The 114,704-nt window shown below is 55.7% G+C and carries 105 protein-coding genes and 2 pseudogenes; 60 read left to right on the top strand and 47 right to left on the bottom strand.

The features are described 5' to 3' along the window. Window positions 1–27: 27 nt before the first annotated feature. Window positions 28–1,278, bottom strand: a complete 1,251-nt coding sequence (locus K7H21_RS12925; protein WP_049112564.1) for an MFS transporter — start codon at window positions 1,276–1,278, stop codon at window positions 28–30. Window positions 1,279–1,396: 118 nt separating this feature from the next. On the opposite strand from K7H21_RS12925, the gene K7H21_RS12930 reads away from it, so the two are divergent. From K7H21_RS12930 to bioD, 3 genes are all read left to right on the top strand, one after another. Then, a complete protein-coding gene (locus tag K7H21_RS12930) occupies window positions 1,397–2,290 on the top strand; it encodes a LysR family transcriptional regulator (protein WP_004119698.1) in 894 nt (297 codons plus the stop codon). Between the two features lie 133 nt (window positions 2,291–2,423). Then, entirely contained in the window at window positions 2,424–3,644 is a 1,221-nt protein-coding gene (gene mlc / locus K7H21_RS12935) for a sugar metabolism global transcriptional regulator Mlc (RefSeq protein ID WP_004119699.1), read from the top strand. Window positions 3,645–3,771: 127 nt separating this feature from the next. Next, window positions 3,772–4,467 (top strand): dethiobiotin synthase, encoded by a 696-nt coding sequence (gene bioD / locus K7H21_RS12940; RefSeq protein ID WP_004119700.1) that lies wholly within the window; start codon window positions 3,772–3,774, stop codon window positions 4,465–4,467. Here the strand turns inward: bioD and clcB are convergent. The 6 genes from clcB to K7H21_RS12970 form a co-directional block, all read right to left on the bottom strand. Beyond that, a complete protein-coding gene (gene clcB / locus K7H21_RS12945; protein WP_050545206.1) occupies window positions 4,420–5,715 on the bottom strand; it encodes a voltage-gated ClC-type chloride channel ClcB in 1,296 nt (431 codons plus the stop codon). The two genes, bioD and clcB, sit on opposite strands and share 48 nt — an antisense overlap. Window positions 5,716–5,851: 136 nt before the next feature. Further along, the gene (gene dmsD / locus K7H21_RS12950) at window positions 5,852–6,460 is read right to left on the bottom strand and encodes a Tat proofreading chaperone DmsD (RefSeq protein WP_049112014.1); all 609 of its coding nucleotides are present in this window, start codon (window positions 6,458–6,460) and stop codon (window positions 5,852–5,854) included. Window positions 6,461–6,500: 40 nt separating this feature from the next. Further along, entirely contained in the window at window positions 6,501–7,358 is an 858-nt protein-coding gene (locus tag K7H21_RS12955; RefSeq protein ID WP_004119704.1) for a DmsC/YnfH family molybdoenzyme membrane anchor subunit, read from the bottom strand. Window position 7,359: 1 nt separating this feature from the next. Continuing rightward, the gene (locus K7H21_RS12960; RefSeq protein ID WP_223035839.1) at window positions 7,360–7,977 is read right to left on the bottom strand and encodes a DMSO/selenate family reductase complex B subunit; all 618 of its coding nucleotides are present in this window, start codon (window positions 7,975–7,977) and stop codon (window positions 7,360–7,362) included. A gap of 10 nt (window positions 7,978–7,987) precedes the next feature. Then, window positions 7,988–10,423, bottom strand: coding sequence for a selenate/tellurate reductase subunit YnfE (gene ynfE, locus K7H21_RS12965; RefSeq protein ID WP_223035840.1), 2,436 nt, complete (start codon window positions 10,421–10,423; stop codon window positions 7,988–7,990). 148 nt (window positions 10,424–10,571) lie between these two features. After that, window positions 10,572–10,823: a DUF1161 domain-containing protein gene (locus K7H21_RS12970; protein WP_004119709.1), complete on the bottom strand. Its 252-nt coding sequence runs from the start codon at window positions 10,821–10,823 to the stop codon at window positions 10,572–10,574. Between the two features lie 102 nt (window positions 10,824–10,925). On the opposite strand from K7H21_RS12970, the gene K7H21_RS12975 reads away from it, so the two are divergent. After that, window positions 10,926–11,636 (top strand): YnfC family lipoprotein, encoded by a 711-nt coding sequence (locus tag K7H21_RS12975; protein ID WP_142468132.1) that lies wholly within the window; start codon window positions 10,926–10,928, stop codon window positions 11,634–11,636. Here K7H21_RS12975 and speG read toward each other — a convergent pair. Beyond that, window positions 11,630–12,190 carry a spermidine N1-acetyltransferase gene (speG, locus tag K7H21_RS12980; protein ID WP_004119712.1) on the bottom strand — a complete coding sequence of 187 codons (561 nt, stop codon included), beginning with the start codon at window positions 12,188–12,190 and terminating at the stop codon, window positions 11,630–11,632. The two genes, K7H21_RS12975 and speG, sit on opposite strands and share 7 nt — an antisense overlap. Window positions 12,191–12,250: 60 nt before the next feature. After that, a complete protein-coding gene (locus K7H21_RS12985; RefSeq protein WP_004135642.1) occupies window positions 12,251–12,592 on the bottom strand; it encodes a DUF1283 family protein in 342 nt (113 codons plus the stop codon). A 136-nt stretch (window positions 12,593–12,728) separates the two neighbouring features. Here K7H21_RS12985 and K7H21_RS12990 point away from each other — a divergent pair, with 136 nt between their 5' ends. The 6 genes from K7H21_RS12990 to K7H21_RS13015 all read left to right on the top strand — a co-directional run bounded on the left by K7H21_RS12990 (window position 12,729) and on the right by K7H21_RS13015 (window position 19,324). Next, window positions 12,729–13,055: a YnfA family protein gene (locus tag K7H21_RS12990; protein WP_004119715.1), complete on the top strand. Its 327-nt coding sequence runs from the start codon at window positions 12,729–12,731 to the stop codon at window positions 13,053–13,055. A gap of 206 nt (window positions 13,056–13,261) precedes the next feature. Beyond that, the gene (rspA, locus tag K7H21_RS12995; RefSeq protein ID WP_004119717.1) at window positions 13,262–14,476 is read left to right on the top strand and encodes a starvation-sensing protein RspA; all 1,215 of its coding nucleotides are present in this window, start codon (window positions 13,262–13,264) and stop codon (window positions 14,474–14,476) included. 13 nt (window positions 14,477–14,489) lie between these two features. Further along, the gene (locus K7H21_RS13000) at window positions 14,490–15,506 is read left to right on the top strand and encodes a Zn-dependent oxidoreductase (RefSeq protein ID WP_004119718.1); all 1,017 of its coding nucleotides are present in this window, start codon (window positions 14,490–14,492) and stop codon (window positions 15,504–15,506) included. A gap of 46 nt (window positions 15,507–15,552) precedes the next feature. After that, on the top strand, window positions 15,553–16,929 hold the full coding sequence (locus K7H21_RS13005; RefSeq protein WP_004119720.1) for an MFS transporter: 1,377 nt from the start codon (window positions 15,553–15,555) through the stop codon (window positions 16,927–16,929). Between the two features lie 224 nt (window positions 16,930–17,153). Beyond that, window positions 17,154–18,617, top strand: a complete 1,464-nt coding sequence (locus K7H21_RS13010; RefSeq protein ID WP_004119725.1) for a mannitol dehydrogenase family protein — start codon at window positions 17,154–17,156, stop codon at window positions 18,615–18,617. 275 nt (window positions 18,618–18,892) lie between these two features. Further along, on the top strand, window positions 18,893–19,324 hold the full coding sequence (locus K7H21_RS13015) for a universal stress protein (RefSeq protein ID WP_004119728.1): 432 nt from the start codon (window positions 18,893–18,895) through the stop codon (window positions 19,322–19,324). A 51-nt stretch (window positions 19,325–19,375) separates the two neighbouring features. Here K7H21_RS13015 and K7H21_RS13020 read toward each other — a convergent pair whose 3' ends face one another. Then, a complete protein-coding gene (locus K7H21_RS13020) occupies window positions 19,376–20,062 on the bottom strand; it encodes a GntR family transcriptional regulator (RefSeq protein WP_004119730.1) in 687 nt (228 codons plus the stop codon). A 90-nt stretch (window positions 20,063–20,152) separates the two neighbouring features. Continuing rightward, on the bottom strand, window positions 20,153–20,902 hold the full coding sequence (ydfG, locus tag K7H21_RS13025) for a bifunctional NADP-dependent 3-hydroxy acid dehydrogenase/3-hydroxypropionate dehydrogenase YdfG (RefSeq protein WP_004119732.1): 750 nt from the start codon (window positions 20,900–20,902) through the stop codon (window positions 20,153–20,155). Window positions 20,903–21,074: 172 nt separating this feature from the next. Here ydfG and dcp point away from each other — a divergent pair, with 172 nt between their 5' ends. From dcp to K7H21_RS13050, 5 genes and pseudogenes are all read left to right on the top strand, one after another. Next, a complete protein-coding gene (dcp, locus tag K7H21_RS13030; protein ID WP_223035841.1) occupies window positions 21,075–23,117 on the top strand; it encodes a peptidyl-dipeptidase Dcp in 2,043 nt (680 codons plus the stop codon). 153 nt (window positions 23,118–23,270) lie between these two features. Further along, a pseudogene (locus K7H21_RS13035) lies at window positions 23,271–24,218 on the top strand (DNA cytosine methyltransferase); the annotation flags it as partial. A gap of 520 nt (window positions 24,219–24,738) precedes the next feature. Continuing rightward, window positions 24,739–25,953 carry a mechanosensitive ion channel family protein gene (locus K7H21_RS29360; protein WP_223035892.1) on the top strand — a complete coding sequence of 405 codons (1,215 nt, stop codon included), beginning with the start codon at window positions 24,739–24,741 and terminating at the stop codon, window positions 25,951–25,953. A 342-nt stretch (window positions 25,954–26,295) separates the two neighbouring features. Beyond that, a protein-coding gene (locus tag K7H21_RS13045) for an IS3 family transposase (RefSeq protein ID WP_223035893.1) occupies window positions 26,296–27,398 on the top strand; the annotation gives its coding sequence in 2 pieces (ribosomal slippage) (window positions 26,296–26,539 and window positions 26,539–27,398; 1,104 coding nt in all). 3 nt (window positions 27,399–27,401) lie between these two features. Next, window positions 27,402–27,572: a DinI-like family protein gene (locus K7H21_RS13050; RefSeq protein WP_432649050.1), complete on the top strand. Its 171-nt coding sequence runs from the start codon at window positions 27,402–27,404 to the stop codon at window positions 27,570–27,572. Between the two features lie 517 nt (window positions 27,573–28,089). Here the strand turns inward: K7H21_RS13050 and K7H21_RS13055 are convergent. Continuing rightward, the gene (locus tag K7H21_RS13055; protein WP_049113090.1) at window positions 28,090–28,476 is read right to left on the bottom strand and encodes a hypothetical protein; all 387 of its coding nucleotides are present in this window, start codon (window positions 28,474–28,476) and stop codon (window positions 28,090–28,092) included. Between the two features lie 406 nt (window positions 28,477–28,882). Here K7H21_RS13055 and K7H21_RS13060 point away from each other — a divergent pair. The 3 genes and pseudogenes from K7H21_RS13060 to K7H21_RS13070 all read left to right on the top strand — a co-directional run. Then, window positions 28,883–29,212 (top strand): annotated as a pseudogene (locus K7H21_RS13060) (recombinase family protein); the annotation flags it as partial. A gap of 263 nt (window positions 29,213–29,475) precedes the next feature. After that, a complete protein-coding gene (locus tag K7H21_RS13065) occupies window positions 29,476–29,895 on the top strand; it encodes a translesion error-prone DNA polymerase V autoproteolytic subunit (RefSeq protein WP_123829309.1) in 420 nt (139 codons plus the stop codon). 1 nt (window position 29,896) lies between these two features. Further along, window positions 29,897–31,162 (top strand): Y-family DNA polymerase, encoded by a 1,266-nt coding sequence (locus K7H21_RS13070; RefSeq protein WP_223035842.1) that lies wholly within the window; start codon window positions 29,897–29,899, stop codon window positions 31,160–31,162. A 222-nt stretch (window positions 31,163–31,384) separates the two neighbouring features. Here K7H21_RS13070 and K7H21_RS13075 read toward each other — a convergent pair whose 3' ends face one another. The 3 genes from K7H21_RS13075 to K7H21_RS13090 all read right to left on the bottom strand — a co-directional run bounded on the left by K7H21_RS13075 (window position 31,385) and on the right by K7H21_RS13090 (window position 34,691). Further along, window positions 31,385–32,827, bottom strand: coding sequence for an IS1182 family transposase (locus tag K7H21_RS13075; protein ID WP_022645573.1), 1,443 nt, complete (start codon window positions 32,825–32,827; stop codon window positions 31,385–31,387). A 367-nt stretch (window positions 32,828–33,194) separates the two neighbouring features. Continuing rightward, window positions 33,195–33,710, bottom strand: coding sequence for an NAD(P)H-dependent oxidoreductase (locus K7H21_RS13085; RefSeq protein ID WP_142445683.1), 516 nt, complete (start codon window positions 33,708–33,710; stop codon window positions 33,195–33,197). A 15-nt stretch (window positions 33,711–33,725) separates the two neighbouring features. Next, window positions 33,726–34,691 carry an aldo/keto reductase gene (locus K7H21_RS13090; protein ID WP_142445684.1) on the bottom strand — a complete coding sequence of 322 codons (966 nt, stop codon included), beginning with the start codon at window positions 34,689–34,691 and terminating at the stop codon, window positions 33,726–33,728. 117 nt (window positions 34,692–34,808) lie between these two features. On the opposite strand from K7H21_RS13090, the gene K7H21_RS13095 reads away from it, so the two are divergent. Next, window positions 34,809–35,702: a LysR family transcriptional regulator gene (locus K7H21_RS13095; protein ID WP_142445685.1), complete on the top strand. Its 894-nt coding sequence runs from the start codon at window positions 34,809–34,811 to the stop codon at window positions 35,700–35,702. A gap of 199 nt (window positions 35,703–35,901) precedes the next feature. On the opposite strand, the gene K7H21_RS13100 is transcribed toward K7H21_RS13095, so the two are convergent. After that, window positions 35,902–36,789, bottom strand: coding sequence for a LysR family transcriptional regulator (locus tag K7H21_RS13100; RefSeq protein WP_142445686.1), 888 nt, complete (start codon window positions 36,787–36,789; stop codon window positions 35,902–35,904). Between the two features lie 142 nt (window positions 36,790–36,931). Here K7H21_RS13100 and K7H21_RS13105 point away from each other — a divergent pair, with 142 nt between their 5' ends. The 3 genes from K7H21_RS13105 (at window position 36,932) to K7H21_RS13115 (ending at window position 39,764) form a co-directional block, all read left to right on the top strand. After that, window positions 36,932–38,329: an amidohydrolase family protein gene (locus K7H21_RS13105; protein WP_142445687.1), complete on the top strand. Its 1,398-nt coding sequence runs from the start codon at window positions 36,932–36,934 to the stop codon at window positions 38,327–38,329. A gap of 14 nt (window positions 38,330–38,343) precedes the next feature. Then, window positions 38,344–38,817: a DMT family transporter gene (locus tag K7H21_RS13110; protein WP_114455274.1), complete on the top strand. Its 474-nt coding sequence runs from the start codon at window positions 38,344–38,346 to the stop codon at window positions 38,815–38,817. Window positions 38,818–38,903: 86 nt separating this feature from the next. Next, window positions 38,904–39,764 carry an SMP-30/gluconolactonase/LRE family protein gene (locus K7H21_RS13115; RefSeq protein WP_142445688.1) on the top strand — a complete coding sequence of 287 codons (861 nt, stop codon included), beginning with the start codon at window positions 38,904–38,906 and terminating at the stop codon, window positions 39,762–39,764. Between the two features lie 130 nt (window positions 39,765–39,894). On the opposite strand, the gene K7H21_RS13120 is transcribed toward K7H21_RS13115, so the two are convergent. The 4 genes from K7H21_RS13120 to gstA form a co-directional block, all read right to left on the bottom strand. Continuing rightward, window positions 39,895–40,797 carry an SDR family oxidoreductase gene (locus K7H21_RS13120; protein ID WP_142445689.1) on the bottom strand — a complete coding sequence of 301 codons (903 nt, stop codon included), beginning with the start codon at window positions 40,795–40,797 and terminating at the stop codon, window positions 39,895–39,897. A 182-nt stretch (window positions 40,798–40,979) separates the two neighbouring features. Further along, window positions 40,980–41,990, bottom strand: a complete 1,011-nt coding sequence (locus tag K7H21_RS13125; RefSeq protein WP_142445690.1) for an AraC family transcriptional regulator — start codon at window positions 41,988–41,990, stop codon at window positions 40,980–40,982. 360 nt (window positions 41,991–42,350) lie between these two features. Further along, complete coding sequence (locus tag K7H21_RS13130) at window positions 42,351–42,746, bottom strand: VOC family protein (protein ID WP_087829498.1); 396 nt, start codon at window positions 42,744–42,746, stop codon at window positions 42,351–42,353. A gap of 452 nt (window positions 42,747–43,198) precedes the next feature. Next, window positions 43,199–43,804, bottom strand: coding sequence for a glutathione transferase GstA (gene gstA, locus K7H21_RS13135; protein WP_087829495.1), 606 nt, complete (start codon window positions 43,802–43,804; stop codon window positions 43,199–43,201). A 120-nt stretch (window positions 43,805–43,924) separates the two neighbouring features. On the opposite strand from gstA, the gene K7H21_RS13140 reads away from it, so the two are divergent. Beyond that, window positions 43,925–44,800 (top strand): LysR family transcriptional regulator, encoded by an 876-nt coding sequence (locus K7H21_RS13140; RefSeq protein WP_004120983.1) that lies wholly within the window; start codon window positions 43,925–43,927, stop codon window positions 44,798–44,800. 144 nt (window positions 44,801–44,944) lie between these two features. Here the strand turns inward: K7H21_RS13140 and tynA are convergent, their stop codons facing one another. Beyond that, window positions 44,945–47,203 (bottom strand): primary-amine oxidase, encoded by a 2,259-nt coding sequence (gene tynA / locus K7H21_RS13145; RefSeq protein WP_049115381.1) that lies wholly within the window; start codon window positions 47,201–47,203, stop codon window positions 44,945–44,947. Window positions 47,204–47,408: 205 nt separating this feature from the next. Then, on the bottom strand, window positions 47,409–49,454 hold the full coding sequence (gene paaZ / locus K7H21_RS13150; RefSeq protein WP_049115383.1) for a phenylacetic acid degradation bifunctional protein PaaZ: 2,046 nt from the start codon (window positions 49,452–49,454) through the stop codon (window positions 47,409–47,411). Between the two features lie 286 nt (window positions 49,455–49,740). Here paaZ and paaA point away from each other — a divergent pair, with 286 nt between their 5' ends. From paaA to K7H21_RS13220, 14 genes are all read left to right on the top strand, one after another. After that, window positions 49,741–50,670: a 1,2-phenylacetyl-CoA epoxidase subunit PaaA gene (gene paaA, locus K7H21_RS13155; RefSeq protein ID WP_049115385.1), complete on the top strand. Its 930-nt coding sequence runs from the start codon at window positions 49,741–49,743 to the stop codon at window positions 50,668–50,670. An 11-nt stretch (window positions 50,671–50,681) separates the two neighbouring features. Further along, complete coding sequence (paaB, locus tag K7H21_RS13160) at window positions 50,682–50,969, top strand: 1,2-phenylacetyl-CoA epoxidase subunit PaaB (RefSeq protein WP_004120976.1); 288 nt, start codon at window positions 50,682–50,684, stop codon at window positions 50,967–50,969. Between the two features lie 7 nt (window positions 50,970–50,976). Then, window positions 50,977–51,732 (top strand): 1,2-phenylacetyl-CoA epoxidase subunit PaaC, encoded by a 756-nt coding sequence (gene paaC / locus K7H21_RS13165; RefSeq protein WP_004120973.1) that lies wholly within the window; start codon window positions 50,977–50,979, stop codon window positions 51,730–51,732. Between the two features lie 12 nt (window positions 51,733–51,744). After that, window positions 51,745–52,242: a 1,2-phenylacetyl-CoA epoxidase subunit PaaD gene (paaD, locus tag K7H21_RS13170; protein ID WP_004120970.1), complete on the top strand. Its 498-nt coding sequence runs from the start codon at window positions 51,745–51,747 to the stop codon at window positions 52,240–52,242. A 7-nt stretch (window positions 52,243–52,249) separates the two neighbouring features. Continuing rightward, window positions 52,250–53,320 (top strand): 1,2-phenylacetyl-CoA epoxidase subunit PaaE, encoded by a 1,071-nt coding sequence (paaE, locus tag K7H21_RS13175; protein ID WP_004120966.1) that lies wholly within the window; start codon window positions 52,250–52,252, stop codon window positions 53,318–53,320. Beyond that, window positions 53,317–54,084, top strand: coding sequence for a 2,3-dehydroadipyl-CoA hydratase PaaF (paaF, locus tag K7H21_RS13180; protein WP_142982935.1), 768 nt, complete (start codon window positions 53,317–53,319; stop codon window positions 54,082–54,084). The genes paaE and paaF overlap by 4 nt, the downstream gene beginning before the upstream one ends. 2 nt (window positions 54,085–54,086) lie before the next feature. Then, entirely contained in the window at window positions 54,087–54,875 is a 789-nt protein-coding gene (gene paaG, locus K7H21_RS13185) for a 2-(1,2-epoxy-1,2-dihydrophenyl)acetyl-CoA isomerase PaaG (protein WP_004120958.1), read from the top strand. Window positions 54,876–54,878: 3 nt separating this feature from the next. Beyond that, window positions 54,879–56,300, top strand: a complete 1,422-nt coding sequence (locus K7H21_RS13190; protein ID WP_223035843.1) for a 3-hydroxyacyl-CoA dehydrogenase — start codon at window positions 54,879–54,881, stop codon at window positions 56,298–56,300. Next, window positions 56,290–56,712, top strand: coding sequence for a hydroxyphenylacetyl-CoA thioesterase PaaI (gene paaI / locus K7H21_RS13195; protein ID WP_223035844.1), 423 nt, complete (start codon window positions 56,290–56,292; stop codon window positions 56,710–56,712). The genes K7H21_RS13190 and paaI overlap by 11 nt, the downstream gene beginning before the upstream one ends. Further along, window positions 56,712–57,917, top strand: coding sequence for a 3-oxoadipyl-CoA thiolase (gene pcaF, locus K7H21_RS13200; protein WP_112165183.1), 1,206 nt, complete (start codon window positions 56,712–56,714; stop codon window positions 57,915–57,917). Before paaI ends, pcaF begins: the two co-directional genes overlap by 1 nt. Window positions 57,918–57,945: 28 nt before the next feature. Then, window positions 57,946–59,262, top strand: a complete 1,317-nt coding sequence (gene paaK / locus K7H21_RS13205; protein WP_004120947.1) for a phenylacetate--CoA ligase PaaK — start codon at window positions 57,946–57,948, stop codon at window positions 59,260–59,262. A 221-nt stretch (window positions 59,263–59,483) separates the two neighbouring features. Continuing rightward, complete coding sequence (gene paaX / locus K7H21_RS13210) at window positions 59,484–60,410, top strand: phenylacetic acid degradation operon negative regulatory protein PaaX (protein WP_162626003.1); 927 nt, start codon at window positions 59,484–59,486, stop codon at window positions 60,408–60,410. A gap of 9 nt (window positions 60,411–60,419) precedes the next feature. Beyond that, window positions 60,420–61,016 carry a phenylacetic acid degradation protein PaaY gene (paaY, locus tag K7H21_RS13215; protein WP_004120943.1) on the top strand — a complete coding sequence of 199 codons (597 nt, stop codon included), beginning with the start codon at window positions 60,420–60,422 and terminating at the stop codon, window positions 61,014–61,016. Window positions 61,017–61,024: 8 nt separating this feature from the next. Then, complete coding sequence (locus K7H21_RS13220; RefSeq protein WP_029669679.1) at window positions 61,025–61,435, top strand: GFA family protein; 411 nt, start codon at window positions 61,025–61,027, stop codon at window positions 61,433–61,435. Window positions 61,436–61,470: 35 nt separating this feature from the next. Here K7H21_RS13220 and azoR read toward each other — a convergent pair whose 3' ends face one another. Beyond that, window positions 61,471–62,076: an FMN-dependent NADH-azoreductase gene (gene azoR / locus K7H21_RS13225; protein WP_223035845.1), complete on the bottom strand. Its 606-nt coding sequence runs from the start codon at window positions 62,074–62,076 to the stop codon at window positions 61,471–61,473. 261 nt (window positions 62,077–62,337) lie between these two features. Between azoR and hrpA the strand changes: the two genes are divergently transcribed. Both hrpA and K7H21_RS13235 read left to right on the top strand, forming a co-directional pair. Further along, entirely contained in the window at window positions 62,338–66,183 is a 3,846-nt protein-coding gene (gene hrpA, locus K7H21_RS13230) for an ATP-dependent RNA helicase HrpA (RefSeq protein WP_232391414.1), read from the top strand. 199 nt (window positions 66,184–66,382) lie between these two features. Further along, window positions 66,383–67,228 (top strand): hypothetical protein, encoded by an 846-nt coding sequence (locus tag K7H21_RS13235; RefSeq protein ID WP_004120931.1) that lies wholly within the window; start codon window positions 66,383–66,385, stop codon window positions 67,226–67,228. Between the two features lie 144 nt (window positions 67,229–67,372). Here the strand turns inward: K7H21_RS13235 and K7H21_RS13240 are convergent, their stop codons facing one another. From K7H21_RS13240 to K7H21_RS13265, 6 genes are all read right to left on the bottom strand, one after another. Then, window positions 67,373–68,032, bottom strand: a complete 660-nt coding sequence (locus K7H21_RS13240) for an O-methyltransferase (RefSeq protein WP_049115430.1) — start codon at window positions 68,030–68,032, stop codon at window positions 67,373–67,375. Window positions 68,033–68,047: 15 nt separating this feature from the next. Then, window positions 68,048–69,427 carry an efflux transporter outer membrane subunit gene (locus K7H21_RS13245; RefSeq protein ID WP_223035846.1) on the bottom strand — a complete coding sequence of 460 codons (1,380 nt, stop codon included), beginning with the start codon at window positions 69,425–69,427 and terminating at the stop codon, window positions 68,048–68,050. Beyond that, complete coding sequence (locus K7H21_RS13250; RefSeq protein WP_049115427.1) at window positions 69,424–70,509, bottom strand: HlyD family secretion protein; 1,086 nt, start codon at window positions 70,507–70,509, stop codon at window positions 69,424–69,426. The genes K7H21_RS13245 and K7H21_RS13250 overlap by 4 nt, the downstream gene beginning before the upstream one ends. Window positions 70,510–70,528: 19 nt before the next feature. Continuing rightward, entirely contained in the window at window positions 70,529–72,181 is a 1,653-nt protein-coding gene (locus tag K7H21_RS13255; RefSeq protein WP_087829463.1) for an MFS transporter, read from the bottom strand. After that, window positions 72,181–72,612, bottom strand: coding sequence for a MarR family winged helix-turn-helix transcriptional regulator (locus K7H21_RS13260; protein WP_004120921.1), 432 nt, complete (start codon window positions 72,610–72,612; stop codon window positions 72,181–72,183). The genes K7H21_RS13255 and K7H21_RS13260 overlap by 1 nt, the downstream gene beginning before the upstream one ends. 177 nt (window positions 72,613–72,789) lie before the next feature. After that, a complete protein-coding gene (locus K7H21_RS13265; RefSeq protein WP_004120918.1) occupies window positions 72,790–74,064 on the bottom strand; it encodes a Glu/Leu/Phe/Val family dehydrogenase in 1,275 nt (424 codons plus the stop codon). 410 nt (window positions 74,065–74,474) lie between these two features. On the opposite strand from K7H21_RS13265, the gene K7H21_RS13270 reads away from it, so the two are divergent. After that, the gene (locus K7H21_RS13270) at window positions 74,475–75,266 is read left to right on the top strand and encodes a YdcF family protein (protein ID WP_223035847.1); all 792 of its coding nucleotides are present in this window, start codon (window positions 74,475–74,477) and stop codon (window positions 75,264–75,266) included. A 276-nt stretch (window positions 75,267–75,542) separates the two neighbouring features. Further along, the gene (gene aldA / locus K7H21_RS13275) at window positions 75,543–76,982 is read left to right on the top strand and encodes an aldehyde dehydrogenase (protein WP_223035848.1); all 1,440 of its coding nucleotides are present in this window, start codon (window positions 75,543–75,545) and stop codon (window positions 76,980–76,982) included. A gap of 241 nt (window positions 76,983–77,223) precedes the next feature. Here aldA and gap read toward each other — a convergent pair whose 3' ends face one another. Both gap and K7H21_RS13285 read right to left on the bottom strand, forming a co-directional pair. Next, complete coding sequence (gene gap / locus K7H21_RS13280) at window positions 77,224–78,222, bottom strand: type I glyceraldehyde-3-phosphate dehydrogenase (protein ID WP_004120910.1); 999 nt, start codon at window positions 78,220–78,222, stop codon at window positions 77,224–77,226. 255 nt (window positions 78,223–78,477) lie between these two features. Then, window positions 78,478–78,972, bottom strand: coding sequence for a GNAT family N-acetyltransferase (locus K7H21_RS13285; protein WP_004120909.1), 495 nt, complete (start codon window positions 78,970–78,972; stop codon window positions 78,478–78,480). Window positions 78,973–79,061: 89 nt separating this feature from the next. Between K7H21_RS13285 and K7H21_RS13290 the strand changes: the two genes are divergently transcribed. Further along, window positions 79,062–79,985 carry a LysR family transcriptional regulator gene (locus K7H21_RS13290; RefSeq protein ID WP_162626016.1) on the top strand — a complete coding sequence of 308 codons (924 nt, stop codon included), beginning with the start codon at window positions 79,062–79,064 and terminating at the stop codon, window positions 79,983–79,985. Window positions 79,986–80,117: 132 nt separating this feature from the next. Continuing rightward, window positions 80,118–81,089, top strand: coding sequence for a GGDEF domain-containing protein (locus K7H21_RS13295; RefSeq protein WP_223035849.1), 972 nt, complete (start codon window positions 80,118–80,120; stop codon window positions 81,087–81,089). A gap of 66 nt (window positions 81,090–81,155) precedes the next feature. On the opposite strand, the gene ydfZ is transcribed toward K7H21_RS13295, so the two are convergent. Next, entirely contained in the window at window positions 81,156–81,359 is a 204-nt protein-coding gene (gene ydfZ / locus K7H21_RS13300; protein WP_004120898.1) for a putative selenium delivery protein YdfZ, read from the bottom strand. Between the two features lie 279 nt (window positions 81,360–81,638). On the opposite strand from ydfZ, the gene K7H21_RS13305 reads away from it, so the two are divergent. Continuing rightward, window positions 81,639–81,836 carry a hypothetical protein gene (locus K7H21_RS13305; RefSeq protein WP_004120895.1) on the top strand — a complete coding sequence of 66 codons (198 nt, stop codon included), beginning with the start codon at window positions 81,639–81,641 and terminating at the stop codon, window positions 81,834–81,836. A gap of 132 nt (window positions 81,837–81,968) precedes the next feature. On the opposite strand, the gene K7H21_RS13310 is transcribed toward K7H21_RS13305, so the two are convergent. Then, window positions 81,969–82,133: a hypothetical protein gene (locus K7H21_RS13310; protein WP_004120892.1), complete on the bottom strand. Its 165-nt coding sequence runs from the start codon at window positions 82,131–82,133 to the stop codon at window positions 81,969–81,971. A 21-nt stretch (window positions 82,134–82,154) separates the two neighbouring features. Then, entirely contained in the window at window positions 82,155–82,397 is a 243-nt protein-coding gene (locus K7H21_RS13315; protein WP_004120890.1) for a DinI-like family protein, read from the bottom strand. Window positions 82,398–82,622: 225 nt separating this feature from the next. Here K7H21_RS13315 and cybB point away from each other — a divergent pair, with 225 nt between their 5' ends. The 3 genes from cybB to K7H21_RS13330 all read left to right on the top strand — a co-directional run bounded on the left by cybB (window position 82,623) and on the right by K7H21_RS13330 (window position 84,736). After that, window positions 82,623–83,150 (top strand): cytochrome b561, encoded by a 528-nt coding sequence (gene cybB, locus K7H21_RS13320; protein ID WP_004120888.1) that lies wholly within the window; start codon window positions 82,623–82,625, stop codon window positions 83,148–83,150. Window positions 83,151–83,319: 169 nt separating this feature from the next. Continuing rightward, on the top strand, window positions 83,320–83,595 hold the full coding sequence (locus K7H21_RS13325) for a metal/formaldehyde-sensitive transcriptional repressor (RefSeq protein ID WP_004101746.1): 276 nt from the start codon (window positions 83,320–83,322) through the stop codon (window positions 83,593–83,595). Window positions 83,596–83,617: 22 nt separating this feature from the next. Further along, entirely contained in the window at window positions 83,618–84,736 is a 1,119-nt protein-coding gene (locus tag K7H21_RS13330) for an S-(hydroxymethyl)glutathione dehydrogenase/class III alcohol dehydrogenase (protein WP_049115543.1), read from the top strand. 51 nt (window positions 84,737–84,787) lie between these two features. On the opposite strand, the gene K7H21_RS13335 is transcribed toward K7H21_RS13330, so the two are convergent. From K7H21_RS13335 to pcaH, 5 genes are all read right to left on the bottom strand, one after another. Then, a complete protein-coding gene (locus K7H21_RS13335) occupies window positions 84,788–85,066 on the bottom strand; it encodes a hypothetical protein (RefSeq protein WP_004120883.1) in 279 nt (92 codons plus the stop codon). 172 nt (window positions 85,067–85,238) lie between these two features. After that, window positions 85,239–87,611 (bottom strand): membrane-bound PQQ-dependent dehydrogenase, glucose/quinate/shikimate family, encoded by a 2,373-nt coding sequence (locus tag K7H21_RS13340; RefSeq protein ID WP_049115541.1) that lies wholly within the window; start codon window positions 87,609–87,611, stop codon window positions 85,239–85,241. Between the two features lie 292 nt (window positions 87,612–87,903). Then, window positions 87,904–88,827, bottom strand: a complete 924-nt coding sequence (locus K7H21_RS13345) for a LysR substrate-binding domain-containing protein (protein ID WP_004120879.1) — start codon at window positions 88,825–88,827, stop codon at window positions 87,904–87,906. 174 nt (window positions 88,828–89,001) lie between these two features. Next, a complete protein-coding gene (gene pcaG, locus K7H21_RS13350) occupies window positions 89,002–89,622 on the bottom strand; it encodes a protocatechuate 3,4-dioxygenase subunit alpha (RefSeq protein WP_004120878.1) in 621 nt (206 codons plus the stop codon). Beyond that, window positions 89,619–90,359, bottom strand: a complete 741-nt coding sequence (pcaH, locus tag K7H21_RS13355) for a protocatechuate 3,4-dioxygenase subunit beta (protein WP_004120877.1) — start codon at window positions 90,357–90,359, stop codon at window positions 89,619–89,621. Before pcaH ends, pcaG begins: the two co-directional genes overlap by 4 nt. Window positions 90,360–90,598: 239 nt before the next feature. Between pcaH and hglS the strand changes: the two genes are divergently transcribed. The 5 genes from hglS (at window position 90,599) to rimL (ending at window position 96,875) form a co-directional block, all read left to right on the top strand. Continuing rightward, a complete protein-coding gene (gene hglS / locus K7H21_RS13360) occupies window positions 90,599–91,942 on the top strand; it encodes a 2-oxoadipate dioxygenase/decarboxylase HglS (protein WP_049114505.1) in 1,344 nt (447 codons plus the stop codon). A gap of 42 nt (window positions 91,943–91,984) precedes the next feature. After that, window positions 91,985–93,493: a carboxylesterase/lipase family protein gene (locus tag K7H21_RS13365; RefSeq protein WP_223035850.1), complete on the top strand. Its 1,509-nt coding sequence runs from the start codon at window positions 91,985–91,987 to the stop codon at window positions 93,491–93,493. A 172-nt stretch (window positions 93,494–93,665) separates the two neighbouring features. Next, on the top strand, window positions 93,666–94,289 hold the full coding sequence (gene ycaC / locus K7H21_RS13370; protein ID WP_004120873.1) for an isochorismate family cysteine hydrolase YcaC: 624 nt from the start codon (window positions 93,666–93,668) through the stop codon (window positions 94,287–94,289). 270 nt (window positions 94,290–94,559) lie between these two features. Next, a complete protein-coding gene (locus K7H21_RS13375) occupies window positions 94,560–96,215 on the top strand; it encodes a glucan biosynthesis protein D (protein ID WP_049114504.1) in 1,656 nt (551 codons plus the stop codon). A gap of 75 nt (window positions 96,216–96,290) precedes the next feature. After that, entirely contained in the window at window positions 96,291–96,875 is a 585-nt protein-coding gene (gene rimL, locus K7H21_RS13380; RefSeq protein WP_004120867.1) for a 50S ribosomal protein L7/L12-serine acetyltransferase, read from the top strand. A 119-nt stretch (window positions 96,876–96,994) separates the two neighbouring features. Here rimL and ydcK read toward each other — a convergent pair whose 3' ends face one another. Next, window positions 96,995–97,975 (bottom strand): YdcK family protein, encoded by a 981-nt coding sequence (gene ydcK / locus K7H21_RS13385; RefSeq protein WP_004120864.1) that lies wholly within the window; start codon window positions 97,973–97,975, stop codon window positions 96,995–96,997. A 110-nt stretch (window positions 97,976–98,085) separates the two neighbouring features. Between ydcK and tehA the strand changes: the two genes are divergently transcribed. Both tehA and tehB read left to right on the top strand, forming a co-directional pair. Continuing rightward, on the top strand, window positions 98,086–99,084 hold the full coding sequence (tehA, locus tag K7H21_RS13390) for a dicarboxylate transporter/tellurite-resistance protein TehA (protein ID WP_049113753.1): 999 nt from the start codon (window positions 98,086–98,088) through the stop codon (window positions 99,082–99,084). Window positions 99,085–99,086: 2 nt separating this feature from the next. Further along, complete coding sequence (gene tehB, locus K7H21_RS13395) at window positions 99,087–99,683, top strand: tellurite resistance methyltransferase TehB (RefSeq protein WP_004120858.1); 597 nt, start codon at window positions 99,087–99,089, stop codon at window positions 99,681–99,683. Here tehB and pepT read toward each other — a convergent pair. After that, a complete protein-coding gene (gene pepT / locus K7H21_RS13400; protein WP_049113752.1) occupies window positions 99,680–100,909 on the bottom strand; it encodes a peptidase T in 1,230 nt (409 codons plus the stop codon). The genes tehB and pepT overlap by 4 nt on opposite strands. Window positions 100,910–101,022: 113 nt before the next feature. On the opposite strand from pepT, the gene K7H21_RS13405 reads away from it, so the two are divergent. Both K7H21_RS13405 and K7H21_RS13410 read left to right on the top strand, forming a co-directional pair. Beyond that, entirely contained in the window at window positions 101,023–102,615 is a 1,593-nt protein-coding gene (locus K7H21_RS13405) for an ABC transporter substrate-binding protein (protein WP_004120855.1), read from the top strand. Between the two features lie 137 nt (window positions 102,616–102,752). Next, window positions 102,753–103,421 carry a DUF3313 domain-containing protein gene (locus tag K7H21_RS13410; protein WP_004120852.1) on the top strand — a complete coding sequence of 223 codons (669 nt, stop codon included), beginning with the start codon at window positions 102,753–102,755 and terminating at the stop codon, window positions 103,419–103,421. A 77-nt stretch (window positions 103,422–103,498) separates the two neighbouring features. Here K7H21_RS13410 and K7H21_RS13415 read toward each other — a convergent pair whose 3' ends face one another. After that, the gene (locus K7H21_RS13415) at window positions 103,499–104,407 is read right to left on the bottom strand and encodes a DMT family transporter (protein ID WP_223035851.1); all 909 of its coding nucleotides are present in this window, start codon (window positions 104,405–104,407) and stop codon (window positions 103,499–103,501) included. Between the two features lie 183 nt (window positions 104,408–104,590). Between K7H21_RS13415 and K7H21_RS13420 the strand changes: the two genes are divergently transcribed. Beyond that, window positions 104,591–105,457, top strand: a complete 867-nt coding sequence (locus tag K7H21_RS13420) for a helix-turn-helix domain-containing protein (protein WP_142445703.1) — start codon at window positions 104,591–104,593, stop codon at window positions 105,455–105,457. On the opposite strand, the gene K7H21_RS13425 is transcribed toward K7H21_RS13420, so the two are convergent. Then, window positions 105,437–106,603, bottom strand: coding sequence for a benzoate/H(+) symporter BenE family transporter (locus K7H21_RS13425; protein WP_142445704.1), 1,167 nt, complete (start codon window positions 106,601–106,603; stop codon window positions 105,437–105,439). The two genes, K7H21_RS13420 and K7H21_RS13425, sit on opposite strands and share 21 nt — an antisense overlap. A 180-nt stretch (window positions 106,604–106,783) precedes the next feature. Between K7H21_RS13425 and K7H21_RS13430 the strand changes: the two genes are divergently transcribed. Together K7H21_RS13430 and K7H21_RS13435 are read left to right on the top strand one after the other, a co-directional pair. Then, window positions 106,784–107,320 (top strand): helix-turn-helix domain-containing protein, encoded by a 537-nt coding sequence (locus tag K7H21_RS13430; protein WP_087829437.1) that lies wholly within the window; start codon window positions 106,784–106,786, stop codon window positions 107,318–107,320. Between the two features lie 248 nt (window positions 107,321–107,568). Beyond that, on the top strand, window positions 107,569–109,533 hold the full coding sequence (locus tag K7H21_RS13435; RefSeq protein WP_142445705.1) for a peptidase U32 family protein: 1,965 nt from the start codon (window positions 107,569–107,571) through the stop codon (window positions 109,531–109,533). Between the two features lie 11 nt (window positions 109,534–109,544). Here the strand turns inward: K7H21_RS13435 and K7H21_RS13440 are convergent, their stop codons facing one another. The 4 genes from K7H21_RS13440 to K7H21_RS13455 all read right to left on the bottom strand — a co-directional run bounded on the left by K7H21_RS13440 (window position 109,545) and on the right by K7H21_RS13455 (window position 112,479). Beyond that, complete coding sequence (locus K7H21_RS13440; RefSeq protein ID WP_004120832.1) at window positions 109,545–109,778, bottom strand: DUF2554 family protein; 234 nt, start codon at window positions 109,776–109,778, stop codon at window positions 109,545–109,547. 168 nt (window positions 109,779–109,946) lie between these two features. Beyond that, window positions 109,947–110,072 (bottom strand): DUF2474 domain-containing protein, encoded by a 126-nt coding sequence (locus K7H21_RS13445; RefSeq protein WP_004120829.1) that lies wholly within the window; start codon window positions 110,070–110,072, stop codon window positions 109,947–109,949. Then, a complete protein-coding gene (cydB, locus tag K7H21_RS13450) occupies window positions 110,072–111,082 on the bottom strand; it encodes a cytochrome d ubiquinol oxidase subunit II (protein WP_087829435.1) in 1,011 nt (336 codons plus the stop codon). The genes K7H21_RS13445 and cydB overlap by 1 nt, the downstream gene beginning before the upstream one ends. Then, a complete protein-coding gene (locus tag K7H21_RS13455; protein ID WP_049112700.1) occupies window positions 111,082–112,479 on the bottom strand; it encodes a cytochrome ubiquinol oxidase subunit I in 1,398 nt (465 codons plus the stop codon). The genes cydB and K7H21_RS13455 overlap by 1 nt, the downstream gene beginning before the upstream one ends. A gap of 782 nt (window positions 112,480–113,261) precedes the next feature. Between K7H21_RS13455 and K7H21_RS13460 the strand changes: the two genes are divergently transcribed. Next, window positions 113,262–114,674, top strand: coding sequence for an aminotransferase-like domain-containing protein (locus K7H21_RS13460; RefSeq protein WP_032742128.1), 1,413 nt, complete (start codon window positions 113,262–113,264; stop codon window positions 114,672–114,674). The last annotated feature ends 30 nt before the right edge of the window (window positions 114,675–114,704 follow it).

Consider the following 114,704-nt stretch of genomic DNA (forward strand, 5'->3'; position numbering starts at 1 on the left):
GCCCGTGACAGGCCACGTTAACCCGCGTTATTTCAGCCGTTTATGCAAACACGCGCCGGTGAGCAGCGCTGCCAGCAGCATCAGCGCGATAAACCCGCCGACGCCGTTCCAGCCGTAGTTATGCCAAAACACCCCGCCTAACGTCCCCGCCATGCTGGAACCCAGATAGTAGCTAAACAAATAGAGCGATGACGCCTGGCCGCGGGCGCGACGGGCGCGCGGGCCGATCCAACTGCTGGCTACCGAGTGCGCCGCGAAGAAGCCCGCTGAGAACAGCAGCATGCCGATAAAAATTAGCCACAGGGACGAGAACAGGGTCAGCAGCAGGCCGCCGAGCATCACCGCCGTGGAGAATAGCAGCACCGGGCCGCGACCGTAGCGAACGGTCATCGCCCCGGCTTTCGGCGAACTCCAGGTTCCGGTCAAATAGGCCACCGACAGCAGGCCAACCACCGCCTGGCTGAGCGACCAAGGCGAGAGCATCAGACGATAGCCGATATAGTTAAACAGCGTTACGAATGCCCCCATTAATAAGAAACCTTCAAGAAATAGCAGCGGTAGTCCGCGATCGCGCCAGTGCAGGCGGAAGTTGATCAGCAGCGATTTTGGCCGCAGCGACGTTGGACGAAAGTGGCGCGACTCCGGCAGGATGCGCCAGAACATCAGCGCGGCTGCGAGGGCGAAGCCGCTAATGACCGCCAGCGCGATACGCCAGCCGAAGAAATCGGTGAATACCCCGGTCAGCAGACGGCCGCTCATGCCGCCAATCGAGTTTCCGCTGATATACAGCCCCATTGAGAACGCCACGACGCTGGGGTGGATCTCTTCGCTCAGATAGGTCATGCCGACCGCCGCCACGCCGCTCAACGACAGGCCGATCAGGGCGCGCATAATCAGGATCCCATGCCAGCTGGACATCATCGTTGACAGTAGGGAGCAGCAGGAAGCCAGCACCAGTGCAGTCACCATCACCTGTTTGCGGCCAATGGCGTCGGATAACGGGCCGGTAAACAGCAGGCCGACTGCCAGCATAGCCGTGGAAATCGACAGCGAGATACTGCTGCTGGCCGGCGAGACGCCGAATTCGCTGGAGAGCACCGGCAGAATCGGCTGAACACAATAGAGCAGCGCGAAGGTCGCCAGTCCGGCGGAAAAGAGGGCGAGGGTGACGCGAATAAATTGCGGGGTACCGCGTTTGATAAACTGGTTTGGCTGAGGAGCGATAATGTCGCTGACGTCGTTTGCCGGGACGGTGTCAGCGGTAGTTGTACGACTCACGGAAAAATCCTTGGTAATAAACAGAGAGTTGAGCGACCGAGTAAGTCACTTATTCAGAGTAGGAAAATGTAAATATTCTGTCTAATATATTAATAATCTCAAATAAGACATTTTAGATATGAATATTGAACTTCGTCATCTCCGCTATTTTATTGCCGTGGCGGAAGAGCTCCATTTCGGCCATGCGGCGGCGCGGTTAAATATCTCTCAGCCGCCGCTTAGCCAGCAGATTCAAATCCTTGAGCAGCAAATTGGCGCACGTCTGTTTGCCCGGACGAACCGCAGCGTCAGCCTGACGGAGGCCGGGAGGCAGTTTCTCGCCGATAGCCGGCAGATCCTGACCCAAGTGGACGATGCCGCCGCGCGGGCAGCCCGTCTTCATCAGGGCGAAACCGGCGAACTGCGCATTGGTTTTACCTCCTCTGCCCCCTTTATTAAGGCGGTATCGGATACGCTATCGACCTTCCGACGCCGCTATCCCGATGTGCATATTCAAACGCGGGAAACCAACACGCGCGAGCAGATTGTGCCGCTGAACGAGGGGGCGCTGGATCTGGGGCTGATGCGTAATACCCAACTGCCGGAAACCCTGATCTGGGAAAGAGTGCTGCGCGAACCACTGCTGGCGATGGTGCCGCGCGATCATCCGCTGGCGAGCCAGCCGCGCGTCAGCCTGCGGGAACTGGCGCGGGAGCCGTTTGTGTTCTTCGATCCCCATGTCGGTACCGGGCTGTATGACGATATTCTCGGCCTGCTGCGGCGCTACGATCTGACGCCAACGATCGCCCAGGAAGTGGGGGAAGCGATGACGATTATCGGACTGGTTGCCGCCGGGCTTGGCGTGTCGATATTGCCGGCGTCATTCAGACGGGTTCAGCTATCGGAAATGTGCTGGCTGCCCATCGAAGAGCAGGATGCGGTATCGGAAATGTGGCTGGTGTGGTCGAAGCATCATGAACAGGGGCAGGCGGCCCGGCGTTTTCGCGAATCACTGCTTGCCAGCACCACGTGAGTTATTTAAGACAAATCACGGCTAAAAATGTGCGGTAAATCACAAGGCTAAGCAAAAATTTGACGATTACCATTGAAGTGCTTCACCATAGCCATCAGTTTATTTCGAAGCGCGAAAATAAAGGGAGTCAACGGTGGTAGCGGACAGTCAGCCAGGCCATATCGATCAAATTAAGCAGACCAACGCGGGCGCGGTTTATCGCCTCATTGATCAGCTTGGCCCGGTGTCGCGCATCGACCTTTCGCGCTTTGCGCAGCTGGCGCCTGCCAGCATCACCAAGATCGTCCGCGAAATGCTGGAAGCGCATCTGGTCCAGGAGACGGAAATCCAGGAGCCGGGTAGCCGGGGAAGGCCTGCCGTTGGCTTAATGGTGGAAACGGAAGCCTGGCACTACCTCTCTATCCGCATCAGCCGCGGCGAGCTCCACCTCGCGCTGCGGGATTTAAGCAGCGCGCTGGTGGTGGAAGAGCAGCTTGAACTGGCGTTACAGCACGCTCAGCCTTTTGCGACCCGGCTACTCGATCATGTTGACCAGTTCTTTATTCGTCACCAAAAGAAGCTGGAGCGTTTAACCGCCATCGCCGTTACCATGCCGGGGATCATCGACACCGAGCACGGTATCATCCACCGGATGCCTTTTTATGAAGACGTTAAGGATATGCCGCTGGGCGAGATCTTAGCCAACCATACCGGCGTATCGGTCTATATTCAGCACGATATCAGCGCCTGGACCATGGCCGAATCGCTGTTCGGCGCCTCCAGAGGCGCGCGGGATGTGATTCAGGTGGTGATAGACCATAACGTCGGCGCGGGGGTGATCACCGACGGCCGTCTATTGCACGCGGGCAGCAGCAGCCTGGTCGAGATCGGCCACACCCAGGTCGACCCGTATGGGAAACGCTGCTATTGCGGCAACCATGGCTGTCTGGAAACGATCGCCAGCGTGGAAAGCGTGCTGGAGCTGGCGCAGATCCGTATGGCGAAGTCGATGAGTTCGATGCTGCACCAGCAGCCGCTGAGCGTTGAATGGCTATGTCAGGCCGCTCTGCAGGGGGATTTGCTGGCGCGGGACATTATCAGCGGCGTCGGGAACCATGTCGGGCGGATTCTGGCGATTATGGTTAACCTCTTTAACCCGCAGAAAATTCTTATCGGCTCCCCCTTCAACCTGGCTGCGGATATTCTGTTTCCGGCAATATCTGATTGTATTCGACAACAATCGTTACCGGCCTATAGCCGACATATTGCCGTGGAAAGCACCCAGTTTTCTAACCGGGGAACGATGGCTGGCGCGGCCCTGGTTAAGGATGCCCTCTATAACGGATCGTTGCTGATACGACTGTTACAGGGTTAACATTTTTTCATATTCACACCAAAAATTGCGCTATCTCAAGCTGGCTTCCGGCGGCATCGCGTAGACTTTTTCCACAGTTGATTATTTCTCTCCCGTATATTTCATCAACATAACTGTGGGGTTAGTGATGTTTAAGCGTTTCTTCATAACAGGTACTGACACTGCCGTCGGCAAGACGGTGGTTTCCCGTGCGCTGTTGCAGGCACTGGCTGCCTGCGGCAAAAGCGTCGCCGGATACAAGCCTGTGGCGAAGGGCAGTAAAGAGACGCCGGACGGACTGCGGAACAAAGATGCGCTGGTCTTACAGAGCGTGTCATCGCTGGTGTTACCGTATGAAGCTGTCAATCCCATCGCGTTAAGCGAAGATGAAAGCAGCGTGGCGCACAGTTGCCCGATCAACTACGGCCTACTGTCGGATGGCCTCCAGCGCCTCAGCGGCCAGGTTGAGCATGTGGTGGTTGAAGGTACTGGCGGCTGGCGCAGCCTGATGAACGACCTGCGCCCGCTCTCGGAATGGGTAGTACAGGAACAGCTGCCGGTGCTCATGGTGGTGGGGATTCAGGAGGGCTGTATCAATCACGCCCTGCTGACCGCGCAGGCGATAGCAAACGACGGCCTGCCGCTTATAGGCTGGGTGGCCAACCGCATTAATCCGGGCCTGGCGCATTATGCTGAAATCATCGACGTACTGAGCAAAAAGCTGCCGGCGCCGCTAATCGGTGAACTGCCTTACTTGCCGCGCGCGGAACAGCGCGAATTAAGCCAGTATATCGACTTATCGATGCTCGGGGAGATGATGGCGGTAGATAGAATCTCGGCGTAGCGTCCGCGATAGCACCGATGCCAGCACGCTGGCAATTAGTAAACCGGGCAGTAAAACGTACTGTCCGGTCATTTCACAAATCATCAGCGTTGACATAATCGGCGCATGGGTGGTGGCCGCCAGAAACGCCGCCATCCCGGTTAAGCCAATCATTATCGCGATCGCCTGGCCATCAGGCAGCCACAGCCCGGTCAGGCTGGCGAACAGCATACCGATCCCCAGCCCAACAAATAGCGTTGGCGTAAATACGCCGCCCGGCGCCCCGGAGCCGCTGCTGGCGAGTACCGCAAGCAGCTTGCAGACAAACACCGTAAGTATTGCGCTCAACAGCGGCGGCGACAGGAGATAGCGCTGCACAACGCTATAGCCATTCCCCCAGACGGCCGGCGCGATCAGCGACAGCAGACCGACAACGAGACCACCGAGCGCCAGCTGCAAGGGGGGCGACAGGCGCAGCCGGACAAAGCAGCCATGGCTATAGCCCATCAGCCAGATAAACAGCGGCCCGCAAAGCCCGGCCAGCAGAGCCGTCGCCAGCATCAGCGCATAGTGCGTCGCACGAAGGGTTTCGTGAAATTCAACGTGATACAGCGGAGCCGAACCGCCGTTCAGCAGATTGGTCAGCAGCAGGGCGACCACCGCGGCAATCACGACCGGGCCAAGCGAAGCCAGCATCAGGGTACCGAATAAAATCTCGGCGATAAACAGGCTGCCGGCCAGCGGAGCATGGTAGGCGCTGGCCATCCCGGCGGCGGCGCCGCAGGCTACCCACAGCTTCCACTCGTCTTTGGGCGTAAAGATGCGGGCGAACAGAGAAGCGGCCAGCGCGGCCAGCAGGATCATCGCCCCCTCGCGGCCAATGGCGCTGCCGGTGGTCACCACCAGCAGGGAAGCCAGCGATTTTACCAGGCTGGCGGGCGTATCAAACACGCCGTCGCCGGTCTCGAGGGCTTCCATATAGTCGGTTGGCGCATGGGGTCGTGCACTGGTGCGCCGCTGCCAGAGCCAGAGCAGGGTGCCAGCCGCAAAACCGCCTAGCGCGGGCGTCAATAACCGACGCCAGCCGGGCATCGACTCAGCGGCGTTGACCAGGCTTCCACTGTCATTGCTCAGAAACAGGCTTTCCAGACCGGCCATCGCGTGGCGAAACAGGGCAACCGCGAGCGCGGCGAAGACGCCGACCAGCATGGCAATCAGCAGGCGGCGAAACATAACCTGAATATCAGGATAAGCGTGAAGACGATGCATCAGCAAATACGATTAGCGCGGGACATGGCTTATTTTTACCGGGAATAAGCATAGACGCAAAAGCGATAAGTGCGAAAGGGAGAGAAAGTGACGTTGTCACCTACGCTATGCCCGCCGGACGGGCATAGCGCAGGGGTTAACGGTAGAGCGGTTTATCGGCGACCGCGCAGGGCAGCTGCGCCTGCCAGTACGTCAGCGTCTCTTGCGCCAGCTGGCCCAGAGCCTGATAAAAAGGGTTTTCCGCCCCAGAGATAAACACGCTCAGAAAGCGCCCCGACCACGGGAGAAGATGCCAGGCCAGCAGCTGGTTAAATGCCTCATCCTGACCGGATTCACAAAGCCAGGCCGCCAGCAGCAGCAGCGTACCGAAGTGGTCTTCCGGCTCGGCGCGTCGCTCAGACAGACTGATACCGGTGGCCCGCATCCACTCGCGCAGCGCCAGCGTCGAGTCGCCGAACAGCACGCTTTCTTTGTCCAGCCAGACGGAGCCCCACGGCGGCGCGGGCAGCGCCCACGGGCCGATGAACAGCCTCTGCCAGGCTTCCGCCAGCGGTTCATCGTCTTCGATAGCGAACTGCGCCGCCAGGCCGTCCGCGACCGGCCAGGGCCACTGGCTCTGCCAACTGCCGTCGCGCAGGGCTGCGATCAGAGGAGCCACCTGCTCGCTATTCGGAGCAAAAGAAAACAGCGCGCCCAGCGTACGGGCGCTGAGTGCGACGGCGTCGCGGTCTTGCGCTTGCAGCATACCTTTTCCTTACAGCAGAGGGTGCCGCGGCACCCGTTGATTAACCGGCAATCGCCGTACCGACGGTCATATGTAGGCCATAAAACAGGCCGCGACCGATAAACTCGCCGAGTAATACCAGGATCAGTCCGAGCAGCAGGCTGGCGATGCGCGGGTTTTTCTTTCTTGCCAGCGGGCAGATCCAGCAGCCAAGGCCCAACGTCAAAAATGCTAAACGCAGGATTTGTAGCCAGCCATAGTTTGGCAGTAGGGCGCTGGCCTGCTGCACGGAGCTGCGGATCTCCGCCAGTTCGCTGTTCTGCAAAATGACCACCGCCAGGCTTGCCAGCAGCGCAAGGACGCTCATCGACGCGAAGACGGTGCCGTTAAAAGGCACGTTGGCTACCCGCAGCAGCAGGGCGGCGAAAAGCGGCCCGCACAGCACCATCGTCAGAAAGAAGGCGGCGGTGGTGTAGGCATTATACCAGGTCGGCACGGTATCAATTTGATAGACCAGGCTCATCTCAAGGACGAACAGGCAACCGAGCAGCATAGTGAGCAGGAGCCAGGCTTTGGCCAGCATTCTCGGCATTTTGCCGAGAATCGTCAGCAGCCACCAGAAACCCCCAACGGCGAAAAACAGCGCGCCGCTGGCAATTTCATTGCTTAATGCCGATGCTCCTAGCCGGTTAAGCGAGTTAAACGCCCGCAGCGGTGAGCCAAGGTGGATGATTGACGCCAGAAAGCCAATCCCCATCACCAGCCAGATAAAAAACATGCCGCGCACCAGGCGCTCCCGGGCTTCGGAATTGTTATTCAGCGAAAGCCAGCCTAGCCCGCTGACGATAATCGCCCCTGCAACGCTTTGCCCCAGCACCGTAAACAGCACCAGCGGCCATTCATGCCATCCATTTCCCACGTTACACCTCCTTCGGGTTGGCCAGATAGCCGGTGGTATCACCCGTCGGACGGCTGTTGGCGTTAGGTTTAATCACAATGCTCGGCTTCGTGAAGTGCGCGGACGGTAGCGGCGCGACGGCGGCAAGCTGACCGTGCTTTTCGTGCAGCTCTTCGATGGGGCCAAAGTCGAGCGCCCGCAGCGGGCAGGATTCGACGCAAATCGGTTTTTTACCGTTAGCAACCCGGTCGTAGCAGCCGTCGCATTTGGTCATGTGGCCCTTTGCCGCGTTGTACTGCGGCGCGCCGTACGGACAGGCCATATGGCAGTAGCGACAGCCGATGCATACCTCTTCGTTCACCACCACAAAGCCGTCATGGCGCTTGTGCATGGCGCCGCTGGGGCACACTTTAGTACAGGCCGGATCTTCGCAGTGGTTACAGGCGATGGAAAGGTAATAGGCAAAAACGTTTTGATTCCACACGCCGTTATCTTCCTGCCAGCCGCCGCCCGCGTATTCGTAAATGCGGCGAAAGCTGACGTCAGGCGTTAAGTTTTTATAATCCTTACAGGCCAGCTCGCAGGTCTTACAGCCTGTGCAGCGGGCGGAATCGATAAAAAATCCATACTGAGCGCTCATGGTTTACTCCTTAAACCTTCTCGATTTCGACCAGATTGGTGTGCTGGGGATTGCCTTTCGCCAGCGGCGAAGGACGATGCGTCGTCAGGGTATTAATACAGGAGCCGCGATCGACGCGATCGCCGTCCATATTGGCGTCATGCCAGGCGCCCTGGCCCATCGCCGATACGCCGGGCATGATGCGCGGGGTCACCTTAGCCGGAATGCGCAGTTCGCCGCGGGCGTTGAATACGCGCACCATATCGCCATTTTTAATCCCGCGCTTCTCGGCATCCAGCGGGTTAAGCCATACCTCCTGGCGGCAGGCGGCCTGTAACACATCAATGTTGCCGTAGCTGGAGTGGGTGCGCGCCTTATAGTGGAAGCCGAACATTTGCAGCGGGAATTTCTCACGCAGTGGATCGTCCCACCCTTCGAAAGTAGACGCGTATACCGGTAATGGACTGATGGTTTCGTCCTTTTCCAACTGCCATTTGCCGGCGATATCCGCCAGACGGCTGGAGTAGATCTCGATTTTACCCGACGGGGTTTTTAGCGGATTGGCGACCGGGTCTTTGCGGAAGTCGCGGTAGGCCACAAAGTGACCGTTGGGGTCTTTACGCTTATAAATCCCCATCTTTTTCAGTTCATCGTAGCTCGGGAGCGCCGGGTCTTTCGCCAGCATTTTCGCGTACAAATGCTGCAGCCACTGCTCCTGGGTGCGGCCTTCGGTAAACTTCTGGTGGATATCCTCGCCAAGGCGCTTTGCGACTTCGCTGAGGATCCAGTAGATCGGTTTGCGCTCAAATTTTGCGGAGGTGACCGGCTGAATAAAGATGAGATAGCCCATATTGCCGGCGTAGTCATTGGGAATAATATCTTCCTGCTCGACGGTCATCAGGTCCGGCAGCAGAATATCGGCGTATTTGGCCGATGAGGTCATAAAGTTGTCGATAACCACGATCGTCTCGCACTTGCTTTCGTCCTGCAGGATATCGTGGGTTTTATTGATATCGGAGTGCTGGTTGATGATGGTGTTGCCGGCGTAGTTCCAGATGAATTTAATCGGCACATCCAGCTTCTCTTTGCCACGCACGCCGTCGCGGGTCGCGGTCATTTCCGCACCGCGATCGATGGCGTCGGTCCAGCTGAAGCAGGAGATCTGCGTTTTCACCGGATTTTCCGGCAGCGGCATGCGTTCGATAGTGATGGTGTAAGTTGATTCGCGCGCGCCGCTGTTGCCGCCGTTAATCCCCACGTTACCGGTCAAAATAGGCAGCATGGCGATTGCCCGGGAGGTCAGTTCGCCGTTAGCCTGGCGCTGCGGTCCCCACCCCTGGCAGATGTAGGCCGGTTTTGCGGCGCCAATCTCACGCGCAAGCTTAATGATGCGATCCGCCGGAATGCCGGTGACGCGCGACGCCCACTGGGGCGTTTTGGCGGTGGCATCGTCGCCCTGGCCGAGAATATACGCTTTGTAATGTCCGTTGGCCGGGGCTCCTTCCGGCAGCGTTTTTTCGTCGTAGCCGACGCAGTAGGTATCAAGGAACGGCTGGTCAACCAGGTTTTCGTCGATTAAAACCCAGGCGATACCGGCCACCAGCGCCGCATCCGTACCCGGACGAATCGGGATCCATTCGTCCTCCCGCCCGGCGGCGGTGTCGGTAAAGCGCGGGTCGATAATGATCATCCGCGCGTTAGAGCGCTCGCGCGCCTGTTCGAGATAGTAGGTGATCCCGCCGCCGCTCATGCGCGTTTCCGCTGGGTTATTGCCGAACATCACTACCAGTTTGCTGTTTTCAATATCGGAGGTGCTGTTGCCGTCGTTGCTGCCGTAGGTATAGGGCATCGCGCAGGAAATCTGCGCCGTACTGTAGGTACCGTAGTGGCTTAAAAAACCGCCATAGCAGTTCATCAGACGCGCCACCAGCGAGGCGTAAGGGGAGGAGCGGGTGATATTGCCGCCGACAATCCCGGAAGAGTAGTTAATGTAGACCGCTTCGTTGCCGTATTTTGCCACCACGCTTTTCAGGCTGGCGGCGATGGCGTCCAGCGCCTCGTCCCAACTGATACGTTCGAACTTGCCTTCCCCGCGTTTGCCGACGCGTTTCATCGGGTAGTTAAGGCGATCAGGATGGTTAATACGACGACGAATAGAACGTCCGCGCAGGCAGGCGCGCACCTGGTGATCGCCATAGTTGTCTGTGCCGGTGTTGTCGGTTTCGACCCAGACCACTTCGTCATCGCGAACGTGTGAACGCAGAGCGCAGCGGCTGCCGCAGTTGACCGAACAGGCGCCCCAGACGATCCGTTCCTCGCCGTGCGTCGCTTCTTGTACGGCGGCGGCGGCGCGGCGAAGGCTGAAAGGCAGGGATAAACCGCCGGCCGCGAGAGCCAGCGAGCCGAGGGCTGATGATTTAATTAGGGTTCGACGGCTAAGGCCGCCGGTATGTTCCTGGTTAGACATTGCTCACTCCATGATTTTGTTATAATGGCGTAATGCCAACGCCTTCGTAAGGTCGGCGTGGAGAGTGAGGGATCATACTTAAAATGGAGTAGAGAGATCTTATCCCTGGTCAACCGAGGGATAAGACTTCTCCAGTCATGCGGCGAGGTTATTGTGCGCCGCTGTCGCGGGTGTAGATGATTTTAAAGGTGTCGTTGGCGCAGTGGCCGACAACCTGCGCGCCGGGCTGATCGGGCTGGTCGTTGGGGACAATGGTCAGGCTGAAGCCCGATTCCGGGACGCCGTTGTTGATGATTTTCTGCTGAATATCGCTTTTTACCCGCTCGCAGGAATCCGGCGCCGCGAAAGCAGCAGTCGAACCCAGCAGTAGAGCCGCACATAGCCAGGGTGATAGTTTCATCATAAACTCCTTATTAACGTTATCCAAAGTTAAGCATAGCAGAAGTGGTGTAAACAATTGTATTTGCTAATATGATTGCACTATGCACAAAAGGAATCGCGCGTGAAAAAACGGTTTTTGCTGCTGTTGGTGGTTGGGGCGCTTGGCGCCTGCGATGAAAAGGGCGCGCCGCAGGCCTTCACCCCGGAAATGGCCAGCTTTTCTAACGAATTTGAGTTCGATCCGCTGCGCGGGCCGGTAAAAGCGTTTAGCCAGACGCTGTATGACGAACATGACCAGGTGGTGAAGTGGGTCAAAGGGAGTTTGTCCAGTGAAGGGTGCTTCGACCTGCTGGCGTTTGAGGATCTGGAGAACAAAACCGGCGCGGCGCTGGTGCTGGACGCGAACTATTACCTGGATGCGCAAAGCCACGAAAAGCGCCTGCGTGTGCAGGGCAAATGCCAGCTGGCGGAAATGCCCTCGGCGGGCGTGTCGTGGGAAACCGATGAGCACGGGTTCGTCGTCACCGCTCGCGGCAAAGAGAGCATCGCGACGTACCGCTACGACAAAGAAGGTTACCCGCTGGGCAAAACGACGACGGCCAAAGGTGAACGCTTTACGGTGGCCTCAACGCCATCATCCGATCCGCGCAAAAAATTGGACTATACCGCAGTGAGCACCTTCAATGACCGTACGCTGGGCAACGTCAGCCAGACCTGCGATTACGACAGTCACGATAACCCGGTAAGCTGCGAGCTTAAGGTTGTCGACGACAGCGTGCAGCCTTCGCTAACCCGCCACTACACCATCAAAAGCACCATTGACTATTACTGAGCAGTCGGTTTCAGCAGCGTCTGGCCCTGCGGTTTATGCTCGGCCAGATACTGGTGCTGGAACAGGCACATGCGGATGGTATTGCGGTATTCGCCGTTAATAAAGAATTCATGAATCAGCTCGCCTTCCACCATAAATCCGAGCTTGCGGTAGATGTGGATCGCCTTTTCATTTTCTTTATCGACGATAAGGTACAGCTTATAAAGGTTGAGCACCATAAAACCGTAGTCCATCGCGAGCTTCGCGGCGCGGGTGGCCAGGCCTTTACCCTGATAATCAGGCGAGATAATAATCTGAAACTCAGCGCGGCGGTGCACATGGTTGATTTCAACCAGTTCCACCAGTCCGGCCTTTTCGCCAGCGCATTCAATGACAAAGCGGCGTTCGCTCTGATCGTGAATGTGTTTGTCGTACAGATCGGACAGTTCGACAAAGGCTTCATAGGGTTCTTCAAACCAGTAGCGCATAACGCTGGCATTGTTGTCGAGCTGGTGGACAAAGCGCAGGTCTTCGCGCTCAAGCGGACGGAGTTTGACGTGAGATGCGTCAGTCATGGAAATACCTGTGAGTGATTGTGGAGCTTTGTAGATTGTGGCGCCCGCAGGCGCCATACATTACGGAGTAATGGTGCGGCCGGTGCGACGATCAAGGCAGCGCAGGGTGTTAGGTTCCCAGTAGGCGTTGACGTTCGCGCTCTTCTGGCAGTTATCCTGGGCGTCAAAAGCCACGTCGGCTTTATCCCACTCTTTTTCGGCGCGGGTGTTGACCTTCTGGCGTAAAGAGCGGGTGTCGTTCCACTGCTCTTTTTCCATAGCAGCCTGCTGGCGGCTCTGGGCGCTGTCGCCGGACTCAATCACCAGCTTGTCGGTTTTGGCGAATGACGAGGCGGTAAAGACCATCGCGCTTAGCGCCAGCAGAGCGGTCAGGCACCAGCGTTTATTCAGTGTTGTGTTCATCACGATTTCCTTTAAGTGATTCCCTCGGATTAAGTTTACTACATCTCCTTTCGACGGCATACCCGACAAAACGGAGTAAACGACGGCCATTATTGCGTAGAATGCGTTAACGCTTGCTCAACCCACGATGCTTTACATGTTAAAAACCACGCTGCTTTTCTTTGCTACTGCCCTGTGCGAAATCATTGGCTGCTATTTACCCTGGCTTTGGTTAAAACGCGGGGCGACGCCCTGGCTGCTGATGCCGACGGCCCTGGCGCTGGCGCTTTTTGTCTGGCTTCTGACGCTGCACCCCGAGGCAAGCGGACGGGTTTATGCCGCTTACGGTGGGGTATATGTCTGTACCGCGCTGCTGTGGCTGCGCTTTGTTGATGGCGTCAAACTCAGCCACTATGATTGGGCCGGCGCGCTGGTTGCGCTATGCGGCATGCTGATTATCGTAGCCGGCTGGGGACGCGCATAGACCTTTTTTACTTCATGGCGTCGGGATAGGCGGCGCCAGCCCCCCTTTGCTGCAGGGCATTCGCATTCACGTTCGCGGTTTATTCCTCCTCTCTGTCCGGTGAGATAGTGTGATCCGTCGCGTCTTTTTCGATAGTCATACTTGTATGGTAGTAGGTCTGGTGATTTAATTTCACCCACTAACCGCATAGAAGTAAGGAATGAGAAATGAAGATCGTTGCCGCTGAAGTTTTCGTCACCTGTCCGGGGCGCAACTTCGTCACCCTTAAAGTCACCACCGATGACGGTATTGTCGGTCTGGGTGACGCGACGCTAAATGGTCGCGAGCTGTCCGTCGCATCCTATCTGCGGGATCACCTCTGTCCGCAACTGATTGGTCGCGATGCGCATCGCATTGAGGATATCTGGCAGTTTTTCTACAAGGGCGCTTACTGGCGTCGTGGTCCGGTAACGATGTCGGCGATTTCCGCCATCGATATGGCGCTCTGGGATATTAAGGCGAAAGCCGCAGGCATGCCGCTTTACCAACTGCTGGGCGGGGCTTCGCGGGAAGGGGTGATGGTTTACTGCCACACTACGGGTCATTCCATCGATGAAGTACTGGACGACTACGCTCGCCATAAAGAGATGGGGTTTAAAGCGATTCGCGTTCAGTGCGGCGTGCCGGGGATGAAAACCACCTACGGGATGGCGAAAGGTAAGGGCCAGGCCTACGAGCCAGCAACCAAAGGCCAATGGCCGGAAGAGCAACTGTGGTCTACCGAGAAGTATCTCGATTTTACGCCACAGCTTTTTGCCGCCGTACGCGAAAAATTCGGCTTTAACGAGCATCTGCTGCACGACATGCATCATCGCCTGACGCCGATTGAGGCGGCGCGTTTTGGCAAGAGTATCGAAGATTACCGCCTGTTCTGGATGGAGGATCCGACCCCGGCGGAGAATCAGGAGTGCTTCCGGTTAATTCGCCAGCATACCGTCACGCCGATTGCCGTCGGAGAAGTCTTCAACAGCATTTGGGACTGTAAACAGCTGATTGAAGAGCAGCTGATTGACTATATCCGCACCACCATTACCCACGCGGGCGGGATTACGGGGATGCGCCGGATCGCCGATTTTGCCTCGCTTTACCAGGTACGCACCGGCTCGCACGGGCCGTCCGATCTGTCTCCGGTCTGCATGGCGGCCGCGCTGCACTTCGACCTCTGGGTACCGAATTTTGGCGTCCAGGAATATATGGGCTATTCCGAACAGATGCTGGAAGTCTTCCCGCACAGCTGGACGTTTGATAACGGCTATATGCATCCAGGGGAAAAACCGGGGCTGGGCATTGAGTTCGATGAAAAACTGGCCGCGAAATACCCCTATGAACCGGCCTATTTGCCTGTAGCGCGTCTGGAAGACGGCACGTTGTGGAACTGGTAAGAAGGAAGCCAAAATGAAAAGTATTGTGATTCGTCAGCCCAATGAACTGGTGATTGAAGAGCGGCCGATTCCGCAACCTGCCGCGGGCGAAGTACGGGTAAAAATTAAGCTGGCGGGAATATGCGGTTCCGATAGCCATATTTATCGCGGCCATAATCCGTTTGCCAAATACCCGCGCGTCATTGGCCATGAATTTTTTGGCGTCATCGACGCCATCGGCGAAGGGGTGACCGACAAAGCCGTGGGCCAGCGGGTTAGCGTTGATCCGGTCATTAGCTGCGGTCATTGCTACCCTTGCTCGGTGGGCAAGCCGAACGTCTGTACCTCGCTGGTGGTGCTAGGCGTGCATCGCGACGGCGGCTTTAGCGAGTACGCGGTGGTGCCGGCGAAAAATGCCTGGCGGGTTCCGGACAACGTTTCGGATAGCCACGCGGTGATGATTGAGCCCTTTACCATCGCAGCTAACGTGACCGGCCACGTTTCGCCTACCGACAAGGATATCGCGCTGGTCTACGGCGCCGGACCGATGGGCCTGACGACGATTCAGGTGCTGAAGCGGGTGTATCGCGTTAAGCAGGTTATCGTTGTCGACCGCATTGATGAACGCCTGCAGATGGCGCAGCGTAACGGCGCGGACTGGGTGATTAACAACAGCGATGAGCCTCTGGCGGAAACGTTGAAGGCGAAGGGGATACTGCCGACGCTGATTATCGATGCCGCCTGTCATCCCGCTATTCTCCAGGAGGCGGTCAATCTGGCCTCTCCGGCCGCGAGAATTGTATTGATGGGATTCTCGACGGAGCCTTCCCAGGTTGCGCAGCAGGGGATTACCGGGAAAGAGCTCTCTATTTTCTCCTCGCGTCTTAACGCTAATAAATTCCCGGTCGTCATCAAATGGCTGGAACAAGGTTTAATTAATCCGGAGGAGCTGATTACTCACCAATTTGCGTATCAACAGGTTATCGATGCGCTGGAGCTTTTTGAAAATGACAGGAAACGGTGCTGTAAGGTTTTATTAACTTTCAGCTAATAACAACAGGTGCGGACTCTGTATTCTACAATTAGAGATAATCATTATGACTACCGTAAAAAATGAGAGAACCACTTCCGATCTCATTCGTGCAGCCGTATCTGGTTGGTTAGGCACTGCACTGGAGTTTATGGATTTCCAGCTCTATTCCCTCGGGGCAGCGCTGGTTTTTCATGAGATATTTTTCCCGGAACAATCCGCCGCGATGGCCTTGATTCTGGCAATGGGCACCTACGGCGCGGGATATATTGCGCGAATTGTCGGCGCTTTTATTTTTGGTAAAATGGGCGACAGTATTGGGCGCAAAAAGGTCCTGTTTATTACCATCACCATGATGGGGATCTGTACGACCCTCATTGGCGTACTGCCAACCTATGCTCAGGTCGGTATTTTAGCGCCGGTGTTGCTGGTAACCTTACGTATTATTCAGGGGCTAGGCGCAGGCGCAGAAATATCAGGTGCCGGTACCATGCTGGCGGAATATGCGCCAAAAGGGAAGCGCGGGATCATCTCTTCACTGGTGGCAATGGGCACCAACTGCGGCACCTTAAGCGCCACGGCTATCTGGGCGGTGATGTTCTTCGTGCTGGATCGCGAGCAGCTGGTCGCGTGGGGATGGCGAATCCCGTTCCTGGCCAGCGTAGTGGTGATGATTTTTGCCATCTGGCTGCGTCTTAATCTGAAAGAGAGCCCGGTCTTTGAGCAGGTTAGCGAAGACAGCGGCCTGCAGAAAGAGATGGCAACGCAGGAAGGCTCCTTTAGCGCCATGCTGAAAAGTAAGTCCTTCTGGCTGGCGACGGGTCTGCGCTTCGGACAGGCCGGAAATTCAGGGTTATTGCAAACGTTCCTCGCGGGCTATCTGGTGCAAACCTTACTGTTTGATAAGGCTATCCCTACTGATGCGTTAATGATCAGCTCTATTATTGGCTTTATTACTATTCCATTCCTCGGATGGCTGTCAGATAAGGTGGGGCGTCGCACACCATATATTATTGTCAATATTTCAGCCATTATTCTGGCCTGGCCGATGCTGTCGATTATTGTGGATAAAAGTTACAGCGCGAGCACTATTATGGCGTCATTGATCGTCATTCATAATATCGCGGTGTTAGGGCTGTTTGCGCTGGAAAATATTACCATGGCGGAAATGTTCGGTTCGCGTAACCGCTTTACCCGCATGGCAATTTCAAAAGAAGCGGGTGGCCTCGTGGCAGTAGGATTTGGTCCGGTGCTGGCCGGTATTTTCTGCAATATGACCGGTTCATGGATGCCGATTGTGATTATGCTGGTGTGCTATTCCATTATTGGCTTAATTTCCGCCCTCCTGATGCCTGAAGTCCGCGACCGCGATCTGAGCCTGCTGAATGATGCCGCAGACTGCGCGCCAAAGCCTAAAAGTGTCCGCAGCGGGCAATATATTTAAAACGCATCAAGTCCGCACCTTAAGATGATAGCCGTAAACAGGAAACTGCCGGGCTTTTAGCCCGGCAGTTTTACTTCTCTTGCCAGAGATTATTGCGAGAATCTAGCCCATCCAGCTTCTTGTATGGTAGTTGATGAATATCAAAGATGTCATACCAATTGCGTGAGATGGTTTATATCCATACCCACCGTGGGAATTGAAAAATCATAAATATGAGAGCCATCATGGAAAATATGCTTTTAACAGCTAACGCCACGTTGCCGGCATACGATCGCAACCGCCTTATTCCGCGCATCGTTCATTTGGGCTTTGGCGCATTTCATCGCGCTCACCAGGCGGTATATGCCGATATTCTGGCGACAGAACACGGCAGCGACTGGGGTTATACCGAAGTTAACCTGATCGGCGGCGAGCAGCAGATCGCCGATCTCCAGGAGCAGGATTTACTCTATACCGTCGCTGAAATGTCGGCGGATGCCTGGACCGCCCGCGTTGTTGGCGTGGTCAAGCAGGCGATGCACGCCCAGGTCGATGGTCTGGAGAGCGTGCTGGCAAAAATGTGCGAGCCGCAGGTCGCGATTGTGTCATTGACCATTACTGAAAAAGGCTACTGCCACTCTCCGGCCAGCGGCGAGTTGCAGTTGGATCACCCGCTGATTGTGGCCGATTTACAAAATCCCCAGCAACCAAAATCTGCGCCGGGCGTAGTGGTAGAAGCCCTCGCTAGACGCAAAGCGGCAGGGCTACCTGGCTTCAGCGTGATGTCCTGCGACAATATGCCGGAAAATGGCCACGTCATGCGTAATGTCGTCTGCGCCTACGCTCGCGCCGTTGATGCCGATTTGGCCGAATGGATTACGCGCAACGTCACGTTTCCTTCGACGATGGTTGACCGCATCGTTCCGGCAGTCACTGCCGATACCCTGGAGAAAATTGAACAGCTTACCGGCGTTCGCGATCCGGCCGGCGTCGCCTGCGAACCGTTTCGTCAGTGGGTCATTGAAGACAACTTTGTTGCCGGTCGTCCGCAGTGGGAAAAAGCCGGCGCCGAGCTGGTGTCGGACGTGCTGCCGTTTGAAGAGATGAAGCTGCGCATGCTCAACGGCAGCCACTCTTTTCTGGCTTATTTGGGGTATCTGGCTGGCTATCAGCACATTAATGATTGCATGCAGGATGAAAACTATCGCCGCGCCGCGCATACGCTGATGCTGGCTGAACAGGCGCCGACGCTGAGCGTGAAGGGTGTGGATTTGGCACGCTATGCCGGGCTTCTGATCGAGCGCTATAGCAATTCGGCGCTGAAGCATCGTACCTGGCAGATCGCCATGGACGGCAGTCAGAAACTGCCGCAGCGCATGCTGGATTCGATTCGCTGGCACCTGGCGGATGGCGGCGACTTTCCTCTGTTGGCGATGGGCGTCGCAGGCTGGATGCGCTATGTGAGCGGGGTGGATGACCTGGGGCAGGCGATTGAAATCTCCGATCCTATGCTGCCGATGATTACGCAAACCGTTCAGAACAGCGAAGACGGCGAAGAACGCGTGCGGGCGCTATTGGGCATTGAGGCTATTTTTGGTTTGAGCCTGCCCAAGGAGAGCCGTTTCGTCAACGCGGTGGTTCGCGCTTATTTATCGCTGCAAGCGCACGGCGCAAAAGCTACCGTAGCGGCCTGGGCTAAGGCAAATTAATGTATTTCGCCCGCGTGCCGCCGATCCCGGCGGCACTGCCATCGCGCTTTATCAGTGAACGCTTTTCCCGCCTGAAAATATTTCCGTCTGGAATAAACCTTGATCCAGATCGTTGAATATACATAACTTTATCTAACAACAGTTAAGTATAAATAAGTGTAATTTATTTTAATCAATTAAATATTTATCTGAGTGATTATTCGTTCTCCTGCTGCAGTAAATATGGCATGATGAGTTAACTTACTAAGTTTCCTCAGAAAAAAGGAGAACGGACTATGTACAAAAAAATTTTGCTACCTGTAGACGTTTTTGAAATGGATTTAAGCGATAAGGCGGTCCGCCATGCCGAGTTTTTAGCATCAGCGGATGAAGGGGAAATTACGCTGCTCAACGTTCTGCCGAACAGCAGCAGCTCGATTTTACGCGGTTTTGCCGCCGATATCCGTAAGTTTGAAGCCTATATGCGCGAGGAGTCAGAGAAAAAGATGAAGACCTTATCCCGTCTGTTTTCGATACCCGCCGGGCGGATTCATTCCAGAGTGGTATTTGGCAACGTGCGCGATGAAATCCTGGCCATGAGCAGCAATGAGGAATTTGACGTTATTGTTATTGGTTCCCGCAAACCGGGTATATCAACTCATCTTCTTGGTTCAAACGCGGAGTCGATTTTACGTCACGCCAAAATACCGGTTCTGGTGGTCAGATAGTCCTCTTAATAAATCCAGAGCGGCAGACCGTATATTCTGCCGCGACGCATTTTATTCCTCGCTAAACCAGTCGCTATTTTCCTGACGTACCAGTAGCACTGATTCGCTAATTTCTTGCAGATGTAAGCTCATCGCTTTTTCCACCGCGTCCGGGTCACGGGCGACCAGCGGCTGGAAAATATCGTAATGCTGACGCAGCATCATATCGGGAGGCGTCACATGATCGAGGCTCATATAGCGCACCCGGTCGATGGTGGCTTTAATATTTTCGACGGTATCCCAGGCTAACTGGCAGTCGGCGATTTGCGAAAGCTTCTGGTGAAATTCGTCATCCAGCTGGAAAAAATCAGTTAACTGCTGGCGTTCAACCGCCATACGCTGCTGATTGAGATTTTGCTCAAGCTGGTAAAGCTGTTCATCGTTCACCATCCCGGCGGCGCGCCGCACCACGGCGCATTCGATGGCCTGGCGGACAAAACAGCCGTTGCGCACCTGCGAAAGAGAGATCTTATTCACGTAGCTCCCGCGCTGCGGGCGGATCTGGATCAAACCGTTTTCGGCCAGTTTAATAAAGGCTTCGCGAACCGGTTGACGAGAAACGTCAAAGCGCACGGAGACTTCCTTCTCCGAAAGTGGGGTGCCTGGTGGGATCAGACAGTGAACGATATCCCGACGAAGGATACGATAAATTTGCTGATTGACGGGCTGTGTCGGATTCAGTTGTGCTTCTGCGGCCATGGATAATTACTTTTATATGAGGTATTTGCGCTATTTTACGTTTTTTTTATCTTTCAGCCCAGACCCGGCCTGCTGGCCGGGTCACAGAGCTTAGCCCTGGCGATGAACGTTCAGCCCGGCAAAGGTTTGGCTGACCGGCATGAGTTCCAGGGTGTTGATGTTGACGTGTTTTGGCAGGGTCGCGACCCACCAGACCGCTTCGGTTACATCCTCCGGCGTCAGGGCCTGGGTATTTTCGTAAGCTTTCTCGGCTTTAGCGTCATCGCCTTTAAAACGCACGTTGGAGAACTCGGTGCCGCCAACCAGGCCGGGTTCAATATCGGTCACGCGAAGGGCTGTGCCGTGAAGGTCGGTACGAAGATTGAGGCTGAACTGGCGCACAAAAGCTTTGGTCGCACCGTAGACGTTACCGCCGGCGTAAGGCCAGGCGCCGGCGACCGAACCAATATTGATAATATGGCCGCGGTTACGTTCAACCATCCCCGGCAGGACGGCGCGGGTCATATAAACCAGTCCTTTATTATTGGTATCAATCATGTCTTCCCAGTCTTCAAGACTGGCTTTATGCGCGGGCTCAAGACCCAGCGCCAGTCCGGCGTTATTGACCAGAATATCAATCGCCTGCCATTCGGCGGGCAGCCCGGCGATCGTCTCTTCAATGGCTGCGCGATTGCGTACGTCCAGTTGGGCGGTATAAAGGTTGTCGCCCAGCTCATCTTTCAACGTTTTCAGGCGCTCTTCGCGGCGCCCGGTGGCAATCACTTTGTGACCGTTAGCGATAAAACGGCGAGTAATACTTTCCCCAAAACCCGCTGTTGCTCCGGTAACCAGAATAATCATCTTACTGTTCCTCAACGCTTTTTGTGTCTTCATACCATAGCACGCGATCCCGGTGGCGGGTAATGGAAATCATCGGACAAAGGAGGTCGATCGCGGCGGTTAACAGAGTAATCATTGCGGTCAATCAATGAGTTGCCTAATCTTACAGAATAATCGTATTCAGGAGATGAAGATGTCGGAGAACAATCCTTTTTTCAGCGTCAGCCTGCTGCCTTATCAGGCGCCGCGCTTCGATGTGATTGACGTGAGTCATTACCGTCCGGCCTTCGACGAGGGCGTTCGCCGCCAGCGCGCGGAGATTGCCGCTATCGTTAATCATCCCCAGCCGGCTGATTTTGCCAATACGCTGGAGGCCCTGGAGCAGAGTGGTCAGCTGTTGGCTCGGGTGACGAACGTTTTTTTCGCGATGGCGGGAGCGGAGACCAACCCGACCATTCAGGCGCTTGATGAGCAGTTTTCCGCCGAGCTGGCGGAACTGGCGAATGATATCTGGCTTAACGATGCGCTTTTTCAGCGGGTGAAGCGAGTGTGGGAGCAGCGCGATTCGCTCTCTCTGGAGGCCGAATCCCGGCGTTTGCTGGAGGTGACCTGGCAACGTTTTACCCTTGCGGGCGCGATGCTTGAGGATGAGCAAAAAGCGGCGCTTCGCGCGCTGAATACCGAAGCGGCAGCGCTGCAAAGCCAGTTTCAGCAGCGCCTGCTGGCGGCGGTAAAATCTGGCGGTCTGGTGGTGGAGGATGTCCATCAGCTCGTGGGGCTTAGCGACGAGGAGATTAGCGCAGCGGCAGAGGCCGCGCAGGAGAAGGGATTAAGCGGTCGCTGGCTGCTGCCTTTACTCAATACCACCCAGCAGCCCGCGCTGCTTTCGCTGCAGGACAGACAGACGCGAGAAAATTTGTTTGCGGCCGGCTGGACGCGCAATCAGAAGGGCGATACGAATGACACCCGCGAGCTGGTGCTGCGACTGGCGGAAATTCGCGCGCGTAAAGCGCAGCTGCTGGGCGCTGACGACTTTGCCAGCTGGTCTATGGCCGATCAGATGGCGGGAGCGCCGGGGGAGGCGTTTACCTTTATGCGACGAATCGCCCCGGCGGCAAGGGCTCGGGCCGAGCAGGAGCTGGCGGATATTCAGCAGGTTATTGATAATGAAGGCGGAGATTTCCGTGCGGCAGCCTGGGACTGGCTCTATTACGCCGAGCAGGTGCGCAGGAAGAAATTTGCCATCGATGAAGCGCAGTTAAAACCCTATTTTGCCCTCGACCGCGTCCTGCGCGATGGCGTGTTCTGGACGGCGACACAGCTGTTCGGTATTCGCTTTATCGAACGATTCGATATTCCGGTTTATCACCCTGACGTACAGGTATGGGAAATTATCGACGCTAACGGTGAGGGGATCGCGCTGTTCTACGGCGACTACTTCTCGCGGGATAGCAAAAGCGGCGGGGCATGGATGGGCGTGTTTGTCGAACAATCGACCCTGCGAGCGCAACACCCGGTTATCTACAACGTCTGTAATTACCAGAAACCCAAAGCAGGACACAGCGCGCTGCTTTCCTGGGATGAGGTCATCACTTTATTCCACGAATTTGGTCATACCCTGCACGGCCTGTTCGCCAGCCAGAAGTATGCCAGCCTGTCAGGAACCAATACCCCGCGCGATTTTGTTGAGTTCCCTTCGCAGATTTATGAACACTGGGCCAGCGAGCCGCAGGTGTTTGCTCACTACGCGCGGCATCATCAAACTGGGGAAGCCATGCCGGAAGCGCTGCGCGACAGCATGTTCCGCGCGGCTAAGTTTAATAAAGGCTACGATATGAGCGAACTGCTCGCGGCAGCGCTGTTGGATATGCGCTGGCACAGCGTGACGGTAGATAAGCTACCCAAGGACGTGGATGCGTTTGAAGCCGCGTCCCTGCATGCGGAGGATATGGATCTTGCCGCGGTGCCGCCACGCTATCGCAGCAGCTACTTCTCGCATATTTTCGGCGGCGGCTACGCAGCAGGCTATTACGCTTATCTGTGGACGCAGATGCTGGCGGACGACGGCTACCAGTGGTTCGTTGAGCAGGGGGGGTTAACCCGCGAAAACGGCCAGCGCTTCCGGGAAGCGATTTTGTCTCGCGGCAATAGCACTGATTTAGCTGAACTTTATCGCCAGTGGCGTGGACACGATCCGCAGATTGAACCGATGCTGGAAAACCGCGGGCTGAGCTAGCCGAGCGTTTTGACGAGTAGAAGAAGACCGGGCGCAGCGCCCGGTTTTTTATCCAATTTTTTCTTCTCCAAAATCTCTCCAAAACTTTTCCCCAAAATAAATCTTTAAATTTTGTTAAATTTGCATGAGGGTACGGCCCAATTTTTCACGTAACTACCGACAGTGACCGCCGGCACGTCCAGGCGCCCGGACGGGAATGGTCACGCTCTGGGTATTGTTGAGGCAGAGCTGGCGCCGTTCCTGGCTGGCAATGGCGGCAGCGAGTACCAGGCTAAACCGCGCCCGATCGATAAGCCCGCCCACACAATCCTGAAAGAGTCGCGCGCCTGTGTCGTCGCTCCGGTTATCGCCAGGCAGTTCGGCGCCAGCATCGGACACCGTGCCGACGAACCAAGCGCAACAATCACCGCGGGCGGTGGCGGTAAATCGCAGCGGGTTGTACCGACGCTCATTCAAATAGGATACGGAGAACGGCCAGGCCAGGCACCTCGCGTGCCAGGACTGGATAAGCCGCTGGGAACCGTTGTGGCTGGTGGCGGGAAACATGCCGTAGTTGGTGCGTTCCTGGCAAAACACTACGGAGGAAATTATCAGGGCGCCGGCGTGAGGCTGGATGAGCCTGCGCATTCAGTAACGACTGTCGATCACCACGCATTAGTCGCTTCTCATCTGGTTAAACTGCGCGGTACTTGCCGTGACGGCCAGCCTACTGACGAGCTGATGCCGACTATCACTGCCGGCGGCCAGCACGTAGGGGAGGTTAAAACGACTCTGGCGGTCGAGGACTACGACGAAGAGCGCGCGCAGCAGGTGCTGGCGTTCCTGCAGGAATACTGCGGGGAAGATAGCACCGGACTGGTGAAAATCGCCGGGGTGACATATCGCATTGTCGACATTGGAATGCGCATGCTACAGCCGCATGAGCTTTACCGGGCGCAGGGCTTCCCCGAGTGGTACATCATTGACCAGGATTGCCGCCGCGTGAAGTATGCGAAGGATAAGCAGGTCGCGCGCTGTGGTAACGCCGTCCCGCCTCCATTCACTGAGGCTTTGGAAAGGGCAAACTTGCCTGAGATGTGTCAGACGCAAGTAGCGGCTTAATTTTATGAGGTTAAACAAAGAACCAGACCTTTAACTGAATGGAAATAGTCTGGCTTGAGATTTCAAGCAAGAATCCAGTTTATGAAGTGATAATTAAACTTGTTAAAAAAGGCCCGTTTTATGGGCCTTTGGTAAAAACTAAACTTACGGGCGCTGATTTACGTACTTGATTATCGCTTTAATAATTACGATCATTGGCGGTACGATTTTGAAAAACAAGCTAACCATGTATAGCCTCACTTAGTTTTCTCGTGCCTCACTGCAAACACCCCCGGGCTTGCCTTTACATTTGCTGTATCAGTAGTCGCCAGATATGACCTATTCCCCATTGATTTGTAAACCATCAACGATGGCATAAGAGGGTTGGCTCCATTAAGCCTGCGAGTGTTTTATTCGCTTCAGAACCAGATTATGGACTTGCATGACTGGATTATGCGATGATAGAAATTGTTAAAGGGTTATTCCAACTTATTATTGGTTGTAGCCTGTACAGTTTAGCATGTGAAGCAGGTGATAAATGATGGCGTATTTGGATTATTTTTTGAAATTTATTGAGAGCAACCCAGCACTAGCCATAGGTTTTAACATTGTGCTTCTTATTATGTCTGGATTTTTTGCGCATATTATGTGTAAGTTCCTGTTAATAAAAGCTGTCAGGAAAGTATTTTTTTCCAGTCATAAACAAGATGTTCCTCTCGAAAAAGATCGCCGTATTGCTGAAAAGTTATCCAACTTCGTTCCTGTCATTATTGTATATTATGTTCTGCAATTCATGCCAAATATGCCAGTATCTTTAGTTACTGGCATAAATACAATATGTGGAATCTTGTTTTTCGTTTTTCTGTCTGTCTTTTTTAATGAAATGCTAGATATCGTTAATAGTTCTTATTTAAGAAAAACAAAGCGCAAAAATCATTCGATAAAAGGTTACATACAAATAGGTAAGATTTTAGTTCACATCATTGCGGCAATAATGATACTTGCCGTTATGTCAAACAAATCTCCTGCAATTATTATCTCAAGTCTAGGTGCTGTTGCTGCTGTACTGATGCTGGTATTTCAGCATACGCTGCTTTCGCTTGTAGCTAACGTCCAGTTGTCATCAAATGACGTACTTCAACTCGGTGATTGGATTGAAATGCCTGATAAGAATTTGAGCGGGGAGGTTACTGATATTGCATTACATACAATTACTATACGCAATTGGGATAATACGATTTCACGTATACCGACAAAAAATTTCCTAACAGAAACATATACTAACTGGCAGGCTATGTTCTCTTCTGGTGCCAGAAGGATAATGCGTAGTACTACAATAGATCAGCACTCGGTTACTTTTCTAACTCAAGAAATACTTGCACCAATACTTACGATTAGAGGTGTAAGTGAGCCTCTCTCTAAGTTAATCGATGGGCGTGATGCAATGGGGATTGCGGATAGCTGGTTTATAGATAATGGACTGACAAATTTAACGCTATTTCGTCATTACATTATGGCCTATTTGGCTGAACGATCTGATATTATAAAAGATATGTATGTCGTAGTGAGAACGTTAAAACCATCAGCTTCGGGGATTCCGCTGGAAATTTATTGCTTTACCAGTTCAACGCTATGGGTGGATTACGAAAATACTCAATCAGAAATTTTTGAGTACATCACGGCTATCGTTGAAAAATTCTCCCTTCGTATATATCAATATCCGGCAGGGCATGATTTTTGGCATTCGTCACAATAATGCAGCGTTTGATTTATTTAAATAAATATTTATATTGAATGTAAGGCGGAGGTTATCTCCGCTTTTGAGAGTAAGGTAAACCTTTTAATATATATAGATAAATTAAAAGCAACCAAGTAAAAAAGTAATTTGTCAGAAATAAAAGAATATAGTAGATTAATAGAAAGCACTCATTGCTAGCAATAACTCTTTTGGTACGATATATACTATCAGACATATTTCCCACTCCTGTGTATGTTAAATAGTATGCTCCTGCCGTTAAAAGAAGCAGGCCAGGTAGAAGTTTAAACCATTGCTTCAAATGGAGTTTAATGGTTTTTATATCGAACTTATTTCAGCAAAATACATACATTAATATCACGAAAATTCGCCGTATTGAAGTCCGTCGAAGCCGGACGTACCGTCAAAGATGTGTGCCGTGAAGCCGCTATTTCGGAAGCCAGCTATTACAACTGGAAGGCAAAGTATGGCGGGATGGAAGCGGCCGATATTAAAAAAATCAAAGATCTGGAAGATGAGAACCGGAGGCTTAAGCAGATGTTTGCTGATCTCAGCCTTGAGTGCCGGGCACTGAAAGACGTCATCGAAAAAAAGCTTTAAAACCAGCGATAAAGCGTGAACTCGTCAGCTATCTGACGGCGCAATTTGCCATGAGTTTACGTCAGGCCTGCAGGACGTTATCGCTGAGCAGGACGGTCTATTTTTATCAGCCCGATACCCGACGTGATGAACCGGTGATCTGTGCGCTGACTGAACTGGCAGAACGCTATCCGCGCTACGGTTTTAAGAAGCTGTTCCAGTTGCTGCGCAGGCAGGGCAATACCTGGAACCACAAGCGCGTTCACCGGATTTACTGCCTGCTGAAACTGAATTTTCGTCGTAAGGGAAAACAGCGGCTACCGGTACGCAACCCGGCGCCACTGGTGACGCCTGAGGCACTTAACCAGAGCTGGTCGATAGACTTTATGCATGATGCGCTGGTCTGTGGCAGACGCTTCCGGACTTTCAATGTGGTGGATGATTTTAACCGTGAAGCGCTGGCGATAGAAATCGACCTGAATATCCCGGCTCAGCGAGTTGTCCGGGTGCTGGACAGGATCGTGATAAACCGCGGCTATCCGCTAAAAATGAGGATGGACAATGGGCCAGAACTGGTCTCACTGGCGCTGGCACAATGGGCCGAAGAACATGGCGTGCAGCTCGAATTTATCAAGCCGGGTAAGCCAACACAGAATGCGTTTATCGAACGGTTCAACCGGACATACCGGACAGAGATCCTGGATTTTTACCTGTTCAGAACACTGAACGAAGCACGGGAAATTACAGAGCGCTGGCTGATGGAATATAACAACGAGCGACCTCATGAATCCCTGAACAACCTGACGCCGGAAGAGTACCGGCTGATGGCTGAAAAACCGGAACTCTCAAAAAGTGCGTGGAACTAAATCGTGTGTACTTACACTGAGCCAGCGTTAGAGGCCGAATTCCTACGGCGATTAAATCAAAAATTCTATGACTGCAAGTTATCTATTCGTCGCGCTGGCGCTGATGGGCTCAGTGTTTTCGGTGGCATATTAAGCAATGCCCTCACTGCACTGGCCGCGGTTATCCCAGATTAAAAGACGCGGAGGTATCCAAGGCTCCTGGAGTGACCGAACTACCTGGCGAAGACACTTTAAATTGTTCTTTGATCGTCTGGTGGAGTATTGCCACGTGAGGAATCCTTCGCAGAAAAGATGCTTGAGAAGGTAACGAGATGACTTTGCAGCAGGCTATCGCAAACGTGGCGGAAATTGGCTATCCTCGATCCAATGATGGGTTAATTCGCCCATGACGTTAAAAACATTAAGACCTCGCCTCGGCGGGGTCTTTTATCTTCGTAAGGGCTTTATGTCTCACTCATCATCAAGAAAAAAGGTGCTGGACTCGACTTTACCATTTACCTCCCGCGCTTCGCATGCACGAAGTTGTGTCAACCATGTAGCCAATCGAGTTGGCATGACGAGAGAAGCGCTGCTGAATAAAATCATGAGTGACACAGGGGTTAACTTAGACTGTCCCCTTTCGGAAGAAGAGTTACTAAAAGCGTATCATTACTTTGAGTCTCTCTAAGATAAACAGCTAACGGTATCATTTTTATTTACGATAGAGGCTTCCTTTACCTGTCCTTGCTCTCTCCCAAAGTTCCTCATCCGTCAGGGTTGTTTGAATCAGTTCGATTGGAACACCTGCGTCATTGATAACTGCTACGAAGTAATCATCTATGGGCTCATAGGGGCCGAGGATTATCTCTTCATCTCTGATGGCTGCTGATAAGTTATCAACTTTAAACGCAACATGAGGTACCGTTTTCAATAAAGGATGAAGTGGTGAGTCGTCAGTAAAGCGATGCCACTGGACTTTAAATTTCCCGGGATTGTCGGAAGTGAACATTCCAGCCTTCTCACTGAACGTTCCTTCACATCTTCCATCCTGTAATGGAATGCCAAAATGGTGAAACTCGTACTGTAAGTTTCTTTTCATGAGCAAACTCCTCAATTAAAAAGTGTTCATCATTCTATTGATCGTTTGCTCAATACGGAGGCAACAGCAATGCACAATTATCGACGTGGTGAATCCCCCTATGCGGAGGGGCGTCCAACTAATAGAGCGAAAGCCCTGTGAATACCACGCGAGTTATGTCTGTTGGGGCATGCTCACCGGGAGGCACCCGGCACCACATCTAATCGCAAGTAAGTAAACCGAACATCTTGTTGGGTTTACTCATTCTCTTTGGCAGACTATGGTTAATTACAGTAACGACATAAAAGGAAATGCTTTTCTGGTAAATCGGTAGCTCGGACTATCAGGAACCGTTACTCCTCGAAAGCCAACTTTTTCAGCCCGCTCTCAAAGCGGGCTTTTTTTATTCCCCTCGTTCATGAGAGGACTCACAGCAATATCGGAGCTGCAGGTGCGCGGGGTTAATTTCCGCAGCCTGACTGACAGCATCGATACCAGCACAGCCGCCGGCCGCTTTTTCTTCCACGTAATGAGCGCTCTGGCGGAAATGGAAAGAGAGCTGATCGTCGAGCGTACCCGGGCAGGATTAGCCGCGGCGAGGGAGCAGGGGCGTATTGGCGGCCGCCGGCAGGTGATGACCCCGGAGGTTGTCGATCGTGCGCATCGAATGCTGGAGAACGGAGCTACACGCCAACAGATAGCTGATGTGATCGGCGTAGGGGTGAAGACTATTTATAAATATTTTCCTGCCGGCTAAGTTTGCTCACCTGCGAACCGTATGCAAGAGCCCGCAGGTGAGCAATTTGCTATGGAGGCAGCGCCATATCTGAAAAATTTTATCCGCGCATTGTTCGCAAAAGCATCAAACAGTTCAGCACTGAAAGCACTTTAAGACTTACCGTACTTATTACATCAATACGTTACGGCAATGACGGAAATTGATAGGCGTAACCTATATTGATATGTCGCCGAGTTAAATCTACTGTATATATAAACAGTATTTATGTGAGCGAGTCTATCATGCAGTTCTACACGCCCGTTGAGTTACGTAGGATTATCCTGATCCCATTGTACAGCGACCTTGTTCAGTGTGGTTTTCCAAGTCCCGCCCAGGATTATGTTGAGCAACGCATCGACCTGAACGAGTTATTAGTTAACCACCCCAGCGCGACGTATTTTGTCAAAGCTGCCGGCGATAGCATGAAAGATGCCGGGATCAGCGAGGGGGATCTTCTGGTTGTGGATAGTTCAAGGACCGCAGTCCATGGCGATATTGTGATTGCCGCAGTGGACGGGGGATTCACTGTTAAGAAGTTGCAACTACATCCACGCGTTCAGCTTAACCCAATGAATCCTGCATATTCGCCGATAGTTGTCGGAAGCGAGGATACTCTCGACGTGTTCGGGGTCGTTACTTACATCATTAAATCAGCGGGCTAAGATGTTTGCGCTTTGCGATGTGAATTCATTTTACGCATCGTGCGAGACGGTGTTTCGTCCTGACCTGAAAGGGCGGCCAGTAGTCGTCCTTTCCAATAACGACGGGTGTGTGATTGCTCGTTCCGCTGAGGCGAAGCCCTTTGTCAAAATGGGGGAGCCGTACTTCAAACAAAAGGACATGTTTCGCCGGCACGGCATTATCGCGTTTAGTAGCAACTATGAGCTCTATGCGGATATGTCGAACCGGGTCATGACTACGCTTGAAGAGCTCTCTCCGCGCTGCGAAATTTACAGTATCGATGAGGCATTTTGCGATCTGACAGGAGTTCGTAACTGTCGCGACCTTACCGACTTTGGCCGGGAAATTCGCGAGACGGTTCTGCGCCGGACGCACCTCACGGTTGGTGTTGGCATAGCCCAGACAAAAACTCTGGCGAAGCTGGCCAATCACGCCGCGAAACAGTGGCAGCGGCAGACCGGGGGAGTGGTTGATTTGTCGAACCTGGAACGGCAGAGAAAGTTAATGGCTCTATTGCCGGTTGATGAAGTATGGGGTGTTGGGCGCCGCATCAGTAAAAAACTTGAGTCTATGGGGATAGACACGGTGCTTAAGTTAGCCGATACGGATATTCGTTTTATCCGGAAGCATTTTAATGTTGTTCTGGAAAGAACAGCGCGTGAGCTGCGTGGCGAGCCATGCCTTGGTCTTGAGGAGTTCGCGCCGGTAAAGCAGGAAATTGTGTGCAGCCGTTCTTTCGGTGGCCGCATCACTGAATATCATGAAATGCGCCAGGCGATATGCAGCTATGCATCGCGCGCAGCCGAGAAACTTCGCGGCGAGCATCAGTATTGCCGGTTTATCTCCGCTTTTGTCAAAACCAGCCCCTTTGCGCTCAACGAGCCATATTACGGCAACAGCGCATCTGTAAAGCTGCTAACGCCAACCCAGGATAGCCGGGACATAATTACCGCGGCGACGACATGCCTCGATGCTATCTGGCGAGACGGGCACCGTTACCAGAAGGCCGGCGTGATGCTGGGCGATTTCTACAGCCAGGGCGTGGCACAGCTGAATCTTTTTGATGACAACGCACCGCGGCAGAACAGCGAAAAGTTAATGGAAGTCCTCGACCATCTCAATGCAAAGGATGGCAGGGGGACGCTCTATTTTGCGGGGCAGGGGATCCAGACTGCCTGGCAGATGAAGAGAGAAATGCTATCCCCGCGCTATACTACGAGGTTCTGTGACCTGCTCAAAGTTAGATGATTCGGCCATTAACGGTAATGGGGACGCTACTACAGTCCGCTTAGAGCGCAGGCTGTGTGAAAACTCATAGCTTTGAGTAGCCAAAAAATATTTCTCATCTGTGTTTTGAGAATGCTGTTTAAGTTGACGAGTTAATCTGTGATTTTATTCGGGTGTTTCAGAGATTTTTATTGCGGGAAAGAGCCTAATATTTGTTTCTGGAGGATAAAACGGCCGGAACCGTTAGCCGTATTGTTCCTGAAGCTGAAATATCAATCCTGTAGTACCCCATATCGATATCATCCTTTTCAGGTTATAAGCCAATATATGTAGACTTATTTCCGTACTGACATTTTTAAATTTCCGCATCAGGAAGTGCGTTGCACCCATCCACATTTTAATTGTCCCAAACGGATGTTCTACCGTTTGCTTTCGCATGACTACCGCCTGAGGAAATGACTCAAGCCTCGCATGCATTTCTTCCATTTCAGCTTCATGAACCCAACGCCGTATACGCCTTGGATCGCGTTTCGATGTAGTGCACCTGGAGCGCTGGCTGCAATCGCGACAGGCAATATTGTTAAAGTATAAATGTTGCTCCAGTCCGTCCTCTATTGAGATAAATCGATTCTGAAGCTCATTGCCCATTGGGCATACATAAACATCTTTTTCCCTGTTATATCTGAATATTGAGCGATTATAGAGCCCCTTACGTTCAGCACCAGAGGTATCTCCTTTTGGCACTAACGCCACGGCTCCGCTATCCAGAACTGTTTTAATATCGCTGCGACTGTAATACCCTTTGTCGGCAAGTACTGTTATGTCCTTCCGGCCAACAGCTTTCTGAGCCAGTGTTGCTACTGAACCAAGTTGCCCATTATCTGTTGTGTTGGTAACTTTATGCGCAACAATCAAGTGGTTCTTCGTATCCACAGCTGTCTGAACGTTGTAGCAAACTTGCCGATTCATATTATTTGTTTTCATCAACCGGGAGTCAGGGTCGGTTAAAGAGAGTTGTTTATCTGGCTGTTGTGCGACTGCTTGTTGGATCTCCTGAAGCTCACGTAAACGCTTTTTTAGCCAGGCCAGTTTAGTGGCAGTTAACTTTGTGTTTGCATCTGGCTCAGTATTCTTGTCGGCTTCATCCAGCTTGTTTAAATAATAAGTAATACTTTGCTCAACGCGCTCAATATGGTCTTTGGCTTTCTGAGATGTGAAGTTGTTGGGTTTGCTGTTTACTGCTTTAAATTTGCTGCCGTCGATGGCAACAACGACATCAGTGAACATTTGCATTTGCCGGCACAGGCCAATAAAGGCCCTACAGGCATTCCTGATACCTTCACCGTTATCTTTTCTGAAGTCTGCAATGGTTTTAAAATCAGGCGTTAATCGTTCAAGTAACCACATCAGTTCAACGTTCCGATGGGCCTCTTTTTCCAGTCTGCGGGAGGACTGAATTCGGTTGAGATATCCGTAAATGTACAACTTCAGTAGGGTTGCAGGGTGATATCCGGGTCGTCCGGTTCGCTTTGCATCAACTCTTCTGAAACCAAGAGAATCGAGCTTTAGTCCATCAACAAAGATATCAACGACTCTGACGGGGTTATCTTCAGTGACAAAATCATCCAGTGCATCAGGGAGTAATGTCACCTGGTGCCTGCCTTGTCCTTGAATGTGATTGGCCATGTCGGTATCCGCAGTATTCATTCGTATATTTCTAATTTTAATGAAAAAGTCAGTTCGTCGCATGGGTTTATCAAGAATGGTTGATCATATGAAACCATCGCTTAGACCAAGAAGTGATCAGGAGTTTTCACACAGCCTGAGCGAGGAGCGGACATTGCTAACAACGTTCTGTGTCAATCAACGGGGTGCAGGTCACTTCACCCGTTGTTCCGGAAAGGCAAAGCGTAGGGGCGGGTATCTTGTGTTTGCTGAGGGCCGTCACAACAGCCATCAGCAGCCATAGTTATGCTGGTTGCCGCAATTATAATCCTCAGCGACAACCAGCACATTTGAGCGTTTTAATAATCGAAAGAATGCATGATGCTAATCAGACTAATACCGTTTTGTAGCGTTCAGCCTGTGCCGCAATTTCTACGTCGGTGATCGTCGCACTTCCGCCGGTAATGAAAGGCTTGAGATAATGCATACCCAGATACCCGGAGATGGTTTCAAAGGACAGCAGATATTCGCTTACCGTATGACCGGCTGCGCCATCTGGCTGATACGCAGACTCAGCACCACCGAGCGAAACTGCCAGCATGAGTTGCTTGCCACGCAGCGCCTGTGTTTCGCCACCATGTGACCAGCCGTAGGTCAGTACATCATCAAGCCACTGCTTGAGAAGTGGCGGCGTGCTGTACCACTGCATCGGGAACTGCAGCACAATACGATCGGTATTTTCCAGCGCAGCCTGTTCAGCGGCCACGTCGATTTTACCATCCGGATACATGTCATACAGATAACGCACATTAATATCGGGCAGTGCTGCTGCACTTTTTGCCAGCGTCGAGTTAACACGGGACAGATGAATGTTCGGATGGGTAACAAATACAGTTGTTTTCATTTCGATCTCTTATTTTTAAAAGAATGTTTCGTCAATTTGAATCCTGGATAAAGCTTCATTGATGTCATTTAATTCGGCATCACTGAGCTGAACATTTGCAGCATGAAAATTCTCTTCCAGCCGGTGTAATTTCGTTGTTCCCGGGATCGGCACGATATAAGGCTTCTGAGCCAGTTCCCATGCGAGGACAACCTGTGCCGAAGTTGCGTTGTTTCTTTCGGCAAGGTCAGCGATTAGATTAAGAAGCGACTGGTTATTTTCCATAACCTCAGGTTTGAAGCGCCCCATCATGCCCCGGTAATCGCCTTCCCCGTAGGTTGTATTAACTGTCACCTGACCACTCAGGAATCCATTACCCAGCGGGCTGTATGCCATAAAGCCAATATCAAGTTCATCGCAGACTTTAAACAGATCCTGCTCAGGCTTACGCCACATCATCGAATATTGATCTTCAACTGCGGTAACCGGGCAGACTGCATGGGCACGCCGTATGTAAGACGCAGGCGCATTGGATAGACCCCAGTACTTTATTTTGCCTTCGGCGATCAGCTCTTTCATTAAGCCCGCCACGATTTCCGGCTCAACTTTTGGATCAACACGATGCTGATAAAACAGGTCGATATGGTCGGTTTGAAGGCGACTGAGTGAACCTTCCAGTTGCTTTCTGACAGACGCAGGACTGCTGTCTAACACTGGCACCAGTTGACCATCAATAGTTTCCATCCCGGTTACGCCGAACTTGGTCGCGATCACGACGCTGTCCCTGTGTTTTTTGAGTGCAATGCCCAGAAGTTCTTCATTTTCAAATCCGTAAATAGGGGCAGTGTCGAAAAGGTTGCAACCCAGCTCCACAGCCTTATCTATCAGCTTTGTTCGTTCACAGATTTCAACTGAATAGCCATAGCCATGATCCATGCCCATGCACCCCAGTCCCATTTCCGATACGAGAAGCCCCTGGCTCCCCAACCTTCTCATTTTCATAGTGAATCCTGACTTTTCTTAACGCAGTGATGATTTTGAGCGGTTAAGTATATGGCTGGATTTGTTGCTTAAAAATTGTTAATTTAGAAAGTCAGAATTGCTAAAATAACAACAATAATGAATAAACTTGATGCACTGAAATTTTTTGTTGCAGCCGCAGAAACGATGAATTTTCGTGAAGCAGCGGTCAGGCTGGCCATTTCTCCTTCAGTGGTGACGCGCACAATTGCTGAACTGGAAAATCAGCTCGGCGAACCACTGTTCAAGCGGAATACCCGATCGATTGTGCTGACCAGCTTTGGCGAACTTTTCCTGCCAAAGGCTGTGCGCCTTCTTGAAGACTCACAAGCGCTATTTCAGACGGCCAGAGATGACAATGAGATGAAGGGGATTGTGAGGATCACACTGTTCCGCTTTCCCGGACACGAACAGGTGCTGTTTGAGCTTCTGACTGCGCTTCGTCCTTATCCTGAGCTGTTTATAGACTGGCGGCTGGACATGATGAAGCTGGATACTGTTCAGAACCGCATTGACATGGGGATCCGTATTGAGCGGGAGCCAAATCCTAACTTTATTATCAGGCCCATTACGCTTGTTCATCACGCGCTGATGGCATCACCCGGGCTCATTGAGAGGCTGGGTGCGCCGGTAAATTTCGACGATCTGCGCCAGCGCTATCCTTTCAGTGGCCTGTTGAATCCTGAAACCGGCAAAGTATTCGAATATATGCTCGATGGCGTCGATACTTTTGTACCACGACATCTTGAATTTATGACTACCGACTCCCAGTCTGAGATTCAGGCTGCATTAGCCGGTAAAGTAGTGATCCAGTCGAGTAATCTGGCCTGCAGGGAATATCTCGAAGACGGCAGGCTGGTGAATGTTTTACCGGAACTAAAACTGGAAACCTGGCAGCTTTATCTTTACCGGCCCTATCAGACCCTTGTACCGCAACGCATCAGGACCGTTTTTCACATCCTTGAAGATATTTTACTCAGACATTTCAGTTAAAAGAGGCCCCGGATGCGGCTGGCGTTCTTAGCCGGAGACGTTACTTTTAAAACGGAGAATTGAATTTTTGGGTACAGCTCTTTATCTGTGAAGCCGCCGTTCCGGAATGGACGCATCCGCGAAGCAAAGCCTGCCGTCCTGCCAGGTATCCTGAATACTGCTGACTTTTAATGTGCTCCGGGTGGCTGTAACAGACATATCAACTAAAGATTTCATCTACCCAGTCTGCAAATGCGCGTACGGCGGGTGAAAGAAAACGCTGATGGGGATAAAGCAAAGTGACAGGAACAGACGACGGCTGCCAGTCGGCCAGGACTTCAACCAGCGTTCCTTTTTGCAGGTGTTCTGCTACTACGTTTTCAGCAAGCTGCGCCAGTCCGAACCCTTCGAGGCACATTTTTATATAGAGTCCCGTCTCGTTGACGGCTGCCTGCCCGCTGACGGATACAGACAGCGTTTCTGTTCCCTGCACAAAACGCAATTCGTCTGTACGTCGGTTTTGCCCTGAAAAATAATGAATAGCCCTGTGATGAGATAAATCTTGAGGTGACTGTGGAATACCATACTTTCTGAGATATTCGGGAGAGGCACAGGTGATCCAGCGGAACTGCCCAAGCGGACGGGCAACAAGTGTTGAGCTAAGCAACTCTCCGGTTCTGATCACGCAATCCACACCCTCCTGAACCAGATCTACCTGCCGGTCGCTGACGCCGATCATCAGGTAGATATCAGGATACCGGCTGCAGAACGCTTTCAGATTAGGCATAACGACGAACTGGGCTATTCCTCCGGGCATATCAACGCGCAGACGGCCCCGGGGCCGTCTGTTCGCATCGGCCAGACTGGCTTCCGTATGTTCGATCAGGGCCAGTATTTCTCTGCACTGCGCCAGATACTGCAGGCCTTCGGGAGTCAGACTGACCCGTCTCGTGGTCCGGTTCAGCAGACGCACCTGAAGATATTTCTCCAGATTTTTGATGGTGCTGGTAACAGTAGAGGAAGGCAGGGACAGTGTTTCCGCTGCCCTGACAAAGCTTCCGGCTTCAGCCACCCTTAAAAAAACCTGCATAGCCTGAATGCGATCCACCTGACTGCTCTCCTGAATATCGTGTAACGTTGTTAACCATTATTATTCGTTAATTCTGAATTATGAAAACACGTTAGTCATCTTTTTCATCTTAATCGGGAGGCGTATCGTTTTCCTTCTTAATCTGAAAGAGACGATTACAATGACCAATTACAACAGAAATATTGTTAAGAAACAGACGGAAAACCCGCCGGTAACGCTGATTCGCGGCGCAACTATACTGAGTATGGACGATAGCGTCGGTAATATTGAGCGCGGTGACATTCTCATCAACGGCTCAATCATTACCGCCGTTGGTCAGAACCTTGACGCGCCAGGTGCTCATGTTATTGATGCCAAAAATATGATTGCCATGCCTGGGATGGTTGATTCTCATCGTCACGCCTGGGAAGGTCAGCTACGCCGCATCAACCCCAACGCCACCTGTCTGGACGACTACAGCAACGCCACGCACTTTTCATTCGCGAAATATTACCGTCCTGAAGATATCTATGTCGGCAACCTGCTGACGGCGCTGGGCGCGATTGACGCGGGTATCACTACGATGATCGATAACTCGCATAACAGCCGTACCGCAGCGCATTCCGACGCTGCAGTCGAGGCTCTGCTTGATAGCGGCATTCGCGCCATTCATGCTTCCGGCGCACCGGTTGCGGGTGAATGGGATCGTGCACACTGGCCAGGTAACTGGCAGCGTCTGCAGGAAAAGTATTTCAGGGATAACCCTGAGGGTCTTGTGACTTTGGGGGTTATGGCTCAGCTGGAGCCAGAATTATGGGCTGAAGCGCGCAGGCTGGGGTTGCCGATCGTGACCGAATTCTTTGGTGCTGAGATGGCCTCCGGGCTTGAATCTCTGCATCGGCAGGGTCTGCTTGGCCCGGACAATATATTCAACCACTGCACGGCACTGCCTGATGAAGGCTGGGAAATCCTGCGAGAAGCAGGTGTCCGGGTGAATGTCTGTCCGCGCTCAGATTCCCACTACGGTATCGAAAGCGGGATGTTTGCAATAGAGGCCGCTCGGCGTCATGGCATCACCCCGGGCCTGAGCGTGGATAACGAAACGTCCTACAGCACCGATATGTTCATGGAAATGCGCGTCGCGTTCTATCTGCAACGAGTAATGGGTATGCATCAGCAGCACTGCTGTGATTCAGCGCATTCTCTGACCACCCTTCCCGCTGCGCAGTTACTTAAATCGGCAACCGTTGATGGCGCGGTTTGTGCCGGACTGCAGGACAAAACAGGGAGCCTGACGCCAGGCAAACAGGCTGACCTGATCCTGATTAACGTGGCTGACCTCAACCTCTATCCAAACGGGAATGCGTTTGGCACGGTGGTACATGCTGCTGAACGCAGCAACATCGATACCGTGATGATCGGTGGGCGCATCGTCAAGCAGAACGGCAAAGTGCTGGGTGTGGACAGCGAGCGCCTTCGCGCAGTCATTGATGAATCACGCGCACACCTTTTTGCGGCGGCAGGATATGAACCAGACATCTTTGCGGAAAAATTCCTGCCGATTATTCAGGCAAACTAACAGAGACGAACAGCATGAGCGCGATTTATTACGTGATAGCTTTTGCAGCAGGTCTGGGTATTACCCTGCAGACGACACTGAACAGTCAGCTTGCAAAAGGGCTCGGCGGGGATCCAGTCACCGCCGCGTTGTTTTCCTTTACGGCGGGGGCGTTCAGCCTGGGAATTTACTCGCTGCTGCGAGGAGGGTTATTTACCTCACTTGCTGCCATTCCTTCTCAGCCTGTATGGAGCCTGGCGGGCGGACTGATCGGTGCCTGTGCTTTATTTAGCTATGTCGTATTGGCACCGAAAATCGGTTTTTCAGCCCTGCTCGGGCTGGCGATTGTTGGACAGCTACTGTCATCTCAAGTGATCGACCATTTTGGCCTGCTGGGTGCGGTAAGGCGGCCAGTCTCGTTGCTGAGACTGGGAGGTATGCTGGTCATGTTGGCCGGTCTGGCCATCATGCTTTTCGGCGAACGGCTCTCTTCACGTTTTCTGCAGTAACATCTTTCCTCCCGTTTGCTACCACGCGGGCGGGGGTGATTTTGGCCTTGCGCAAAGTACGACCTTTATTTATCTGAAGGATTAATATGTTTTCAATCGCAGCTGATATCAGGAATACGCTGGGGGAGTGTCCCCTATGGTGTGAAAGAACACGAAGGCTTTACTGGACTGACATTGAGGCCAGTGAACTGCTCGCATTAGAAGAAGGTAATGACGCTGTAATGCGCTGGTCGCTGCCTGAACGCCTTGGTTCCTTTGCTCTGACTGAACGAAGTCATATTCTGCTAATGGGGCTTGCATCCAGGCTGGCTTTTTATGATCTCAATACCGGCTTACTTTCCACGGTGGCCGCCTCACCGGGAGGTACGGGTATCCGCATTGGGGATGGACGATGTGACCGTACCGGTAATTTTGTCTTTGGAACAATGGATGACGATTTTCCCGTGAAAGTTATCGGTAAGTTTCACCGGCTTAATGCTGCAACGCTGACAGTTGAGACGCTTGCACTGCCAGATGTTGCCATTCCTAACAGCATCTGTTTCAGCCCCGATGGCGGCACCCTCTATTACTGCGACTCAATGCAGGGTCGGATAATGTGCTGCGATTATCCCTCGCTGCAAAACCAGCGCGTATTCACTAAAATCGAAGGTGAAGGTGCCCCTGATGGTTCCTGCGTGGATGCCATGGGCTATTTGTGGAATGCTGAGTGGGGAGGGAGTCGTGTTGTCCGTTACCGTCCAGATGGGAGTACAGAGGTAATTCTGTCGTCGCAGGCAATTCAGAGTACCTGCCCGGCACTGGCAGGTGAGAACTTCACCCGCCTCTATTGCACCACAGCTTCTGTAGGGCTTACTACGTTGTCTGAATATGACGGTAAATTACAGAAAGCTGAATCTGCTGTCAGTGCAGGGTTATCTGAAAGCCGATTTGCAGCGCATACAATTTAACGGCTTAAATTTGGATGGCATCATATCTGCTTCAGGTCGTAAGGTGACGTTTGCTTTTGTCACAAAGTGACAATATGCAAGTAGACGTCCGCCATGAGCGCGATGTACACAACAGATGGTGAAATTGTGCTCAGACGACTGGAGTCGGAATGTCTGTTAACACTTCGGCTGTCTGCCACAGGCGCTCCAGGTCGGTTTCCCTTACGGTTTTGGGTTGTTTTGCTATATGGGGATCTCCAAAAAGCAGAAAGCGTGGGCCGTAAAAATCTCCCTGCGTCGCCGAAGGGTCAACGGCTGCTTTCAATAGCGATTCTGTTGCCCACTCTACACGCACTGAAGGCACGAGATAATACATCAATTTTTTACGGGTCGATGTTCTTCCCAGGTTCGGGCCACTTGTCTGCAGATTAGTACGCGTATGGCCAGGATGCGCACTCGTACTGAGTAACGGCCAGTCACGCGTCCGTGCGATATTGCCAAGTTGATTAGCAAACAACAAACAGGCCAGTTTGGACTGTGCATACGCCGCAATGGGTTTGTAAGATCGCTCACAATTCAGGTCATCGAACTGAATTTTTCCCATCATTGCAGCGCTGCTGGTCATGGTTGTGACGCGGGGATTTTTTGCTTCCAGTAAAAGCGGCAGCAGAAGATTCGTCAGCGCGAAGTGGCCAAGGAAATTTGTCGCAAACTGCAGTTCAAATCCATCTGCGGTGAGCTCACGACGCGGTGGTGCCATAATCCCCGCGTTGTTCACGAGCAGATCCACCGGGCGTCCCTCTTTTAGTAGTTGTTGGCTGAACATACCCACGCTTTCAAGACTGGAGAGATCAACGATACGAACTTCAAGCGAGGCCCCAGAAACAGCCTGACAAATTTCCCGGCGCGCCTCTTCCCCTTTCGCCTCATTTCGTACGGCCATGATGATATCGGCTCCCGCTGCGGCCAGCCTCTTTGCTGCTTCCTTACCCGTGCCGCTGTTGGCTCCGGTGATAATGACCCTGCGGCCCCGTTGAGTGCTGATTTCATACATCTGAGTTGCTCCTGTAGTGGATTGTGACAGGGCTGGCCCTGCTTCGACGCTATCCACTACCAGCCTAACCGGTAATGCCGGCCAGTACGCCTGCAATTGGCGCCACAGTTAATGCAATCAGCGCAATTTCGACGCTCACATTCCGTTTTCCACTTTGAAGCCATTGCTTACGGGTCAGAAGATTATTTCCGGGGAAGACTCTGACGAGCGTGCCCGATCGTTTGTCCAGTCCAGCCCTGAAATGCGCGGTAAAAAGAATTGGGATCTGCAAAACCGAGCAGAAACGCGATTTCTCCACCTGACATTGTAGTGGTGCTGAGGTAATGGCGTGCCAGACGCTCGCGGGTAGAGTTAACCAGTTCGCGAAAATTGACGCCTTCTTCTGCAAGGCGGCGTTGAAGCGAGCGTTGACTCAGTCCGAGGCGGGTTGCCGCATTCTTTATCGTGGCCGTATTTCCCGGTAGCAGCTCCAGCAGGACGGCCCGTACCCGTTCTGCTATTGCGGCGGTTGCTTCAAGTTCACTTAGTCTCTGTCGGAGATCAGGCTCGAATACGCGCCACATACCTTCACTGACGGTAAGAAACGGTCTTAATGCATCCCCGGCGGTGAAAGTGATGGAAGGTACGCTTCCTTTCATGATGCTGGTACCGAAGAATTTCTCATAGCGTCGGGCATGGGATTCGGGAAGACTGTCTGGCAGTACCACACGATGTGCGCGGACAGGCTCGCGGGTTGCGAGTCTGGCAAACCACAAAAAAAAGGCGATTTCTGCGATTTGTAGTGACAGCGGAGCCTCGGGCTGAAGAGTCAGCCAGCGAGGAGATACCGTCAAATCTCCCTCTCGTCCAACATTCAGTATTAGTTCCATTGGACAGACAAGCTTTTTGTACGTGGCGAGGCGCTGTGCAGCCTGTATAAGGTTAGGACTGCAAAGGGCGGCAAAAAGTGGTGGGCTGAAAGTTTCGGTCGTCAGGGTTTCGATAACACGTAAGGGAAACATCGCGTCACCTGACTCAATTTCCAGCGCGCGCCAGAAGTTGAAATAGTCGTGTGCAGAAAGGGTGTGTTTTCCTCTGGAAAGTAAATCTTCAGGAAGTGCGGCCCGACGCAAAACATTTACAGGCCTTAGGTCCAGGTCTTTCAGTAAAGCTTGCCAGCCCACATCCACCGGAAAGGTTGCGCTCTGTACCATCAAATCTCCGTCGTCAAGTTCTGGTATGAGTGACCAGGCTTTTTAATATAATGGCTGCAAAGGCAGGCTAAAAGACACGTAGCTACCAGATCGCACACCAGGTTTAATAATCTCATTAAGGTGCGTCTTTAGAACGTATATCATCAATAATCACTTCTGCGACTACTTTTTACTTTGTCAGGATTAATATAGTGCATGACAAGCCCTGGTTTTATCACAAAAGCATCAAATCCCAGTCATGCTTTAAATTGTCAATGTCCGCTCCTGGCACGAAGCGGACCGCCTGAAGCGCCGTGAGGTCAGCTTTGAGCGAGAAACGAATGTTTATCTTACGGCAGGACGGTGGCAGCATTGCCATATTTATTGGGGCAATACCCACGCCTTGTTTTGTATAACCACCCTATATCCATCGAAGTCAACAAATGTCCTTCCGATCACATCCCAGTAAGGATTGAATGACGTGGTCATTCTAAAGCCAGCACCGATCATTCTTTCACAGGCAATTCCCCATTCTTTTTCTTCAGAGTAATAAAGAACGAGTAAATCTTCTTCTGTGTGTAAAGGTTGTACGGGATGGCTTCGGCAAAAAGTGAATTCTATGTGCCAGTCTAAGTCTCCCCTCCCTAGCATTATTCCATTGAAACCGTCATGATCGTTGAATTCAGCAATTTTATGCAGACCTAACCCCTTGCTGTACATCAGAAATGATCTTTCGAGATTGGCGACGGGTTTAGCAATACGCATATGAGTAAACATCTGTGTTCTCCAGGGAAAGATACTGCTTTAATGTTAAAATCCCGCCTGAGTTTACATGTGATTATACATTTCATTTGTCCATAAGAGCTTCCGAAATATCCTGCTTCGGCTTGCTGACGGTCCGCTTCTGACGCAAAGCTGTCTACCAAACTCCACCAACGCCCATTAGTTATAGCGTTAAGGCTGTGAGGGTAAAATATATTCCTGAGGTGTTGCACCCGATTGAACATGAAAGAGCGGCAGGCGCATTCCCCCGTATAAACAGAACAACGGCGACAAATTCGAACCCGGTTTTAACGCCGCTCAGCGTCTGAGCCGCATTACCGCTTTTTCTCGCCCGCCGTCATCATTCTAACAATCAGAATACTTGTCGTCCTCTTTGGTGAATGCCCTGTTTATAAGGCGTTACGTTTTTACGCAGTAATGCCTGAACCGTAATCCCCATACCAACCTTAAAGCGATGCCTCGGCCAGTAATGCGGCCTGTACCGCAGGACGGGCATTGATCATTTCCCTGTACGCCAATAGCACAGGCCAGCGCTCCAGTGAGATTGAGAAGAATCTACACCAGCCCAGCACAGTGAAAAGGTAGGCATCAGCCACGCTGAAGGATGGACCAGTCAGATAGGTTTTTTCGTTGAGAGTCGCCTGAAGGTAATCGAACTGTCGGAACAGCTTCTCACGAAAAATCGCTCTGACCTCTTCGGGCAGCGCGGGGTTGAACAACGGTGCCGAGCCAGCGTGTATCTCACTGGTGATAAAGTTAAGCCATTCCTGCAGACGCACCCGAGCCCAGCTGTCAGCGCGGGGCGCCAGGTCGTGCTCTGGTTTTAGATCGGCGAGGTACTGTACGATGGCCGGACCCTCAGTGAGTATCTGACCATCATCGAGTTCAAGGGCCGCGACATAGCCTTTAGGGTTAATCGTTCGGAAGTCACGACCATCAGCGGTGATCTTGCTTCTGTTGTTGACTCTAACCAGTTCAAACTCAAGTTGCAGTTCGCGCAGCACGATGTGCGGTGATAACGAACAGGTATCCGGGGCGTAATAGAGTTTCATTTTGTCTCCGTTAAAGGGGAAAAGCGGTCGGGGAACATCCTGAACTCACTGTATTTGAGGCGGGTTGCGCTGTAAAATTAATGATAAAGAAACTAACTATTAGCTGAGCTACTGACAATCATGATGAATCTTTTACATTGGCGCTTACTGGTGGCCGTGGCGGATGCCGGCAACATCTCGCGCGCCGCAGAGGAGATAGGAATGACTCAGTCCGGTGCCAGCCAGGCAATCGCCCAACTAGAAGCTTCACTGGGATTTCCGGTATTTATACGTGAGCGACGATATATCGGTGTGACCGCGCTGGGTGGGCAGGTTGTTGAACACGCAAGAAACATGCTTTCGCAGCTGAATGCCATCCGCGTACTGGCCGATGAGAGCCGGGGTTTAAATCGCGGGCGCATTCGCCTGGCCAGCTTTCCATCCGTGACGTCCACCTTGTTGCCCGGTCTGCTGCGGGACTTTAAGCGCCTGCATCCGGGTATTGATGTCGTCATCCTGGAAGGCTCTGACGAGGAGGTTGAGGAGTGGCTGGCCGCAGATACCGTTGAGCTGGGGGTGGTCATGAATCCCGACCCCGGCCGTGCAGACGTTGTATTAGGGCAGGATGCATGGGTAGCGGTACTGCCAGCCACTCATCGGCTGGCACACCATGCCAGGACGTCTGGCATAACGCTAAAGGCGCTGGCAGACCAGCCCTTTATTCTGGCGACAGGCGGATGCGCCGTTAATGGCAAAAGCCTGATGGAAAAGGCGGGTCTGCAACTTGCTGATATACGCGTGACGGTGCGCGACTGGATTAGCGCCTGTAAGCTGGTCGCGGAAGGGATGGGCGTCGCCCTTGTACCTGAATCAGCTCTGCCAGAGGCGTTGCGCAATCTGTGCGTGGTGCCAGTGACGCCTGCCATACACCGTGAGTTTCGGCTGGTTTGTTCGTCATCCGGAACGTCTTCCAGCGCAACGCAGGCGCTACTTAACGCGCTACGTAACCGAGGATGAGCGGGAACGCCGCGAACCGGAGCGTCAGCGATGAATATATGGCAAAAGAAGTTGAAAAACAGGGTATACCGGTCCTGCTGCCCGGGACATGTGCATTGACCGCGGATAAGTAAAAACGGCCCCATCGCTGAGGCCGTGACGTGCTTATTGTTTCTTCTCGCCCAGCGTCGGCGTCTCGTCAAAGAAGTTCCACGGCTTCAGCAGCGCATGCGCCCACTCGGTCGGCATAATCGGCCACTCCTCAGCCCGGGCCACGTGGGTGGTACCGGTGGTGATCCATACCACGTCATCATGGTTGTCCAGCGACTCGTCATCTTTCACGTACTGGCCGAGGCCGGTGTCGTGAATCGAACGGTTAGGGTACTTACCTTCCGGGAAGCGCTCGGTGGGATGATAGCGGGTGACCCACAGCTGTTTATCCATAAAGCTCAGACGATGGTAAATCCACTCATCTGGGGCGAATTTCGCTCCGGTGGCGACCGGATGTGTGCCGCCCGCGTAGGGGATAATCTGATACGACACCGGGTTACCCATCCGGTTTTCTTTGGTGGTATTGCTCAGCAGACGAATGGTGCCCGGGTCAAATTTCTGCGCCGCTTTCTGCTCGCTATCAAGGGTGTACTGATTGATCTGCATAGTGCTGGTGCGCGGGCCGCCGGCGGTGTTTGGCTTCACTTCCGGGTCCATGGCCACCAGCGTGTTGTTCTCGCCGTCGACGTCAAGATCGAGGCGGAAGTTGTAGATATGCTGGTGAGTGGTGCCGACAATATTATGGTCGATCAGCGTGCCGTAGCGGGTATCTTCTTTGGCGCTCGGGTCGTGCATGGTCTTCGCCTGTACGCCTTTGACCGCTTCGATGCCGGTGGCCCCGGCATCAATGCCGATGGTGCCGTTTTCGTGAAATACCCAGTCAAAGATGTAGTCGTAGTTGCCGACGGTGCTGATCCAGCGCACCACCAGCTCGCGGCGTTCGGTACTGACGTTCGGCTTGCCCATCTCCTGATGCTTATACTCCGGCCCGGCGTAACGTTCGAAGATGGCGATCGCGCGTGGGATGGTGGTTGGCGTGCCGGTATAGTCGGCGATAGTTTCATCCAGCAGGACCGCGTTGGACGGCGCATCTTTACCGCGGACGATAGGCGAGGTCAGGGTGCCCATGCCGTAGTCGCCGGAATCCAGATAGGCTTTAAAATACCAGCCCACGTCCGGGTCGCCGTAGGGGACGATCATCCCACCCAGCGAACCTTCATACATCACCTGGCGTTTTTTACCGTTATCGTTCCAGGTCACGGTAGACAAAATCGGCCCGACGCGGGAGTTCATCCGCAGATGGAAATCCCAGTTCCGCCAGTGAATCATATCGCCGGTGATGGTGTAGTTTTTGCCCTCTGGCTCAATGATCTCCAGCGGTTTCACCGTAGGCGCAACGCGGTCTCGGCCGTCATAGGGGCGGGCCGCCATCGGCACCGGGATCGTCGGACCCTCTTCGATTTTGATGATCTTCTTCTGCTCGAGGTCGACCACCGCCACCAGATTTTCAATCGGGTGCGCCCAGTAGTTGCCGTCGCCGACGTCGAGATAGCTGACCACTTTCAGCAGCCGCGCGTCCTGCTTGAGGCCATCTTTACCGTCGAAGTAGCCGACGGTCAGCGGGGTGGTAATCACCTTGCTCGGGTCGTCGATGCCGTGTTTTTTCAACACTTCGGCAAATTCGCTGCTGGCGTTGATGATGTTCTGCACGCTGGCGAAATCATCCAGCAGCACCATGCCGTGGGCGTCTTTAATCGGCGTCCATGAAAGGACCTTTTTATTCTGTAAATCCACCACCGCCTCAATAACGTGTTTGCCGTCGAGCATGATCACGTCGGCGGCGCGCGGGGCGTTGACCGGCGTGCCGTTGAGGGCAAAATCCCACACCGCTTTTTTATCCGGCTCGCGCAGGGAGATCTCGGTGAATCGGGTATTGGGCTTGAAATCCACCGCGGCTTTAACAATGGCGACCGCTGCGCTGATTTCCGCCGCTGACAACGAGTTCAGCGGGTGAGGGCGTTTTTCCACCTGGAAGGTCTGGTCAAGACCGGACTGAAACACGTCGTTGATAAAGGTGTCAGAAACCCACGCTTTGCCGTCTTTCATCACTACCGGCACCTGCAGCTCCAGGGTTTTACCATTGACGATGGCCGTTTTCGCCCCCGGTTTTACCTTTACGTAAGCGCCGTCTTTAATCAGGGTAAACATCTGCGCGTAGTCATCCCACTGAACGTCCGCGCCAAAATCCTGCAGGGTTTTGTCCATCGGGACCATATCGGCTTCGCCGCCGTGGGCGAACGCCGGGCTTTGCCAGGCGCAGAACAGAGCGACAGCTAACGCCAGAGCCGTTTTGCGGGGAGAAAGAATCGCCATTGAGACCTCACCTTATTGTTGTGTTGTGCTGTGCCGCTGCGAATGTCGGCTTGTGTATCGTTAACCTAACAGCGCTCTGCTCCCAGGCGTTTGCCTGCTTTTGCCAGGTTGTTTGTCAGTTTTGCCAGTTACAAAAAATGCCTCCGCAGAGGCATGAATATGGCGAAGCCCTGCCGGGCGACAAAGATGCGCGAATTTCTAATAATTACCCGGCAAAATCTCCCCGCTGGCGGGCGACCAGGGTCAGAATGGAATAGAGCGCGACCGCCTGCTGGTGCTGGTTAAAAATCTCTACCGCCCACTCGACGACGCCGGTCGCTTTCTCCTCCGCGCTGCGCTGGTGTTTCACCGTTTTGCGTTTGCAGGTCAGGCGTACCTGGATGGTATCGCCCGGCTTCACCGGCTCGATAAAGCGCAGATTTTCCATCCCGTAGTTGGCGATCACCGGACCGACTCCGGCGTCAACAAACAGCCCGGCAGCGGCGGAAATCAGGAAATAGCCGTGCACCACCCGCTCGCCAAAAATCGACTCCGCGGCGGCAATCTTATCCATATGAGCGTAAAAGTGATCGCCGCTCAGGCAGGCGAAGTTGACGATATCCGCCTCGGTCAGGGTGCGGCGAGGCGTCAGCAGGCTGTCGCCCGGCTGGATCTCCTCAAAATATTTACGGAACGGGTGAATGCGGTCTTCCACCACCTGCGCGCCGCGTACCCACTGCTGACCGATAGCGGCGAGCATCGTCGGGCTGCCCTGAATCGCGGTGCGCTGCATATAGTGCTTCACCGCCCGCAGACCGCCCAGCTCTTCGCCGCCGCCGGCGCGCCCCGGGCCGCCGTGAACCAGCTGCGGCAGCGGGGAGCCGTGGCCGGTCGATTCTGCAGAAGAGGCTTCGTTCAGTATCTGAATACGTCCGTGGGCGCGGGCGGCGCCGAGAATAAACGTCCGCGCCAGTTCGCCGCTAGCGGTCACCAGCGTTCCGGCCAGGCTACCTTCGCCGGCCCGCGCCAGGGTCATGGCGTGCTCAACGGTCTGATACGGCATCAGGGTGGCGACGGGACCAAACGCTTCAATAGCGTGAACCGCCGGGGTTTCGTCCGGCTGCGGGCAGTACAGCAGCGTTGGCGGGAAGAAGGCCCCGGCGGCGCTGAGATCGGCCTGGCCGCCTAGCAGCACGTCGCATCCGGCGGCCACCAGACGATTGACGTTATCCTGCACGTCCTGACGCTGTTCGTTGTTCACCAGCGCCCCCATCTTCACGCCTTCCTGCGCCGGGTCGCCAACCACCACGTTTTGCAGGCGTGCAATAAGCGCGTCGCTCACCGCTTTCACCTGCGCCTGTGGCACGATAATCCGGCGGATGGCGGTGCACTTTTGCCCGGCTTTTGCCGTCATCTCTCGTACCACTTCGCGAATAAATAGCGCGAACTCCGGCTGCTCCGGCGTGACATCGTCACCGAGTACGCAACAGTTCAGCGAATCCGCTTCCATGGTGAAGGGAATGGACTTCGCGACCAGGTTGGGGTGCACCCGCAACTGCTGTCCGGTATGGGCCGATCCGGTAAAGGTGACGACATCCTGGCCATCGAGATGGTCGAGCAGATCGCCCGCGCCGCCGCAGATCAGGCTGATTGCGCCTTCCGGCACCAGCCCGCTGTCGATAATCATTTTGACCATCGCCTGCGTCAACTGCGCGGTGGCGGTAGCCGGTTTGATGATGGCGGGCATCCCGGCAAGCCAGGTGGGCGCCAGCTTTTCCAGCATCCCCCAGCAGGGAAAGTTAAACGCGTTGATATGCACCGCCACGCCGGACTTCGAGGTCAGGACGTGGCGGGCGGCGAAGCCTCCCTGTTTTGACAGCGGGATCAGCTCATCTTCCGGCCACAGGGTATCGTCCGGCAGCTCGCGGCTGCCGAGACCGGCGTAGGTGAAAAGGGTGCCAATGCCCCCTTCGATATCTACCCAGCTATCGGCGCGTGTGGCGCCGGTTTCGGCGGAGATCGCGTACAGCTCCGCCTTCTGCTCCAGCAAATATCTGGCGAGCGCCTTCAGCATCGCGCTGCGCTCAATAAAGCTCATCGCCCCCAGCGCCTTGCCGCCGCGCTCGATCGCGAAGCGTCGCGCCTGTGCCATATCCAGACCCGCACTGGTGACTTCCCATAGCGCTTCACCGCTGATGGCGTGATGGATGGTGCGCGCGTGGCCCCGGCCGGTCTGCCACGCGCCGGACAAGTAGCTGGCTAACTGCTGCATGGTTTATCTCCAGATGTGTTACGTGAAATATCTATAAATAGTTCTTTGGTGAATCATAAAAATCAAGTTTGAATTTAATAATTTATTAACAATGCGATCGCCGTCTTTCGGTGGGATTGTCTTAATTAATTGTTAATAATGGTTTTTACAAAAGCTTTTGCGGTAACTGTCACAAAAAACATAAACAAAATTTGTGGTTTTATTTAACCCGAATGTAACTTTTATAAAACAAAGTGATTCGAAAATTAATTTAAATCGAATTTATTGGAATCATAAAGGTGATGACGTGACAGAAGAACAACGCTTTGACCAGCGCATTGCGCAGGAGACGGCCATTGAACCGCAGGACTGGATGCCGGAAGCCTACCGCAAAACGCTGATCCGCCAGATAGGCCAGCACGCGCACTCGGAAATTGTCGGCATGCTGCCGGAAGGCAACTGGATCGCTCGCGCGCCGACCCTTAGGCGCAAAGCGATTCTGCTGGCGAAAGTGCAGGATGAAGCCGGGCATGGCCTGTACCTCTACAGCGCGGCGGAAACCCTCGGCTGCGCCCGCGAAGACCTGTATCAGAAAATGCTCGACGGCAAGATGAAGTACTCCTCCATTTTCAACTACCCGACCCTGAGCTGGGCGGATATCGGCGTGATCGGCTGGCTGGTGGACGGCGCGGCCATCGTCAATCAGGTGGCGCTGTGCCGGACCTCCTACGGACCCTACGCCCGGGCAATGGTCAAGATCTGCAAAGAGGAGAGCTTTCACCAGCGCCAGGGATTTGAAGCCTGCATGGCGCTGGCGCAGGGCAGCGACGCGCAGCGGCAGATGCTGCAGGACGCCATCAACCGTTTCTGGTGGCCGGCGCTGATGATGTTCGGGCCGAACGACGATAACTCGCCAAACAGCGCCCGCAGTATGGCGTGGAAAATCAAGCTCCACTCGAATGACGAACTGCGCCAGCGCTTTGTTGATAACACCATTCCGCAGGTGGAGATCCTCGGCATGACCGTGCCGGACCCGGATCTGCAGCTGGATGAATTCACCGGCCACTACCGCTTTGGCGCCATCGACTGGCAGGAATTTAACGAGACGATTGCCGGGCGCGGGATCTGCAACCACGAACGCCTGGCCGCTAAACGCAAGGCATGGGAAGAGGGCGCGTGGGTGCGGGAAGCCGCGCTGGCGCACGCGCAAAAACAACGGGCCCGCGATGCCGCGTAAGGAGAAGGAAGATGAGCAAAAACGACTGGCCGTTATATGAAGTGTTCGTTCGCAGCAAGCAGGGGTTGTCGCACCGCCACGTCGGCAGCCTGCACGCCGCCGACGACCGGATGGCGCTGGAAAACGCCCGCGATGCCTACACCCGCCGCAGCGAAGGCTGCTCAATCTGGGTGGTGAAGGCCCGTGAAATTATCGCCTCGCAGCCCGAAGCGCGTGAAGAATTTTTTGATCCGGCGGAGAGCAAAATCTACCGCCATCCGACCTTCTACACCGTGCCCGATGGCATGGAACATATGTGAGGCGGCGATGAACAACGACAACCCCGTTGCCGCTTATGCTCTGCGCCTCGGCGATACCGGCCTGGTGCTGGCTCAGCGTCTTGGCGAGTGGTGCGGCCATGCGCCGGAGCTGGAGATCGATCTGGCGTTGGCCAATATCGGTCTCGACCTGCTGGGGCAGGCGCGCAATTTTCTTAGCTACGCCGCCGACCTGGCCGGCAGCGGCGATGAAGACACTCTGGCCTTTGGCCGCGACGAACGCCAGTTTTGCAATCTGCTGCTGGTGGAGCAGCCAAACGGCAACTTTGCCGACACCATTGCTCGCCAGTTTTTTATCGATGTCTGGCACGTGGCGCTCTATGGCCGCCTGGTCAGCAGTCGCGATACGCAGCTCGCCGCCATCGCCGCCAAGGCGCTGAAAGAGGTGCGTTATCACCAGCGCTTTAGCCGCGGCTGGCTGGAACGCCTGGGCAACGGCACGGCGCTTTCCGCGCAGAGAACGCAGGACGCGGTCGATAACCTGTGGCGCTTTACCGGCGAGCTATTCCAGGCCGATGCGCTGGAGATTGAGCTGAGCATGCAGGGCATCGCCGTCGACCCGCGCGAGTTACAGGCTGAATGGCAGGCGACGGTCCGCGCCGCGCTAAGCGATGCCGGTTTGTCGATCCCCGAGGAAGCGCCGTTTCGCCACGGCGGCAAGCAGGGGCTGCACAGCGAGCATCTCGGGCCGCTGCTGGCGGAGATGCAGTATTTACAGCGCGCCTATCCCGGTCAGCGTTGGTAGCAGGAGGGGATTATGCAACGTCTGGTAGATATCGCTCCCCCGGAGATCCACGCCGTCTGGGACGTATTAAGCGCCATTCCTGACCCGGAAGTTCCGGTGCTGACGATTACCGACCTCGGTATGGTGCGCAGCGTGGAACGCCGAGGCGATGGCTGGGTGATTGGCTTCACGCCAACCTATTCCGGCTGCCCGGCCACCGAACATCTGCTGGGAGAAATCCGCGCGGCGATGACGGCAAACGGCTACGCGCCGGTGCATATCGTGCTGCAGCTGGACCCGCCGTGGACTACCGACTGGATGGGGCCGGAGGCCCGGGAACGTCTGCGCCAGTACGGCATCAGCCCGCCGCAGGCTCATGCCTGCCATGCCCATATGCCGGACGAGGTGATCTGCCCGCGCTGCGCTAGCCGACACACCTCGCTAATTAGCGAATTCGGTTCCACGGCCTGCAAAGCGCTGTATCGCTGCGACAGCTGCCGGGAACCCTTTGATTACTTTAAATGTATTTGAGGTTGCGATGACGACATTTCATTCGCTTACCGTGGCGAAAGTGGAACCGGAAACCCGCGACGCGGTCACCATCACCTTTGCCATACCCGACGCGCTGCGCGACGCCTATGCCTTTCGTCCGGGCCAGCATCTGACGCTGAGAGCCCGCCTCGGCGGCGAAGAGCTTAGGCGCTGCTACTCCATTTGCCGCAGCCGCGCGCCGGGTGAAATCAGCGTGGCGGTGAAGGCTATCGACGGCGGGCGCTTCTCGCGCTATGCCCAAAGCGACATTCAACCGGGGATGGCGCTGGAGGTGATGGTGCCGCAGGGTCACTTTGGTTACCAGCCGCAGGCCGGGCGTCGGGCCGACTACCTGGCGATTGCCGCCGGCTCCGGGATTACGCCGATGATGGCGATTATCGATGCCACCCTCGCCAGCGAAACCGACAGCCGCTTCACGCTGATTTACGGTAACCGCAGCAGCCACAGCATGATGTTCCGTCAGGCGCTGGCCGACCTGAAAGACCGCTATCCGCAGCGTTTGCAGGTGGTGCACCTGTTCAGCCAGGAGTCGATGGACAGCGATCTGCTGCAGGGGCGCATCAATGGCGACAAGCTGCGCGAACTGGCCGACCATCTGCTGGACTTCAGCCGCTTTGACCATGCTTTTATTTGCGGCCCGGCGGCGATGATGGATGAAGCGGAAATGACCCTGCGCGAGCTGGGCGTCCCGGAGAAAGCCATCCATCTGGAACGTTTCAATACGCCGGGCAGCAGCGCCAGGCGGGCTGCTGGCGTACAGGCGGAGGGCCGCTCGGTCACGATTCGTCAGGATGGCCGCGACCGCATCATTGCCCTGAGCGCTGAGGACGACAGCATTCTTGACGCCGCGCTACGCCAGGGGGCGGACCTGCCGTTTGCCTGTAAGGGCGGCGTGTGCGCCACCTGTAAATGCAAAGTGCTGCGCGGCGAGGTGGCGATGGCCGCTAACTACAGCCTTGAAGCCGACGAAGTGGCGGCAGGCTACGTGCTGAGCTGCCAGGCGCTTCCCACCAGCGGCGACGTGATCGTCGACTTCGACGCGCGGGGGATGGCATGAGTGAACTGTTGATTGCTCGCCACGCGCGCGTACTGCAGCTGACGCTCAATCGTCCGCAGGCGCGCAACGCGCTGAATAACGCGCTGCTGACGCAGATCGCCGACGTGCTCGACGCGGCGGCGCTGGATCCGACGGTTGGCGTCTGCGTCATCAGCGGCAACCCACATTTTTTCGCCGCAGGCGCTGACCTGAACGAAATGGCGGAAAAAGATCTGTCCGCCACGCTCGATGATATTCGCCCGCGGCTGTGGGCGCGTATCGACGCCTTCAGCAAACCGCTGATTGCTTCGGTTAACGGCTATGCCCTCGGCGCCGGATGCGAGCTGGCGCTGCTGGGCGATCTGATTGTTGCCGGCGATAACGCCCGCTTCGGCCTGCCGGAAATCACCCTCGGCATTATGCCGGGCGCGGGCGGCACCCAGCGTCTGATCCGCACCGTCGGTAAGGCGCTGGCCAGCCGGATGGTCTTGAGTGGCGAAAGCATTGATGCTCATCAGGCGCAACGGGCGGGGCTGGTATGCGAGGTTTATCCGCCAGCGCTCACTGATGAATATGCGCTTGGCCTGGCGGCAACCGTTGCTCGCCACTCGCCGCTGGCGCTGCGCGCGGCTAAGCAGGCTTTGCGGCTGTCGCAGGAGGTGAGCCTGCAGGCCGGGCTTCAGCAGGAGCGCCAGCTGTTTACATTGCTGAGCGCGACCGAAGATCGCCGTGAAGGCATCGACGCCTTTTTACATAAACGTACTGCGGAATTTAAAGGACGCTAATCGTGGAAGCTTTCATTCTCAGCGAAGTGGAACAGGGCGTGATGACGATTACCCTTAATCGCCCGGACCGTCTGAACAGTTTTAACGACCTGATGCATCAGCAGCTGGCGGCGTGCCTGAAACAGGCCGAGCGTGACGACAGCGTGCGCAGTTTACTGCTGACCGGCGCCGGGCGCGGCTTTTGCGCCGGACAGGATTTAAATGACCGCAACGTTGACCCCAGCGGTCCTGCACCGGATCTCGGCCTATCGGTCGAGCGTTTCTATAACCCGCTGGTACGCCGTCTGGCGGCCCTGCCGAAACCGGTCATTTGCGCGGTAAACGGCGTCGCGGCGGGCGCGGGAGCCACACTGGCGCTGGGCTGCGATATCGTTCTGGCGGCGCGTTCGGCGAAGTTCGTCATGGCCTTCAGCAAACTCGGCCTGGTACCTGACTGCGGCGGCAGCTGGTTTCTGCCGAGGGTGGCGGGACGCGCGCGCGCGATGGGGTTAGCGCTGCTGGGCGATAGCCTGAGCGCAGAGCAGGCGGCGCAGTGGGGGATGATCTGGCAGGTGGTGGACGACGCCGATCTGAAAGACACCGGCCTGGCGCTGGCGCGTCATCTGGCCGCCCAGCCGACCTATGGCCTCGGGCTGATTAAGAAAGCCCTGCGGCTGGCGGAAACGCAGACCCTGGACCAGCAGCTTGAGCTTGAGCGCGACTATCAGCGTCTGGCCGGGCGCAGCGCAGACTATCGCGAAGGCGTCAGCGCTTTTCTGGCCAAGCGTCCACCTCAATTCAGCGGGAAATAGCCGATGAGCACAACGTTACCTACCGTCGCGGTGATAGGCAGCGGCACCATGGGCGCCGGCATTGCCGAAGTGGCCGCCGCCGCAGGGCATCCGGTACTGATTTACGACATCGCTCCTGGGGCGGTGGTTCGCGCCATCGACGGGATTCGCCAGCGGCTGGCCTCCCGCGTCAGCCGCGGCAAGCTGGCCGCGGAACAGGCCGGGGTGCTGCTGTCGCGTCTGGCCCCGGCGGAGACGCTGAGCGCTCTGGCCTGCGCGCAACTGGTTATCGAAGCGGCCTCCGAGCGTCTGGAGGTCAAAAAGGCATTGTTCGAACAACTGGCGGCGATCTGCTCCCCGTCGACGCTGCTGGTCAGCAACACGTCATCGATTTCGATCACCGCCATCGCCGCGGGGATACAACACCCGGAGCGAGTCGCCGGGCTGCACTTCTTTAACCCGGCCCCGGTAATGAAGCTGGTGGAAGTGGTCAGCGGTCTGGCTACCTCGGCGGAAGTCGTCGAACAGCTCTGCCAGCGGGTCAGCCACTGGGGAAAACAGCCGGTTCGCTGCCGCTCAACGCCCGGTTTTATCGTCAACCGCGTAGCGCGGCCGTTTTATGCCGAAGCGTGGCGGGCGCTGGAGGAGCAGGTCGCCGCGCCGGAGGTGATTGACTCCGCCCTGCGCGACGGCGGTGGTTTCCCCATGGGGCCGCTGGCGCTGACCGACCTGATTGGCCAGGACGTCAACTTTGCGGTGACCTGTTCGGTATTTAACGCCTTCTGGCAGGACCGTCGCTATCTGCCGTCGCTGCTGCAGCAGGAGCTGGCGCTGGCCGGACGGCTGGGCAAAAAAAGCGGGCAGGGGGTCTACTGCTGGCCTGCTGACGCACTGCCTGACCTGGCGCTGGCCGCCGTATCAGCAGAACGCGCAGCAAAGCACATAAAACGTGACGTTGTCACCGAGCTGGATGAGGTGCTGCTGCTGGAAACAACCGGTGAAACCGCCCTGGCGTTAAGCCTTAAGCACGGCCGTCCGGTGGTGGTCTACGACCATAGCGCAGGCGATACGGTGGTGCTGGCCAGCGCGGAAACCACCTCTCAGGCGGCGATCGATAAAGCAACTTTCTATTTTCAGCAGCAGGGCAAAAAGGTGCTGCGGATCGCCGACTATCCCGGCCTGCTGGTATGGCGGACGGTGGCGATGCTGGTTAACGAAGCGCTGGACGCGTTGCAGAAGGGCGTCGCCGGCGCGGAGGATATCGATACCGCCATGCGTCTGGGCGTCAACTACCCGCGCGGCCCTCTGGCGTGGGGAGAATCACTTGGCTGGGGCCGGGTACTGCGGCTGCTGGAAAACCTGCAGCGGCATTACGGCGAAGAGCGCTATCGCCCCTGTTCCTTGCTGCGTCAGAAGGCGCTGATGGAGAGACATCATGAGCAATGAAGCCTGGCGCAACGCCCGGGCGATGTATGAGAACGATAACTGTGCGAAAGCGCTGGGAATTGAAATTATCGAGATGGACCAGGGCTACGCGCAGATGACCATGGCGGTCACCCCGAACATGCTCAACGGCCACCACTCCTGCCACGGCGGACAGCTGTTTTCGCTCGCCGATACCGCTTTTGCTTACGCCTGCAACAGTCAGGAGCTGGCGGCGGTCGCCTCAGCGGCGAGCATCGATTTTCTTCGACCAGCCTTTGTCGGCGAGCTGCTGACCGCGACGGCGAGAGTTAAGCATCAGGGCAAACTGACCGGGGTCTATGACATTGAAATCGTTAACCAACAGCAAAAAGTGGTCGCCCTGTTTCGCGGTAAATCGCACCGCATCGGCGGCACAATCACAGGAGAAGTCTGATGCGCGACGCCTTTATTTGTGACGGGATCCGCACGCCGATTGGCCGCTACGGCGGGGCGCTGGCCAGCGTGCGCGCTGACGACCTGGCCGCTATCCCGTTGCGCGAGCTGCTGAACCGTAACCCGAAATTTGACCCGGCATCGATTGACGATGTGATTCTCGGCTGCGCCAACCAGGCCGGCGAAGATAACCGCAATGTGGCTCATATGGCGACGCTGCTGGCGGGCTATCCGCACACCGTACCCGGCACGACTATTAACCGCCTGTGCGGCTCCGGTCTCGACGCTATCGGCTTCGCCGCCCGAGCGATCAAAGCCGGAGAGGCGGATCTGATGATCGCCGGCGGCGTCGAGTCGATGTCGCGCGCGCCGTTTGTGATGGGCAAAGCCAGCGCCCCGTATCAGCGCCAGGCCGAGCTGTTTGATACCACTATCGGCTGGCGTTTTGTGAACCCGCTCATGCAGCAGCGATTTGGCACTGACAGCATGCCGGAAACGGCGGAGAATGTAGCTGAATTGTTAAATATCAGCCGCGCCGATCAGGACGCTTTTGCGTACCGCAGCCAGCAGCGTACGGCCCAGGCCCAGCGCGACGGCATTCTGGCGCAGGAGATCGTGCCGGTACCGATTATCGACCGGAAAGGGGCGGTAAACGTCGTGCGTGACGACGAGCATCCGCGGGCGGACACCACCCTTGAACAGCTTTCGCGGCTAAAAACGCCGTTCCGCCAGGGCGGCGTAGTGACCGCGGGAAACGCCTCTGGCGTCAACGACGGCGCCGCGGCGCTGATTATCGCCAGCTCGCGGCAGGCCACCGCCCAGGGGCTGACGCCGCGGGCACGAATTGTGGCGATGGCGACGGCGGGCGTCGAGCCGAAGTTGATGGGGCTCGGACCGGTACCGGCGGTACGTAAAGTGCTGGAGCGCGCCGGGCTGAACATAAACGATATGGATCTGATTGAGCTGAATGAGGCCTTCGCCGCCCAGGCGCTGGGCGTGCTCAGACAGCTGGGGCTGGCGGATGACGCCCCGCATGTTAACCCCAACGGCGGCGCCATCGCCTTAGGCCACCCGTTGGGGATGAGCGGAGCCCGGCTGGCATTGAGCGCCAGCCTGGAGCTACAGCGCCGCAATGGGCGCTATGCGCTGTGTACGATGTGTATTGGCGTGGGTCAGGGCATTGCCATGATCCTTGAGCGAGTGTGAGCGAATCTACCTGCGAGTACCCTACAAAATGACAACGATAACGCAATTAGACCCGATTGAAAGCGCATCGCGCGACGAGCTGCAGGCCCTGCAAACCCAGCGTCTGAAGTGGACCCTGAAGCACGCCTATGACAATGTGCCGATGTATCGCCGCAAATTCGACGCGGCGGGCGTTCATCCGGACGATTTTCATGAGTTGAGCGATCTGAGCAAGTTTCCCTGCACCACCAAGCAGGATCTGCGCGACAACTATCCGTTTGATACCTTTGCGGTGCCGATGGAGCAGGTGGTGCGCATCCACGCGTCTTCGGGCACCACCGGCAAGCCGACGGTGGTGGGTTATACGCAAAACGATATTGATAACTGGGCCAATATTGTCGCCCGCTCCCTGCGCGCGGCGGGCGGGACGGCAAAAGACAAAATTCATGTCGCCTACGGCTATGGTCTGTTTACCGGCGGGCTAGGCGCCCACTACGGCGCGGAGCGTTTAGGCGCGACGGTGATACCGATGTCCGGCGGGCAGACCGAAAAGCAGGCCCAGCTAATCCGCGATTTTAAGCCGGATATGATTATGGTGACGCCGTCCTACTGCCTGAATCTGATTGAAGAGCTGGAGCGTCAGATGGGCGGCGACGCCAGCGGCTGCTCACTGCGGGTGGGAGTGTTCGGCGCGGAGCCGTGGACCCGCGCGATGCGTACGGAAATCGAGCGTCGTCTGGGGATTTCGGCGCTGGATATTTACGGCCTGTCGGAGGTGATGGGGCCCGGGGTAGCGATGGAGTGCCTGGAAACCGCCGACGGTCCGACGATCTGGGAAGATCACTTCTACCCTGAAGTGGTGAATCCGGACAACGGCACGCCGCTGGCGGACGGCGAACATGGCGAGCTGCTGTTCACCACCCTGACCAAAGAAGCGCTGCCGGTGATCCGCTACCGTACCCGCGACCTGACCCGTCTGCTGCCAGGGACTGCCCGCACTATGCGCCGGATGGATCGCATCAGCGGGCGCAGTGACGATATGCTGATTATCCGCGGCGTGAACGTCTTCCCGTCGCAGCTGGAGGAGGAGATCCTCAAGTTCGAACATCTGGCGCCGCACTATCAGCTGGAGGTTAACCGCCGGGGCCATCTTGATTCACTTTCGGTGCGCGTGGAGTTAAAAGAGAGCGGTCTGGCGCTGAACCACGAACAACGTTGTCAGATTTGTCATCAGCTGCGCCACCGGATCAAGTCGATGGTGGGGATTTCGACCGATATCAGCATTGTTAACTGCGGCAGCATCCCGCGCTCTGAGGGCAAGGCCTGCCGCGTGTTCGATCTGCGCAAGGCGGCCGCTAACGGATAACACCTTCTCCCGGAGGCGGCGCATTGCGCCTGTCCGGGCTACCCGACGACACAACTCCCGTAGCCCGGGTATGGCGTTTACGCCGCGACCCGGGGAGTGTGCCGGGGTTGATGTATCCATGGTCGTCTGCGGGCCGGTAGCCCGGCCAGGTGCGCAGCACCGCCTCGCAATTTCCTGTGCTATGATTCAAAAAGGACAAAAATCACAACAGAATGAATCAGATGAGTAAACTCGACACCTTTATTCAGCAGGCCGTCGCCGCGATGCCCATCAGCGGGACCTCGCTTATTGCTTCTTTATATGGCGACGCCTTGCTCCAGCGCGGCGGAGAGGTCTGGCTCGGCAGCGTGGCGGCGCTGCTGGAAGGGCTTGGATTCGGCGAACGATTCGTGCGTACCGCGCTGTTCCGCCTGAATAAAGAAGAGTGGCTCGATGTGGTGCGCATTGGCCGCCGCAGCTTCTACCGCCTCAGCGACAAAGGCCTGCGTTTGACCCGCCGGGCGGAGCATAAAATCTATCGCGCCAGCGCGCCGGAGTGGGATGGGACCTGGCTGCTGCTGCTGTCGGAAGGGTTGGAAAAAAGCACCCTGGCGGAAGTCAAAAAACAGCTGCTATGGCAGGGATTTGGCGCGCTTGCGCCGAGCCTGCTGGCTTCGCCATCACAAAAGCTGGCGGACGTACAGTCTCTGCTGCATGAAGCGGGCGTGGCGGAAAACGTTATCTGTTTCGAAGCGCATTCCCCGCTGGCGCTCTCTCGGGCGGCGCTGCGCGCTCGCGTTGAAGAGTGCTGGCATCTTACCGACCAGAACGCGATGTATGAAACGTTTATCGCCCTGTTTCGACCGCTGCTGCCGCTGCTTCGCGACTGCGAGCCCGCGGAGCTGACGCCCGAACGCAGTTTCCAGATTCAGCTGCTGCTGATTCACTTCTATCGCCGGGTGGTGCTGAAAGATCCGCTGCTGCCTGAAGAGCTGCTCCCCGCGCACTGGGCCGGACAAACCGCGCGCCAGCTGTGCATCAATATTTATCAACGCGTTGCGCCCGGCGCGCTGGCGTTTGTCAGCGAGAAGGGCGAAAGCTCGGTGGGGGATCTTCCCGCGCCGGGACCGCTCTATTTCCAGCGCTTTGGCGGACTCGCAGGCGTATAAGGAGAGGCTATGCCCATTTATCAAATTGACGGTATGACGCCGGTGGTACCGGACGAGAGCTACGTTCATCCCACCGCGGTGCTAATTGGCGACGTGATCCTCGGTAAAGGGGTCTACGTCGGGCCTAACGCCAGCCTGCGCGGCGATTTTGGCCGTATCGTGGTGAAAGATGGCGCCAACATTCAGGATAACTGCGTGATGCACGGCTTTCCCGGCCAGGATACGGTCGTGGAAGAAGAGGGGCATATCGGCCACGGCGCGATTCTGCACGGCTGCACCATCGGGCGCAACGCGCTGGTGGGCATGAGCGCGGTGATTATTGATGGGGCCAGCATTGGGGAAAACAGCATTGTCGGCGCTTCGGCCTTTGTGAAAGCCAACGCCGAAATGCCCGCTAACCATCTGATTGTCGGCAGTCCGGCAAAAGCCATTCGTACATTAAGCGAACGGGAGCTGGCCTGGAAGAAGCAGGGGACGCGGGAGTATCAGATGCTGGTGGAGCGCTGCAAACAGACGCTGCATCAGGTGGAACCGCTCAAAGAAGCAGAGCCGGACAGAAAGCGGCTGGCGTTTGATGAGAATTTGCGGCCGAAATCATCATCCTGAGGGGGTAAATCATGGCAGAGAAATTATCCGCTCAGTGCCACTGCGGCGCGGTGGCCTTTACCGTTGAGCTTAGCGATGGCTTCAACACCGTTCGCCGCTGTAACTGTTCATATTGCCGGATGCGTGGGGCGGTCGCGGTCTCCGCGCCGCTTTCAGGAATAGATGTTATACGCGGACGGGATAAGCTCACGGAGTATCGTTTTAATACCGGTCAAGCCGTGCACTTTTTCTGCTCCGTGTGTGGGATCTACACTTTTCATCAACGGCGTTCAAACCCGCAGCAATATGGCGTGAATGTGGCCTGCATAGACGGTGTGTCGCCTTTTGATTTTCCCTGCGTGGAGGTCAACGACGGCGTGAATCATCCAAAAGATGGCGGCGGTGGCGTGGTGGGGTATTTGCGCTACGAGAAAAAGTGAAACTCTCCTCCCGCCGGGGCGGGAGGAGTCAACTCTTATGCGGCAACAACGCTGTCGATAGCGGCTTTCGCATCGGTCTGCGCTCTCGCTGCAACTTCCGGGCCGTAGGCGATGCCTTCAGCGAACACGAAGTTCACGTCGGTGATGCCGATAAAGCCAAGGAAGGTAGACAGGTACGGCGTTACCAGGTCCGTCGGGGTATCTTTATGGATACCGCCGCGGCTGGTGACGACGACAGCGCGTTTACCTTTCACCAGACCTTCCGGCCCTTTCTCGGTGTAGCGGAAGGTCACGCCAGCGCGCGCTACCAGGTCGAAGTAGTTTTTCAGCTGGGTAGGGATGTTGAAGTTGTACATCGGCGCCGCGATAACAATCACATCATTCGCCTGCAGTTCAGCGATCAGTTCGTCGGAAAGCGCCAGCGCTTCCTGCTGACGCGGCGTCAGCGGCGCATCGCTCGGACGCAGAGCGCCAACCAGTTCGCCGTCCAGAACCGGAATGGGGTTTGCAGCCAGGTCGCGCACGGTGATAACGTCTTGCGCGTGCTTTTCACGCCATTGTTCAACAAAATAGTCGGACAGCTGACCAGATTGCGAGTACCCTGCCAGAATACTGGATTTCAGAACTAATACTTTGCTCATGGGTGTTTCCTTTTTTAATGTGATTGACGGGCCGTTGCCCTGGTGCTTGTTGACACTCTATTCACAATCATGTCGCAGAGAAAGCGCAATAAATCGAACTCTGTATTCAGTTTTTTTGAACAAGGCACGAATTGCGCGGATGTGGTACTCTAACGCAATACATCAAAAGAGATTTTTCCCGGCAGTGCGCTGCCCGATAACGCTATGACAGAACAACAAAAAATAACCTTCTCTCAGCTCTTTGCACGGCTGGATGGCCTGATGCTGCGCGATAAGTCGCGCTTTGCCCGTCGCCTGCACGGCGTGAAGAAGGTTAAAAATCCTGATGCCCAGCAGGCCATCCTTCAGGAGATGGCGCAAGAAATTGAACAGGCGGCAGGGAGAGTCCTGCTGCGCGAAGCCGCCCGACCGGCTATCGATTATCCGCAGAATCTGCCGGTTAGCCAGAAAAAACAGGAGATTCTCGAAGCCGTGCGCGATCACCAGGTGGTGATTGTGGCGGGGGAAACCGGTTCGGGGAAAACCACCCAGCTGCCAAAAATTTGTATGGAGCTGGGGCGCGGCGTTAAAGGCTTAATTGGCCATACGCAACCGCGTCGTCTGGCCGCGCGTACCGTCGCCAACCGTATCGCCGAAGAGCTGCAAACGGAGCCGGGCGGCTGCATTGGCTATAAAGTCCGCTTTAGCGACCACGTCAGCGATAACACCATGGTTAAGCTGATGACCGACGGTATTCTGCTGGCGGAAATCCAGCAGGATCGGCTGCTGATGCAGTACGACACCATCATTATCGATGAAGCGCACGAACGCAGCCTCAATATCGACTTCCTGCTTGGCTACCTGCGGGAACTGCTGCCCCGTCGCCCGGATTTGAAAATTATAATCACCTCGGCGACCATCGATCCGGAACGCTTCTCGCGCCACTTTAACAACGCGCCGATTATCGAAGTGTCCGGGCGCACCTACCCGGTAGAAGTGCGCTATCGACCCATCGTTGAAGACGCCGACGACACCGAGCGCGATCAGCTGCAGGCGATATTTGACGCCGTTGATGAACTCGGGCGCGAAAGCCCCGGTGATATCCTTATCTTTATGAGCGGCGAGCGTGAAATCCGCGATACCGCCGATGCGCTCAATAAGCTGAATCTGCGCCATACCGAAGTGCTGCCTCTGTATGCGCGGCTTTCCAATAGCGAACAGAACCGTGTGTTCCAGGCCCACAGCGGGCGGCGGATCGTGCTGGCCACCAACGTCGCCGAAACCTCGCTGACCGTGCCGGGCATCAAGTACGTTATTGACCCGGGTACCGCGCGTATCAGCCGCTACAGCTTCCGCACCAAAGTGCAGCGCCTGCCTATTGAGCCGGTTTCCCAGGCGTCGGCTAACCAGCGTAAAGGCCGCTGCGGTCGCGTGTCGGAAGGGATCTGTATTCGTCTCTATTCGGAAGATGACTTCCTGTCGCGCCCGGCATTTACCGACCCGGAGATTCTGCGCACCAACCTGGCATCTGTTATCCTGCAGATGACCGCGCTGGGCCTGGGCGATATCGCCGCGTTTCCGTTTGTTGAAGCGCCGGATAAACGCAATATTCAGGACGGCGTTCGCCTGCTGGAAGAGCTGGGGGCGATTACCACCGACGAACAGCAGACCGCTTATAAGCTGACGCCGATGGGCCGTCAGCTTAGCCAGCTACCGGTGGACCCGCGTCTGGCGCGCATGGTGCTGGAAGCGCAAAAACACGGCTGCGTGCGCGAGGCGATGATTATCACCTCGGCGCTCTCCATTCAGGACCCGCGCGAGCGGCCAATGGACAAGCAGCAGGCCTCTGACGAGAAACATCGCCGTTTCCACGATAAAGAGTCCGACTTCCTGGCGTTCGTCAACCTGTGGAACTACCTGGGCGAGCAGCAAAAAGCGCTCTCCTCGAACCAGTTCCGCCGCCAGTGCCGGGTCGATTTCCTCAACTACCTGCGCGTGCGCGAGTGGCAGGATATCTATACCCAGCTGCGTCAGGTGGTGAAAGAGCTCGGGCTGCCGGTGAACAGCGAGCCGGCGGAGTATCGCGAAATTCACACCGCGCTGCTGACCGGTCTGCTGTCGCATATCGGTATGAAAGACGCCGACAAGCAGGAGTTTACCGGCGCGCGCAACGCTCGCTTCTCCATCTTCCCTGGATCGGGGTTGTTCAAAAAGCCGCCAAAATGGACGATGGTCGCCGAACTGGTGGAAACCAGCCGCCTGTGGGGGCGTATCGCCGCGCGCATTGAGCCGGAGTGGGTCGAGCCGGTGGCGCAGCATTTGATCAAACGCTCGTACAGCGAACCCCACTGGGAGCGCGGGCAGGGCGCGGTGATGGCGACGGAAAAGGTCACCGTTTACGGGCTGCCGATTGTGGCGGCCCGCAAGGTCAACTATAGCCAGATTGATCCGGCGCTGTGCCGCGAGCTATTTATCCGCCATGCGCTGGTGGAGGGCGACTGGCAGACTCGTCACGCCTTCTTCCGTGACAACCTGAAGCTGCGCAACGAGATTGAAGAGCTGGAGCATAAGTCGCGCCGCCGCGATATTCTCGTCGATGACGAAACGCTGTTTGAGTTCTACGACCAGCGTATCAGCCATGACGTCATCTCAGCGCGCCATTTCGACAAGTGGTGGAAACAGGCCAGCCGCGAGACGCCGGATCTGCTCAACTTTGAAAAGAGCATGCTGATTAAGGAAGGCGCGGAGCAGGTCAGTAAGCTCGACTATCCGAACTTCTGGCACCAGGGCAACCTGAAGCTGCGTCTCACCTATCAGTTTGAACCGGGCGCCGACGCTGACGGCGTAACGGTGCATATTCCACTGCCGCTGCTCAACCAGGTGGAAGAAGCCGGATTTGAGTGGCAGATCCCGGGGTTGCGTCGCGAGCTGGTTATCGCCCTGATTAAATCGCTGCCGAAGCCGGTACGGCGTAACTTCGTTCCAGCGCCGAACTACGCGGAGGCGTTTTTAGGCCGCGCGACGCCGCTGGAGCTGCCGCTGCTGGATTCCCTTGAACGTGAGCTGCGGCGGATGACCGGCGTGACTATCGACCGCGAGGCCTGGCAATGGGATCAGGTACCCGATCATCTGAAAATCACTTTCAGGGTGGTGGACGAGAAAAACAAGAAGCTGCAGGAAGGGCGCTCGCTGCAGGATCTGAAAGATGCGCTGAAAGGTAAGGTGCAGGAGACGCTGTCCGCGGTTGCCGATGACGGTATCGAGCAGAGCGGGCTGCATATCTGGAGCTTTGGCCGGCTTCCGGAGAGCTACGAGCAGAAGCGCGGCAACTACAAAGTTAAGGCCTGGCCGGCGCTGGTGGACGAGCGCGACAGCGTGGCGATCAAGCTGTTTGATAACCCGCTGGAGCAGCAGCAGGAGATGTGGCGCGGCCTGCGTCGCCTGCTGCTGCTGAATATCCCGTCGCCGATTAAATACCTGCATGAGAAGCTGCCGAATAAAGCCAAGCTGGGGCTCTATTTCAACCCCTACGGCAAGGTGCTGGATCTGATCGATGACTGTATCTCCTGCGGCGTGGATAAGCTGATCGATGAAGCGGGCGGCCCGGTATGGACCGAAGAGGGCTTTGCCGCGCTGCATGAAAAGGTGCGCGCTGAACTCAACGAGACGGTGGTGGAAATCGCCAAACAGGTTGAGCAGATCCTGACCGCGGTGTTCAATATCAATAAACGCCTGAAAGGCCGCGTGGATATGACCATGGCGCTTGGGCTGTCGGATATCAAATCGCAGATGAGCGGGCTGGTGTATCGCGGTTTCGTCACCGGCAATGGCTTCCGCCGCCTTGGGGATACGCTGCGCTATCTGCAGGCGATTGAAAAGCGGCTTGAGAAAATGGCGATCGATCCGCACCGTGACCGCGCGCAGATGCTCAAGGTGGAGAGCATCCAGCAGGCGTGGCAGCAGTGGTTGAATAAGCTGCCGCCTCAGCGCCGTCAGGATAACGACGTGCAGGAGATCCGCTGGATGATTGAAGAGCTGCGCGTCAGCCTGTTCGCCCAGCAGCTCGGCACGCCGTATCCGATATCCGACAAGCGAGTGCTGCAGGCAATGGACGCGATTGTGGCCTGATACTACGGCAATGGCGTTTTCATTCTCTTTCAGGGAATGGAAACGTCATGCCAAATTATTAAATATCCATTATGCGTTCGTCTTAATATTATTGATCTTAACGACAGCCAGAACGGCTAATGCTGTAGTATAAAACATATAAATTCGGATGAAATAAAGTATTGCTAAAACTAATTATTTAAAGGGATGTAAATATTATATGAATATAAAAATCGTCACGATGATTTCAATTTTAACCGCAGCGTGCTCTTCGGCCTTTGCTAATGAAAAGACCACGACGACTTGTGCAGAAAAACAGTTATTTATCAATAGTTCAAACTATATGATTCTGACAAAAATGCCGCCCATGATGCCGGGCGAGAAGTCTCTTAGCGTGCACTTTTCCGGTAAAGGAAAACTTTATCGTTATGAATCATCCGGCACGATGTCACTTTCTCACTGCGGGCAACTGGAAAGTCGCGCTGAAACGGAAGAGCGTGATATTGGTAATAATAAGACAATGCGAAGCACAACGACTGTCATCCGTGATAAACAAAAGGGCTGGCTGACGGAGATGAGAATCGACGGCTTTTATCCGAATAAGACCAGCATCGATAGCCGACATTACTATACCGACGAATTGGGCCGAATTGTCCGCGCAGAAGGCCAATATAAAATGGATGACAAACTGCTGGAAACCACGACCTGGGAATATCTTTATGACGATCAAAATCGCCTGATTCGTGAAGTGATAAAGCCCACGGGTTCTCCGGCGGCAATCATCGTCGACTATTACCACGATATCAATGGGCGTTTAGCACATGTTACCGAAGAGTCACGTTCCCGACTCCTGCGCTGGGACGGACAAGGGCGCTGGCTGTCGAGCCTGCTTCTGGGACTGACGGCTGAAAATCGCTCCCGTTTCGAGGAAAAATGCGTAAGGTGGGATGTTGTCGGAAACTGCACGCAGGAGAACAGGTGGGAAGCTGATACAGCTCGCGCGGGGGCCGACAGGGAAATAGAGGTAAATTATCAGATTGAATATCAGCCGAATCATTCTCAATGATTTGCTCTGTAAACAAGGATGTTACTCACTGATGCAAAAGACATGTGCAATCTGATATGTAATCCATTATCAGAATTAACCCATCACCATAGCTAACATGATCCGGATTGTAGCTTCGCGCCGCAATCCGGATTTTCAGACTCATTATTCGTTCACCCACGCGAGGGTGAACCCGTCCCAGCCTTTGCTGCCCACCGTTTGCAGGGCCGTGACCGTCAGCCGCGGGTCGCTGCCCATCATGTCGATAAACGCTCTGACGCCCTGCACCCGGTCGTCCTCGCTATCCGGGTTCGTCACTTCGCCGTCGCGCACCACGTTATCGCCCACAATCACTGTCCCCGGGCGAGAATAGCGCAACGCCCAGCGCAGATAGCCAGGATTATTCGGTTTATCCGCGTCGATAAAAATGAGATCGAACGGCGGGCGATCGCCCAGCTTTTCCAGGCTGGTCAGCGCCGGGCCTTCCAGTACCGCAACGCGATCGTTCACGCCTGCCAGACGGAGGTTCTCGCGCGCGACGGCGGCATGATGCGCGTCGGCCTCCAGGGTGAGCAATTCACCATCGACGGGCAACTCCCTGGCCATCCAGATCGTGCTGTAGCCGCCGAGCGTGCCGATCTCGAGGATGCGTTTGGCGCCCGTCATGCGCACCAGCAGGGCCAGGAACTGCCCCTGATTGGCGGCGACGTCGATCGCCGGAAGCCCGGCGTGCTGATTATTCGCCAGAACCTGGCTGAGGAGCGGATCGGTGGGGATTAACGCTGTCACGAGATAATTATCTACTGCCGACCACTGTTGTTGCATGTCAGATTTCCCGTATTACATCCCTGATGAATCAGACCAGCCGCCTCCCAGCGACCGGTACAAATCAACTTGCGCCAGCAGCAGGTTGTTTTTCACCTGTACCACGCTGAGCTGGGTGGAAAACAGCGTGCGCTGGGCGTCGAGTACATCCAGATAGGATGAGTAGCCGTTGCGATAGCGGTTCTGGGCGATACGTAGCGTCTCCTTAGCAACGTTCTCCTGTTCAAGTAGCTCCGCCAACTGATCGCCGTAGCGATTAATGGCATCGAGGCTGTCGTTCACCTCTTTAAACGCGGCGCGCACCGTTTTTTCATAGCTATACAGCGCCTGATTGCGCTGGGCCATCGATACGTCGACCTCAGCATTCAGCGCCTGGCGGTTGAGCAACGGCGCCAGAATGCTGCCGCCGAGGCTCCATAAGCGTAGCGGATTATCCAGCAGGTCGGGCAGGGTGCGATCCTGCAGGCTGCCGGTGGCGGTAAGGTTGATGGACGGCAGCAGCTGCGCCTGCGATGACGCCAGGGTGGCGTCGGCGGCCACCAGTTGACGCTGGGCCTGAACGATATCCGGTCGGCGGTTGAGCAGGGTTGACGGCAGCTGGGAAGGTAGCGATAGCGGCGAAAGCTGCGCGAACGCGTTGCGCTTAACGGCGCCCGGATTGGCGCCGAGCAAAAGGCTGAGCGCATTTTCCTGCTGGGCGATTTGATGGCGCAGCGGCGGAATTTGCGCGCGCGTGGAGCGCAGTTCGGAGTCCGCCTGCATCAGCTCCAGGCGCGAGGTATAGCCGGTTTCAAACTGGCGTTTCGCCAGGTTGAAAGCGTCTTCGCGTGATTTTAGCGTTTGTTGCGTCACCCGCAGCTGTTCATCCAACGATAGTAGGGTGATGTAACTGACCGCCACCGAAGAGGCGACGGTCAGGTTCGCCGCGGCGGCCGCAGCTTTTTGCGCTTCCAGGCTGGCTTGCGCCGCGCTGGCGGCGCTGCGGTTTGCGCCCCAGAGATCAACATCGTAGCTGGCGGTCAGCGCGCCTTTATACACCGTACTGTGAACGGGCAGCCCGGTAGCCGCCGACTGGGACCGCGCGCGGGTGCCGGTCAACCCGGCGTCGAGCGAGGGAAACAGGCTGCTATCGGCGGCGTAGGCCCGGGCCTGGTACTCGTTGACCCGTTCGCGAGCGAGCAGCACGTCGCTGTTATAGCGCAACGCCTGGTCGACATACTGGTTGAGCGTGCTGTCATGAAAATTGCGCCACCACACGCCCTCAACGGGGCTGGACGGACCGACATCCGCCCGCCAGGCGGCAGGGATCTGTAAACCGGGCGCGGCCTGCTGAACGTCCGCGGACTGGCAACCGACCAGCACAAGGATAACGGCGAGAGCGAGCGGACGAATCATTGCTGTTTCTCCGCGCGGGTATCAATGGTGACCTGCACCGACATCCCCGGCCGCAGACGCTGGCCGTTCTTCTGCCCCTCATCAACGGCGATGCGTACCGGAATGCGCTGGGCGATTTTCACGAAGTTACCGGTGGCGTTATCCGGGGAAATGGCGCTGAACTCGACGCCGGTCGCCGGAGAGATGCTCTGCACCGTGCCGGTGAATTTCTCGCTGTTCAGCGCATCAACGGTAAAGGTCACCGGTTGCCCGACGCGCACCTGCGCCAGCTGGGTCTCTTTGAGATTCGCGATCAGCCAGTGCTGCGGCGGCACCAGCGAGGTGAGATGCGTCCCAGCGGTCACGTAGGCGCCAAGGCGAACCGAGATTTGCCCGAGCTGACCGTCAGTCGGCGCGATAATCCGGGTGTTTTGCAGGTCGATCTGCGCCAGCTCCAGCGCTGCTTTTGCGCTGGCGACGTCGGCGAGCAGCGAATCGCGGTTAACGATGGTGGATTGCAGGTCCTGGCGTGACATCTCCAGCGTTGCTTTGGCCTGCTCGATATCCGCGGTACCTTGCGCCGCGCTGGCGCGGGCGGAATCACGTTCGCGAATCGATAGCGAGCCGTCAGCGGTCAGCTCCTGAACGCGTTTTAAATCGGCCTGGGTTTTCAGATTCTGCGCGCGGGCGTTCTGCAGCGCCGCTTCGTTACGTGCGATGACCGCCTCGGCGCTTCTGCGCTGTTGCTGATTGTTCTTCAGCGCCGCCTCTTTCATCGCCAGCGTTGCTTGCGCCTGATGGACGCGCTGCTTATAGATGCGCTCGTCAATCTGGAACAGCACGTCGCCGGCTTTCACCTGATTAAAATCCTGAACCTTAACCTCGGTGATATAACCGTTGACCTGCGGGCTGATAAACGTGGTTTGCCCGCGAACGTAGGCGTTATCGGTAAACTGGCTTTCACGGGTAAACGGCGGCAGCTGCCAGGCATAGAGAATAACCAGTACGCCAACGATGCCAATGGCGGCGGCGGTGAAAATCGAGACGATGCGAATATTATTTCGGGTGTTGGCCTGCTGTTTGGCCGCATCCTGCTGACTCATAATGACTCCAGAGTGAATTTTATTTACTTCCCGTTGCGCGTTTCAGCGCGATACGGGCGGTAATACGTAATCTTATTAAGCGCCAGAAAACCCATACCAGCGTGGCGGCTGAAATCGCCGCCGTCAGCAGATAGGTATCATTGTAAGCGAGAATATTGGCCTGCAGCGTGGCGGCGTTTTGCAACAGCATGGTGGCCTGAACATTGAGCAGGGTGCTGTCGCCAATCTGGCTTTGATACATCTGGCTGTACTGCTGTATACGCTCGGTAATCAGCGGATTGAGCGTGGTGAGCTGGTCGGCGAGCTGGCTGGAGTGAAACTTCTCCCGCCAGGTCTGGAAAGTACCGAGAATGGCGGAGCCCAGCAGGCCGCCGATATTCTGACTCATGCCGAACAGTACCGAGAAGCTCACCAGGTTGCGCTGGTCGGCAATGACCCCGCCAATCCCTGCCAGCATCGCCGGGGCGAGGAAGAAAGCGCTGCCGAAACCCAGCAGAAACTGACTGAACATCAGCTGCTCCGGGCGGGTCAGGATCGTCGACTGGCTGTCGAGCAGCGATCCAACCATAATTAACGCCAGCGCGGTGGCGGTGGGCCAGTAGAGGCGCTGCGGGTTGAGCGTCAGACAGCTGGCGACAATACCGCAGAGGATCCCGGCGAAAATCGACCACGCCAGGTTGGTCATCTGTTCGTTCTGCAGGCCGACGTACTGCAGCCAGCCGATGACGCCGGTATTCTGCTCCGCCAGCACGATACGGATCAGCAGCATAATCAGCCCGAGACGCAGAATACTGCCGCTGGAGAGCCATTTGATATTGAGCAGCGGGTTGCTGCGGTTATGCTCAAAAGCAATCGCGGAGACAATCAGCACCACAGCGCCCGCCAGCGCCCAGCCGATCCACGACGCTTCGAACCACCAGTCCAGCCGCCCCAGCGACAGCACCGCGGTGACCAGCGCCATCCCTGGCGCCAGCAGAAAGAAGGTGATGAAATCTTTTTTCTCAAATACCTTTTTCCGATCGCTTGGCGGCAGCTTGAGGGCGATCACACAGGCCAGCGACACCAGCGCCAGCCCCAGTTCAAAGAAGTACAGCCCGCGCCACTCGTCGATTTGCAGCAGCTCGGTGGAGAACAGGCGCGCCAGCGGGATCGCCAGCGATGAACCGGTGATGCCGATGGTCAGCGCTTTGAGCCGATGGCGGGCGGGCCAGGCCTGCACCTGATAATAAATCCCCAGCGAGCTTAGCGCCGCGGCCACCATGCCGTGGGCGGCGCGGACCATCAGCGCGGAACTCAGGTCGTTGACGAACAGGTGGAAGAAGGTCACCAGCACGTAGAGTACGAGAAAACCTTCGGTAAAAGCGCGCAGGCCGAACTGCTGGCGGAACTTCACCAGCAGCAGGTTAATGGACACGTTGGTCATTACGTAGACTGCCGGGAGCCAGGCAATCTCCGTCGACCAGGCGGCAAAAGTACCCTGCAACAGCTGTAGATTAGCGGTCACCACCGCATTGCCCAACGCGCCGGTCAGGCATACCAGCAGCCCGACGATCCCGTAGGCAATGCGTTTTGGCGTACTGTGGATCGGGGTCGACGGCGAGCCGAGGATCGCTGGTTTTTCGTGCGGGGCCCAGTCGTGAGGAATATAGGGATTGGCGTGTCGGCGAGGCATTATTTTTTCTCGACCTCGCGCAGCAGCTTCTCCAGTACCTGCTGCGTCTGCTGCTGCTCTTCGGGGGTAATGGCGGTAAGGATCTCCTCCCGCAAATCATCGGCCACCGTTTTCACCTGCTGGTACACTTCAAGGCCTTTGGCGGTGGCAATCAGCAGCCGTTTGCGTTTATCGCGCTCGGTTTTCACCCGCTCGACCAGACCGAGATCGACCAGCCGGTTGAGCAGCGGTACGAGGGTTGCGCTTTCGACGCCCAGCTCCTGGGCCAGCTCGCTTTGCGATAGCGGCTTTTCGTTGCGCGCGATGGCGGAAACGGCGACCCAGCTGGCCTGGCTCATGCCAAGGTCCTTGAGTCGGCGGTTGACCGCCAGGCGCCAGTGGTGGGCGGTCAGATATAAAAGATGGGAAAAGTTAAGCTGTCGGTTATCCATAGATCAGCCTGCAATATCGTTAGAGCTCTAATGATTTTTGCCTGACCAGAACGAGAATTCAAGCCCGTTTGGTAAAAACAGGTTAACGGTATGTGCGTTTAATGTGGAATAAGACTTGCGAAGGGCAAAGAAGGGGGCTGGTCTCAAGCCCGGCATTAACCGGGCTGAGAAGAGGGATTATCCCGGATAAATACCGCGATCTTTACGCGCCATCAGGATCCGCTCACAGGCCACGATATAGGCGGCGGTGCGTAAAGAGCACGCTTTTTCCACCGCTTTTTCGTAAACGTGAACGATCGCATCGGTCATGATACGGTCCATTTTGGCGTTGATCTCTTCTTCGCTCCAGAAGAAGCTGGCCATATCCTGCACCCATTCGAAGTAGCTCACGGTGACGCCGCCGGCGTTACAGATAACGTCCGGCACCACCACGATGCCGCGCTCGGCCAGCACATCATCCGCTTCCGGGTAGGTCGGGCCGTTAGCGCCTTCGAGCACCAGTTTGCAGCTGAGGGTTTCGGCGCGCTCGCGCGTAATCTGGCCTTCCAGCGCCGCCGGGATCAGAATATCCATCGGCGTCGTCCAGAACGCTTCTTTGGCAATTTCGCGGGCGCCAGGGAAACCGGCGATTTGCTTGTTCTCGGCCTGCCATGCGGTCAGCGCGGCCATATCAATACCGCCCTCGTTATATAGGGTGGCGGTGTGGTCCTGAATTACCACAATCCGTGCGCCGACGCCTGCGAACAAGCGGGCCGCTTCGCTACCTACGTTACCAAAACCCTGTAGCGCGACTTTTGCGCCCTCGATTTCGATACCGCTGCGGCGAGCTACTTCGCGACCGGTGACGAATACGCCGCGGCCGGTGGCTTTTTCACGGCCCAGCGAACCGCCCAGGTGAATAGGCTTGCCGGTGACCACGCCGGTGATGGTGGTGCCGTGGTTCATGGAGTAGGTATCCATCATCCAGGCCATCACTTTGCCGTTGGTGCCGACGTCCGGCGCCGGAATGTCTTTTTGCGGCCCGATAATAATGCCGATCTCGCTGGTATAGCGACGGGTCAAACGCTCCAGTTCACCTTCCGACAATGAGAACGGGTCGACGCGGATGCCGCCTTTGGCGCCGCCGTAGGGAATATTAACTGCCGCACACTTGATGGTCATCCAGGCTGAAAGCGCCATAACTTCATTGAGATCAACATCAGGATGGTAGCGCACGCCGCCTTTACCCGGTCCGCGCGAGAGGTTGTGCTGAACGCGGTAACCTTCGAAGTGGCGGATAGTACCGTCGTCCATTTGCACAGGGATATCAACGATTAGCGCGCGTTTCGGATGGCGCAGGGTTTCAATCCAGAAAGCGAGATCGCCGAGGTAGGGCGCGACGCGATCGATTTGGCGCAGGTAGGTGGTCCATGGAGATGTACTACTTTCAGAAGCGTAAGATAACTTTTCCATAAGAGTCCTGTTTCGCAGTGATAATTATTTTGTTAACCGTGGAAAGGTACAGCTATAAACTCTGTAACGAGAATGTTATCACCAATTTAATGGGACGGTATTTGGCAAAAATGCAGAATATGCTGTCGTTGCGGCTGGGATTCAGCTTTTTGTGAATAAAAAAACGTAAAATAACGCTCCTCATGGATGAATATGCATTTTTGTGCATTAAAGCCGTAGTTGTGACCCTTTCTCCCTATTTATTAGATTCTTGACCCTCTTCAAAAAGTGAATAAAACGCTATTCAGATGTGTTGACTTTGTTGCTTAAGAGGCGTGGGTGCGCTATTCGCGCTTTATTACCCAAAGTTCGCGCCAGCGTCTAAGATGGTGGCCGCTAATCTACGGCTGAGAGTGTTAACAGGAGAAAACATGTCAGAACATTTTCCATCGCTACCCGAATCGGTACTGGCCGCGGCGAACCAGCTGGGAGCCTGGCTGGCGCAGGATGATTTGCCCGTTGATCCGCAAATAGAGGTGGTGGTGCTGGCTGGCAACGCAGTGATCCCGACCATCGATTTCGCCTGCCGGCTGGCGGCGCAGCACGCGGTTCCGCTGCTGATCAGCGGCGGTATCGGTCACTCCACTTCGTTTTTATACCAGTCGGTGTTAAACGACCCGCGCTACCGCGCCATCGCGGTAAGGGATCGCGCCGAAGCGCATATCCTGGCCGACATCGCCCATCAGTTCTGGGCCATTCCGCGCCAACACATCGTGGTGGAGGATCGCTCCACCAACTGCGGAGAGAACGCGCGCTTTACCCGGGAAATGCTTGAGGAGAGGGGCATTGCCCATCGTACAGGGGTGGTGATTCAGGATCCGACCATGCAGCGCAGAACGATGGCGACGTTTGCCCGCGTCTGGCAAGACGATCCGCGAGCGCCAACGTGGTACAGCACGCCGGGGTGCGCGCCAGTATTATGTAACGGGAGTGACGGTGTCACTTTTAGCGGGAAAGATGCGGGTTTGTGGCCGGTGGGGCGCTATCTGGCGCTGATCCTCGGCGAACCGCCGCGGCTGGCGGATAACCCGCAGGGCTACGGCCCGTTAGGCAAGGATTTTATCGCGCATGTGGATATTCCGCCGCACATTGCTCAGGCGTGGCAGACGCTGCACGACGACCGTCTGCTCTCCGATGCGCTAAGCGCGCGGCAGCTGGCTTAGGTAGCCATAAGCGCTTTTCATCGCTGTTGGTTCGCGTTTCTTCCTCCTTTAGACGCCTGGCATGGTCGCCGGCGTCGGGAAATTTGCCCGTTTGCGTTGGCGGTATCGCAAACGGGCAGCTCGTGTTATTGAATTGTGATTTTTTGCGCGTTAGCTTCATCTGTTTTTATGAAATATCTCACAAAAACAAGCCCTCATGCTGTCTCTTTGCCTTATGGACGATAGTTTTTAACATCTAGTTCACCTGTTAAAAACAATAATCCTTAGGAGCAGACCATGACAGCACCCGTTCAACACCCTATGTATATTGACGGCCAGTTTGAACCCGGCCGCGGTGATGCGTGGATTGATGTGATCAACCCGGCGACGGAAGCGCTGCTTTCGCGGATCCCCGACGGCAGCGCGGAAGATGCAAGGCGAGCGATTCTCGCCGCCGAGCGCGCGCAGCCTGGCTGGGAAGCCCTGCCGGCGATTGAGCGCGCGGGATGGTTACGCAAAATCGCCGCCGGTATCCGCCAACGTGCGGAAGAGATCGCCGCGCTTATCGTCGCCGAGGGCGGAAAAATCCAGCAGCTGGCGGCGGTGGAGGTCTCTTTTACCGCCGATTATCTTGATTATATGGCCGAGTGGGCGCGCCGTTATGAAGGTGAAATTGTGCAGAGCGACCGCCCGGGGGAGAACATTCTGGTATTCAAGCGCGCGCTGGGCGTGACGACCGGTATCCTGCCGTGGAATTTTCCGTTCTTCCTGATTGCCCGCAAGCTGGCGCCGGCGCTGATTACCGGTAATACCATCGTCATTAAACCGAGTGAATTTACGCCGAATAACGCCATCGTTTTTGCGCAAATCGTCCATGATATTGGTCTACCGAAAGGGGTCTTTAACCTGGTGCTGGGCCGCGGCGAAACCGTAGGCCAGGAGCTGGCGGGCAATCCGAAAGTAGCGATGGTCAGCATGACCGGCAGCGTCGCTGCAGGCGAGAAGATTATGGCCGCGGCGGCGAAAAACATCACTAAAGTGTGTCTGGAGCTGGGCGGGAAAGCACCTGCTATCGTGATGGATGATGCGGATCTTGAGCTGGCGGTTAAGGCGGTGGTGGATTCTCGGGTCATCAATAGCGGGCAGGTGTGCAACTGCGTCGAGCGCGTATACGTGCAAAAGGGCATTTACGATCGCTTTGTTAATCGCCTTGGCGAAGCGCTGAAGGCGGTACAGTTTGGCGATCCGGCGGCACGCGACGATATCGCGATGGGTCCGTTGATTAACGCCGCCGCGCTGGAGCGCGTTGAGCAGAAGGTGGCAAAAGCGGTTGCCCAGGGCGCGCGCGTCGCCATTGGCGGTAAAGCGGTGACGGGGAGGGGCTATTTTTATCCGCCAACGCTGCTGCTGGATGTGCGCCAGGAGATGGATATCGTGCATGAAGAGACATTCGGTCCGGTGCTGCCGGTGGTGGCGTTTGATACCCTTGAAGAGGCGCTGGCGATGGCCAACGATAGCGATTATGGGCTGACGTCGTCGATCTATACCCGCGACCTGAACGTCGCAATGAAGGCGATCAAGGGGCTAAAATTTGGCGAAACCTATATTAACCGCGAAAACTTCGAAGCGATGCAGGGTTTCCATGCCGGATGGCGTAAATCGGGCATTGGCGGCGCCGACGGACGTCACGGTCTGAATGAGTATCTGCAAACCCAGGTGGTCTATCTGCAGGCCTGAGTCGGCAGCGTCTCCCGGTGGCGATACTGCGCATCTTTCCGGGCTGTCCAGCCCGCAGATCGCCCCCGGGTCGCGGCTGACGCCTTACCCGGGCTACCTAAACTACCCAAACGCAGGCGCACGTACCCGTAGCCCGGGCAGGCGCTCTGCGCTGCCCGGGGAACAGAGCGCAGGATGGCATCATTTCCCGGAGGCGATGCTGCGCATCTGTCCGGGCTACGCGTGCCGAACCGTCTGCGACTTACTTCGCGAATTTATCCAGCACCCGGATAAGCTGGGTAACGAAGCCATACTCGTTATCGTACCAGGCCACGGTTTTCACCAGTTGCAGATCGCCAACCTCAGCAATCTCCAGCTGCGTGGCATCGTAAATTGAACCGAAATGGCTGCCGATGACGTCCGATGAAACGATCTCTTCTTCGGTATAACCGAATGATTCATTGTTCGCCGCAGCATTTTTCATCGCCTGATTGACTTCTTCGGCGGAGACCTTTTTCTCCAGCACTGACACCAGCTCAGTCACCGACCCTGTTTTGGTCGGTACGCGCTGGGCGTGGCCCTTCAGCTTGCCGCTCAGCGCTGGAATAACCAGCCCAATGGCTTTCGCCGCCCCGGTAGTATGCGGAATGATATTTTCCGCCGCCGCTCGGGAAGCGCGTAGATCTTTGCCGCGCGGGCCGTCAACCAGCGATTGCGTACCGGTATAGGCGTGAATAGTGGTCATGGTCCCCACTTTAATGCCAAATGCGTCATGGAGCACTTTCGCCATCGGCGCCAGGCAGTTGGTGGTGCAGGAGGCCACGGAAATAATTGTATCGTTGGCGTCCAGCGTGTCGTCGTTAACGTTATAGACAATGGTTTTCATATCGCCAGCGGGCGCGGAGATCAGTACTTTTTTCGCGCCGGCGGTCAGATGCGCCTGCGCTTTTTCCGCGGAGGTATAAAAACCCGTACACTCGACAATCAGCTCGGCGCCTACCGCTTTCCACGGAATATGCTGAGCCTCTTTTTCCGCAAAAACGGTAATTTTTTTGCCATCAACGATCAGCGCATCTTCAGTAAAATCTACGCTCCATGGGAAAGGCCCGTAGTTTGAATCATGCTTTAACAGGTAGGCCAGCACTTTAGGTGATGTCAGGTCGTTAATCGCCACGACCTCTAAAGGGCTGTTAACCTCCAGTAACCGGCGCAGCACTAAACGTCCAATACGCCCAAATCCATTAATCCCGAGTTTACTCATGAAGAATCTCCAGGTCAGTTGAACTGTCAGGTAAAAACTTCTCCAGGCTTAGTTCAGCTGCCGGAATAGGGCAACCAACGATTTTTGCGGCGCCGTTAAATGCTGATAAAAACGCGAACAGAAAAGTGAATAAATTCGGTGGGTTGCGGGCGGGGTGTTAACGGTTAATAATTTTTTGTTTCAGCTTTATACGCCACGGGCATATTGGCAAGGGATTGAAAAGGTGGGCCCAGGAAGGGCCTACCTCGTGGCCGATTATTTGGCGTTCCCGCCCAGTTCAGCAAAAGCGGCAAGCGCGGCGCCGTCAAGGCGATAGCGAACCCACTCACTTTGCGCAACGGCACCAATGCTCAGATAAAAATCAATGGCCGGCTGGTTCCAGTCGAGCACGCTCCACTCCAGGCGACCGCACTCTCTTTTTACCGCCAACTGAGCGATGGTTTTCAGCAGCGCTTTTCCTGCGCCGCGGCCGCGAAACTCGGGAGTGACGTAGAGATCTTCCATATAGATGCCGTTGCGGCCGAGCCAGGTGGAATAGCTGGTAAAGAACACCGCGTAGCCGGCGATCTTACTGTCAATCTCGCAGATTAGCGCTTCCGTTTTACTGTCGCTGGCGAAAAGCGATGCCTGGATTTCTTCAACCGTGGTGACCACCTGTTCCGGCGCCTTTTCATACACCGCCAGCTCGTAAATCATGTCATAAATTGCTTTTGCGTCCGCCGGGCTGGCCTGACGAATGGTCATATTCATTGGATTACCTGTTGTGCCATCGTAAGTTTGATACCGCAAAGCATAAACGTTAAGGTTAGAAGAATTAAGTGCAATGAAATCACGCAATGATGAATATTATGCATCCAGCTCTGCGTCGTCTTGATTTGAATCTGCTCCCGGTATTCGAGGCGGTCTACCGTTATCGTTCGGTACGCCTGGCGGCGGAAGAGCTGGCGATGAGCACCTCGGCGTTAAGCCACGCGCTGTCCAGGCTGCGCGCCGCGCTCAATGACCCGCTTTTCTATCGCGAAGGGCATCGTATGTGCCCCAGCGTGTTCGCCACCCAGCTCGCGCCTTCTATTGCCTCGGCGTTAAAGTTTTTAGATCAGGAGTTGACCCCGCAGCCGAAGTTTGTCGCCTCGGCCAGTACCGACTGCTTACAGATAGCGATCACGGATTTTACCGCGCAGTGCGTTTTCCCGACGCTGATGCCCAGGCTGCAGCAACAGGCGCCAGGCCTGCGTTTCGAGCTGCGCTATCTGCCGCACAGCCCGGCGCTGACGGAACTGCTGGCCGGCGAGGTGGATTTAGCGCTGGGGTTTAGCGCCTTGCATGAAGCAGAGCATCCGGAGCTGGATGAGATCTGCTGGCTAAAAGATGATTATGTTGCAATAAGCCACGCCAGCCGGTCCCGGCTAACGCTGGCGGATTACCTGGCAGCCCAGCATCTGGTGGTCACCCCGTGGAATGAAAGCCAGGGGGTTCTCGACGTACAGCTCGCGAAAATGGGGTTTGCGCGGCATATCACCATCAAAACACCCTCTATGCTGAGCGCGCCCTTCATTATTGCGCAAAGTGAACTGCTTATGGCGATACCGCGCTCCGCAGCGGAAAAAATGCTCGGCGCGGCGAAGCTGAAGGTTTTTGAATTACCGTTTGAGGTTCCGCCATTCGAAGTGAAAATCTATTCACATAAGCGGAGCGGGCAGCGCGGCGCGAGCCAGTGGCTGAAAGCGAAGCTGAGGGAGTGGGCTGCTGCAGAACGCGCCTGATGTCTCGTTTGACGAGCCAGCGATATATGCTTAACTCATCAGATAACACATGTGAATCGTTTGTTAACAGCCTGATGCGCGTTTCATTGGTAAGCGCTGCGTCATTTATCCTGATAACGTAAGAGAGAAAAATTGAAATTAGCCGGACTTCATCCAGATGAACTGCGCCGTCTGCAATCGCTGCGGACATCCGGATTATTAAACAGCGGAAAAGAAGAGCGTTTCGATCGCCTGACCAGGCTTGCACGTACGCTCTACGATCTGCCGGTGGCTTCGATTAGCCTCGTGGGGGAAAACACCCTGCACGTAAAATCCTGCGCCGGACTTGATGTGGATACCCTGCCGAGGGATATCACATTCTGCGCGCATACTATCCTGCAAACCGATCCTTTAATCGTCAACGACCTGCAGCAGGACCTGCGCTTTCACGATAACCCGCTGGTCACCGAAGCGCCTTTTATCCGCTTTTATGCCGGATACCCGGTGCAGCTGCCTGACGGCGCGACGGTCGGCGCGTTCTGTCTGATGGATCACAAGCCGCGCGCTTTCTCCGTTCATGAACTACAAATCTTAAGCGACCTGGCCGCCATCGTTGAAGATGAATTCAAGGTGCTGGATGCGGCGACCGCTGACGAGCTGACGGGGCTATTTAACCGCCGGGGCTTTATGTCGTTAGCGGAGTACGCGTTGCTGACCGCCAGACGGCGGAATGAACCAGCGAGCCTCATCTTTATCGATCTCGATCGCTTTAAACTGATTAACGATACCTGGGGTCATGAACAGGGAGATAAAGCCCTGAGGGCGATTGCTGATTTGATGAAGGCCACCTTCAGAGAGTCGGATTTAATTGCCAGGCAGGGTGGCGACGAATTTATCATCCTGCTTGCCAATACCTCGCAGCACGCCGCTGGCCAGGCGATGGAGCAGCTTAGCAAGAACGTCGCGGAGTACAATCAGCAGGCGGGCAATCCGTGGCAGCTGGCGTTCTCATGGGGCTGCGTTGAATACGATCCCGATGCGCATCATAGCCTCAATGAGATTGTTGCGGTGGCGGACCGACGCATGTATCAGGCGAAGAGCAGCCATGGCGCGGAACGTCGGTAGTAAAACTGCCGGGCATCGCCAGCCGATAGCCGGCGTTTGGGCGATGCCGCAGCGGCTGTCGCCTCCTTAGTGGAGGCCAAGGCGGATCAGTTCAACCGGTTCAAACTTCCCTTCAGCCCCTTCAACTTCAACGGTCTTAGTTCGACGCAGCTGGGCTGGAGTTAAATCCGTAGAATGGATAGCGATAATTTTACCGGTTTTGCCCGTCCCATTAATCATCACCTGGCTGCCGTTGGTAATAGGATTGCGGTTACGATCGTATGTGATCATGGTTATTTCTCCTTTTCATCATCGTGTCGTCACGCTCCGGGCTGTCCCGGCGCGGCGGTAATACAAATACGCCTCTCAGACCGTCATTTTGTTGTTTTTGATCAACTTCACACTTTTTAGCGTCCCGCAGCAGGCTAACGCGCCTGAGGCCGGCTTTGCCTGATCCTGCATCCGTATGGCCTCTGAAGTCGCTTTAGCTGGCGCCAAAGCCTGCGGATGCTCGGGTTGCAGTCGCGAGTGCGGCTGCTAAACTTTTTTCGGGCATAACGGAGCGGAACGATGAAGAACAAAGACGAACAAACGGGGCTGATTGGTCTTGCCATCGGCGCGGCGGTGATTGGCCTGGTTTCTGGGCAGAAGCCTATTAACCGGGAAAGTATTGTCGAAGAACTGGTGAGGTTGGGAAGACAGAAGGGGGACGGCGTCGAGGACGAGATTTTTAAACAGGCGGCGACGCTGGTGCGTAAGGGGTTATGATCCCGCCGGTAAAAAGAACGCTATATGAAGCCCGGGTATGCGAAAACCCGGGGTTAAACAGGGAGAAAGCGCATCATGAGATAGGCGATCGCAACGCATATCAGCGCCATGTACCAAACAAAACTCATTCTCTTACCCGCCCTGTAGCGCCATGCCCGTCACCGCGTTGACCACGGTCGCGGCCAGCAAAACGCCGCCCACGATAGCGCAGGCACGACTTTTCCTGGTTGTCCCCAATGTCAGCATGACGATCGCTGCGGCGAAGAAGGGGATGGCTATAATGGTGAAGGTATTCATTTTGTCCTCGAATATCGCCCGTTAATCTTCCTGCATCCACATGTCGGCTTCTTCGAACATTTCCTGCACGGCGCGGCTGATCTGTTCTTTCTCGTGCTTGCTGGCGTCGGTATTGATGGAGGCCAGCGTCATCATCGGTTTAACGCGAACGTCGGCATCGGGAAAAATGCGATGCACTCGCTTCGTCAATTCCGTCAGAATGATCTCTTTAGCGCCGGCTAATCCTTCGAAATTTCTCTTGTCATAAATCAGCTCTACGAACATTTTTTATCCCATTGATGGTAATAGCAAACCGTATTGTACTGTGATTATATACAGCGTCAAGGTTGCGGTATACGTTCCTCGTACTACTGCGCCGCAGGTAACCCGCTGCTTTTGCTTTATCTGCGCGAAACCGGCAATTGTTTTTTTATAAGTACGTAAAAGTTAATGAATTTTTAATAAAAGGTGTTTATGTTGGCGATATCACCGTTTTATTAAGGGTTTCTCATGCGCGATAAATACACTGGTCTACAAATAGGTATCCACTGGCTGGTCTTTTTTTTAGTGATTGGCGCTTACGCGGCAATGGAGCTGCGGGGCTTTTTCCCCCGCAGCGAGCGGCCCGTTTTTAATATGATCCACGTCTCCTGCGGGATTTCTATTTTTGTTCTGATGGTGGTGCGTCTGTTGGTGCGCCTCAAATCTCCGGCGCCGCCGATTGTGCCTAAACCGTCACCGATGATGACCGGCTTCGCGCATCTTGGGCATCTGGTTATCTATCTGCTGTTTATCGCGCTGCCGGCCATCGGCATGGTCATGATGTACTACCGCGGCAACCCCTGGTTTGCTTTTGGCCTGACCATGCCGCATGCGGCGGAAAGCAACTTTGAGCTGGTGGATACCCTGAAAGAGTGGCATGAGGTGCTGGCCAATACCGGCTACTTTATTATCGGCCTGCACGCGCTGGCGGCGCTGATGCACCACTATTTGTGGAAAGATAACACGCTGCTGCGGATGATGCCGCGCAGGCGTTAAACCTCGATAAACCCGCTTCGGCGGGTTTTTTTGTCTCTTTCTTCGGGATCCTCAACTTCAGCTAAGCGCAAATTCTCGCCGCTATGCTACGGTTAAAGCGGCGAAACCATTTGCCTCAAGGCAATAATAAATATAGTATACCCCCCTATATGATATGGAGGGCGAAACCATGCCACATTCACCTGAAGATAAAAAGCGTGCCCTCAGCCGGGTGCGGCGCATTCGTGGCCAGGTTGAAGCGCTTGAGCGGGCGCTTGAATCCGGCGAACCCTGTATGACTATTCTGCAACAAATCGCCTCAATACGCGGCGCCGCTAACGGACTGATGGGGGAGATGGTGGAAATTCACCTACAGGACGAACTGGTCAGCGGCGAAACGACGCCCGATCAGCGCGCCGCCAGAATGGCGGAAGTCGGGCATCTGCTACGATCCTATTTAAAATAAAATCACCACGAGGAAGAGAGATATGAAATCACGTGCAGCCGTCGCGTTTGGCCCGGGCCAGCCGCTTTCAATCGTTGAGATTGACGTCGCGCCGCCGAAAAAAGGCGAAGTGCTGGTCAAGATCACCCATACCGGCGTATGCCACACCGATGCCTTTACCCTCTCAGGCGACGATCCGGAAGGCGTTTTCCCGGCGGTGCTGGGCCATGAAGGCGGCGGGATTGTCGTCGAAGTCGGGGAAGGCGTGACCAGTCTGCAGCCGGGCGACCACGTTATTCCTTTGTATACCGCCGAATGCCGCGAATGTAAGTTCTGTAAATCAGGCAAAACCAACCTCTGCCAGGCGGTCCGCGCCACCCAGGGTAAGGGGCTGATGCCGGACGGCACCACGCGTTTCTCCTACAACGGCGAACCGATTTATCACTATATGGGCACCAGCACCTTCAGCGAATACACCGTGGTGGCCGAAATTTCGCTGGCAAAAGTGAATCCGCAGGCGCCGCTGGATAAAGTATGTCTGCTGGGCTGCGGCGTCACGACCGGTATCGGCGCGGTGCACAATACGGCGAAAGTAAAAGAGGGCGATACCGTCGCCGTCTTCGGCCTCGGCGGGATCGGCCTGGCGGTGATCCAGGGCGCGGTACAGGCGAAAGCCGGGCGCATTCTGGCGGTAGATACCAACCCGGAAAAATTCACCCTCGCGAAAGAGATGGGCGCGACCGACTTTATCAACCCGCATGATTACGATAAGCCGGTTCAGGATGTGATTGTTGAACTCACCGACGGCGGGGTCGACTTTAGCTTCGAGTGTATCGGTAACGTCAACGTGATGCGCGCGGCGCTGGAGTGCTGCCACAAAGGCTGGGGCGAAAGCGTGATTATCGGCGTCGCTGGCGCGGGTCAGGAGATTAAAACCCGTCCATTCCAGCTGGTGACCGGGCGCGTCTGGCGCGGCTCCGCGTTCGGCGGCGTGAAAGGGCGCACGCAGCTGCCGGGAATGGTTGAAGAGGCGATGGCGGGGAAAATTCGTCTCGATCCGTTTATTACCCACCGCATGCCGCTGGATCGCATCAACGAAGCCTTTGACCTGATGCACGAAGGTAAATCCATTCGTACCGTTATTCATTTCGGCGAGAATTGATTTTCAGGTAATAAATAACCCGGGCGTGCCCGGGTTATCGTTTTAGCGGGATTATTCCCGCCGCAGGTTTTCATAACCATTCTGCCAGCGCCGCTGTTCCCGGCGCTCCCGTTCACGTTGAATATCCGATTTCTCATCTTCCCAGACCGCGCAGTGCGGGCCGCTGAACACCTCGCAGGGCTGTGGGTGAGCGGTGAGCGGAGATACCGCTTTCTCTTGCCAAATCGTCGGATCGCGCAGGTCCACTTCCGGGGCTTTTAACGCCTGAGCCGAGGCGGCCGCTATCGACATGATGGCGCCTGCGAGCAGGCGGCAGGTTGAACGCTTCATCCATTATCCTTGTTCAGTATTTATTATTGATAACCATTCGCAATAATAACATGACGGAATAAGAATGGCTTGCTGGGGGGAGATGCGCAGACGATTTTGCTATCGCGCCACCGGGCAATGCCCAGACTAGGTACTGTGCCAGCAAAAAGGGCCCCGATTGGGGCCCTGAGGGTTACTTCTGCTCCGGGAGCGCGTAGGCGATGATGTAATCGCCGCGATCCGGCGACTGGCGAGCGCCGCCCGCGTTGATGATGATGTACTGTTTACCGGTTTTCGGCGATACGTAGGTCATCGGGCCGGACTGGCTGCCGACCGGCAGACGCGATTTCCAGATCTCTTTCCCGTTGGCGGTATCAAACGCGCGCAGGTAGAAGTCCTGAGTGCCCGCAAAGAACAGCAGACCGGACTGGGTTGATAACGACGCACCCAGCGTCGGCATGCCGATGGGGATTGGCATATGCATGCGGATCCCCAGCGGGCCGGTGTCCTCAACGGTGCCTACCGGAACCTGCCACACCAGTTTGCCGGTTTTCAAATCAACCGCTGACATGGTGCCGAACGGTGGTTTCTGGCATGGAATACCCAGCGGCGACAGGAAACGCTCGCGCATGGCGCCGAACGGCGTGCCTTCCATCGGCACGATCCCCATTTCGATACCGCTGGCGTCCTTCGCCACTTTGGCGCGCGGCACCATATAGTTGGCGAGGCCAAGGCGCATATCGTTGACGAATATCAGACTGTTATTCGGATCAACCGATACACTGCCCCAGTTCATCCCGCCCAGCGAGCCGGGATACTGCAGCGAACGGTCCTCGCCCGGCGGGGTGAAGACGCCCTGGTGGCGCATCTCTTTAAACTGGATACGGCACAGCAGCAGGTCGACAGGCGTCGCGCCCCACATATCCGACTCGGTGAGCGTCTCGTTGCCAATCATCGGCATACCGACGGAGTAAGGCTGGGTAGGCGAGTAGCGCTCGCCTTTAACGTTGCCGGCCGGAACCGGACGTTCTTCGACTTTAGCGACCGGTTCACCGGTGGCGCGGTTAAGCATAAAGATCATGCCCTGCTTACTGGTTTGCACCAGCACCGGCGTGGTGCCGCCTTTACCGTCAGGCAGATCGTACAGCAGCGGCTGGGAAGGCAGGTCGAAGTCCCACAGATCGTGATGGGTGGTTTGATAATGCCAGCGGACCTGGCCGGTCGTGGCGTCAACGGCCACGATGGATGAACTGTATTTATCGTCAAGCGCGGTACGTTCGCCGCCAAAGAAGTCCGGCGTCGCGTTACCGGTCGGCAGATAAATCAGATTCAGCTTCGCGTCGTAGGACATGGCGGACCAGACGTTCGGCGTGCCGCGCGTATAGGTCTGGCCTGCCGGCGGTTCTCCGGTCAGCGCCGGGTTGCCCGGATCCCATGCCCACGCCAGTTTCCCGGTGTGGACGTCATAGGCACGAACGACGCCCGGAGGCTCGCCGGTGGAGAAGTTATCCGCCACACGACCGCCAACGACCACGACATTACCCGCCACCAGCGGCGTGGAGGTTTGCTGGTAGTAACCCGCTTTGATCTCGCCCATGCCAATGCTCAGATCAACGATACCGTGGTCGCCAAAGGCGTCGCACAGTTTGCCGTTGTCGGCATCAATAGCGATCAGGCGGGCATCGGTAGTAGGCAAGAACAGGCGACGGGAGCAGGCGGCCGGCTGCGCGTCGGCGGCAGGGGAAACCTGAACCTGGCTATCTTCGTAATAGCCTAAACCACGGCAGCGCTGCCAGTTGGGGGCGGTGGCTTTTGAATCGTAGCGCCACTTCTCTTTGCCGCTATCGACATCCAGCGCCAGCACTTTGCTGTAGGGCGTACAGACGTAAAGCGTATCGCCAATCTGCAGCGGCGTGTTCTGGTCTTCCGCGCCGGAGCCATTGCTCTGCGGAATATCGCCGGTATGGGCGATCCAGGCGACCTGCAGCTGGTCGACGTTCTGTTTGTTAATCTGGTCGAGGGCGGCAAAACGGTCGCCGTGGGTGGTGTTGCCCCAATGCGCCCAGTTTTTCTGCTGCTCGCCTGCGGCGACCGGTTTAACCGGCACCGCCTCGCTGGCGCTGACCAGCGGCTGGGATTTGAACATCCAGGCGAAACTGACCAGCAGCACCACGGCGAGCACCGCAGCCAGGCCAAATGCCGGCCCTTTTTTCGCCGGCTGGCGGGAAAGAAACGGCCAGACCAGCGCGCAAAGGAAGGCCAGTACGCCGAGGGCGAACAGGCGGGAGAATAGCGGCCAGTAGGTCCAGCCCGCGTCGCTAATCGCCCAGACGATCGATGCGACAAACGCAACGGCGTACAGCATGATACCGCCGCGGCGGCTGCGGAAAATGAGCACCGCGGCGATAACCATCACCAGGCCCATCAGCGCAAAATAGAACGTCCCGCCGACGGAGGCGAGCTTCGCACCAAGAATACCGATAGCCAGGCCGATGATCAGCATCAGCCCGGCGAGAAGCCACTGTAGGATCCGGGGGAACCCTCGCGGCGCGTTGTCAGTTGCCATTTTTTCTCCTTCACCACCCCTGAACAGGTGTGAACCAGATAGATCAATTCTTCAAGTGAACTCTTTTGAATGAAGTAATGATAACCTTCATAAAAGCGTAATTTTTACTGTTATTGATTTCATGTGAACCATTTGGTGAAATCGCGGATATGATAGATCTGTTAAAGAAATTTACGCAATTGTTAATGAATGATTTCGCACTAATTGAATATTGTGGTGAATAGTTCCGGGCAGCAGCAGGGAAAACGGGCGGATTATCTCTCCCCGACGCGCGAAGCCGGGGAGAACGCGATCAGACGGGCATGGATTTGCGAATAGCGCTGAGCAGGGTTTGCGTACCCGCAGTGAGCGTGGCGTCCACTCGGGTGAGGATCCCTATTGGTTCACCCGCGCCCTGGGTGGGCACCGGCAGCGCGGCCAGCAGCCCACGACGCAGGTCGTCTTTAACCGCGCCGGAAGGGACAAACCATACGTAGTCGTAGTCGACGGTGAGCTGGCGCGACAGTGAAGCCGACAGCGTCTCTATGCAGCCAGTGGGGATTTTGCAGCCCTGGCTTTGCAGCAGGGTTTCGGCGTTCTGTCGCGGCAGCGTGCCTTTAGGCGAAACCACCACCGGCCACTCCATGACCCGACTCAGCGTGACGGTTTCCTGCAGCAGAGGGTGTCCCGGACGAACCACCAGCTTCAGGGATTCGAGAAACAGCAGTTCATAGTTCAATCCGCTCATTAATTCCGGATCGGACATTCGCCCGATGCCGATATCGATTTCTCCCGATTTTAGCCCCGCCAGCAGCATGGTGTTATTCATGGTGGCGACCTGAAGGGTGATATCTTTTTGCTGCTGATGGAACTGGCCGATCACCGAGGGCAGGATCCCCAGCGCGGCGGTGGGGAGCGCTCCGATACGTACGATATCGCTGTTGAGGCCTTCTTTACGATTTAGCGCCTGACCAGCGGTATTGAGCGCGTCGAGCACTTTGACCGCATGGGTGAGAAACTGTTCGCCGACCAGCGTAAGCTGCGCGCCCAGGCGCCCCCGCTCAAACAGCCGCGTGCCGGTGAGTTGCTCCAGTTCGTTCAGCGTTTTGGATAAGGCCGGTTGGCTCAGATTAAGGGTTTCAGCCGCGCGCCCAAGAGTTCCCTGTTGAGCGACGGCCACGAAGGTATGTAGATGGCGCAAGCGAATGCGCTGACTGAAAAGACCATTTTTTTGCATAATCAATGTTAAAAACAGAGGTGTACCGATGACAAGTAAGGGCGTTTAAAATTGTTAACTTCATAGCAAAATATTATTAACATTTTATATTATTATTTTACAAGTTGATTTTATTGGCATTGTCGTTAAAGTACCGCCCCCTTGACAGCAGGGGCGGAAAAAGGAAGTGAAAATTCAGATATCGAAGAAGACGGTTTCGTTTTCGCCCTGCAGATGAATATCGAAGCGGTAAACGATCTCCGTCCCGCGCACCTCGCGCTGGGCGATGAGGGTCTGGCGGCGCACTTCCCACTCAATCAAATTCAGCACCGGGTCGGCCTGGTTAGCGTCCTGTTCGTCAGAGAAGTACATCCGCGTGTTGAGGCCAATATTAATCCCGCGGGCGACCACCCATAAATTGACGTGCGGCGCCATAGCGCGACCATCGCGGCCAACAACGGCCCCGGGTTTGATAGTTTCAAAGCGCCAGACGCCGCTGGTGAAGTCCGAGCAGCTGCGTCCCCAGCCGCGAAATGCCGTATCCAGCTTCTTACCCTGCTGTCGGTCGTCAGGATGGTTATAGCGCCCGGCGGCGTTGGCCTGCCATATTTCCAGCAGCACATCGCGCACCGGGGTGCCGGAGCCGTCGATGACTCGACCTTCAATAGTAATGCGTTCGCCCTCGGTGTCGGCCGTCGTCAGCGTCGGACCAAAGTTTCTCTCAAAGATATGAAAGCCGGCGGCGTCCGGCGCCAGGCCGATATGCACATAAGGGCCAGCGGTTTGCGAAGCGGTTTCAGGTAAAAAATCTCTCATCGGGCGGCCCCCTGCGTGCGGTTTTCAAACAGCGTTGCGCGATGACCGCGCAGCACGAGATCAAAACGGTAGGCCAGAGAGTCCAGCGGGACGGCGGCATGGGTATCCAGCTCGGCGATCAGCGTTCTGATGGCATCATCGTTATTGATGGTTTTGACAATAGGGCACTGTTTAATCAGCGGGTCGCCCTCGAAATACATCTGGGTGATAAGACGCTGCGCCCAGGCTTCGCCGGAAAGCGAAAAGTGAATATGCGCCGGACGCCAGTCGCTGACCTGGTTGCGCCACGGATAGGGGCCGGGCTTGATGGTGCGGAAACAATAGTAACCGTTCTCATCGGTCAGCACGCGTCCGCAGCCGCCAAAGTTCGGGTCGATAGGCGCCAGATATTGATCTTTCTTATGCCGGTAGCGGCCGCCAGCGTTGGCCTGCCAGACTTCGACCAGCGTATTTTTCATCGGCCGACCAAACCCATCGCGAACGTAGCCGTGGACGATAATCCGCTCACCAATCGGCAGGCCGTCTTTGGCGTAGTTCAGGATCAGGTCGTTATCAAGTGCGCCGAGATCGTCGCTGCTGAATACCGGACCGGTGATCTCCGAAAGTGAATTCTGCAGGGAAATGAGCGCATTGCGCGGCGAGCGCAGCACGCTGGTTTTGTAGCCCGGCGCGTAGGCGGGAGGATGGCTACTGTAGTCGCGATGCAGGACCTCGCGCGGTGACCATTTGTCGTTCATGAGGGGACTCCGTGTTATCGGTAGAGAGGCATGTTGTTGTAATGTCGCCACATGCAGTGTGTGTAAATGTTTTGTTAATTTAAAGTGAAATTAAAGGGTGTTTAACATAACCGGTGGTTATGAAGTGAGCGGATGAAAAGAAACCGGCCAGCTACCGGCATCACAGTTTGTAAATTCTTCCCGCCGTCTTCAGACAGCTTTCCTACACTCCAGGGAGAATTCACTGGAGGTAAGACATCATGGCGAACACCATCACGGCTGATGAGATTCGGGAAAGCTTTTCGCAGGCGATGTCGGCGATGTACCAGCAGGAAGTTCCGCAGTACGGGACGCTACTGGAGCTGGTAGCCGACGTTAATCTGGCGATACTGGAAAATAACCCGACGCTGCACGAACAACTGGCCAACGCCGATGAGCTGGCGCGGCTGAACGTTGAACGCCACGGCGCGATCCGCGTCGGTACGGCGGAGGAACTGGCGACCCTGCGTCGCATGTTTGCCATTATGGGCATGTATCCCGTTAGCTATTACGATCTGTCGCAGGCCGGCGTACCGGTTCACTCCACTGCGTTTCGCCCCATCGATGACGCGGCGCTGGCGCGCAATCCGTTTCGCGTTTTTACCTCGCTCCTGCGCCTTGAGCTGATCGCCAATGAGGCGCTGCGCAAGCGGGCGGCGGAAATTCTTGCCCGGCGTGATATCTTCACGCCGCGCTGTCGCGAACTGATCGCACTTCATGAACAGAAGGGGGAGTTCACCGCCGCGGAGGCGCGTGAATTTGTGCAGCAGGCGCTGGAAACCTTTCGCTGGCATCGACATGCCACTGTCGATGAGGAAACCTATCACGCCCTGCACGAAGAGCACCGGCTGATTGCCGATGTGGTCTGTTTCCCCGGCTGTCACATTAATCATCTGACGCCGCGCACGCTGGATATCGACCGGGTTCAGGCGCTGATGCCTGAATGCGGTATCGCGCCGAAAGCGTTAATAGAAGGCCCGCCGCGCCGCGATGTGCCGATTTTGCTGCGCCAGACCAGCTTTAAGGCCCTTGAAGAGCCGGTGATGTTTGCCGGGGAGCATCGCGGCACCCATACGGCCCGCTTTGGCGAAATAGAGCAGCGCGGCATCGCCTTGACGCCGAAGGGCCGCGCTCTGTACGACCGACTGCTTAGCGAGGCGGGGGTGGGCAAAGATAATCTTAACCATCAGCGCCATCTGCAGGAGGTGTTTAGCCCGTTCCCGGACAGCGAATTCCTGCTGCGTCAGCAGGGGCTGGCGTACTTTCGTTACCGCCTGACGCCCGCAGGCGAGGCGCACCGCCAGGCCTTTCGGCCGGGCGACGATCCGCAGCGGCTGATTGAGCGCGGCTGGGTTATCGCGCAACCAATTATTTATGAAGACTTTTTACCGGTCAGCGCCGCCGGGATTTTTCAGTCCAACCTGGGTAACGAGATACAGGCCCGCAGCCACGGCAACGCCAGCCGCGAGGCCTTTGAGGAGGCGCTGGGCTGTGCGGTTTACGATGAGTTTGGCCTTTATCAGCAGGCGGAGGAGCGCAGTAAACGACGTTGCGGTCTGCTGTAAAATCAGTACTCTGCTGGCATGAGTCGTAAAAGGAAGCAGGCCATGCAGAATCCGTCTACCCCGCTGGTGAAAACCCGGCAGGGCACACTATCCGGCACCTCTGAAGAGAACATGCATATCTGGCGCGGTATTCCCTATGCCGCGCCGCCCGTCGGCGATCTTCGCTGGCGCGCGCCGCAGCCTGCCGCCCGCTGGCAGGGCGTACGCCGGGCGGAGACTTTCTCGGCCTCCAGTTGGCAAGATATTGAGTACTGTCGTGAGCTCGGCGGCGGCGATCCCGGCAGTTTTTCCGAAGATTGCCTCTACCTTAACGTCTGGTCACCCGCTTCGCGCGCGCAACCGCTGCCGGTGATGGTCTGGCTGCACGGCGGCGGCTATACCATCGGCGCGGGAAGTTTACCGCCCTATGATGGCAAAGCCTTAGCCTCCCGTGACGTTGTCGTGGTGACGGTCAACTACCGGCTGGGGCACCTGGGCTTTTTTGCCCATCCGGCGCTGGAGGAGGAAGCGGGCGAGCGCATCTATAATTTCGCGCTGCTTGACCAAATTGCCGCCCTGCAATGGGTTCAGGATAACATTCACGCTTTTGGCGGCGATGCGGCTAACGTCACGCTGTTCGGCGAGTCCGCCGGGGCGCGCAGCGTGCTGTCGCTCATGGTTTCGCCGAAATCCCGGGGACTGTTCCATAAAGCGATTATCCAGAGCGGCTATACCTTGCCGGATCTGCCGCGGGAAAAGGTGCTGGCCAAAGGGCAGCTTATCGCTGAACACTTCGCTTTACCGCAGGCCAGCGCCGAACAGCTGCGGGCGATTCCGGCAGAGGCGTTCTGGTCGCTGACCGCGCCGCTTACCATCGGCCCGGCGCCGATTGTTGGCGATGCCGTGCTGCCCCAGCCGATGCTGGAAACCTTTTTTAGCGGGCGTCAGCATCCGCTGCCGGTGATGATTGGTTCAAACAGCGATGAGGCCAGCGTGATGGCGGTGTTTGGCGTCGATATCGCCGGACAGATCCAGAAGCTTCGCCGCGAACGGCGCTTGGGTCTCGGGCTGATTAAACTGCTGTATCCCGGCGTCAAAGGCGATGAAGCGTTGGGGCGTGAAGTCTGCCGCGATATGGCGTTCACCACCCTGGGCTACGTGGTGATGCAGGCGCAGCAGCGGGTAGGGCAACCGTGCTGGCGCTACTGGTTTGACTACGTTGCCGAGGCGGAACACCAGACCTATCCGCACGGCGCATGGCACGGGAATGAAGTGGCATACGTTTTTGACAACCTCGATCTTGCCGAGCCGGTACGCCAGTATGCTAACGATCGCGACCGGACCTTTGCCGGCCAGGTCGCCGACTATTGGGCTAACTTCGCCCGCGTGGCCGGTAACGGCTGCCACGATCTCCCAGGGGCGGTGCGCTGGCCCGCCAGCGTGCGCGGTCGGGATCGTTTGTTGCGTATTGGCCTGCACAAACGAGCCGGTTTTAAGGTGGAAAACCGCTTTATGCGCGCGCGGCTGGCGCTGTTTCGCCGGGTGATGAAGCATCATGTGACCCTGGATTGACGCTGCCCGGAAGATGCCTTAAGACGCTGCGTGTTCTGTAAATGGGACGATGCGTCCCACTTTCGGCGGCTAATCCTCAGCCAGTGATTACACTATGATCGGTGCTGTTAACCCTACATCCGCGGAACCGAGGTTCCGACGGAAAATGTGATGCTGAAATGAGGATGAAATCATGGCTAAACCGTATGTTCGTCTGGATAAAAATGATGCCGCCGTGCTGCTGGTCGATCACCAGACCGGATTGCTCTCTCTTGTGCGCGATATCGATCCCGATAAATTCAAGAACAACGTCCTTGCCCTTGGCGACCTGGCGAAGTACTTCGCTCTGCCGACCATCTTAACCACCAGCTTTGAGAACGGCCCTAACGGTCCGCTGGTGCCGGAACTAAAAGCGCAGTTCCCTGATGCGCCATACATCGCGCGGCCGGGCAATATTAACGCCTGGGATAACGAAGATTTTGTGAAGGCGGTGAAGGCGACGGGCAAGAAGCAGCTGATCATCGCCGGGGTGGTGACTGAAGTCTGCGTGGCATTTCCGGCGCTGTCGGCCATCGAAGAGGGCTTTGATGTCTTTGTCGTGACCGATGCTTCCGGTACCTTTAACCCAATTACCCGCGATGCCGCCTGGGATCGTATGTCGCAGGCTGGTGTGCAGCTGATGTCGTGGTTCGGCGTTGCCTGCGAACTGCACCGCGACTGGCGGAATGATGTTGAAGGGCTAGGGACGCTGTTCTCTAACCATATTCCGGACTATCGCAACCTGATGACCAGTTTTAACCTTCTGCAGCAAAAATAGTCGTTCTCGCGGCCAGCGTTCGTCTGGCCGCTTCCCGTCACGTTTCGCTGGCGCTGTCTTTCGTGTGAAGCATCGCTGCCTGGCGAAATCATCGCCGCCCTGTGAATATCAGCAATTCGGTCTGGTCCGGTGGACATATTTTTTTCACGCATTTCTGCCGTCAACAATTGGATTATTAATCGTTTTTGTCTAGAGTGAGCGACATTCACGACGCATGGGTTTGTTACGTCGCGTCTCAATTCACATATGAAGAAGGATGCTCTCTCAGGCATGAACCGCAGACGTTTTCTCAAATCTTCCATGGCTGTTGCCGCCGTATGCGGAACGTCAGGAGTCGCCTCTCTATTTTCAAAAGCCGCATTCGCCGAGGACTCAGGAATTGCCGACGGTCAGACCCGTCGCTTTGATTACTCCGTACTCCAGTCGATGGCCCACGATCTTGCGCGTCAGCCCTGGGGCGGCGCGCCGCGCGATCTGCCGCCAACCCTGGCAAACCTGACCCCCCAGGCCTACAACAGCATTCAGTACGATGCTGCGCATTCGCTGTGGAATAATATTGAAGAGCGCAAGCTGGACATTCAGTTCTTCCACGTGGGGATGGGGTTTCGCCGCCGCGTGCGGATGTTCTCCCTGGATTCGCAAACCCAGCAGGCGCGGGAAATTCACTTCCGCCCTGAGCTGTTTAAATATAATGACGCCGGCGTCGACACCAAACAACTAGAAGGCCAGAGCGATCTCGGCTTTGCCGGATTCCGCGTGTTTAAAGCGCCGGAGCTGGCGCGTCGCGATATCGTCGCCTTCCTCGGCGCGAGTTATTTCCGCGCGGTGGACAGCACGTATCAGTACGGACTGTCAGCCCGCGGTCTGGCGATCGATACCTTTACCGATACGCCGGAAGAATTCCCTGACTTCACCTCTTTCTGGTTTGAGACCGTTAAACCGGGAGCTACGGTATTTACCGTCTATGCGCTGCTCGATAGCCCAAGCGTCACCGGGGCCTATAAGTTCGTCGTGAACTGTCAGGATACGCAGGTGATTATGGATGTGGAAAACCACATCTACGCGCGTAAAGACATCAAACAGCTGGGCATCGCGCCGATGACCAGTATGTTTAGCTGCGGCAATAACGAACGAAGGATGTGCGACACTATCCATCCGCAGATCCACGACTCCGACCGCCTGTCGATGTGGCTGGGCAACGGCGAGTGGGTGTGCCGTCCGCTGAACAACCCGCAGAAGCTGCAGTTCAACGCTTTCCAGGATAAGAATCCGCGTGGTTTTGGCCTACTGCAGCTGGACCGCGATTTCTCCCACTATCAGGATATTATGGGCTGGTATAACAAACGCCCAAGCCTGTGGGTGGAGCCGCGCAACCAGTGGGGCAAAGGGGCCGTCAACCTGATGGAGATCCCGACGACCGGTGAAACGCTGGACAATATCGTTTGCTTCTGGCAACCCGAGAAGCCGGTGAAAGCCGGGGATGAGCTGGACTTCCGCTATCGACTCTACTGGAGCGCGCAGCCGCCGGTCCGTTCGCCGCTGGCGCGGGTATTGGCGACGCGTACCGGCATGGGTGGTTTCCCTGAAGGCTGGGCGCCGGGTGAGCACTACCCGGATAAATGGACCCGTCGTTTTGCCATCGATTTCGTCGGCGGCGACCTGAAGGCCGCTGCGCCAAGAGGTATCGAGCCGGTGATTACCCTGTCGAGCGGCGAAGCGAAGCAGATAGAGATTCTCTACGTGGAACCGTTTGATGGTTATCGTATCCAGTTTGACTGGTACCCGACCTCTGATTCGACCGACCCGGTCGAGATGCGCATGTTCCTGCGCTGCCAGGGTGAGGCGATCAGTGAAACCTGGCTGTATCAGTACTTCCCGCCAGCGCCGGATAAACGCAACTATGTCGATGACCGGGTCATGAAGTAATAGCCCGTCACTCCGCCCGCCGAGGTGAGTCTGCGGGCGTTTTTCTTTTTATCAGACGATTAATCAGAGTGCGCCATGTCTGCCGAAAATACCGCTTCGATCGAACGCATTCCCGTCACGGCATCGCTCTCCCTGCGCGCGGTGGATGAGCGCTACGTGACGGAGTTGCACCAATTGGTAATGAAAAACCAGCGCTGGCTCCAGCAATCGCTGAGCTGGCCCGCTGACGTCAGTCACGAAGATGAAACCCGCCGCCACGTGCAGGGCAACGTGATGCTGCACCAGCGCGGTTACGCCAAAATGTTTTTGCTCTTTCTGCAGGAAGAGATCGTCGGCGTGCTGTCGTTTAACCAGATTGAGCCGATCAATAAGACCGCCTATATCGGCTACTGGATTGATGAGAGCCATCAGGGGCAGGGGCTGCTCTCTCAGGCGCTGCAGGCGCTGATGGACTTTTTTGCCCGCAGCGGGACGGTTCGCCGCTTCGTGATTAAATGTCGGGTAGCAAACCAGAGAAGCAATCAGGTCGCTCTGCGTAACGGTTTCACCCTCGAAGGGTGCCTGAAGCAGGCCGAGTATCTGAACGGTTCGTATGATGACCAGAATATCTACGGGCGCATTATTGATTGTCGCTCTGAGCAGTTCCCGGGTCGCGGCTGACGCCTTACCCGGGCTACAGGCCGTACGGACATGCAGCCCGGGCAAGGCGCGTTGAGCGCCGCCCCGGGAATAGCGCGCAGGGGCCTGAAGCTGATAAACCACGCGGTCGGGAGCAAAGGTCACAGAAAGCCGACAATGGGCGTGCGGGTAAAATGCTCGTCTCCGTTTATTACTTTCTCCCCGCGGATATAAATGGCGTCGCCTGCGCTGGCCTCAATTCGCGCCCGATCGCCGATCGTCACCTGATGTTCAATCACCACATCGCCGCAAATGACCGCATGGCCTTCAATTAACACGCTATCGTCAAGCAGAATTGGCCCGCCGCGCAGGTACGCATGTCCACCGACCATCGCCCGATGCTTCAGCAGGCAGTTGCCTTCGACCACCGCATGCTCCGCCACCTGCGAACTGTAGCGCAGGGTGGGGATGGCGTCCTCTTCACGGCCGGCGATAATCTTCGCGTTACCGTATACCCTGGCGTTATCGCAGACCCAGACGTCGTTCTCATCGTTGCCCTCCAGCCGCGCCTGGTCGAAGATTTCCGCCCGATGCTCAACAAACGCGTGTTCGACAAAGGCATCGCCGTAAATTTGCGCCTGGTGAACGATTCTCGATGCGCTGACCGTCGCCCGCTGATAAATCCGCAGGATTTTATCATTGTCTGCGGTCAGGCCCCGGGCGGCGATAATATGACAGTGGGGGAGAATGCGCGCATTGTCGGCCAGGTGACAATATCCGCGAATCTGCGAATGCGAAACGGTGACGTTGTCACTTATTCGCGCGGAGTGGCTAACGTGTACGCTATCCAGTCGGACATTATCGCTGATAATCGCCCCCAGGCTGATAATACACTCGCCGATTAAGCGCGCGTTGCCCTCGATTTTCGCACCGGCAAAAACGGCGCTATTGGCGTCATAAATCCAGCACTCGCCGTCATGGCTCAGGGCGGCCTCATCATCGATCCAGCCGCCTTCGTCGCCGGTTTTCACGTCGGCGAAATCCCGCAAGGCGATAATTTGCCGCAGATTTACGCTATGTTTAATGCCGTCTGTCTGGTAGTGAAACGGGCGAACCTGTTCGCTGAGGGAATATTTGCGCATCGGCCTTACTCATTACATATGGTTAACATAAACATAGCAAAAAACGCCGTAGCGCGTTTTTGAAGGTTCTTTTAGAATGCAACTTAAGATAAATTGAAAGTTTAAACAAAATGAATAAAAAGCAGGGCGCGAGCCGGGTGCTGAATCTTCCGGCGGGCTATTTTGGTATGGTTCTGGGCATTATCGGCATGGGCTTCGCCTGGCGCTACGCCAGCACGATCTTGCCGGTGAGCCGGATCGTCGGCGACGGTCTGGTGGTCACGGCAACGGTCATCTGGGCGCTGCTGGCGCTGGCTTTTATCGGCCGGGCAGTCCGTTTCCCGCACAGCGTAGTGCAGGAGATGCGCCATCCGGTCGCCAGCAGTTTTGTCAGCCTGTTTCCGGCCACCACGATGCTGGTCGCTATCGGTTTTGTACCCTGGCTGCGTCCGCTGTCTCTGGTGTTATTCAGCATTGGCGTAGTATTGCAACTGAGCTATGCGGCCTGGCAGAGCGCCGGGCTATGGCGGGGGAGCCATCCCAACGAGGCGACCACCCCGGGCCTCTATCTGCCGACGGTGGCAAACAACTTTATCAGCGCCATGGCCTGCGGCGCGCTGGGCTTTACCGACGCCGGACTGGTGTTTCTTGGCGCCGGATTATTCTCCTGGCTTAGCCTTGAACCGGTGATTCTGCAACGCCTGCGTAGCGACGGAGAACTGCCGATGGCCATGCGTACATCGCTCGGCATTCAGCTGGCTCCGGCGCTGGTGGCGTGCAGCGCCTGGCTGAGCGTGAACGGCGGCGAGGCGGATACCTTCGCTAAGCTGCTGTTCGGCTATGGTCTGCTTCAGCTGCTGTTTATGCTGCGCCTGATGCCGTGGTACCTGCGCCAGCCGTTTAACGCCTCGTTCTGGAGCTTCTCATTCGGCGTTTCCGCGTTGGCGACCACCGGCCTGCATCTCAGTCATCAGCATCCGGACGGCTTTTTCCACACCCTCGCGCTCCCGCTGTTTCTCTTTACCAATCTGATCGTTGGGCTGCTGCTGATTCGTACCTTCCTGCTGCTGATGCGCGGTAAACTGCTGATTCGCGTCGAACGCGACACGTTATTAAAAAACAAGGATTAACCATGACTCTTCGCGACGAAAATTACTTCACCGACAAATATGGAATGACCCGCACCCACTCCGAGGTACTGCACGCCGCCACGCTGATTGCGCCGGGCAAGGCGCTGGATCTGGGCTGCGGCAACGGGCGCAATAGCCTCTACCTGGCGGCCAACGGGTTTGACGTCACCGCATGGGATAAAAATCCGGCCAGCATCGGCAATCTTGAGCGTATTCGTCAGGCGGAAGGGCTGGAGAATCTGCGGACGGCGATTAAGGACCTTAACGCCCTCAGTTTTGACGGCGAGTATGACTTTATTCTTTCGACCGTGGTGATGATGTTCCTGGAAGCGAAGACCATCCCGGGTCTGATTGCCAACATGCAGCGCTGCACCCGGCCCGGCGGCTACAATCTGATTGTTGCGGCCATGGATACCGACGATTTTCCGTGCACCGTTGGCTTCCCGTTCGCGTTTAAACCGGAAGAGCTGCGCAACTATTATTCAGGCTGGACGTTGCTCAAATATAACGAAGACGTCGGTGAACTCCACCGCACCGACGCCAACGGTAAGCGGATTAAGCTGCGTTTCGCCACGATGCTGGCGCGAAAGCTGGCTTAACGCGCCGCTAACAGGCAGAGCTGTAGCGCGGTCTGATAAGACGCCTCAAAGGCGCGCAGCGGCAGAAACTCAAATTTCGAGTGGAAGTTGTGCGCGCCGGTAAAGAAATTGGGCGTTAATACGCCTTTTGCCGACAGGGCCGCGCCGTCGGTGCCGCCGCGCATCGGCGTCGGTTTTGGCGTGATGCCTAAGCTTTCCATCGCTTCAAATAGCAGGTCAATAGCCCGGCGGTCTTCGCCAACGGCGTTGCTGATATTGCTGTAAATATCGCTCACCTGGTATTCCACGTGGCCCGTAGGATACTGCGCGGCGATTTGCTGCGCCACCTCGCCAATCTGCTGCTTACGGCGAGTAAAGCTTTCAAGGTCGAAATCGCGAATGCTGGCCTGCAGCAGGGTACTGTTCTGATCGCCCTGGATGCCGTTAAACCACACGTAACCCTCGCGTCCGGCGGTATGCTCCGGCGTTTGCTGGCGATCGAAATGGCTCATGTAATCGGTGGCCATCAGCAGCGGATTCACCAGCACCCCTTTTGACGACATTGGGTGGGCGGTCACGCCGGTAAAGCGAATTTCCGCGGCGGCGGCGTTAAAGTTCTCATAGACGATTTCCCCAAGCTCGCAGCAGTCGATGGTCCAGGCAAAATCGACGGCAAAGCGCGCGAGATCCAGCGCTTTCGCACCGCGCAGACCCACTTCCTCATCCGGCACAAACGCCACTACGATATCGCCGTGGCGGTGCTCCGGCGTCAGGTTCTCCAGCAGCGTCATCACTACCGTCACGGCGGATTTGTTATCCGCCCCGAGCACGCTGGTACCGTCGCTAAAGATAATCTCTTCATCAGGATACGCGAGGATTTCCGGATGCTCGGCGACGCGCAGCCAGATATCTTTTTCCCTGTTCAAACAGAGATCTTCACCAGTAAATCGCAGAATTTGTGGATGAATATCCGGCGACAGCCCGACGTCAACGGTATCGATGTGGGTAATAAAGCCAATCCGCGGGGCGCCTGCGACATTACCCTTTTTCACCGCCGTGACGGTTGCGTGTTGGTCAATCACAATCTCATCCAGCCCCAGCTGGCGTAGTTCATCCGCAAGCGCCTGCGCCATCGCGTGTTGCCCGGCGGTGGTGGGCAGAGTCGTGGCTCGCGGGTCGCTTTGGCTGGTTATCGCCAGGTAGCGAAAGAAGCGTTGGGTTAATTGACTGGCCAAGGCTGATGACATAGTGATTCCTTCTTTATTCGAGTTTTCAGGTGTTTGCAATCAGACTTTAGTGTTATGTATGAAAGGGAAAACAACAAGCTATTCATTAGCTGACAAATTAAAAAGGAAAACCTATGCAACGCAGATTAACGACGCTTGCTCTGGCGTTAGCGGCCCTGACGGCCAGCTCGGCCATTAGCGCAAAAACGCTGGTCTACTGCTCAGAAGGATCGCCGGAAAATTTTAACCCTCAACTCTACACCTCCGGGACCAGCGTGGACGCCAGCGCGGTGCCTGTTTATAACCGGCTGGTCGATTTTAAAGTCGGCACTACGGAACTGGTGCCGAGCCTCGCTGAGAGCTGGGAAGTCAGCGAGGATGGCAAAGTTTATACGTTCCATTTACGCAAAGGCGTTAAATTCCAGAGTAATAAATATTTTAAACCCAGCCGTGATTTTAATGCCGACGACGTTATTTTTTCGTTTATGCGGCAAAAGGATCCTCAACACCCTTATCACAATATCTCCAGCGGCAATTATTCTAATTTTGAGAGCCTGGAATTTGGCCAGTTAATTACCGCGATTGATAAGCCTGATGAATATACGGTGCGTTTCACGCTGGCTCATGCCGAAGCGCCATTTGTCGCCGATCTTGCCTGGTATTTCGCCTCTATTTTATCGGCGGAATATGCCGATGCGATGTTAAAAGCCGGTACGCCAGAGCGTGTGGATATGGACCCGATTGGTACCGGTCCTTTCAGGCTCGCGCAATATCAAAAAGATTCCCGTATTCTTTTCACCGCGTTCCCGGAATACTGGCAGGGGAAGGCGCAGATCGACCGTCTCATTTTCAGCATCACGCCGGACGCCTCGGTACGTTACGCCAAGCTGGAGAAAAACGAGTGCCAGGTGATGCCGTTCCCTAATCCGGCCGATCTGCCGCGAATGAAAGAGAACAATGCGATCAACCTGATGAGCAAAGCGGGTCTTAACACCGGCTTCCTTGCTTTTAACACCCAAAAAGCGCCGCTGGACAACGTGAAGGTGCGCCAGGCGTTAGCGATGGCGATTAATAAACCGGCGATTATTGAGGCGGTATTCCACGGTACCGGTACGGTGGCGAAAAACCTGCTGCCGCCGGGCGTATGGAGCGCGGATAGCCAGCTTAAGGATTATGAATACGATCCGCAGAAGGCCAAAGCGCTGCTGGCGGAATCGGGCGTTGCGGGGCCCATTACCATCGATCTGTGGGCGATGCCGGTGCAGCGACCCTATAACCCGAACGCCAAACGTATGGCCGAGATGATTCAGGCCGACTGGGCGAAAATCGGCGTGCAAACTACCATTACAACCTATGAGTGGGGTGAATACTTAAAGCGGGTGAAGGATGGCGAACATCAGGCGGCGCTGATGGGCTGGACCACCGCCACCGGCGACCCGGATAACTTCTTCGGCCCATTATTTACCTGCCAGTCGGCGAAGGGTGGATCGAACTCGGCAAAATGGTGCTATCAGCCATTTGATAAAATAATTGCCGAAGCAAAATCGATAACCGACCGCCAAAAACGCGAAGCGCTCTATCTTCAGGCGCAACAGATGATGCACGATCAGATGCCGGCAGTAATGATTGCCCACTCGACAATATTTGAACCGGTGCGAAAAAATGTCTCCGGCTACGAAATAGACCCCTTTGGCAAGCATATTTTTTATCAGGTTGATATCAGATAAACGGCTAAAGATAGCCCGCCGGCAACGGCGGGTTTATTTTATTGCACTACTTGACGTAGCACCCTTTTTGTCACAAAACTTACCCGTGTTATTTGCTATAACTCTTGCCGAAATGGTATTCACAGGGATTAACCTATATGCGTACTCAGTTATTTTTTAAGGTCGCCGCGCTCGCTGGCCTGTTAGCATTGGCCGGCTGCTCATCTAAAATCGCTAAACCGGAACAATATTCGGGATTTTTAAAAGATTACTCTAACTTAAAAGAAACCACCTCGGCATCCGGCAAACCGGAACTGCGCTGGATTTCTCCGGATTACAATCCGAGCAACTATGACAACGTTGTTTATAATCCGATCACCTACTACCCGGTACCGAAACCGACCACTCAGGTGGGCGAGAAGGCGCTCAACGATATCCTGAGTTACACCAATAAAGAGATGAAACAGGCTATTTCCGAGCGTAAACCGCTGGCTACCACCGCAGGTAAGCGCAGCCTGATCTTCCGCGGCGCCATTACCGGCGTGGATTCCAGCAAAGAAGGCCTGCAGTTCTACGAAGTGATCCCGGTCGCGATGATTATCGCCGGTACCCAGGCGGCAACCGGTCACCGTACCATGGATACCAACCTGTACTTTGAAGGTGAACTGATTGATGCCGCGACCAAAAAGCCGGTCATCAAAGTGGTTCGTAAAGGCGAAGGCAAAAATCTGTCCAACGAAAATACCCCGCTCACCGTCGAGACGCTGAAGCAGGTGATAGACGATATGGCGATTGACGCGGTGAAATTCGATCCGAATAACCGCTAAGCAAGGTTCATCGTAAAATGAAGGCGCTATTCGTTGATAGCGCCTTTTTTATTAGCCACAACGCAGCGTCAGCGGTGTTATGAGCGAACCTGGGCCAGCCTGCGGCGCAGCAGCCACTGCTCCGGACGAGCAAACATCACCAGATTTCCCACCAGGATCAGCGCCAGCCCGGCCACGGCGTTGCTATGCCAGACGTAGCCTTCATAAAAGGTGGAAATCGTCAGGGCGACGAGTGGAAACAGCAGGGTGCTGTATGCCGCTTTCCCTGCGCCGATGCGACCCACCAGGGTGAAGTAGGCGCCAAAAGCAATTACCGAGCCAAACACGGCCAGATACAGCAGCGCCCCCATATAGCTCAGCGTCCACTGTGGGGCAAAGCTATCACCGCGTATCAGCGCGATGGCGCCCATGACCAGGGTGCCGTAAAGCATGGCCCAGCTGTTGGTGGTCAAGGTCTCCAGGCCGCGGCGCTGGTGGCGGATGCTGAGCATATTGCCGAGTGAAAAGCCATAGGTTCCCAGCGCGCTGAGGGCGATACCCAGCAGCAGCGAGGCGTCCAGGCCGCTGGCCCAGAGATCATCCCAGAATAGCGTCACGATCCCTGCCAGGCCCAGCGCGGCGGCCAGCCAGAAACGGCCAGGAGGCTGCTGACGATAGAAGAGAAAGCTGTTGATCGCATTAAACAGCACCGCCATAGAGAAGATCACCGATTCAAGGCCGGTATTGATATACGCGGCGGCGGTATAAAAACACCAGAAATTAAAACAGAAGACGCAGCAGCCCTGCAGCAGGCAGAAGACATGGTCGCGCGCGGCCAGCGGGCGCAGGCGACGGGTAACCAGTAGAATGGTCAGCATCGCGACGCTGGCGACGGCAAAGCGCCAGAAAATGGACACCGGCGCGGCAACCGGCCCCTGCTGCAAAAAGATAGCAATCCATGTCGTGCCCCAGATAACCACGACCAACCCGTAGAGTAATGCGTTCAAAATGTCTCTCCTGTGAGTGTTGTCGCGATCATTTTGCGGCCTGGCACCGCGCGGCGCTGTCATCTGCTTGTTGCCGACTTGCAAATTCTTGCGCTTATTTTTAGCCTGCGGCAGGGGAAGGCTGGTATCTGCCAGCGACTCTTCATAGACTAGAGATCTGTGGAATCAGAAGTGTGAAGGGTTATGGCTTACGGGACTTTCGAAACATTGCGTCAAAAAAATGCCGTGCTGCGCGAGACGGTGCAGCTCAACTCCGGTATTCAGCTGGCCGCGTGGTATAACAATCTTGATACCATTACGGTAAAAAGCGACCACCATACCCTGAGCCTGTATATTGCCGATGGCTACGAAAGTTACCAAAAAACGCCCCACGGCTGGAAAAACGGCGGCGGGCCGGACCGTTTCTGTCTGATGCCAAAAGGCGATGAGAGCACCTGGGATATCCGCGGCGATCTCTCTTTTGTGCATCTTTACTGCACCGATGAACACCTGCGTCGGGTCGGCGAGCAGATTTGGGACCGCAGCCCGGCCTCGTTCACGCTGCAGGAAAAAACCTTCTCCAGCGATGATAAAATCACCGCTGTCTATCGCCAGTTTCTTCTCGACAACGACTGGCAGCAGCAGGCGAATCAACTGACGTTGAGTTCGGCCAGCACGCTGCTGCTCACTCACCTGATTCAGCGCTATTCAAACGTCCAGTGGCGCCTACCGACGGTGACCGGCGGGCTGGCGCCGCACGTCTTGCGTAATCTGCTGGCATGGATTGAGGAGAACCTCGACCGGCCGTTAACTCTCGCGGATCTGGCGCAGGAAGCGGCGCTGAGTGAATACCATTTTGCGCGGATGTTTCGCCAGTCGATGAAGATGGCGCCGCATCAGTACGTGATGCAGCGCCGGATGGTCAAAGCACAGGAACTGATATACCGTAGCCAGATGTCGTTAACCGATATTGCGATGGCCTGCGGCTTTAGCACGGCCAGCCACTTTAGTCATCGGGTGAAAAGCGCCACCGGCCTGACGCCCTCGCAGCTACGCGCGGCGCAGCGATGAGAGCAAAACGTAGCTGACGCCGCCGAGAGCCAGTCCCCAAAATGCAGAACCGACACCGCCCAGCGTCACGCCGCTGGCGGTGACCAGAAAAGTCACCACCGCCGCATCGCGCTCACTCTCCTGATTCAACGCCTGAAACAAACTGCCGCCGATGGTGCCGAGTAGCGCAAGCCCGGCAAGCATCTGGATCCACGCCATTGGTAGCGCTGACATCAGCGAGGTGATGGAGCCGCCAAATATCCCCGCCAACAGATAAAAAACGCCCGCCGCCGCCGCCGCGAGCCAGCGCTTTTGCGGGTCCGGATGGGCATCCGGGCTCTGGCAAATCGCGGCCGTAATGGCGGCGATGCAGATCGAGTAGACGCCAAAGGGCGACAGCAGCAGCGCCAGGCCGCCGGTGGCGACAATCAGCGTTGAAGCAGGGACCCGATAGCCGGAGGCCTGAAGGGTGGCGAAGCCGGGGGCGTTTTGCGACGCCATGGTGACGAGGAAAAACGGCACGCCGACGCTGAGCAACAGTGCTGGCGTAAATTCAGGCGCAATCCAGGACGGGGCGACGAAGCTCAAACCTATTTGTGACGTTGTCACATCTCCGCTAAACCCGGCTACCGCGGCGCCTGCCAGCAGGGCAGCCACTACCGCGAAGCGGGGAAGCCAGGCTTTGCACAGTAGCCAGACGGCTAACATACTGCCGCAGAGCAGCAAATTTCCCTGCAGGCTGACGAAAGCCTGCATGCCGAAGCGCAGCAAAATCCCGGCCAGCATCGCCGCCGCCAGCGAATGAGGGATGATTTTCATTAGCCTGGCAAAGATGCCGGTGGCGCCGCAAAGCAGGATTAAGGCATTGGCAAAAATAAAGACGCCAACCGCCTGGGAGAGCGTGACCCCCTGCAGGCCGGTGACCAGCAGCGCGGCGCCCGGCGTCGACCACGCGGTAAGGATAGGCACCTTCCGCCACAGGGTGAGCGCCAGGGTGCTGACGCCCATCCCCAGGCCTAAGGCGGTCATCCAGCCCGCGATTTGCGAAGCATCGGCGCCTGCCGCGGCGGCGGCCTGCCAGATGATCGCCGCAGAGCTGGCGTAGCCGACCAGTACGGCAACGAAGCCGGCTAACAGAGTCGGGAGAGGGAGAGTAAAAGTGCGCATGGTTGTGCCTTGTACGTTATAACGGTCGATATAATTTAGCATCGTGCGCTATAACGCACAATCGGCTTTTGGTGTGCTGAACCCCGACAGGCTTTGGGACCTGGTAAGCTAAAACTGCATTCCCCCTGTAGAATCCGACGCATGCGCGTATAATTCCCGCAGAGATTATTAGGAGGTTGAATGGATATTGCGCAACACCTGTCGGCAACGTTAAAAACGCTGCGACAGCAGCGCGGCTGGAGCCTGTCGCGCCTGGCGGAAGAGACTGGCGTATCGAAGGCGATGCTGGGGCAGATCGAACGTAACGAATCCAGCCCGACGGTGGCGACGTTATGGAAAATCGCTACCGGGCTTAACGTACCGTTTTCCGCCTTTATTGTTGCCGATGACGCCGCCGAACCGACGGCGTTCGATCCCCAGCAGCAGGCCATGGTGGTGACGCCGCTCTTCCCATGGGACCCGGCGCTGCGCTTCGATCACTTCTCCATTACCCTTGCCCCCGGCGCGCTGAGCGAGTCAACGCCGCATGAGCAAGGGGTTATCGAACATGTGGTGGTGATTAGCGGCGTGCTGGATCTTTGCCTGCAGGGGGCGTGGCTGACGCTGCAGCCAGGAGAAGGGCGGCGCTTCGCCGGCGATTTAGCGCACGCCTATCGCAATAGCGGGTCGCACACCGCCCATTTCCATTCGTTGATCCACTATCCGAAAGAGAAATAAAAAAGCCGCGAGCAAACTCGCGGCCAGGCAAATGACTGAGACAGCAAATCACAACGTGACGAGGAAAATCCGGAATACGTGATGACTCTATCCTTAGGCGCTTTTTCTGGGAAATATCTTTTCCTTCAATGCTTTGCTAAAAACTGAAAATTACTCCCGCCGCGGCGATGGAAATTGTTTTGGTCTGTGCCCAGTTCTGACTACAATAGCCGCCATTTCGACCCCCTATAATGGATAACGACGAGCGTATGCGCCTGCAAAACCATCATCTTGAACTACTGAGTCCCGCCCGCGATGCCGGGATCGCCCGTGAAGCGATTTTACACGGCGCGGATGCGGTCTACATCGGCGGGCCGGGCTTTGGCGCGCGCCACAACGCCAGCAATAGCCTGAGCGATATCGCCGGTCTGGTACCGTTTGCCCATCGCTACGGCGCGAAAGTGTTCGTGACCCTGAACACCATTCTTCATGATGATGAACTGGAACCGGCGCAGCGCCTGATAACCGACCTGTATGAAACCGGGGTGGACGCGCTGATTGTCCAGGATATGGGGGTGATGGAGCTGGATATTCCTCCGATAGAGCTGCACGCCAGCACCCAGTGCGATATCCGCAGCGTAGAGAAAGCGAAGTTTCTCTCCGACGTCGGCTTCAGCCAAATCGTGCTTGCCCGCGAGCTGAATCTTCAGCAAATCAAAGCGATTTACGATAACACCGACGCGACCATTGAATTCTTTATCCACGGCGCGCTGTGCGTGGCCTATTCCGGGCAGTGCAATATTTCCCATGCCCAGACCGGGCGCAGCGCCAACCGCGGCGACTGCTCGCAGGCCTGCCGTCTGCCCTACACTCTCAAAGATGACCAGGGCCGCGTGGTGGCGTATGAAAAGCATTTGCTATCGATGAAAGACAACGATCAGACCGCCAACCTGGCCGCGCTGATCGATGCCGGGGTGCGCTCCTTCAAGATTGAAGGCCGCTACAAAGATATGAGCTATGTGAAGAACATCACCGCACATTATCGCCAGATGCTGGACGCCATTATTGACGATCGCGGCGACCTGGCGCGCGCCTCATCGGGGCGAACCGAACACTTTTTTGTACCGTCGACGGATAAGACCTTTCATCGCGGCAGCACCGACTATTTTGTCAATGCGCGCAAAGGCGACATTGGCGCTTTTGATTCACCAAAGTTTATTGGCCTGCCGGTGGGTGAAGTTCTGAAAGTCGGCAAAGACTTTCTCGACGTTGAGGTGAGCGAAACGCTGACCAACGGCGACGGCCTGAACGTGATGATCAAACGTGAAATCGTCGGCTTTCGCGCCAACACGGTGGAAAAAACCGGCGAAAATCGCTACCGCGTATGGCCGAATGAGATGCCCGCGGATTTATACAAAGTGCGTCCGCACCAGCCGTTAAACCGCAACCTCGATCATAACTGGCAGCAGGCGCTGCTGAAAACCTCCAGCGAGCGCCGCATCGCCGTCGATATCGAACTGAGCGGCTGGCAGGAGCAGCTGGTCCTGACGATGACCAGCGAAGAGGGCGTCAGCGTCACCCACACGCTGGATGGCGAGTTTGCCGAGGCGACCCAGGCGGAGAAAGCGCTGGCGAACCTGCGCGATGGTGTGGCGAAGCTTGGCCAGACCATTTACTATTCGCGCAACGTCGAGATTAACCTGCCCGGCGCGCTGTTTGTGCCAAACAGCCTGCTTAACCAGCTGCGCCGTGAAACGGCTGAAATGCTCGATGATGCGCGCCTGAAGGCCGTGGCGCGCGGCAGCCGCAAGCCGGTTTCCGTTCCACCGCCGGTGTATCCGGAAACGCATCTGTCGTTTCTGGCTAACGTTTACAACCACAAAGCGCGCGAGTTTTATCAACGTTACGGCGTACAGCTGATCGACGCCGCCTATGAAGCCCACGAAGAGAAAGGCGATGTGCCGGTGATGATTACCAAGCACTGCCTGCGCTTTGCCTTCAACCTCTGTCCGAAACAGGCCAAAGGCTCGATTAAGAGCTGGAAGGCGACGCCGATGCAGCTCATTCACGGTGATGAAGTGCTGACGCTGAAGTTCGATTGCCGGCCGTGCGAAATGCACGTGGTTGGTAAGATAAAAAATCATATTCTGAAAATGCCGCTGCCGGGCAGTATCGTGGCGTCCGTGAGCCCCGATGAGCTGATGAAAACGCTGCCAAAACGCAAGGGCGCTTGATAACGAAATCGCTACTGGTAGTGATGCATTTTCGGTTTTCGCGCATTCTGCCAGTGGTGATGTTCACGCAACTCGGAGGCGGCGTCTTCCGCCTGGCTGCGCAGTTCATCGCTATCGGCTTCATGCTGCAATTGCTGTTCGAGACTCTGTACCGGGAAGAAATCGTGCCCTTGTTTGCGGGCCAGTACGTGCCCGGAAAACAGGGCGCACACCAGCAGTAACGTCGAAATGCTTCTCCTGAACATCTCTTTTTCCATGCTATCGGCGAATGGGGCTACTATGCCCGGAATTGGTTGAGCTTATCTCTGCGGTTATCAAAGAAGAGAAAAGCCTTTGTCAGCGGCACCTGACGGATGGCGAAAAAAAGCCCGACGGCGTGCCGTCGGGCCGAACTTACAACGGTAAGCGCGCTATCACGCTTTCAATCCGGCGGCCGTCATCAGCAGCCGAAATCCCATGCTCACCGCCGCCAGCGCCAGCACGCTTCCTCCCCACAGGGCGACCATCCATAATGTCCGCTTAAGCCATACTCGTTGCATCAGTGATACCCCTCGCCGTGTTGAACTTTGCCGCGAAATACGTAGTAGCTCCAGAAGGTATAGCCGAGGATCACCGGCAGAATCAGCAGCGCGCCGACCAGCATAAAGCCCTGGCTTTGCGGCGGCGCGGCGGCCTGCCAAAGGGTGATGCCCGGCGGAATAATATGCGGCCAGATACTGATCCCCAGTCCGCTAAAGCCGAGAAAGATCAGCCCCAACGTAAGAACGAACGGCAGCAGATGGCTGTCGTTGTTGCGAAGCGCTCGCCATAGCCAGGCGCTTATCGCCGCGACCAGCAGCGGCACCGGCAGCAGGAAGAACAGGTTAGGCAAGCTAAACCAGCGCTCGGCGATGGCCGGCTGCGCCAGCGGCGTCCAGATACTGATGGCGACGATTGCCGCCAGCAGCGCCAGCAGTAAACCACGCGCGGTGACGCGCATATTACGGTGCAGCGCATTCTCGCTCTTCATGACCAGCCAGCAGGCCCCCAGCAGCGCGTAGGCAATACACAGTCCTAAACCGCAGAACAGGGTAAACGGCGTCAACCAGTCAAACATTCCGCCGCTGAAGCTGCGGCCGCTGACTGCGAAACCGTTGATCACCGCGCCGACCACCATGCCCTGGGTGAAGGTGGCCAGAATGGAGCCGCCCATAAAGGCGCGATCCCAGAACGGGCGGTGCGATGGCGTCGCGTTAAAGCGGAATTCAAAAGCGACGCCGCGGAAAATAAGCCCGATCAGCATCAGGGTCAGCGGGATCGCCAGCGCGTCGATAATCACCGCATAGGCTAGCGGAAACGCGCCGAACAGGCCCGCGCCGCCGAGCACCAGCCAGGTCTCATTGCCATCCCAGACCGGCGCGACGCTGTTCACCATGACGTCGCGGTCGGAAGCGTCCCGCGTGGTAGCAAATAAAATGCCGATGCCCAGATCGAAGCCGTCCATTACGATATACATCAGGGTGGCGAAGACGATAATGACAAACCAAATAACCGATAAATCGATACCCATTAATGGGACTCCTTCTGCTGTGCGTGGTCGGTAGCGGCGGAAAGGGGGCGCGCTGGCGTCCCTGACGCGGGCGGCTGCGCTTCCTGCGGCCCTTTGCGAATCAGACGCAGCATATAGCTATAGCCGACGCCGAATACCGAACCGTAGACGACGATAAACGTCAGCAGACTGATCGACATATGCAGGTCGCCGTGCGCGGAGACGGCATCCGCGGTACGTTGTACCCCGTAGACGACCCACGGCTGGCGGCCCACCTCGGTGGTCACCCAGCCTGCAAGAATGGCGATAAGTCCCGAGGGCCCCATCCATAGCGCAAAGCGTAAAAAGGGTCTGGAATGATACAGGCGGCCGCGGTAGCGCAGCCACAGCGCCAGCGCGCCGAGCAGGATCATCAGCATCCCTAGCCCGGCCATCAGGCGGAAGGACCAGAATACGATGGTGGCGTTAGGCCGATCTTCCGCGGCGAACTCCTTCAACGCGGGCACCTGTTTATCCAGGCTGTGGGTAAGGATCAGGCTGCCGAGGGCCGGGATTTCCAGACCATAGCGGGTACGTTCCTGCTGCATATCCGGCCAGCCGAACAGCAGCAGCGGGGTGGACTCACCGGGGATATTTTCCCAGTGGCCTTCAATAGCCGCGATCTTCGCCGGCTGGTGCTTGAGCGTATTCAGCCCGTGCATATCGCCAATCATTGCCTGAATGGGGGCAACAATCAGCGTCATCCACAGCGCCATGGAGAACATCGCGCGAACGGCGGGCGTATTATTACCCCGCAGCAGGTGCCAGGCCGCCGAGGCGCCGACGAACAGCGCGCTGCTGAGAAAGGCCGCCACCGACATATGCAGCAGGCGGTAAGGGAATGACGGGTTAAAGATCACCGCGAACCAGTCCACCGGCACCACCTGACCATTGACGATCTCAAACCCCTGCGGCGTTTGCATCCAGCTGTTGGACGCGAGGATCCAGAAGGTGGAGATAATCGTCCCCAGCGCGACCATACAGGTGGCGAAGAAGTGCAGGCCCGGCCCGACGCGGTTCCAGCCGAACAGCATGACGCCGAGGAATCCGGCTTCCAGGAAGAAGGCGGTCAGGACTTCATAGGTCAGCAGCGGGCCGGTAATGCTCCCGGCAAACTCGGAGAAACCGCTCCAGTTGGTGCCAAACTGGTAGGCCATCACCAGACCGGAGACCACCCCCATGCCGAAGTTGACGGCAAAGATTTTCGACCAGAAGTGGTACAGCGAGCGCCAGGTCGGGTTTTTCGTTTTTAACCATAAGCCTTCGAGCACCGCCAGGTAGCTGGCTAAGCCGATGGTGATGGCGGGGAAGATGATATGAAATGACACGGTGAAGGCGAACTGGATCCGCGCCAGGTGAAATGCATCAAGACCAAACATGCAGAACTCCACAACAAAATTGATTCAGCGCAATTCTATGCCTCCACACATGCCGATAGCAGGAACAAAAAACCTGTTTTTATCTATAACAGTTGTCGATTTGCGCTCTTTTTTGATGTCTCAACTCTTTTTTTCTAAAAGCAAACTATTTAACGCGCCGGGATAGTATGTTATTTTGATTAGACGTGAGTGCTGCCTGTCAGTATTTCAACGCTCCTTTGGGTAAGCGAGATTTATATATTTTCTTTAAATATAGATTCGCTGAATAAATCATAAAACGCGTATTAATCCTATAATAAAACAATTGTCCGTTTTCTCTCCGGTCGCGCGTTGCGTCATTAACGCTGGTCTCGCGCGCTGTGGATTTTACTCTGGGATTTGGGTTCAGGGGATACGCACTCTGAGTTAAGCGTATGTTTAATACATGCCTGTAATCTTAAGCGGTTGGTTATTGGAAAGTGTATTTATTGATTATATTTTACAGAGGATGTGATTTTGTCAACTAATGGACTTCGCAGTTTATGTACTGTTTTGTTAATTATGACTTTTTTTTGGGTATTCGTTGTTAGCGGATTCATTATGTTATTTTAAAAACGCTTGTTGTTTAAGCGCTTGAGTTTGTTCTGTATCAAATAGATATATGAGCAATAAACGAATAGCTTAGCGATAGGTAATTCGTGCTATCGCCGATGCCAATCTTTGTAAATAGGTCAGTATATAAATACTGGCCTATTTTTTTAACTGATATACAATCGTGCAGACATTTTCTTGCGGATATCTCTATGAAAAAGTACCAGCAGCTGGCGCAGCAGATCACCGAACAGATTGGGCTTGGAGTGTGGTTACCCGGCGACAGACTGCCTTCGCTGCGTGAGCAGGTAGTGAGCAGCGGAATGAGCTTCATGACCGTCAGCCACGCCTATCAGTTGCTGGAAAGCCAGGGGCGGATTATCGCGCGCCCGCAGTCCGGTTATTATGTCGCGCCGCAGCCGCTCAAACAGCGCCAGCCGGAACCGCCTCCGCAGGTGACGCGCGACGAGTCCGTCGATATCAATACCTACATTTTCGAGGTGCTGCAGGCCAGCCGCCAGGCCTCAATGCTGCCCTTTGCCTCCGCTTTTCCCGACCCGCGCCTGTTCCCGCTGCCGCAGCTCAACCGATCCCTGGCGCAGGTCAGCAAAACCGCTACCGCCATGAGCGTGATTGAAAACCTGCCGCCGGGGAATGATGAACTACGCCACGCGATTGCCCGACGCTACGCGCTGCAGGGAATGAATATCTCGCCGGATGAAATTGTCATTACCGCCGGGGCGCTGGAGGCGTTGAATCTTAGCCTGCAGGCCGTCACCGAACCTGGCGATTGGGTGGTTGTGGAAAACCCCTGCTTCTACGGGGCGCTGCAGGCACTGGAAAGGCTGCGCCTTAAGGCGCTGTCGGTGGCGACCGACGTCAAAGAGGGGATTGACCTCGACGCGCTGGAGCAGGCATTGCAGAATTACCCGGTTAAGGCCTGCTGGCTGATGACCAACGGGCAAAACCCGCTCGGCTTTACCCTCAGCGCAGAGAAAAAAGCGCAGCTTGTTGCCCTGCTGGCGCGCTACAAGGTGATGCTGATTGAAGATGACGTATATAGCGAACTCTATTTCGGCCGCGAGAAACCGCTGCCGGCAAAGTACTGGGATCGCGACGATATGACGCTGCACTGCAGCTCGTTTTCGAAATGCCTGGTCCCCGGCTTTCGCATTGGCTGGGTGGCGGCGGGCAAGCACGCCCGACGTATTCAGCAGCTACAGCTGATGAGCACGCTCTCTACCAGTTCGCCAATGCAGCTGGCGCTGGTGGATTACCTTTCGACCAAGCGCTACGACGCCCATTTGCGGCGTTTGCGCCGCCAGCTTGCCGAGCGCAAGCAGCTGGCCTGGCAGGCACTGCTGCGCCATCTTCCGGCAGAAGTAAAAATTCATCATAGCGATAGCGGCTATTTTCTCTGGCTTGAGCTCCCCGCCGGGAGCGACGCGGGGGAGCTGAGCGCCCGCGCGCTAGCGTATAACATCAGCATTGCGCCGGGAAAAATGTTCTCCACCACTGACAGCTGGACCGCATTTTTCCGCTTTAACACCGCGTGGGGCTGGGGCGAAAGAGAGGAGCAGGGGGTTAAGCGGCTGGGCGATCTGATTCGCGAGATGCTGGCCTAGCTAAAATTGCGCCCGTCAGGCATGCACGGC

The organism is Klebsiella sp. CTHL.F3a (assembly GCF_019890895.1).
Classification (GTDB): domain Bacteria; phylum Pseudomonadota; class Gammaproteobacteria; order Enterobacterales; family Enterobacteriaceae; genus Klebsiella; species Klebsiella grimontii.

Bases quoted from the DNA above. Each gene is read 5' to 3' on its own strand.
- K7H21_RS12930 (WP_004119698.1), top strand. From the start codon at position 1,397: ATGAATATTGAACTTCGTCATCTCCGCTATTTTATTGCCGTGGCGGAA.
- bioD (WP_004119700.1), top strand. From the start codon at position 3,772: ATGTTTAAGCGTTTCTTCATAACAGGTACTGACACTGCCGTCGGCAAG.
- clcB (WP_050545206.1), bottom strand. From the start codon at position 5,715: ATGCATCGTCTTCACGCTTATCCTGATATTCAGGTTATGTTTCGCCGC.
- dmsD (WP_049112014.1), bottom strand. From the start codon at position 6,460: ATGCTGCAAGCGCAAGACCGCGACGCCGTCGCACTCAGCGCCCGTACG.
- K7H21_RS12960 (WP_223035839.1), bottom strand. From the start codon at position 7,977: ATGAGCGCTCAGTATGGATTTTTTATCGATTCCGCCCGCTGCACAGGC.
- ynfE (WP_223035840.1), bottom strand. From the start codon at position 10,423: ATGTCTAACCAGGAACATACCGGCGGCCTTAGCCGTCGAACCCTAATT.
- K7H21_RS12970 (WP_004119709.1), bottom strand. From the start codon at position 10,823: ATGAAACTATCACCCTGGCTATGTGCGGCTCTACTGCTGGGTTCGACT.
- speG (WP_004119712.1), bottom strand. From the start codon at position 12,190: ATGACTGACGCATCTCACGTCAAACTCCGTCCGCTTGAGCGCGAAGAC.
- K7H21_RS12985 (WP_004135642.1), bottom strand. From the start codon at position 12,592: ATGAACACAACACTGAATAAACGCTGGTGCCTGACCGCTCTGCTGGCG.
- K7H21_RS12990 (WP_004119715.1), top strand. From the start codon at position 12,729: ATGTTAAAAACCACGCTGCTTTTCTTTGCTACTGCCCTGTGCGAAATC.
- rspA (WP_004119717.1), top strand. From the start codon at position 13,262: ATGAAGATCGTTGCCGCTGAAGTTTTCGTCACCTGTCCGGGGCGCAAC.
- K7H21_RS13000 (WP_004119718.1), top strand. From the start codon at position 14,490: ATGAAAAGTATTGTGATTCGTCAGCCCAATGAACTGGTGATTGAAGAG.
- K7H21_RS13005 (WP_004119720.1), top strand. From the start codon at position 15,553: ATGACTACCGTAAAAAATGAGAGAACCACTTCCGATCTCATTCGTGCA.
- K7H21_RS13010 (WP_004119725.1), top strand. From the start codon at position 17,154: ATGGAAAATATGCTTTTAACAGCTAACGCCACGTTGCCGGCATACGAT.
- K7H21_RS13015 (WP_004119728.1), top strand. From the start codon at position 18,893: ATGTACAAAAAAATTTTGCTACCTGTAGACGTTTTTGAAATGGATTTA.
- K7H21_RS13020 (WP_004119730.1), bottom strand. From the start codon at position 20,062: ATGGCCGCAGAAGCACAACTGAATCCGACACAGCCCGTCAATCAGCAA.
- ydfG (WP_004119732.1), bottom strand. From the start codon at position 20,902: ATGATTATTCTGGTTACCGGAGCAACAGCGGGTTTTGGGGAAAGTATT.
- dcp (WP_223035841.1), top strand. From the start codon at position 21,075: ATGTCGGAGAACAATCCTTTTTTCAGCGTCAGCCTGCTGCCTTATCAG.
- K7H21_RS29360 (WP_223035892.1), top strand. From the start codon at position 24,739: ATGGCGTATTTGGATTATTTTTTGAAATTTATTGAGAGCAACCCAGCA.
- K7H21_RS13055 (WP_049113090.1), bottom strand. From the start codon at position 28,476: ATGAAAAGAAACTTACAGTACGAGTTTCACCATTTTGGCATTCCATTA.
- K7H21_RS13065 (WP_123829309.1), top strand. From the start codon at position 29,476: ATGCAGTTCTACACGCCCGTTGAGTTACGTAGGATTATCCTGATCCCA.
- K7H21_RS13070 (WP_223035842.1), top strand. From the start codon at position 29,897: ATGTTTGCGCTTTGCGATGTGAATTCATTTTACGCATCGTGCGAGACG.
- K7H21_RS13075 (WP_022645573.1), bottom strand. From the start codon at position 32,827: ATGGCCAATCACATTCAAGGACAAGGCAGGCACCAGGTGACATTACTC.
- K7H21_RS13085 (WP_142445683.1), bottom strand. From the start codon at position 33,710: ATGAAAACAACTGTATTTGTTACCCATCCGAACATTCATCTGTCCCGT.
- K7H21_RS13090 (WP_142445684.1), bottom strand. From the start codon at position 34,691: ATGAAAATGAGAAGGTTGGGGAGCCAGGGGCTTCTCGTATCGGAAATG.
- K7H21_RS13095 (WP_142445685.1), top strand. From the start codon at position 34,809: ATGAATAAACTTGATGCACTGAAATTTTTTGTTGCAGCCGCAGAAACG.
- K7H21_RS13105 (WP_142445687.1), top strand. From the start codon at position 36,932: ATGACCAATTACAACAGAAATATTGTTAAGAAACAGACGGAAAACCCG.
- K7H21_RS13110 (WP_114455274.1), top strand. From the start codon at position 38,344: ATGAGCGCGATTTATTACGTGATAGCTTTTGCAGCAGGTCTGGGTATT.
- K7H21_RS13115 (WP_142445688.1), top strand. From the start codon at position 38,904: ATGTTTTCAATCGCAGCTGATATCAGGAATACGCTGGGGGAGTGTCCC.
- K7H21_RS13120 (WP_142445689.1), bottom strand. From the start codon at position 40,797: ATGTATGAAATCAGCACTCAACGGGGCCGCAGGGTCATTATCACCGGA.
- K7H21_RS13125 (WP_142445690.1), bottom strand. From the start codon at position 41,990: ATGGTACAGAGCGCAACCTTTCCGGTGGATGTGGGCTGGCAAGCTTTA.
- K7H21_RS13130 (WP_087829498.1), bottom strand. From the start codon at position 42,746: ATGTTTACTCATATGCGTATTGCTAAACCCGTCGCCAATCTCGAAAGA.
- gstA (WP_087829495.1), bottom strand. From the start codon at position 43,804: ATGAAACTCTATTACGCCCCGGATACCTGTTCGTTATCACCGCACATC.
- K7H21_RS13140 (WP_004120983.1), top strand. From the start codon at position 43,925: ATGATGAATCTTTTACATTGGCGCTTACTGGTGGCCGTGGCGGATGCC.
- tynA (WP_049115381.1), bottom strand. From the start codon at position 47,203: ATGGCGATTCTTTCTCCCCGCAAAACGGCTCTGGCGTTAGCTGTCGCT.
- paaZ (WP_049115383.1), bottom strand. From the start codon at position 49,454: ATGCAGCAGTTAGCCAGCTACTTGTCCGGCGCGTGGCAGACCGGCCGG.
- paaB (WP_004120976.1), top strand. From the start codon at position 50,682: ATGAGCAAAAACGACTGGCCGTTATATGAAGTGTTCGTTCGCAGCAAG.
- paaC (WP_004120973.1), top strand. From the start codon at position 50,977: ATGAACAACGACAACCCCGTTGCCGCTTATGCTCTGCGCCTCGGCGAT.
- paaD (WP_004120970.1), top strand. From the start codon at position 51,745: ATGCAACGTCTGGTAGATATCGCTCCCCCGGAGATCCACGCCGTCTGG.
- paaE (WP_004120966.1), top strand. From the start codon at position 52,250: ATGACGACATTTCATTCGCTTACCGTGGCGAAAGTGGAACCGGAAACC.
- paaF (WP_142982935.1), top strand. From the start codon at position 53,317: ATGAGTGAACTGTTGATTGCTCGCCACGCGCGCGTACTGCAGCTGACG.
- K7H21_RS13190 (WP_223035843.1), top strand. From the start codon at position 54,879: ATGAGCACAACGTTACCTACCGTCGCGGTGATAGGCAGCGGCACCATG.
- paaI (WP_223035844.1), top strand. From the start codon at position 56,290: ATGAGCAATGAAGCCTGGCGCAACGCCCGGGCGATGTATGAGAACGAT.
- pcaF (WP_112165183.1), top strand. From the start codon at position 56,712: ATGCGCGACGCCTTTATTTGTGACGGGATCCGCACGCCGATTGGCCGC.
- paaK (WP_004120947.1), top strand. From the start codon at position 57,946: ATGACAACGATAACGCAATTAGACCCGATTGAAAGCGCATCGCGCGAC.
- paaX (WP_162626003.1), top strand. From the start codon at position 59,484: ATGAGTAAACTCGACACCTTTATTCAGCAGGCCGTCGCCGCGATGCCC.
- paaY (WP_004120943.1), top strand. From the start codon at position 60,420: ATGCCCATTTATCAAATTGACGGTATGACGCCGGTGGTACCGGACGAG.
- azoR (WP_223035845.1), bottom strand. From the start codon at position 62,076: ATGAGCAAAGTATTAGTTCTGAAATCCAGTATTCTGGCAGGGTACTCG.
- hrpA (WP_232391414.1), top strand. From the start codon at position 62,338: ATGCTGCGCGATAAGTCGCGCTTTGCCCGTCGCCTGCACGGCGTGAAG.
- K7H21_RS13235 (WP_004120931.1), top strand. From the start codon at position 66,383: ATGAATATAAAAATCGTCACGATGATTTCAATTTTAACCGCAGCGTGC.
- K7H21_RS13240 (WP_049115430.1), bottom strand. From the start codon at position 68,032: ATGCAACAACAGTGGTCGGCAGTAGATAATTATCTCGTGACAGCGTTA.
- K7H21_RS13245 (WP_223035846.1), bottom strand. From the start codon at position 69,427: ATGATTCGTCCGCTCGCTCTCGCCGTTATCCTTGTGCTGGTCGGTTGC.
- K7H21_RS13250 (WP_049115427.1), bottom strand. From the start codon at position 70,509: ATGAGTCAGCAGGATGCGGCCAAACAGCAGGCCAACACCCGAAATAAT.
- K7H21_RS13255 (WP_087829463.1), bottom strand. From the start codon at position 72,181: ATGCCTCGCCGACACGCCAATCCCTATATTCCTCACGACTGGGCCCCG.
- K7H21_RS13260 (WP_004120921.1), bottom strand. From the start codon at position 72,612: ATGGATAACCGACAGCTTAACTTTTCCCATCTTTTATATCTGACCGCC.
- K7H21_RS13265 (WP_004120918.1), bottom strand. From the start codon at position 74,064: ATGGAAAAGTTATCTTACGCTTCTGAAAGTAGTACATCTCCATGGACC.
- K7H21_RS13270 (WP_223035847.1), top strand. From the start codon at position 74,475: ATGTCAGAACATTTTCCATCGCTACCCGAATCGGTACTGGCCGCGGCG.
- aldA (WP_223035848.1), top strand. From the start codon at position 75,543: ATGACAGCACCCGTTCAACACCCTATGTATATTGACGGCCAGTTTGAA.
- gap (WP_004120910.1), bottom strand. From the start codon at position 78,222: ATGAGTAAACTCGGGATTAATGGATTTGGGCGTATTGGACGTTTAGTG.
- K7H21_RS13285 (WP_004120909.1), bottom strand. From the start codon at position 78,972: ATGAATATGACCATTCGTCAGGCCAGCCCGGCGGACGCAAAAGCAATT.
- K7H21_RS13290 (WP_162626016.1), top strand. From the start codon at position 79,062: ATGAATATTATGCATCCAGCTCTGCGTCGTCTTGATTTGAATCTGCTC.
- ydfZ (WP_004120898.1), bottom strand. From the start codon at position 81,359: ATGATCACATACGATCGTAACCGCAATCCTATTACCAACGGCAGCCAG.
- K7H21_RS13305 (WP_004120895.1), top strand. From the start codon at position 81,639: ATGAAGAACAAAGACGAACAAACGGGGCTGATTGGTCTTGCCATCGGC.
- K7H21_RS13310 (WP_004120892.1), bottom strand. From the start codon at position 82,133: ATGAATACCTTCACCATTATAGCCATCCCCTTCTTCGCCGCAGCGATC.
- K7H21_RS13315 (WP_004120890.1), bottom strand. From the start codon at position 82,397: ATGTTCGTAGAGCTGATTTATGACAAGAGAAATTTCGAAGGATTAGCC.
- cybB (WP_004120888.1), top strand. From the start codon at position 82,623: ATGCGCGATAAATACACTGGTCTACAAATAGGTATCCACTGGCTGGTC.
- K7H21_RS13325 (WP_004101746.1), top strand. From the start codon at position 83,320: ATGCCACATTCACCTGAAGATAAAAAGCGTGCCCTCAGCCGGGTGCGG.
- K7H21_RS13330 (WP_049115543.1), top strand. From the start codon at position 83,618: ATGAAATCACGTGCAGCCGTCGCGTTTGGCCCGGGCCAGCCGCTTTCA.
- K7H21_RS13335 (WP_004120883.1), bottom strand. From the start codon at position 85,066: ATGAAGCGTTCAACCTGCCGCCTGCTCGCAGGCGCCATCATGTCGATA.
- K7H21_RS13340 (WP_049115541.1), bottom strand. From the start codon at position 87,611: ATGGCAACTGACAACGCGCCGCGAGGGTTCCCCCGGATCCTACAGTGG.
- K7H21_RS13345 (WP_004120879.1), bottom strand. From the start codon at position 88,827: ATGCAAAAAAATGGTCTTTTCAGTCAGCGCATTCGCTTGCGCCATCTA.
- pcaG (WP_004120878.1), bottom strand. From the start codon at position 89,622: ATGAGAGATTTTTTACCTGAAACCGCTTCGCAAACCGCTGGCCCTTAT.
- pcaH (WP_004120877.1), bottom strand. From the start codon at position 90,359: ATGAACGACAAATGGTCACCGCGCGAGGTCCTGCATCGCGACTACAGT.
- hglS (WP_049114505.1), top strand. From the start codon at position 90,599: ATGGCGAACACCATCACGGCTGATGAGATTCGGGAAAGCTTTTCGCAG.
- K7H21_RS13365 (WP_223035850.1), top strand. From the start codon at position 91,985: ATGCAGAATCCGTCTACCCCGCTGGTGAAAACCCGGCAGGGCACACTA.
- ycaC (WP_004120873.1), top strand. From the start codon at position 93,666: ATGGCTAAACCGTATGTTCGTCTGGATAAAAATGATGCCGCCGTGCTG.
- K7H21_RS13375 (WP_049114504.1), top strand. From the start codon at position 94,560: ATGAACCGCAGACGTTTTCTCAAATCTTCCATGGCTGTTGCCGCCGTA.
- rimL (WP_004120867.1), top strand. From the start codon at position 96,291: ATGTCTGCCGAAAATACCGCTTCGATCGAACGCATTCCCGTCACGGCA.
- ydcK (WP_004120864.1), bottom strand. From the start codon at position 97,975: ATGCGCAAATATTCCCTCAGCGAACAGGTTCGCCCGTTTCACTACCAG.
- tehA (WP_049113753.1), top strand. From the start codon at position 98,086: ATGAATAAAAAGCAGGGCGCGAGCCGGGTGCTGAATCTTCCGGCGGGC.
- tehB (WP_004120858.1), top strand. From the start codon at position 99,087: ATGACTCTTCGCGACGAAAATTACTTCACCGACAAATATGGAATGACC.
- pepT (WP_049113752.1), bottom strand. From the start codon at position 100,909: ATGTCATCAGCCTTGGCCAGTCAATTAACCCAACGCTTCTTTCGCTAC.
- K7H21_RS13405 (WP_004120855.1), top strand. From the start codon at position 101,023: ATGCAACGCAGATTAACGACGCTTGCTCTGGCGTTAGCGGCCCTGACG.
- K7H21_RS13410 (WP_004120852.1), top strand. From the start codon at position 102,753: ATGCGTACTCAGTTATTTTTTAAGGTCGCCGCGCTCGCTGGCCTGTTA.
- K7H21_RS13420 (WP_142445703.1), top strand. From the start codon at position 104,591: ATGGCTTACGGGACTTTCGAAACATTGCGTCAAAAAAATGCCGTGCTG.
- K7H21_RS13425 (WP_142445704.1), bottom strand. From the start codon at position 106,603: ATGCGCACTTTTACTCTCCCTCTCCCGACTCTGTTAGCCGGCTTCGTT.
- K7H21_RS13430 (WP_087829437.1), top strand. From the start codon at position 106,784: ATGGATATTGCGCAACACCTGTCGGCAACGTTAAAAACGCTGCGACAG.
- K7H21_RS13435 (WP_142445705.1), top strand. From the start codon at position 107,569: ATGCGCCTGCAAAACCATCATCTTGAACTACTGAGTCCCGCCCGCGAT.
- K7H21_RS13440 (WP_004120832.1), bottom strand. From the start codon at position 109,778: ATGTTCAGGAGAAGCATTTCGACGTTACTGCTGGTGTGCGCCCTGTTT.
- K7H21_RS13445 (WP_004120829.1), bottom strand. From the start codon at position 110,072: ATGCAACGAGTATGGCTTAAGCGGACATTATGGATGGTCGCCCTGTGG.
- cydB (WP_087829435.1), bottom strand. From the start codon at position 111,082: ATGGGTATCGATTTATCGGTTATTTGGTTTGTCATTATCGTCTTCGCC.
- K7H21_RS13455 (WP_049112700.1), bottom strand. From the start codon at position 112,479: ATGTTTGGTCTTGATGCATTTCACCTGGCGCGGATCCAGTTCGCCTTC.
- K7H21_RS13460 (WP_032742128.1), top strand. From the start codon at position 113,262: ATGAAAAAGTACCAGCAGCTGGCGCAGCAGATCACCGAACAGATTGGG.